Source organism: Thioalkalivibrio sp. AKL8 (assembly GCF_000380525.1).
GTDB classification, from domain to species: domain Bacteria; phylum Pseudomonadota; class Gammaproteobacteria; order Ectothiorhodospirales; family Ectothiorhodospiraceae; genus Thioalkalivibrio; species Thioalkalivibrio versutus.
Genome location: NZ_AQYF01000007.1, coordinates 224,433 through 328,285, shown reverse-complemented (window position 1 = coordinate 328,285; position 103,853 = coordinate 224,433). Strand labels below are relative to the sequence as shown.

At 67.4% G+C, this 103,853-nt stretch carries 92 protein-coding genes and 2 pseudogenes (1 of these 94 only partly in view); 41 read left to right on the top strand and 53 right to left on the bottom strand.

Going from position 1 to position 103,853, the window contains the following annotated elements:
* Nucleotides 1-355 precede the first annotated feature (355 nt).
* Entirely contained in the window at nt 356-1,588 is a 1,233-nt protein-coding gene (locus G335_RS0107260; protein WP_018176327.1) for a multifunctional CCA addition/repair protein, read from the bottom strand.
* A 24-nt stretch (nt 1,589-1,612) separates the two neighbouring features.
* A complete protein-coding gene (locus G335_RS0107255) occupies nt 1,613-2,584 on the bottom strand; it encodes a complex I NDUFA9 subunit family protein (protein WP_018169242.1) in 972 nt (323 codons plus the stop codon).
* Between the two features lie 129 nt (nt 2,585-2,713).
* Between G335_RS0107255 and G335_RS0107250 the strand changes: the two genes are divergently transcribed.
* Nucleotides 2,714-4,081 (top strand): NAD-dependent succinate-semialdehyde dehydrogenase, encoded by a 1,368-nt coding sequence (locus tag G335_RS0107250; RefSeq protein WP_018176326.1) that lies wholly within the window; start codon nt 2,714-2,716, stop codon nt 4,079-4,081.
* A 46-nt stretch (nt 4,082-4,127) separates the two neighbouring features.
* Here G335_RS0107250 and G335_RS0107245 read toward each other — a convergent pair whose 3' ends face one another.
* The 3 genes from G335_RS0107245 to G335_RS0107235 form a co-directional block, all read right to left on the bottom strand.
* Nucleotides 4,128-4,538 (bottom strand): HIRAN domain-containing protein, encoded by a 411-nt coding sequence (locus G335_RS0107245; protein WP_018176325.1) that lies wholly within the window; start codon nt 4,536-4,538, stop codon nt 4,128-4,130.
* 96 nt (nt 4,539-4,634) lie between these two features.
* A complete protein-coding gene (locus tag G335_RS0107240) occupies nt 4,635-5,594 on the bottom strand; it encodes a YafY family protein (RefSeq protein WP_018176324.1) in 960 nt (319 codons plus the stop codon).
* Between the two features lie 127 nt (nt 5,595-5,721).
* On the bottom strand, nt 5,722-8,403 hold the full coding sequence (locus G335_RS0107235) for a bifunctional acetate--CoA ligase family protein/GNAT family N-acetyltransferase (protein ID WP_018176323.1): 2,682 nt from the start codon (nt 8,401-8,403) through the stop codon (nt 5,722-5,724).
* A gap of 39 nt (nt 8,404-8,442) precedes the next feature.
* Between G335_RS0107235 and G335_RS0107230 the strand changes: the two genes are divergently transcribed.
* Entirely contained in the window at nt 8,443-9,366 is a 924-nt protein-coding gene (locus G335_RS0107230) for a histone deacetylase family protein (RefSeq protein ID WP_018176322.1), read from the top strand.
* A 73-nt stretch (nt 9,367-9,439) separates the two neighbouring features.
* Here G335_RS0107230 and G335_RS0107225 read toward each other — a convergent pair whose 3' ends face one another.
* From G335_RS0107225 to G335_RS0107185, 9 genes are all read right to left on the bottom strand, one after another.
* A complete protein-coding gene (locus G335_RS0107225) occupies nt 9,440-10,225 on the bottom strand; it encodes a metal ABC transporter permease (RefSeq protein ID WP_018176321.1) in 786 nt (261 codons plus the stop codon).
* Nucleotides 10,215-10,823, bottom strand: a complete 609-nt coding sequence (locus G335_RS0107220) for an ATP-binding cassette domain-containing protein (protein ID WP_018176320.1) — start codon at nt 10,821-10,823, stop codon at nt 10,215-10,217. The genes G335_RS0107225 and G335_RS0107220 overlap by 11 nt, the downstream gene beginning before the upstream one ends.
* A gap of 98 nt (nt 10,824-10,921) precedes the next feature.
* Nucleotides 10,922-11,848, bottom strand: a complete 927-nt coding sequence (locus tag G335_RS0107215) for a metal ABC transporter substrate-binding protein (protein ID WP_018176319.1) — start codon at nt 11,846-11,848, stop codon at nt 10,922-10,924.
* An 85-nt stretch (nt 11,849-11,933) separates the two neighbouring features.
* On the bottom strand, nt 11,934-13,229 hold the full coding sequence (locus tag G335_RS0107210) for a hypothetical protein (protein ID WP_018176318.1): 1,296 nt from the start codon (nt 13,227-13,229) through the stop codon (nt 11,934-11,936).
* 151 nt (nt 13,230-13,380) lie between these two features.
* Entirely contained in the window at nt 13,381-13,893 is a 513-nt protein-coding gene (locus tag G335_RS0107205) for a DNA-deoxyinosine glycosylase (RefSeq protein ID WP_018176317.1), read from the bottom strand.
* Between the two features lie 41 nt (nt 13,894-13,934).
* A complete protein-coding gene (locus G335_RS0107200) occupies nt 13,935-14,417 on the bottom strand; it encodes a transcriptional repressor (RefSeq protein WP_018144752.1) in 483 nt (160 codons plus the stop codon).
* 49 nt (nt 14,418-14,466) lie between these two features.
* On the bottom strand, nt 14,467-15,495 hold the full coding sequence (locus tag G335_RS0107195; protein ID WP_018176316.1) for an alpha-L-glutamate ligase-like protein: 1,029 nt from the start codon (nt 15,493-15,495) through the stop codon (nt 14,467-14,469).
* The gene (locus tag G335_RS0107190; protein ID WP_018176315.1) at nt 15,495-17,030 is read right to left on the bottom strand and encodes an inactive transglutaminase family protein; all 1,536 of its coding nucleotides are present in this window, start codon (nt 17,028-17,030) and stop codon (nt 15,495-15,497) included. The genes G335_RS0107195 and G335_RS0107190 overlap by 1 nt, the downstream gene beginning before the upstream one ends.
* Nucleotides 17,027-17,521: an ATP-dependent zinc protease gene (locus G335_RS0107185; protein ID WP_026313101.1), complete on the bottom strand. Its 495-nt coding sequence runs from the start codon at nt 17,519-17,521 to the stop codon at nt 17,027-17,029. Before G335_RS0107185 ends, G335_RS0107190 begins: the two co-directional genes overlap by 4 nt.
* A gap of 178 nt (nt 17,522-17,699) precedes the next feature.
* Here G335_RS0107185 and ppsA point away from each other — a divergent pair, with 178 nt between their 5' ends.
* The 4 genes from ppsA (at nt 17,700) to G335_RS0107165 (ending at nt 22,127) form a co-directional block, all read left to right on the top strand.
* Nucleotides 17,700-20,072 (top strand): phosphoenolpyruvate synthase, encoded by a 2,373-nt coding sequence (gene ppsA, locus G335_RS0107180; RefSeq protein WP_018176314.1) that lies wholly within the window; start codon nt 17,700-17,702, stop codon nt 20,070-20,072.
* Nucleotides 20,065-20,895: a pyruvate, water dikinase regulatory protein gene (locus G335_RS0107175; RefSeq protein ID WP_018176313.1), complete on the top strand. Its 831-nt coding sequence runs from the start codon at nt 20,065-20,067 to the stop codon at nt 20,893-20,895. The genes ppsA and G335_RS0107175 overlap by 8 nt, the downstream gene beginning before the upstream one ends.
* An 81-nt stretch (nt 20,896-20,976) precedes the next feature.
* Nucleotides 20,977-21,537, top strand: coding sequence for a YggT family protein (locus tag G335_RS0107170; RefSeq protein ID WP_018176312.1), 561 nt, complete (start codon nt 20,977-20,979; stop codon nt 21,535-21,537).
* A gap of 137 nt (nt 21,538-21,674) precedes the next feature.
* Nucleotides 21,675-22,127, top strand: coding sequence for a DUF4426 domain-containing protein (locus G335_RS0107165; protein WP_018144745.1), 453 nt, complete (start codon nt 21,675-21,677; stop codon nt 22,125-22,127).
* 49 nt (nt 22,128-22,176) lie between these two features.
* On the opposite strand, the gene G335_RS0107160 is transcribed toward G335_RS0107165, so the two are convergent.
* Together G335_RS0107160 and G335_RS0107155 are read right to left on the bottom strand one after the other, a co-directional pair.
* Nucleotides 22,177-22,839: a sulfite exporter TauE/SafE family protein gene (locus tag G335_RS0107160; RefSeq protein ID WP_018176311.1), complete on the bottom strand. Its 663-nt coding sequence runs from the start codon at nt 22,837-22,839 to the stop codon at nt 22,177-22,179.
* A 15-nt stretch (nt 22,840-22,854) separates the two neighbouring features.
* Complete coding sequence (locus G335_RS0107155; RefSeq protein ID WP_018169225.1) at nt 22,855-23,328, bottom strand: TerB family tellurite resistance protein; 474 nt, start codon at nt 23,326-23,328, stop codon at nt 22,855-22,857.
* Between the two features lie 43 nt (nt 23,329-23,371).
* On the opposite strand from G335_RS0107155, the gene G335_RS0107150 reads away from it, so the two are divergent.
* Nucleotides 23,372-24,013, top strand: coding sequence for a 7-cyano-7-deazaguanine synthase (locus G335_RS0107150; protein WP_018176310.1), 642 nt, complete (start codon nt 23,372-23,374; stop codon nt 24,011-24,013).
* A complete protein-coding gene (locus G335_RS0107145) occupies nt 24,010-24,249 on the top strand; it encodes a hypothetical protein (RefSeq protein WP_018144741.1) in 240 nt (79 codons plus the stop codon). Before G335_RS0107150 ends, G335_RS0107145 begins: the two co-directional genes overlap by 4 nt.
* On the opposite strand, the gene G335_RS0107140 is transcribed toward G335_RS0107145, so the two are convergent.
* Nucleotides 24,242-24,976 carry an HAD family hydrolase gene (locus G335_RS0107140; protein ID WP_018176309.1) on the bottom strand — a complete coding sequence of 245 codons (735 nt, stop codon included), beginning with the start codon at nt 24,974-24,976 and terminating at the stop codon, nt 24,242-24,244. The two genes, G335_RS0107145 and G335_RS0107140, sit on opposite strands and share 8 nt — an antisense overlap.
* Before the next feature lie 41 nt (nt 24,977-25,017).
* On the opposite strand from G335_RS0107140, the gene G335_RS0107135 reads away from it, so the two are divergent.
* The 3 genes from G335_RS0107135 to cysQ all read left to right on the top strand — a co-directional run bounded on the left by G335_RS0107135 (nt 25,018) and on the right by cysQ (nt 27,343).
* Nucleotides 25,018-25,722: a hypothetical protein gene (locus G335_RS0107135; protein ID WP_019572082.1), complete on the top strand. Its 705-nt coding sequence runs from the start codon at nt 25,018-25,020 to the stop codon at nt 25,720-25,722.
* Nucleotides 25,723-25,912: 190 nt separating this feature from the next.
* Entirely contained in the window at nt 25,913-26,458 is a 546-nt protein-coding gene (gene nudE / locus G335_RS0107130; protein WP_018144738.1) for an ADP compounds hydrolase NudE, read from the top strand.
* A 51-nt stretch (nt 26,459-26,509) separates the two neighbouring features.
* A complete protein-coding gene (gene cysQ / locus G335_RS0107125; protein WP_019572081.1) occupies nt 26,510-27,343 on the top strand; it encodes a 3'(2'),5'-bisphosphate nucleotidase CysQ in 834 nt (277 codons plus the stop codon).
* A 15-nt stretch (nt 27,344-27,358) separates the two neighbouring features.
* Here the strand turns inward: cysQ and G335_RS0107120 are convergent, their stop codons facing one another.
* From G335_RS0107120 to purH, 3 genes are read right to left on the bottom strand one after another with little or no spacing between them, the layout of a single operon-like run.
* Entirely contained in the window at nt 27,359-29,845 is a 2,487-nt protein-coding gene (locus tag G335_RS0107120) for a glycogen/starch/alpha-glucan phosphorylase (protein WP_018176307.1), read from the bottom strand.
* A 43-nt stretch (nt 29,846-29,888) separates the two neighbouring features.
* Nucleotides 29,889-31,178: a phosphoribosylamine--glycine ligase gene (gene purD / locus G335_RS0107115; RefSeq protein WP_018176306.1), complete on the bottom strand. Its 1,290-nt coding sequence runs from the start codon at nt 31,176-31,178 to the stop codon at nt 29,889-29,891.
* Between the two features lie 13 nt (nt 31,179-31,191).
* A complete protein-coding gene (gene purH, locus G335_RS0107110; protein ID WP_018176305.1) occupies nt 31,192-32,757 on the bottom strand; it encodes a bifunctional phosphoribosylaminoimidazolecarboxamide formyltransferase/IMP cyclohydrolase in 1,566 nt (521 codons plus the stop codon).
* A gap of 492 nt (nt 32,758-33,249) precedes the next feature.
* On the opposite strand from purH, the gene G335_RS0107105 reads away from it, so the two are divergent.
* Together G335_RS0107105 and G335_RS0107100 are read left to right on the top strand one after the other, a co-directional pair.
* The gene (locus G335_RS0107105) at nt 33,250-34,068 is read left to right on the top strand and encodes a class I SAM-dependent methyltransferase (protein WP_018169217.1); all 819 of its coding nucleotides are present in this window, start codon (nt 33,250-33,252) and stop codon (nt 34,066-34,068) included.
* Entirely contained in the window at nt 34,065-34,913 is an 849-nt protein-coding gene (locus G335_RS0107100) for a methyltransferase domain-containing protein (RefSeq protein WP_018176304.1), read from the top strand. The genes G335_RS0107105 and G335_RS0107100 overlap by 4 nt, the downstream gene beginning before the upstream one ends.
* A 29-nt stretch (nt 34,914-34,942) precedes the next feature.
* Here G335_RS0107100 and G335_RS0107095 read toward each other — a convergent pair whose 3' ends face one another.
* Nucleotides 34,943-35,677, bottom strand: coding sequence for an arginyltransferase (locus tag G335_RS0107095; RefSeq protein WP_018176303.1), 735 nt, complete (start codon nt 35,675-35,677; stop codon nt 34,943-34,945).
* Between the two features lie 155 nt (nt 35,678-35,832).
* Between G335_RS0107095 and metH the strand changes: the two genes are divergently transcribed.
* From metH to G335_RS0107070, 5 genes are all read left to right on the top strand, one after another.
* Nucleotides 35,833-39,624 carry a methionine synthase gene (gene metH, locus G335_RS0107090; RefSeq protein WP_018176302.1) on the top strand — a complete coding sequence of 1,264 codons (3,792 nt, stop codon included), beginning with the start codon at nt 35,833-35,835 and terminating at the stop codon, nt 39,622-39,624.
* A 155-nt stretch (nt 39,625-39,779) separates the two neighbouring features.
* Nucleotides 39,780-40,172: a PH domain-containing protein gene (locus G335_RS0107085; protein ID WP_018176301.1), complete on the top strand. Its 393-nt coding sequence runs from the start codon at nt 39,780-39,782 to the stop codon at nt 40,170-40,172.
* Nucleotides 40,169-40,492, top strand: a complete 324-nt coding sequence (locus G335_RS0107080; protein ID WP_018176300.1) for a hypothetical protein — start codon at nt 40,169-40,171, stop codon at nt 40,490-40,492. The genes G335_RS0107085 and G335_RS0107080 overlap by 4 nt, the downstream gene beginning before the upstream one ends.
* Nucleotides 40,493-40,549: 57 nt before the next feature.
* Nucleotides 40,550-42,103, top strand: a complete 1,554-nt coding sequence (locus tag G335_RS0107075; protein ID WP_018176299.1) for a bifunctional GNAT family N-acetyltransferase/carbon-nitrogen hydrolase family protein — start codon at nt 40,550-40,552, stop codon at nt 42,101-42,103.
* Nucleotides 42,104-42,316: 213 nt separating this feature from the next.
* Nucleotides 42,317-43,690, top strand: a complete 1,374-nt coding sequence (locus G335_RS0107070) for a response regulator (protein ID WP_018176298.1) — start codon at nt 42,317-42,319, stop codon at nt 43,688-43,690.
* 51 nt (nt 43,691-43,741) lie between these two features.
* On the opposite strand, the gene G335_RS0107065 is transcribed toward G335_RS0107070, so the two are convergent.
* Nucleotides 43,742-44,536 carry a dienelactone hydrolase family protein gene (locus G335_RS0107065; RefSeq protein ID WP_018176297.1) on the bottom strand — a complete coding sequence of 265 codons (795 nt, stop codon included), beginning with the start codon at nt 44,534-44,536 and terminating at the stop codon, nt 43,742-43,744.
* Between the two features lie 194 nt (nt 44,537-44,730).
* On the opposite strand from G335_RS0107065, the gene G335_RS0107060 reads away from it, so the two are divergent.
* Genes G335_RS0107060 through G335_RS0107045 form a run of 4 tightly spaced genes read left to right on the top strand, consistent with a single transcriptional unit; the run spans nt 44,731 to nt 47,808 of the window.
* On the top strand, nt 44,731-45,627 hold the full coding sequence (locus tag G335_RS0107060) for an HDOD domain-containing protein (RefSeq protein WP_018176296.1): 897 nt from the start codon (nt 44,731-44,733) through the stop codon (nt 45,625-45,627).
* Nucleotides 45,628-45,671: 44 nt separating this feature from the next.
* A complete protein-coding gene (locus G335_RS0107055) occupies nt 45,672-46,256 on the top strand; it encodes a Slp family lipoprotein (protein WP_051080058.1) in 585 nt (194 codons plus the stop codon).
* Nucleotides 46,257-46,258: 2 nt separating this feature from the next.
* The gene (locus G335_RS0107050; RefSeq protein WP_018144722.1) at nt 46,259-46,750 is read left to right on the top strand and encodes a Slp family lipoprotein; all 492 of its coding nucleotides are present in this window, start codon (nt 46,259-46,261) and stop codon (nt 46,748-46,750) included.
* Nucleotides 46,751-46,809: 59 nt separating this feature from the next.
* Complete coding sequence (locus G335_RS0107045; protein ID WP_018176293.1) at nt 46,810-47,808, top strand: zinc-binding dehydrogenase; 999 nt, start codon at nt 46,810-46,812, stop codon at nt 47,806-47,808.
* Nucleotides 47,809-47,845: 37 nt separating this feature from the next.
* Here G335_RS0107045 and G335_RS0107040 read toward each other — a convergent pair whose 3' ends face one another.
* The 4 genes from G335_RS0107040 to G335_RS0107025 form a co-directional block, all read right to left on the bottom strand.
* Nucleotides 47,846-49,060 carry a TraB/GumN family protein gene (locus G335_RS0107040; RefSeq protein WP_018176292.1) on the bottom strand — a complete coding sequence of 405 codons (1,215 nt, stop codon included), beginning with the start codon at nt 49,058-49,060 and terminating at the stop codon, nt 47,846-47,848.
* 84 nt (nt 49,061-49,144) lie between these two features.
* Nucleotides 49,145-50,266 carry a tetratricopeptide repeat protein gene (locus G335_RS0107035; RefSeq protein ID WP_018176291.1) on the bottom strand — a complete coding sequence of 374 codons (1,122 nt, stop codon included), beginning with the start codon at nt 50,264-50,266 and terminating at the stop codon, nt 49,145-49,147.
* Nucleotides 50,263-51,666 carry an adenylate/guanylate cyclase domain-containing protein gene (locus G335_RS0107030; protein WP_018176290.1) on the bottom strand — a complete coding sequence of 468 codons (1,404 nt, stop codon included), beginning with the start codon at nt 51,664-51,666 and terminating at the stop codon, nt 50,263-50,265. The genes G335_RS0107035 and G335_RS0107030 overlap by 4 nt, the downstream gene beginning before the upstream one ends.
* Nucleotides 51,663-52,493: an inositol monophosphatase family protein gene (locus tag G335_RS0107025; RefSeq protein WP_018176289.1), complete on the bottom strand. Its 831-nt coding sequence runs from the start codon at nt 52,491-52,493 to the stop codon at nt 51,663-51,665. The genes G335_RS0107030 and G335_RS0107025 overlap by 4 nt, the downstream gene beginning before the upstream one ends.
* 96 nt (nt 52,494-52,589) lie before the next feature.
* Here G335_RS0107025 and G335_RS0107020 point away from each other — a divergent pair, with 96 nt between their 5' ends.
* Nucleotides 52,590-52,946 carry a DUF3301 domain-containing protein gene (locus G335_RS0107020; RefSeq protein WP_026304780.1) on the top strand — a complete coding sequence of 119 codons (357 nt, stop codon included), beginning with the start codon at nt 52,590-52,592 and terminating at the stop codon, nt 52,944-52,946.
* Nucleotides 52,943-53,881, top strand: coding sequence for a hydrogen peroxide-inducible genes activator (locus G335_RS0107015; RefSeq protein WP_018169200.1), 939 nt, complete (start codon nt 52,943-52,945; stop codon nt 53,879-53,881). The genes G335_RS0107020 and G335_RS0107015 overlap by 4 nt, the downstream gene beginning before the upstream one ends.
* Nucleotides 53,882-53,955: 74 nt before the next feature.
* On the opposite strand, the gene G335_RS0107010 is transcribed toward G335_RS0107015, so the two are convergent.
* Nucleotides 53,956-54,879, bottom strand: a complete 924-nt coding sequence (locus G335_RS0107010) for a GGDEF domain-containing protein (protein ID WP_018176287.1) — start codon at nt 54,877-54,879, stop codon at nt 53,956-53,958.
* 265 nt (nt 54,880-55,144) lie between these two features.
* Here G335_RS0107010 and G335_RS0107005 point away from each other — a divergent pair, with 265 nt between their 5' ends.
* Together G335_RS0107005 and G335_RS0107000 are read left to right on the top strand one after the other, a co-directional pair.
* Nucleotides 55,145-57,058 carry an ABC-F family ATP-binding cassette domain-containing protein gene (locus G335_RS0107005; RefSeq protein ID WP_018176286.1) on the top strand — a complete coding sequence of 638 codons (1,914 nt, stop codon included), beginning with the start codon at nt 55,145-55,147 and terminating at the stop codon, nt 57,056-57,058.
* Nucleotides 57,059-57,144: 86 nt separating this feature from the next.
* On the top strand, nt 57,145-57,441 hold the full coding sequence (locus G335_RS0107000; protein ID WP_018144712.1) for a hypothetical protein: 297 nt from the start codon (nt 57,145-57,147) through the stop codon (nt 57,439-57,441).
* Nucleotides 57,442-57,574: 133 nt separating this feature from the next.
* Here the strand turns inward: G335_RS0107000 and fliL are convergent, their stop codons facing one another.
* Together fliL and G335_RS0106990 are read right to left on the bottom strand one after the other, a co-directional pair.
* Nucleotides 57,575-57,982, bottom strand: coding sequence for a flagellar basal body-associated protein FliL (gene fliL / locus G335_RS0106995; protein WP_018176285.1), 408 nt, complete (start codon nt 57,980-57,982; stop codon nt 57,575-57,577).
* Nucleotides 57,979-58,815: a zinc-dependent peptidase gene (locus G335_RS0106990; protein WP_018176284.1), complete on the bottom strand. Its 837-nt coding sequence runs from the start codon at nt 58,813-58,815 to the stop codon at nt 57,979-57,981. The genes fliL and G335_RS0106990 overlap by 4 nt, the downstream gene beginning before the upstream one ends.
* Nucleotides 58,816-59,012: 197 nt before the next feature.
* On the opposite strand from G335_RS0106990, the gene G335_RS0106985 reads away from it, so the two are divergent.
* Both G335_RS0106985 and G335_RS0106980 read left to right on the top strand, forming a co-directional pair.
* Entirely contained in the window at nt 59,013-60,110 is a 1,098-nt protein-coding gene (locus G335_RS0106985) for an efflux RND transporter periplasmic adaptor subunit (RefSeq protein WP_369773005.1), read from the top strand.
* A gap of 3 nt (nt 60,111-60,113) precedes the next feature.
* Nucleotides 60,114-63,299: an efflux RND transporter permease subunit gene (locus tag G335_RS0106980; protein ID WP_018176282.1), complete on the top strand. Its 3,186-nt coding sequence runs from the start codon at nt 60,114-60,116 to the stop codon at nt 63,297-63,299.
* A gap of 41 nt (nt 63,300-63,340) precedes the next feature.
* On the opposite strand, the gene G335_RS0106975 is transcribed toward G335_RS0106980, so the two are convergent.
* A complete protein-coding gene (locus G335_RS0106975) occupies nt 63,341-63,985 on the bottom strand; it encodes an outer membrane protein (RefSeq protein WP_018169193.1) in 645 nt (214 codons plus the stop codon).
* Between the two features lie 250 nt (nt 63,986-64,235).
* Between G335_RS0106975 and G335_RS0106970 the strand changes: the two genes are divergently transcribed.
* Both G335_RS0106970 and G335_RS0106965 read left to right on the top strand, forming a co-directional pair.
* Nucleotides 64,236-64,598, top strand: coding sequence for a hypothetical protein (locus G335_RS0106970; protein ID WP_018169192.1), 363 nt, complete (start codon nt 64,236-64,238; stop codon nt 64,596-64,598).
* Nucleotides 64,599-64,692: 94 nt separating this feature from the next.
* Complete coding sequence (locus G335_RS0106965) at nt 64,693-65,109, top strand: ABZJ_00895 family protein (RefSeq protein WP_018176281.1); 417 nt, start codon at nt 64,693-64,695, stop codon at nt 65,107-65,109.
* A 12-nt stretch (nt 65,110-65,121) separates the two neighbouring features.
* Here G335_RS0106965 and G335_RS0106960 read toward each other — a convergent pair whose 3' ends face one another.
* The 9 genes and pseudogenes from G335_RS0106960 to G335_RS0106920 all read right to left on the bottom strand — a co-directional run bounded on the left by G335_RS0106960 (nt 65,122) and on the right by G335_RS0106920 (nt 72,333).
* Nucleotides 65,122-66,807 carry an alpha/beta-hydrolase family protein gene (locus tag G335_RS0106960; protein ID WP_018176280.1) on the bottom strand — a complete coding sequence of 562 codons (1,686 nt, stop codon included), beginning with the start codon at nt 66,805-66,807 and terminating at the stop codon, nt 65,122-65,124.
* Between the two features lie 251 nt (nt 66,808-67,058).
* Nucleotides 67,059-67,460, bottom strand: a complete 402-nt coding sequence (locus G335_RS0106955) for a hypothetical protein (protein WP_018176279.1) — start codon at nt 67,458-67,460, stop codon at nt 67,059-67,061.
* A 269-nt stretch (nt 67,461-67,729) separates the two neighbouring features.
* The gene (locus G335_RS0106950; protein ID WP_018176278.1) at nt 67,730-68,128 is read right to left on the bottom strand and encodes a hypothetical protein; all 399 of its coding nucleotides are present in this window, start codon (nt 68,126-68,128) and stop codon (nt 67,730-67,732) included.
* Between the two features lie 126 nt (nt 68,129-68,254).
* Complete coding sequence (locus G335_RS0106945; RefSeq protein WP_018650587.1) at nt 68,255-68,776, bottom strand: TlpA disulfide reductase family protein; 522 nt, start codon at nt 68,774-68,776, stop codon at nt 68,255-68,257.
* Complete coding sequence (locus G335_RS0106940; protein WP_026304779.1) at nt 68,776-69,390, bottom strand: hypothetical protein; 615 nt, start codon at nt 69,388-69,390, stop codon at nt 68,776-68,778. Before G335_RS0106940 ends, G335_RS0106945 begins: the two co-directional genes overlap by 1 nt.
* Before the next feature lie 45 nt (nt 69,391-69,435).
* A complete protein-coding gene (locus G335_RS0106935; protein WP_018144698.1) occupies nt 69,436-69,888 on the bottom strand; it encodes a DUF302 domain-containing protein in 453 nt (150 codons plus the stop codon).
* A 34-nt stretch (nt 69,889-69,922) separates the two neighbouring features.
* A pseudogene (locus tag G335_RS0106930) lies at nt 69,923-70,222 on the bottom strand (hypothetical protein).
* Between the two features lie 24 nt (nt 70,223-70,246).
* Nucleotides 70,247-71,335, bottom strand: a complete 1,089-nt coding sequence (locus G335_RS0106925; protein WP_018169184.1) for a class I SAM-dependent methyltransferase — start codon at nt 71,333-71,335, stop codon at nt 70,247-70,249.
* A 140-nt stretch (nt 71,336-71,475) separates the two neighbouring features.
* On the bottom strand, nt 71,476-72,333 hold the full coding sequence (locus G335_RS0106920) for a helix-turn-helix domain-containing protein (protein ID WP_018169183.1): 858 nt from the start codon (nt 72,331-72,333) through the stop codon (nt 71,476-71,478).
* 176 nt (nt 72,334-72,509) lie between these two features.
* Here G335_RS0106920 and gshA point away from each other — a divergent pair, with 176 nt between their 5' ends.
* The 4 genes from gshA (at nt 72,510) to G335_RS0106900 (ending at nt 79,588) form a co-directional block, all read left to right on the top strand.
* Nucleotides 72,510-74,096 carry a glutamate--cysteine ligase gene (gshA, locus tag G335_RS0106915; protein WP_018176275.1) on the top strand — a complete coding sequence of 529 codons (1,587 nt, stop codon included), beginning with the start codon at nt 72,510-72,512 and terminating at the stop codon, nt 74,094-74,096.
* Between the two features lie 149 nt (nt 74,097-74,245).
* The gene (locus G335_RS0106910) at nt 74,246-75,262 is read left to right on the top strand and encodes a glutathione S-transferase family protein (protein WP_018176274.1); all 1,017 of its coding nucleotides are present in this window, start codon (nt 74,246-74,248) and stop codon (nt 75,260-75,262) included.
* A 76-nt stretch (nt 75,263-75,338) separates the two neighbouring features.
* The gene (locus G335_RS0106905) at nt 75,339-76,451 is read left to right on the top strand and encodes an efflux RND transporter periplasmic adaptor subunit (protein ID WP_018176273.1); all 1,113 of its coding nucleotides are present in this window, start codon (nt 75,339-75,341) and stop codon (nt 76,449-76,451) included.
* The gene (locus G335_RS0106900; protein ID WP_018176272.1) at nt 76,448-79,588 is read left to right on the top strand and encodes an efflux RND transporter permease subunit; all 3,141 of its coding nucleotides are present in this window, start codon (nt 76,448-76,450) and stop codon (nt 79,586-79,588) included. The genes G335_RS0106905 and G335_RS0106900 overlap by 4 nt, the downstream gene beginning before the upstream one ends.
* A gap of 238 nt (nt 79,589-79,826) precedes the next feature.
* Here G335_RS0106900 and G335_RS14485 read toward each other — a convergent pair.
* The 3 genes and pseudogenes from G335_RS14485 to msrB all read right to left on the bottom strand — a co-directional run bounded on the left by G335_RS14485 (nt 79,827) and on the right by msrB (nt 82,216).
* Nucleotides 79,827-80,100: pseudogene (locus G335_RS14485) on the bottom strand (hypothetical protein).
* Nucleotides 80,101-80,563: 463 nt separating this feature from the next.
* A complete protein-coding gene (locus G335_RS0106895) occupies nt 80,564-81,763 on the bottom strand; it encodes an MFS transporter (RefSeq protein WP_018176271.1) in 1,200 nt (399 codons plus the stop codon).
* A gap of 54 nt (nt 81,764-81,817) precedes the next feature.
* On the bottom strand, nt 81,818-82,216 hold the full coding sequence (msrB, locus tag G335_RS0106890; RefSeq protein WP_018176270.1) for a peptide-methionine (R)-S-oxide reductase MsrB: 399 nt from the start codon (nt 82,214-82,216) through the stop codon (nt 81,818-81,820).
* A gap of 116 nt (nt 82,217-82,332) precedes the next feature.
* Between msrB and G335_RS0106885 the strand changes: the two genes are divergently transcribed.
* A complete protein-coding gene (locus G335_RS0106885; RefSeq protein WP_018168400.1) occupies nt 82,333-83,412 on the top strand; it encodes an EAL domain-containing protein in 1,080 nt (359 codons plus the stop codon).
* A 13-nt stretch (nt 83,413-83,425) separates the two neighbouring features.
* Here G335_RS0106885 and G335_RS0106880 read toward each other — a convergent pair whose 3' ends face one another.
* Genes G335_RS0106880 through G335_RS0106865 form a run of 4 tightly spaced genes read right to left on the bottom strand, consistent with a single transcriptional unit; the run spans nt 83,426 to nt 88,751 of the window.
* Complete coding sequence (locus G335_RS0106880) at nt 83,426-86,515, bottom strand: efflux RND transporter permease subunit (protein WP_018176269.1); 3,090 nt, start codon at nt 86,513-86,515, stop codon at nt 83,426-83,428.
* Nucleotides 86,512-87,651, bottom strand: a complete 1,140-nt coding sequence (locus G335_RS0106875) for an efflux RND transporter periplasmic adaptor subunit (protein ID WP_019572052.1) — start codon at nt 87,649-87,651, stop codon at nt 86,512-86,514. Before G335_RS0106875 ends, G335_RS0106880 begins: the two co-directional genes overlap by 4 nt.
* Nucleotides 87,652-87,658: 7 nt before the next feature.
* Nucleotides 87,659-88,093 (bottom strand): cytochrome c, encoded by a 435-nt coding sequence (locus G335_RS0106870; protein WP_018168397.1) that lies wholly within the window; start codon nt 88,091-88,093, stop codon nt 87,659-87,661.
* A gap of 16 nt (nt 88,094-88,109) precedes the next feature.
* Nucleotides 88,110-88,751, bottom strand: a complete 642-nt coding sequence (locus G335_RS0106865) for a TetR/AcrR family transcriptional regulator (protein WP_018176267.1) — start codon at nt 88,749-88,751, stop codon at nt 88,110-88,112.
* 116 nt (nt 88,752-88,867) lie between these two features.
* On the opposite strand from G335_RS0106865, the gene G335_RS0106860 reads away from it, so the two are divergent.
* Nucleotides 88,868-90,265, top strand: coding sequence for a glycoside hydrolase 100 family protein (locus G335_RS0106860; RefSeq protein ID WP_018168395.1), 1,398 nt, complete (start codon nt 88,868-88,870; stop codon nt 90,263-90,265).
* Complete coding sequence (locus G335_RS0106855) at nt 90,262-92,439, top strand: HAD-IIB family hydrolase (RefSeq protein ID WP_018176266.1); 2,178 nt, start codon at nt 90,262-90,264, stop codon at nt 92,437-92,439. The genes G335_RS0106860 and G335_RS0106855 overlap by 4 nt, the downstream gene beginning before the upstream one ends.
* 233 nt (nt 92,440-92,672) lie before the next feature.
* On the opposite strand, the gene G335_RS0106850 is transcribed toward G335_RS0106855, so the two are convergent.
* Nucleotides 92,673-93,434, bottom strand: a complete 762-nt coding sequence (locus G335_RS0106850; protein WP_018168393.1) for a sulfite exporter TauE/SafE family protein — start codon at nt 93,432-93,434, stop codon at nt 92,673-92,675.
* On the opposite strand from G335_RS0106850, the gene G335_RS0106845 reads away from it, so the two are divergent.
* On the top strand, nt 93,427-94,095 hold the full coding sequence (locus G335_RS0106845; protein ID WP_018176265.1) for a DUF4124 domain-containing protein: 669 nt from the start codon (nt 93,427-93,429) through the stop codon (nt 94,093-94,095). The two genes, G335_RS0106850 and G335_RS0106845, sit on opposite strands and share 8 nt — an antisense overlap.
* On the opposite strand, the gene argB is transcribed toward G335_RS0106845, so the two are convergent.
* The gene (gene argB, locus G335_RS0106840) at nt 94,085-94,963 is read right to left on the bottom strand and encodes an acetylglutamate kinase (RefSeq protein WP_018168391.1); all 879 of its coding nucleotides are present in this window, start codon (nt 94,961-94,963) and stop codon (nt 94,085-94,087) included. The genes G335_RS0106845 and argB overlap by 11 nt on opposite strands.
* A 175-nt stretch (nt 94,964-95,138) precedes the next feature.
* Between argB and hmpA the strand changes: the two genes are divergently transcribed.
* A complete protein-coding gene (hmpA, locus tag G335_RS0106835; RefSeq protein ID WP_018176264.1) occupies nt 95,139-96,320 on the top strand; it encodes an NO-inducible flavohemoprotein in 1,182 nt (393 codons plus the stop codon).
* A gap of 24 nt (nt 96,321-96,344) precedes the next feature.
* On the opposite strand, the gene dut is transcribed toward hmpA, so the two are convergent.
* From dut to G335_RS0106820, 3 genes are all read right to left on the bottom strand, one after another.
* Entirely contained in the window at nt 96,345-96,806 is a 462-nt protein-coding gene (dut, locus tag G335_RS0106830) for a dUTP diphosphatase (RefSeq protein ID WP_018176263.1), read from the bottom strand.
* Nucleotides 96,807-96,826: 20 nt separating this feature from the next.
* Nucleotides 96,827-98,044, bottom strand: a complete 1,218-nt coding sequence (gene coaBC / locus G335_RS0106825; protein ID WP_018176262.1) for a bifunctional phosphopantothenoylcysteine decarboxylase/phosphopantothenate--cysteine ligase CoaBC — start codon at nt 98,042-98,044, stop codon at nt 96,827-96,829.
* A gap of 179 nt (nt 98,045-98,223) precedes the next feature.
* The gene (locus G335_RS0106820) at nt 98,224-98,820 is read right to left on the bottom strand and encodes a DUF502 domain-containing protein (protein ID WP_018176261.1); all 597 of its coding nucleotides are present in this window, start codon (nt 98,818-98,820) and stop codon (nt 98,224-98,226) included.
* Between the two features lie 173 nt (nt 98,821-98,993).
* Between G335_RS0106820 and G335_RS0106815 the strand changes: the two genes are divergently transcribed.
* Nucleotides 98,994-99,968, top strand: a complete 975-nt coding sequence (locus G335_RS0106815; RefSeq protein ID WP_018176260.1) for an MBL fold metallo-hydrolase — start codon at nt 98,994-98,996, stop codon at nt 99,966-99,968.
* A 10-nt stretch (nt 99,969-99,978) separates the two neighbouring features.
* Here the strand turns inward: G335_RS0106815 and G335_RS0106810 are convergent, their stop codons facing one another.
* Entirely contained in the window at nt 99,979-100,938 is a 960-nt protein-coding gene (locus G335_RS0106810) for a lipid A deacylase LpxR family protein (RefSeq protein ID WP_018168382.1), read from the bottom strand.
* An 88-nt stretch (nt 100,939-101,026) separates the two neighbouring features.
* On the opposite strand from G335_RS0106810, the gene G335_RS0106805 reads away from it, so the two are divergent.
* On the top strand, nt 101,027-102,754 hold the full coding sequence (locus G335_RS0106805; RefSeq protein ID WP_018144672.1) for a potassium/proton antiporter: 1,728 nt from the start codon (nt 101,027-101,029) through the stop codon (nt 102,752-102,754).
* Between the two features lie 41 nt (nt 102,755-102,795).
* On the opposite strand, the gene G335_RS0106800 is transcribed toward G335_RS0106805, so the two are convergent.
* A protein-coding gene (locus G335_RS0106800; RefSeq protein WP_018176258.1) for a UvrD-helicase domain-containing protein crosses the window boundary here: on the bottom strand, nt 102,796-103,853 show its 3' portion. It continues 994 nt past the right edge of the window; the window shows 1,058 of its 2,052 coding nt (coding positions 995-2,052); its start codon lies beyond the right edge, outside the window — the gene reads right to left on this strand; the stop codon is at nt 102,796-102,798.

Genomic DNA, 103,853 nt, shown 5'->3' with positions numbered 1-103,853 from the left:
GAACACCTTCGGCTTCACCTTGCCCGCTGCCAGGTCCCGGACCCACATGCAGTCGAGCTTGTTCTTGCTAACATCAATGCCAATATGAGCCATCTCGTCCTCTCGCCTTGTCCGTACAGCCTCACCCGTCCATCACGGAGGGGGGTCTTGGATACCGTTCAAACTTCGAGATGAGAAAGGACTCGGGGGCCAATCTACAGAACAGGTTCGTGACCTCAGGAGCCTGACGGGTTACCCCGAGCCCAATGCGGTTCATGGTAGCGATCCGTGAACCGCAAGACACAAGGAGCCTGCTCGCAGGCGAATGCCCTGCCCGCGTCCGGCAATGGCAGGGCATTCGCCTGCGAGCAGGCTCCTATGCGTCGGGGTGTTCGTCGAGGGCGGCGGCAATGGCGCGAACGCGCCCGCGCTGCAGGGCCTCGCCCAGTGCCTTGCCCTTGTGTCCCTCGGCCATCAGGGCCGCCGGCTGCACGCCTTGCGCGGCCGCCACTGCGCGGCGCACCGCGTCGGCCTGTGGATAGGGCTTGTCTTCCCAGCCGGTGCGGCCGCGGAAGTCCGCCTCCACCGCCAGCAGGAAGGGCTCCACGTTCTCCGGGCGGCGCAGGACGTCCAGGCCGTCGACCAGCTTCATCACGGTCTTCGGGCGCAGCTCGAATACGCGATGCACCAGCCCGTGGTAGCGCGCCACGCGCACCGCCAGGTCGCGGTAGCGGTTGGGTATGCGCAGGCGTTCGGTCAGGGCGCGGATCAGGTCCACCCCGCGTTCCTCGTGCCCGTGATGGCTGGGCAGGATCTCCGGGGCAGTGGTGCCCTTGCCGAGGTCGTGCACCAGCGCGGCGAAACGGACCTCCGGTGCATCGGAAAGCCGGGTCGCCTGGTCCAGCACCATCAGGGTATGCACGCCGGTGTCGATCTCCGGGTGGTAGCGCTCCGGCTGCGGCACGCCGAACAGCCGCTCGATTTCTGGGAACAGGACGGCGAGTGCCCCGGCCTCGCGCAGCACCTCCAGAAAACGCCGTGGGGCCGGACTCTTCAGGGCCTTCTCGCATTCCGCCCAGACGCGTTCGGGGACCAGGGCGTCGACCTCGCCGGAGGTGACGAGCTCGCGCATCAGCGTCAGCGTGTCGGGCGCGACCTCGAAGCCCCATGGCGCGAGCTGGGCGGCAAACCGCGCCACGCGCAGCAGGCGCACCGGGTCCTCGGCGAAGGCGGGGGAGACATGCCGCAGTCGGCGCGCCTCCAGGTCGGCCTGGCCATTGTAGGGGTCGATCAAGCGGCCGTCGGCATCCTCGGCCATCGCGTTGATGGTGAGATCGCGGCGTTCGAGGTCGTCCTCCAGCGTGACCTCGGGCGAGGCGTTGAACTGGAAGCCGTGATAGCCGCGTGAGGTCTTGCGCTCGGTGCGCGCCAGCGCGTATTCCTCGTGGGTTTCGGGATGCAGGAAGACCGGGAAGTCGCGCCCGACCGGCCGAAAGCCATTGGACTCCATCGCCTCCGGCGAGCTGCCGACGACGACGTAGTCGCGCTCGGTGAACGGGCGCCCTAGCAGGCGGTCGCGAACCGCACCGCCGACGAGGTAGGTCTGCATGGCGGTTACCGGTTCACCCTTCGATCAGCCGCGGCTGGCCCCGCGATTGAGCGTGCGCAGGTGCTGCATGCGGGCCTCGCGCCCGGCGCCCCCACCGCCCAGATAGCTGGGGGCAATGGATTCCAGGCGGGTCGGGCAGGGCAGCTGCTGTTCGCCGTCGCAGACCGAGTCGATGGTCAGCGAGGCGAAGTTGTCGCGCGACAACGGCTTGCCGGGCACGAACTCGAGCACGCTGGCCTGCAGCTTGCCGGCCCAGTCGGGCAGGCCGATTACCGGGCGCCGGTGGCCGGAGACCCGGCCCACATACCGCACCAGGTCGCCCAGGGTGTAGGTCTTCGGGCCGCACAGCTCGAAGCCCTGGCCGAAGGTATCCTGGTCTTCCAGGGCCTCGACGAAGTGCTCGGCCACATCGCCCACGAACACCGGGGCGAAGCGCGCCCGGGCACGCGCCAGCGGCATCACGGGCGAGAATTTCAGCAGCGTCACGAAGCGGTTCAGGAAGGAGTCTTCCGGCCCGAAGATGACGGAGGGACGGAAGACGGTGACCGCCAGGGATTCGCTGGCGAACACGGCCTGCTCGGCCGCACCCTTGCTGCGCAGGTAGTGGCTGGGGGCGTCGTCCATGTCCGCCTTCAGCGCGCTCATCTGCAGGAAGCGGCGCACGCCCTGCGACTCGGCGGCGGCCAGGGCCTTCTCGGTCAGCTCGGTGTGGGCGGCGTGGAAGCCGGCGCCACTGTGGCCACGTTCGTTGAGGATGCCGACCAGGTTGATCACCGCGTCCTGGCCCGCGAACAGGCGTTCCAGGGTGGCGGGATCATGGGCGCTGCCCTCGACCAGGTCGACCTCGGGGTTGACCAGGAGGTCGCGATGGCGGTGCGGGCGGCGCGACAGCACGCGGACCTTCAGGCCGCGGTCAATCAGTCGGCGGATGATGTGGTGGCCGACAAAGCCCGTGCCGCCGAGCAGGCAGACATTGCGAATCGAATCGATCGACATGGGGCAAGGTCCTTCCGAAAGCGAATGCGGATCGTCTTATACTCGGGTGACCCGCATTGTTCAAACTAGCAAATAGTTGACCTGTGTTTCCCATGGCCTGTTTCCGGGTCACCAATCCGAGGCGCCGACATGACCGAACTGACCGCGATCAACCCTGCGACCGGCGAGATGCTCGCGCGTTATCCCCGCATGGATCGGGACGGGCTGGAGGCCGCCCTGGCACGCGCGGCCAGCGCCGCACCGGACTGGGCGGCACGCCCGGTGGCGGAGCGCGCCGCCCGCCTGCACGACCTGGCCGGGGTACTGCGCGACGCGCGCGAGACCCTGGCGACCACCGCCACCCGCGAGATGGGCAAGCGGCTGGTCGAGGCGCGCGCCGAGGTCGACAAGTGTGCCAACGCCTGCGAGTACTACGCCGAGCACGGCCCGGACTTGCTGCAGGACACGATGATCGCCTCGGATGCGAGCCGTTCCTTCATCGCCTGGCAGCCACTGGGGACCGTGTTGCTGGTGATGCCCTGGAACTTTCCTTACTGGCAGGCCTTTCGCCAGGCGATCCCGGCCACGCTGGCCGGCAACACCGTGCTGCTGAAGCACGCGTCCAATGTCCCCGGATGTGCCGAACATCTGGAACGGGTGTTTACGGCGGCCGGTTTTCCCGAGGGGGTGTTCCGCAACCTGCCGGTTGGCTCCGATGCGGTGGAGGGCATCATCTCTGACCGTCGCGTGCAGGGCGTCAGCCTGACCGGCTCCGAAGGCGCCGGCCGCGCGGTCGGGGCTGCGGCCGGCAAGGCCCTGAAGTCCTCGGTGCTGGAACTGGGCGGCTCGGATGCCTTCGTCGTGCTGGCGGATGCCGATCTCGACCACACCGTGGAGCAGGCGGTACGCGGGCGCTTCCAGAACAACGGCGAGACCTGCATCGCCGCCAAGCGCTTCATCGTCGAGGAGGCCATCGCGGATGCCTTCGTCGAACGCTTCCAGGCGGCCATCAACGCCCTGGTCATCGGGGATCCGATGGCCGAGGGAACGAACATCGGGCCGCTGGCGCGCGATGACCTGCGTAGCGAGTTGCACGACCAGGTGACCCGCAGCGTGGCGGCCGGCGCCCGCCTGGTGGCGGGTGGCGAGCCCCGCGACGGGGCGGGGTACTTCTACCCGCCCACACTGCTGGATGCCGTGGAACCCGGCATGGCGGCCTTCGACGAGGAGACCTTCGGCCCGGTCGCGGCGGTCACCCGGGCGCGCGACGCGGATCATGCCATCGAGCTCGCCAACCGCTCGCGCTTCGGCCTGGGCGGCAGCGTCTGGACCGGCGATCCGGTGCGCGGCGAGGCCCTGGCCCGGCGCCTGGAATGCGGTTGCGCCTTCGTCAACGGCATCGTCAAGAGCGACCCGCGCCTGCCCTTCGGCGGCGTGAAGGACTCCGGCTACGGCCGCGAACTCTCCGAGCTCGGCATCCACGAATTCGTCAACGCCAAGACCATCTGGGTCGGTTGATCGGTGCCGGTCGAAGGTTGATCCGCGTCGCCTTGAGTGCGTGGGTCTAGTGGGCCGGGGTGGGCCTCGACTTCGCGCGGTAGAGGCCGAGCTCGAGACGGTGGTGGCGGTCGGCGTGATCGCGCTTCTCGAGGATGCGGGCGATCAGGGGCTGGTCCTGGTCCAGTAGCTGGGCGGCCAGGCCGTTGCGGTCGCGAGGCAGATAGCCCAGGTGGTGGTCCATCCAGCGCACGGCGACGGCCTGGCCGTCGTGGGTGTTGGTGCGCTCGCGTTCCACGGTCAGGGCCTGGCCGCGCTTGAGGATCTCCCACAGCCGGGGCGCCTCGTGGTGGCGGAAACCGGCCAGGGGGATGCGGTCCAGCAGTTCCTCGGTGGTGGCGGTGCGGTTGTAGGTGCCGCGCTCGGCGTAGTAGCCGGCGAGCGGCGGGACGGGGCGTGCCTGGCGGTTGTGCGACATGTTCGGACTCCTCGGTGTGGCCTGGGTGTCCGTTGTAGCACCGGGGGTGGCTCACAGGATGAGCCACCCCCGAAATCGGTTCTTATCCGTGTTTCCCTAGGTGTACTGGTGAGCGGCGCGCGCGAGGTCGCTGGCCACGCGCTGGCGCAGGTCGACGGGCGCCAGCACCTCGACGCCCGGGCCGTGGCGCAGGATCTCCTGGACCAGCTCGGTCGGGTCGGCGTAGGGAATACGGAGGCGATACGCGTCGCCCTCGTATTCGCCGATCTGCTCCGGGTGCCAGATCTCGTCGGCGACCCAGCGGGCATGTTCCGGGGTGAAGCGCAGCACGGCCCATTCCTGTGCGGGACCGGTGAAGATGCCAAAGGCGTCCCCCGTATGAGCATCCAGGGTCGCCTCGTCGATGGAGCGGTAGGCAGACTCCACCGGCTGCACCGAGCGGATGCGCTCCAGGGCGAAGGTGCGCAGGTCCCGGGCCTGCTCGCACCAGGCGATCAGGTACCAGTTGTCGCGGTAGTAGAGAAGGCGCTGCGGGTGCACGACGCGACAACTCGCGGCGTCCCGGGCACGGCCGTGATACTCGATCTCGACGGGGTGCTCGTCCAGGGTCGCAGTGGCCACGGCCTGAAAGCTTTCGCCGCGGCTGCCGCGCTGGGCCAGCGGCTGGATGTGGATGCGGCGGCGCACGGTGTCCGGCTGGTGCCCGCCGCTGGCGAGCAGCTCGCGGATGCGGCCCTTCAGCGGCCCCAGCGTGGGCGCTAGCAACCCGGGCTGCACGTCCTCCAGGAGTTGTTCCATGGTCAGCAGCGCCAGCAGCTCGGATTCGTTGAACCACAGCCCCGGCAGCTCGAACGCCGGGGCATCCTGCGCGTAGCGGTAGCCATTGGCCTGGGCATCGTATTCGATGGGCGCCTGCATGAAGTCGCGCATGTATTCGAGGTCGCGCTTGACGGTCGCGCGCGAGACCTCGAGACGCTCCATCAGGTCCGCCAGCGAGGGCGGCCGCCGCCCCTGCAACAATCGGTGCAGGTGAAAGATACGCTCGGCGCGGTTCACGGGCGGGCCAGGGGTCGATGCATGCCCGGGGACGCTACCCATTCGCCCGGGCACCCGCAAGCTACGCGCCGGGGCGCCGGATGCCCGCCGGGTCGCTTGCGGCGGCTGCGGGCGACCGTCCCGGTGTTCAGTGGAGGCGCCGGCTGACGCGGATGATCTCCTCGTCGGAGGCGAGGATCTCGCGCTGGAAGCCGTGGCGTTGGGCGAGCGCGAGCATGCCGCCGTTGTGGCGCAGCACCTCGCCAAACAGTTCGCGCAGGCCGGCGTTGCGGGCCGAGTCGATGACGGCCTCCATCAGGAGGCTGCCCACGCCGCGGCCCTGCCAGGCGTCACTGATGACCACGGCGAACTCCGCGCTCTCGCCGTCGGGTTCCGTGGTGTAGCGGGCGACGCCGACTTGCACCTCCCGGCCCGTGTGGTGGTCGACCGCGATGAAGGCCATCTCGCGGTCGTAGTCGATCTGGGTGAAGCGTACGAGCATCTCGGGCGTGAGTTCGTCCATCGAGCGCATGAACCGGAGATAGCGGGACTTCTCCGACAGACTGCGCACGAATTCCTGCTCGATGGCAGCGTCCTCGGGCCGGATCGGCCGGAGCTCGAGTTCATGGCCGTCGCGGGTGGTGACCTTCCGGGCCATGTGGCCGGGATAGGGGTGGATGGCCATATGCGCGTAGTCACGGCCGTCGTGCGCGGAATCGGCCAGTTCGATGCGGGCGTCCACGGCCATCACGCCGTTCTCGCCGGCCTGCAGGGGGTTGATATCCAGCGCGGCGAGTTCAGGCAGCTCGCAGGCCATCTCCGAGACCCGGAGCAGGACCTGTTCCACCGCGCCCTCGCGCACCGGGGGCGCGCCGCGAAAGGTGCCAAGGGTGCGCGCCGCGCGAGTCTGCGCCATCAGGCGCCGGGCCAGCGAGGGGTTCAGCGGCGGCAGGGCGACGGCCTGGTCGCCGATGACCTCCACCGCGGTCCCGCCCAGGCCGAAGGCGATGACCGGGCCGAACACCGGGTCGCGCGAGATTCCCACCAGCAGTTCGCGAACATGCCCGACCTCGGCCATGCGTTCCACGCTCACGCCTTCAACCTCGACCTCCGGGAATTGCTCGTGGATCTGGTCGAGCATCTCCTGGGCCTGCTGGCGCACGGCCTGCACGCTGCGCAGGTTGAGTCGTACACCGCCAAAGTCGCTCTTGTGGGTGAGGTCGGGCGCACTGATCTTGAGCGCGACCGGGAAGCCCAGGGTCTCGGCGGCCAGCATCGCGTCGGCCGGGTCGCGGGCGAGGATGCTGGGACTGCAGGGGATGTGGAAGGCGGCCAGCACGGCCCGGGACTCGCGCATGCTCAGGACCCTGCGTCCCTGGCTGCGTGCGTGTTGCAGGATCAGGCGCGCGCCCTCGATATCCGCGGGCTGGTCATCGCTGCGGGGGCCGGGGACCTGCAGCAGCATGCGCTGGTTGCGTCGGTGTTCGATCAGCCAGGCGAAGGTCTCGACCGCGCCTTCGGGCGTGCGGAACTGGGGGATCCCTTCCGCGTCGAAGCGATTTCGTGCGCGGGCCACCAGCGGGTCGCCCATCCAGCAGGCCAGCACCGGCTTGTGGCTTTTGTGGGCCTGTTCGATCACGGCCTCGGCACAGGCGTCGGGGTCGGTCATGGCCTGGGGGGTGAGCAGGACGCTCGCCATGTGAACCCCGGGGTCCGCGAGCACGATGCGCAGGGCTTCGCCATAGCGTTCGGGGGTAGCGTCGCCGAGGATGTCCACCGGGTTGCCATGCGACCAGTGGGCGGGCAGCAGGGCGTTGAGTGCCTCCAGCGTGCCGTCGGCCAGCGTGGCCAGGTTCAGGCCGAGGTCGGCGGCCCGGTCCACGGCCATCACGCCGGGTCCGCCGCCGTTGGTGAGGATGGCGAGATCCTCGCCGCGCAGGCGCACGCCGCTGGCCAGTGTCTGGGCTGCGGAAAACCACTGCGACACGCGCTCCACCCGGACCACGCCGGCGCGCTGCAGGGCCGCGTCGAACACCGCATCCGAGCCCATCATCGCCCCGGTATGGGTGGCGGCCGCCTGGGCGGTGGCCGCATGGCGAGCGGACTTGAGGACTACCACGGGCTTCATGCGCGCGGCGGCGCGCAAGCCCGACAGAAAGCGCCGCGTGTGGCGGATGCCCTCGACGTACAGCAGGATGCCCTGGGTCTCGGGGTCCACCGCGAGGTAGTCCAGCAGCTCGCCGAAGTCGACGTCTGCGGCGTCGCCGGTCGAGGCCACGCTGGAAAACCCGATGCCGGTGGGCTCCGCCCAGTCCAGGACGGCGGTGATCAGCGCCCCGGAGCTGGAGATCAGCCCGAGCTTGCCGGGCAGCGCCTGGTTGTGGCTGAAGGTCGCGTTGAGCCCGATGCCCGGGCGCATGATGCCCAGGCAGTTGGGGCCGATCAGGCGCATGCGGTAACGCTGCGCGATCTCGACGCATTCTTGTTGCAGGCGTTCGCCCTCTCGGCCGGCTTCGGCGAAGCCGGCCGAGAGGATGACGGCGCCGCGCAGGCCCGCCTCGCCACAGTTGCGCAGGATGCCGGGGACGGCCCGAGCCGGGGTGGCGATCAGCGCCAGGTCCACCATGTGCTCGCCGGGTTTCAGCTCGGGCACGCAGCGCAGGCCCTGTACCTCGGCGTATTTGGGATTTACGGGGAGCAGGGTGCGCTTGAAGCCGGCCGCGAGGAGGTTGGCCAGCACCGTGCGGCCGACGCTGCCCTCGCGTTCGGATGCGCCGAACACGGCGACACCGCGCGGATTGAACAGCTTGTCCAGGATATGGGTTCCCATGCATGCTCTCGGTTATGACGTGCCCAGTGTCTTCATAGCATGAATCTAGCGTTCTTCTCGCCGGACGCCGGCCTTGAGCACGACAATGGTCCCGGCCACCCGGAATGTCCGGAGCGGCTGAGCGCAATCCGTGACCAGCTGGTGGCCAGCGGGCTGGATCCGTGGGTCCTGCATCGCGAGGCGTTCCCGGCGACGCGGGCGGACCTGCGCCGGGTTCACACATGCGACTTTATCGACACCATCCAGCAGCACGTCCCGGAAGGGGGGCGGGTGATGCTGGATGGCGACACGGCCCTGTCGCCGGGGACTCGCGAGGCCGCGTTGCTGGCGGCCGGCGCGGGCATTGGCGCGGTGGACTGGGTGATGGGGGCGGCGAACCGGCGGGCCTTCTGCGCGGTGCGGCCGCCGGGGCACCACGCCCGTGCCGACCGGGCGGCCGGGTTCTGCCTGTTCAACAACGTGGTGATTGCCGCCCGCCATGCACAGGAGCGCCATGGTGTGGGGCGCATCGCCATCGTCGACTTCGACGTGCACCATGGCGACGGCACCGAGTCCCTGGTGGCGGGTGATGACGCCATCCTGTTCGCTTCCGCCTTCGAGCATCCGGCTTATCCCGGGTCGGGCATCCCGCCGCTGGCCGACAACTGCCTGAATGTCCCGGTACCCGGCGGATCGTCGGGGGAGCAGTGGCGCGACGCGGTGGCTGGGGCCTGGTTCGATGCGCTGGACGCCTTTGCCCCGGAACTTGTGCTGATCTCCGCCGGATTCGATGCCCATCGCGAGGACGAACTCTCGCGCCTGTTGCTGGCCGAGGATGACTACGCCTGGATCACCCGTGAGCTGGTGGCCCTGGCCGAGCGTCACGCCGATGGGCGCGTGGTCTCGATGCTGGAGGGTGGCTACGCCCTGAGTGCCCTGGGGCGCAGTGTGGTGGCGCATATGCGTGCCCTGGCCGCCCTCTGACCTGCCCCGCCTGCGGCGCAGCTGCAGCGTATTGGTGGCGCCGCGTTCATGGTTGAGCGGGGGGGCGCCTTGTTCAGCGGTTGCGTTCGCCATATACCGACGCGGCGAGGCGGGCGCCGCTGGCGAGCGCTACGTTCACCAGTACCAATACGGGGGCAAAGGGCTGATTCAGAGGCAGACTGAGGCTCCAGGCGATCAGGAAACCCGCCAGGGCGATGGCCTGGGTCCACAGGAACAGCCCGCGCAGATTGCGCGCGAGATAGGCCGCACCCCAGGCGGGCAGCAGCAGGGTCGCGAGGGCGGCGGGCAGGCCCAGGACCATGCTGCCCAGCACGACCGCGGCGACCAGCCAGCCGATCTCGGTGAGTCGTTGCCACGTCGGCGGGAGGCGTGTGGCGGGGACATCGGGAGCGAGCTGCGCATGTCGCCATACGCGGTACAGTCCGGGCGCGAGCAGGATGCTGGCGACCGCCAGCACTGCCACCGCCCACAATTCGTTCGGCCCGGCAAAGTACAGCTGGCCTTCGGCCCAGGCGGCCGCCGCCAGGCTGGCCTGGGAGAAGTTGGCGGCCAGCAGGGTCACGGCCGCGAGACCGGCCAGAAAGACCCCCAGCGGCAGGCGCTCGCGGTCCGTGCTGCGCTGTAGCAGGGCCATCATCCCGGTACCCAGGACGAGGGCCACGAGCAGGACCGGCCAGTGCAGCACCGAGGCCAGGACCCCGCCGACGGCGGCCCATTGGCCCAGCGCGAGTGCCTGCCAGACCGAGCCGCGCAGGAACAATCCGGCGCCGGCGAGACCCAGCACGCCGGTGATCATCAGGCCTGCCACGAAGGGTATGAGTAGCAGGTCACCCAGCATGGATGTATTCCGTCAGTGGGTGGCGTTCGACCCCGGCGGCCTCCAGGAAATCGTCGTCATGGCTGGTCATCAGCAGTGTGGTGCCGCCTGGCAGGCTGATGATCAGCTCGATCGCATCGTGGCGCACCTCGGCATCCAGATGATTGGCGGGCTCGTCCAGTAGCACCAGACGCTGCGCCGGCGGGCGAGCGGCGTGGCTGGCCAGGGCGGCGGCCAGGCGCAGCAGTTGCCATTGCCCTCCGCTTAGGCGGTCGAGCCGCCGGTCCATCAGGGCGCGCACGCGTGCCTGTTCGGGGGGGGGCGCCCCCATTGCCCGGAACCAGTCGTGTCCGGACAGCGGCCACGGCTGGCGGCGTGGGTGGTCCTGCGCGAGCAGGCTGATCCGGGCTTGGGGGGCAAGTTCCAGGTGACCGTGATGCACCCGCGCCTGTCCCGTCAGGGCCTTCAGCAGAAGCGATTTGCCAATGCCGTTGGGCCCGGTCAGGGCCCAGCGCGAGCCGATCGGTACGTCCAGGGTCAGCGGGCCCAGCACCGGCCGGTCAAACCCAAGATACGCGGCGCGGGTGTGCAGGATCGGAGACGAGCTTTCAGTCGGCATGTGAGTGTCGGGCATTCGGGCCATCGCAAATGATAACGGACCCGAAACGTTGCGTTCCGGGTCCGTCGCGGCTGGTCAATTTCTGGAAAGGGACTCGATTACTGGCGCGGCAGCGTCTCGGCCCAGGTGGTCATCAACTCCAGGTAGCCGTCCAGCGAGGAATCCGCGGGCGGATCCAGCGGCACCGCGTGACTGGTCCACCCGAGGTTGCGTTCCAGGAACTCCGCGCCACGCGCTGGCTGGAAGGCCGCGTAGAGGACGGTGCCTTCGGTGCCTTCCAGGTCGCTCACCAGGCTGCGCAGGTGGCGCGCGGTGGGCGGGATGCCCGGGGCCGGTTCCAGATAGCCCACGATCTCGACCGGGAGCCACTCCTCGAGGTAGTCGAGGTCCTCGTGGTAGACCACGATGCGCTGGTCCGGCGCGACCTTTTCGGCCAGGGCCTCGGCGTGGTCGCGCAGGCGCTCGGCGGTGCGCTCGGCGCGTTCCGTGAAGGTGGCGGCATGATCCGGGCGCAGGTCGCCCATGCGCTCGGCCAGCGCCAGGGCGATGTCTGCCATGCGCAGCGGGTCGGCGTTGAAGTGCGGGTTGCCCTCTTCGTGGACGTGGCCCATGTTCGGACCATCCATGGTGATCGAGCGGCGCAACTCAACCATGTCCGCGGCACGGAAGTGACCCGGCTGGCCGGAGTTGATGGCGCGGTTGCGGGCGCCGCGCTGGGCGGCCGGCAGCCAGCCTTCCTCGAGCCCTGCGCCGATCTCGAGCAGCATGTCGGCTCGGCGCAGGGCTGCCATGAAACTGGGGCGAGCATCGAGATAGTGCGCGTCACGGTCCGGTGGCGCGAGCACGCGGACCTCGGCCTCGTCGCCGCCAATCTCGCGGGCCAGGGCGCCCAGGGTAGAGGTGGTGGCAACGATGTTCAGTCCGGCGGCGGCCTGCGACGGCAGCAGGAGCAGGCCCAGGAGTACCAACGAGGCGAGGGCGGCGAGCGCGCGGGGCATGCGGACGCGAGTCTTGCGATAGGACATGCGGGACTCCTTTCAGATCGGGGTATGGGCGGAGGCTGGCAGGGACGGGAACAGTCCACGCCGGCCTCGCGAGGTCGAGCGATGCTTAGAAGCGGTGGGCGCCGTGGGCGCCGAGGGCCACGTTCAGCTGCAGCAGGAACTCCAGGCCGCGATCGCGATCGCCGTGGTCATCGACAAAGTCGTTCTGGGACAGCTGGGCGCGCAGGAATACGGGCTCCACCGGGCGGAAGGTCACCTGGGCGGTGTGGCGATAGGAGGTGCCGAAGGACTCGCCGTCGCCGCGGCCGACGTCGTTGCTCAGGCCCAGGGCCTCGGCGCGCAGGCCGGCCTCCCAGCGCGGGGCAAAGCCGTAGACGCCCTGGACGTAGATGCCGTCCTGCTGGTTCTTGAACGACTGTTCGTTGCGTACGAAGCCCACCGGCCCGTTGCCGTCGGCTTCGAAGTTCACGTCACGGCGGTCGACATCGATCTCGCGGTAGAAGTACTCGCCCTGCAGGCGCCAGTCGCCATGGCCGTAGGCGCGGCCGGCACTGTATTTGTAGACGGCATCCAGGCCGGCGAACCAGGCACTGCCGTCCCAGTCCTCGAAGCGAGTGGAGTGCTCGTCGGTGACCTGGTAGCTGCGGGCGTAGCCGCCGGAGACACCGAATTGTGCGGCGTGGTCCGGCCCGAGATCCGGCCCGATCTTGGCAAAGGCGGTGACCAGGCGTGGACCGGAGCGGTCGCGCAGGATGCGGTCCTGATCGTTCAGCGACGACTGGCTGCCTTCGTAGTTGGCGATCCCGCTGGTCTCGCCCTGCAGCAGCTCCACACCCAGCTGGGTGTAGGTCGCGGTGGGGGCGAGCCAGGTCGCCTGTACGCCCTTTTCCAGCAGGCCGTGGTCGCCGAACAGGTACTCGTTGACCAGCGGGCGGTTCACGAAGTCCCACTCGTGCGGGTGGCGGTTGTTGATGTAGCCGATGTCAGACAGGAACTTGCCCGCCTTGAGCTGGAGGCCGCCGGGCAGGGCGCGGGTGGTCAGGTAGGCCTCGTCGACCTCGATGTCCTGGTCGTCGAATTCGATGATCACGGTGGCGTCCAGGAGGTCGCCGAGACGGGCCTGGAAGCCCAGCTCCGAATGGCCCAGATTGAAGCCGTCGTCGAGGCCGTGGTCGTCGCCATTACCATGGCCGTGATCGTGGCCGTCGTCGAAGCCGGCGGGCGAATCATTACCGTGCGAGAGCTCGTTGTAGTAGATGCCCTCGAGGATCAGGGAGACGTCCATGCCCCAGGCGGACTCGTCGTCACTGGTGGTCCATTGCGCCGCGGCGGCTCCGGGGGCGGCGAGGGTCAGGCTGGCCAGCGCGGCGAGGACGGAGCGTGAGAACGGGGTGAGGGGCATGTCGGGCTCCTGGTTGCGCGGCAGTCTGCCGGTCCGGGCAGTGCCGATCAACGAAATTGGACTGTTATAGCGTAACGGATAACAAAGCGAACGTTATACAATAACAAGCGAGGTATCAACCCCCCGATCGGGCGCTCCGGTGTGCTGCCGGTCAGTCGCGTGGAAGGCCGGCGCGGGCGAAGGCGTTGCGCCAGGGTTCCAGCTTCTCGGTCAGGCTGAGGCGGGCGTTGGCCGGGCTGGTGGAGGGCAGGCGCAGGGCCTCGAGGCCCAGGGCGCGGGTCTCGCGGATGCGCCGCGCGCTTTCGGCGCCGTTGTGGATGATCACGCGCAGGTCCGGGGCCTCGCGGGTCAGCCGGGCGAGATCGTTGGGGACCGGGGCGCGGATGGCGCTGTCCAGGCTCCCCTCGCGCGAGCAGGCGCCGTACACGTCCCAGAGGCCCACGCCGTGGTCGAGCAGGCGCTCGATGCGCTCGGGGTAATCCATTTCCGGGAAGGGCTCGCCCAGGATCTGTCCGACAATCGGCCAGAACTGGTTGCGCGGGTGGGCGTAGTAGGCCTGGGCCTCCAGCGAGGCGACGCCGGGAAAGCTGCCCAGCACGATCAGGCGGGTGTCCGCACGCAGGATGGGCGGGAACGCCTCGAGGGTCGGTGCGGCGGCGGTCATTGGAGGGCGGGGTTCAGGGTGGGCTGTGCAGACGCGCGGCGTCAGGCGCGGTCCTGCTGCCCCCGGCGGCAGTCCCCGCACTGGCCATGCAGCTCCACCATGCGCGAGTCGATGGCGAAGTCCTGGGCCTCGGCCTCGTGCTCCAGCGCCTGGCTGGCCGGCTCCGGGGTGTGGAACTCGGTGATCTGGCCGCAGCCGTCGCAGATCATCAGGGCCGACTCGTGGCGCTCGCCGGGGTGCGAGCAGGCGACGAAGCCGTTGAGGCTCTCGATACGGTGGATCAGGCCCTGCTCGAGCAGAAAGGCCAGGGTGCGGTACACGGTTGGCGGCTTGATGCTGTGATCATCGGAGGACAGCGCGTGGATCAGGTCGTACGCCTTGATGACGCCCTCGGTGCGCAGGATCTGCTCCAGGATGCGCCGGCGCTGCTCGGTCAGGCGAGCACCACGGGTGGCGCAGACGCGTTCGGCGTCGGCCAGGGCCTGTTCGATGTCCGGCGTCTTGGTCTCGGCGGCGGCAGTCATGCGCCTAGGATAGCCCAAACGATCACGGTGCCCGTAACCGCCTCGGTGATCAGGCGGGTTCGGCGGCGCGGGAGGTTTCGGTGTCGGGCTCGGTTGGATGGGTCGCCTCGGGGCGCGCGAAGACCTCGGCGGACCACCGGGCGCGTTCGGCGGCCGGCTCGATGTCGCGGGCCACCATGTGTGCATCCACCGCGAGGATGCGGTGGTCCAGGCCTTCGCCGTTGGCGATCTGGATGGCGAGCCCGGGCCGGGCGTTGAGTTCCAGGATCAGCGGCCCGCGGTCGGCATCGATCACCACGTCCACCCCCAGGTAGCCGAGCTCGCTCAGCTCAAAGCAGCCGGCGGCCAGTTCCATCAGCTGATCCCAACCGGGGATTTGCAGACCGACAATGCTCTTTTCGCTGTCGGGGTGCTCGCGGCAGGGCCGGTTGTAGCGCACTCCGCCGATGGTGCGGCCGGAGCCGAGGTCAATGCCGGTTCCCACGGCACCCTGGTGCAGATTGGCCTTGCCGTCGGAGTCCTGGGTTGGCAGGCGCATCATCGCCATTACTGGGTAGCCGCGATAGACCACGGTGCGGATATCCGGCACGCCCTGGTGCGAGACCTCATCGAAGATCGAGGAGAAGCGCACCCGCTGCTCGATCATGGCGGCATCCGGTCGGCCACCCAGGCTGTACATGCCCGAGAGGACGTTGGCGATGTGATCGTCCAGTTCGCTCAGCTCCATGGCGCGACCACCGGCCCGACGAGGCCGATCGCCGCGCCAGCCGTCGATCACCAGAATGCCGTCGCCGGCCGCGCCGTGGGCCGGCTTGATGACGAAGCCGTCTTCATAGTTCCGCAGCTGCTTCCGCACGTCGCGAATCTGGCGCAGGGTGCGTACGACGCCGTACAGATCCGGCACCGAGAGCCCGGCATCCAGGGCGAGTTGTTTGGTCTGCAGCTTGTCGTCCACCCGTGGGTAGAATCGCCGTGCGTTCCAGGCGGCGATATAGCGGGCATTGCGGGCGTTCATGCCGACGATGCCCTGCTCCTTCAGCAGTTTCGGGCGCACGAAGCGCGGCAGCCAGGCCGGCATTAGTCGGTCCTCCGCATCGCATCCTGGATGCGTCCGAAGCGGAACAGTTCGGTCAGGCGGTAGCCGGTGTAGCGTCCCAGCAACAGGGTCACGGCCAGCAGGACCAGCAGCAATTCCGGGAACACGAACAACAGGTGTTCCAGCTGGCGGTTGGCCATCAGCCCGTAGGCCGCGGCCGCGACGGCCAGGCTGCCAATCCCCTGGGTGATGGCATCGGCGGGGCCGTGTTCTTCCCAGACCACTGACATGCGCTCGATGGTCATGGCGAGGATGACCATCGGGAACAGTGACAGCGCCAGGGCGCGCTCGAAGCCGAGCTGGTGCGACAAGATGCTGATGCCGAGCATGAGCATGATGACCACGCTGACCACTGCCGCCAGACGCGGGACCAGTAGCAGTCTGAGGTGCTCGAGGTAGAAGCGCACCACGAGACCCAGCGACACGATCAGCGTGAACAGGATGATCCCGGCCAGCAGCTGGGTCTCGCGGAAGGACAGTGCGATCAGCACTGGCATGAAGGTGCCGAAGGTCTGCACGCCGATCACGTTGCGCAGGAACACGATGATCATCGCGCCCAGCGGCACCATCAGCAGCACCCGGTAGGTGTTCTGTGTGCCCAGCGGCAGGTTCAGGGTGGAGAAGTCGAGGAAGCGACTGTCCAGGGTGTCGCCGAAGCGCTGGATGGTCGCCAGGGCATCCTGCACCCCGCGGGCCACCGCAAAGCGCACCTCCGCGTTCTCGCCGTTGGATATCTCCAGGAGCGGGGCGTCGCCATGCGACCAAACGACCACGTCGGCGGGGTACTCGATTTCGCCGCTCTCCGGGTCGATGGGCACCCAGCGCCGCGTGTTGTGAACCTCGAGCCAGGTCTGCGGCTCGATGTCGCGGCGCCCGTCGACCAGGCGCAGGGCGGTCACCTGCCGGGCCGGGATGCGCGCGGTGGCCAGCAGCTCGATCAGGGTCTCGGCCCGGCGGGCGCGATTGTCGTCGCTCTCGATAAACACGGCCGCATTGGAAGCCGGTGCCGCGTTGGCGAGGTCATTGACCAGTACCGAGGCAAAACTCCGGATGTCCGAGGAGCGCCCGCGGACGTCATCGATCAGCGCCTCGGCGGCCGAACGGAAGGGTTCGCTCCAGTCGGGCACGGCCACTGGCCCCGGGTAGTCGGATTCCGAGCGGTCGTCTCCGTCACGGTAGAGCGTGGCGCGGTAGTACAGCACCTGTTCGCCGCGCGGCTGACGGGTCGTCCACTGGGCCAGGCGATCCTCCGCCTGGAGGACGGTGTTCAGGCCGTAGCCGCGGGATACGAAGCCTTCGTCCAGGATGGAGAAATTCGGCAGGCGGTGTGGGATTCGAAGCTGCACCGTGGTGGCCTCGCCGGTGGCCTGGAAGCGCACGCGGGCCTCCACCTGCCAGGTCTCGGCGGTGGCGTCCGGCTGCAGGGGCATCCCCAGCGCGCTGACCTTGTAGGCGAAGACCCCGAGTCCGATCGTACTCAGCAGCACGATCAGGATCGGCAGGTGGAAACGCTTCACTGGTCATCCGTCGCGCAGTCGGGCGCGCGCAGGTGCTCCGCGCCGGAGTCCACCAGGATGTGCCCGGCCATGTGGCTGCGCCCGATCAGGGCTTGGTATTTCAGAGCCGTGCGGTCGATCAGGCTGGTGTCGGCGGTCAGGAGCTGGTCGCCGATACAGAACTCCATGCGCACCACCGGGCGTTCCTGCGAGTCTCCGCTGTGCCTGCGAATGCGCACGATGCGCTCGATCGGTCGCTCCAGGGTGATGCGCGCGTCCTCGTCGTCCGGGTCGATGATCTCGAAGCGGATCCAGTCTTCACCGTCCCTCTCGAAGCGCTCCTTGTTTAGCGCGTTCAGCGAGGAGGAGGTGGCACCAGTATCCATGCGCGCCTTTAGCACGATGTCTTCCTCGGCGATGCGAACGTTCTCCACAGCACCCAGGATGGCCATGGAACCCCCTGACTCCTGGGCCCCTGCGGATTGCGTCAGGAAGGCCAGGACGAGCAGCATGGTCGGCAGGATGGATTGGGTTAAGCTGGAACGACGGGCGGCTGGAGCAGTCACGCAGTCTCCTGAAGGTTACAAAACGCTGAAGTGTAGCTGATCACGTTTGTTACCCCGTGTTAAGGGGTTCACAAAGCCTAGGGAAGCATTAGATCAGTGTGGCCCTAGGAGTTCAGGAGTTGCCATGAGCTGGGTAGTCGATCTCGCCGATCTGACCATGAACGATGTCGCCCGGGTGGGTGGCAAGAATGCCTCGCTGGGCGAGCTTCTGGGGCAGCTCGGTGCCGCCGGGGTGCGCGTGCCGGGTGGATTTGCCACGACCGCGGATGCCTATCGCGCCTTGCTGGCGAAGGACGGGCTGGACGCGCAGATCAAGGCGCGCCTGGCGGATCTCGATATCGACGACATCGAGGCCCTGCGCGCGGCCGGGCGCGAGGTGCGCGGCTGGGTCGAGCAGGCCGAACTGCCGGGCGAGCTGGAGGAGGCGGTGCGCGAGCACTACGCGCAACTGGGCGATAACGTGCCGGTGGCGGTGCGTTCCTCGGCCACAGCCGAGGACCTGCCCGAGGCCTCGTTCGCCGGGCAGCAGGAGACCTTCCTCAACGTGCGCGGCATTGATGCCCTGTTGCAGCGGCTGCGCGAGTGCTTCGCCAGTCTCTACAACGACCGCGCCATCGCCTACCGCGTGCACAACGGCTTTGCCCATGACGAGGTCGCGCTGTCGGCCGGCATCCAGCGCATGGTGCGTTCCGACGTCGGCGCCAGTGGCGTGATCTTTACCCTGGATACCGAGAGTGGCTTCCGCGATGCGGTGTTCATCACCGGGGCCTGGGGCTTGGGTGAGACGGTCGTGCAGGGCGCCGTGAACCCCGACGAGTATCAGGTCTACAAGCCGGCGCTGGCGGCCGGAAAACGCGCCATCATTGGCCGTGCCCTGGGTACCAAGGCGGTGCGCATGGTGCTCACGGAGGACGGTACCCGCACCGAGGACACCCCGACGGACCTGCGCCACCGCTTTTGCCTCTCCGATGCCGATGCCGAGCAGCTGGGGCGCTATGCGGTTGCCATCGAGCAGCACTACGAACGGCCGATGGACATCGAGTGGGCGCAGGATGGCGAGACCGGCGAGCTGTTCATCGTGCAGGCGCGTCCGGAGACGGTGGAAAGCCGCGTCGAGCTGGGTGCGGGCGAGCGCTACGAGCTGGCACCGCACGACGCCGAGCCGCTGGTGACCGGCCGCGCGATCGGTTCGAAGGTGGGGGCCGGTATCGTGCGCGTGCTGGATTCGCCGGATGCGATGCACACGATGGAAGAGGGCGACATTCTGGTCGCGGACATGACCGACCCCGACTGGGAGCCGGTGATGAAGCGCTCCGCTGCGATCGTGACCAACCGCGGCGGACGTACCTGCCACGCGGCGATCATCGCCCGCGAGATGGGCATCCCGGCGGTGGTCGGTTGCGGTAACGCAACCGAGGTGCTCTCCGACGGCATGGAGGCGACGGTATCCTGCGCGGAGGGCGACGACGGGCACGTGTACCCCGGCAGGCTCGACTACGCGGTCAAGAAGACCGAGATCGGCGAACTGCCGGAGTTGCCGGTCAAGCTGATGCTGAATGTGGCCAACCCCGGGCGGGCCTATGCCTTCTCGCAGCTGCCACACGCGGGGATCGGTCTGGCGCGGCTGGAATTCATCATCAACGGCACCATCGGCGTGCACCCGCTGGCGCTGCTGGACTATGCCGAGGACCCGAACCGCCTCGAGCCCGAGGTGCAGGAGCAGATTGCCGAACGCCTGCGTGGCTTTGACGACGGCCCACGCGAGTTCTTCGTGCGCAAGCTGTCCGAGGGCATCGCGACGCTGGCAGCGGCCTTCGCGCCGGAACCGGTGATCGTGCGCCTGTCCGACTTCAAGTCCAACGAGTACGCCCATCTGATCGGTGGTGCTGGCTACGAGCCGCACGAAGAGAACCCCATGCTCGGCTTTCGCGGGGCCTCACGCTACCGCTCGGAGGTCTTTCGTCCGGCGTTCGCCATGGAGTGCGAGGCGTTGCGCCGGGTCCGCGACGAGATGGGCCTGGACAATGTTCAGGTTATGGTCCCGTTCGTGCGTACGCTTACCGAGGCCGAGGACGTGATCCGGGTGCTGGGCGAGGAGGGCCTGCGCCGCGGCGAGCAGGGCCTGAAGATCGTGATGATGTGCGAGATCCCGTCGAATGCCCTGCTGGCGGCGCGCTTCCTCGAGCATTTCGACGGCTTCTCCATCGGCTCCAACGATCTGACCCAGCTGACCCTGGGGGTCGACCGCGACTCCGGACTGGTGGCGGATTCCTTCGACGAACGCAACGATGCGGTGAAGGCGCTCTTGAGCATGGCGATCCGCGCCGCCCGCCGCGCCGACAAGTACATTGGAATCTGCGGCCAGGCCCCGTCCGACTATCCGGATCTGGCGGTCTGGCTGATGAGCGAGGGTATCGATTCGCTGTCGCTGAATCCCGATTCGCTGCTCTCCACCTGGGAGCAACTGGCGAAGGTCGGGGGGGCGACAGATGACTGAGTCCGTCGCCCAATGCCCGCAGGTCTATCTGGTCTCGGACGGCACCGGGATCACCGCAGAGGCCCTGGCGCGCTCGCTGTTCACCCAGTTCCCGGATGTCGACCCGGCTTGGCACCGGCTGCCCTTTGTGCAGACGCCCGGGCGTCTGGCCGCCGTGTTCGCCCGGGTCGAGGCTGGGCCGCAGCCCGCACTGGTGGTGGCCACCCTGGCCAATGCTGACTTGCGGGCTGATCTGCACCAGAGCTCGGTGCCGGTGATTGACGTCTTCGGGGAGCACGTCGAGCGGCTGGAGGGGCTGCTGGGGGTGGCCTCGCAATCGGCTTCCGGGCGTGCCCACGGCATGGGCGATGTCAGCCGCTATGACCGGCGCATCGAGGCCCTGAACTACACCCTCGCCCATGATGACGGTTTGGCCGTGCAGGACCTGTCGGTCGCCGATGTCGTGCTGCTGGGTGCCTCGCGTTCCGGCAAGACGCCGACCAGCCTCTATCTGGCCATGAACTACGGGCTGTTCGCGGCGAATTACCCGCTGGTCCCGGAGGACCTGCGCCAGGGCGACATCCCGCACATGCCGGAAGGGCTGCGAGGCCTGGGTAGGCGCCTGGTGGGGCTGACGATCACCCCGCAGCGGCTCGCGCAGATCCGCGAGGGCCGACGGCCCGACAGCCGTTATGCCAGTCTGGCCCAGTGCCGGGCCGAGTGTGCGGCGATCCAGGAGTTCTTCGACAGCTGGCAGATCCCGCATCTGGACGTGACCGAGCTGTCGATCGAGGAAATCGCGACCCGGGTACGCGACTGCATGGATACCCGCCGCGGCGTTTGATCCGCGCCTCCCTGGCTTGGCATCCTGCCGGGCTTGCCGGAGAATGGGCGCGGTTCACTCGCTGCATCGCAAGGAGTCTGCATGCCCGCCACCGGAACCGGACAAGAGATCGCCATCTTCCTCGTTGGCGTTGTCTTCGGGATTTATATCATCCTGTTGATTTTGAGGACGATCTTCGGCCTGGTGCGGGCCGATTACTACAACCCGATCTCGCAGACCATCGTGATGCTGACCGACCCGCCGTTGCGGGTGTTGCGGCCCGTGATCCCCTCGGTCGGGCGGGTCGATCTGGCCGCGATCGTGCTGATGATCGTGCTCAAGTTCATCGAAATCTGGTTGCGCGTGCTGATTGTGGGTGTGGATGCCGGGGTCGGGATTATCCTTGCCGTGGCAATCCGGGAATTGCTGACCACGGTGATCTGGGTCTTCATCATCGCGCTCATTGCCGAGGTGGTGATGAGCTGGCTTCAGGCGGGGGGCGGTTCCACCAACAATCCCATCATGCGGCTGGCGGGGGCGGTGACCCGCCCCATCCTCGGCCCTCTGCGCCGGGCCCTGCCGAATACCGGCGCGATCGATTTTTCGCCAATGATCGCCCTGGTTGGGCTTTATATCTTGCTGATTATCGTGCGCTCTTTTTGAGGTGGATTGCCGTCCGGGCGAAATGCACGGGGCGGCCTTGCCTGTTCGGGTGCAAAACGGGCTAGACTCGGGACGAGGGGCCCCTGCGGCAATGCCGCCGCCAGGTCCTCGTTTCTCAAACGGAACAGGAGTCAGTCATGGCAAGAGTGCATCGGGTCATCACCGGCTTTCTCGTCGCATTGGCGGCGGTTGCTCTCGGAAGCTCGATCGCATCCGCCAACGAGGCGGAATTCGACAATTACGTCGTCTACTACAACGTGATCAACACCACCTTCCTGTCCCCGGAGGTCGCGCGGGCCTATGACGTGCGGCGCAGTTCCAACCGGGCCATGGTCAACATCAGCGTGATGGAGCGGGGCGACAACGGCTTGCAGGCGGTCTCCGCGGAAGTCAGTGGCTCGGCCACCAACATGAACGACCAGATGCGCAGCCTGCGCTTCCGCGAGATTCAGGACGGTGATGCCATCTATCACCTTTCCGAGGTGACGGTGCGGGGCGGGGAAACACTCGAGTTCCAGATCGACATTACCCCGGCGGACAGCGATCGCACGCTGCCGATCCGTTTCACCCGCGACTTTTACGCCGACTGAGCCCCGCCCCGGCGCTCGCGAACGATGCCCCGCTCGTCCGGGCGGGGCATCACAGCACCAGGCCTAGCAGCATCCATGCGCCGTACAGTGCGACCCCGCCGCCGGCGATCCGGCGGACCCAGGGGCGGCGCACGAAGGCCGCCAGGCGCGCGGCGAATACCCCCATCAGCAGCAGATTCGGCAGCGTCCCCAGGGCGAAGGCCCCCATCAGGGCGGCCCCTTCCAGCGCGCCGCCGGCACTGAGCGACCAGGCCAGCACGCTGTACACCAGGCCGCAGGGCAGCCAGCCCCACAGCCCGCCGACCATCAGCGCCTGACCGGCATGGCGCACTGGCAGGAAACGCCGGCCCAGCGGCTCGATGCGGCGCCACAGCACGCCACCGGCCTGTTCCAGGCGGGCCAGGACCGGCCACCAGCCCCCGAGATAGAGCCCGAGCAGGATCAGGAAGGCGGCGGCGATGCCCTGGAGGATCGCCTGCCCGGCGGGCAGGCCGCCGAGCAGGCTGGCCCCCAGCCATCCCGCCAGCGCGCCGGCGACCACGTAACTTGCCATGCGCCCGAGATTATAGGCCAGCAGGAGGTCGAGCCCGGGTCCGCGGCGGCCGTGGCCCATGGAGATCGCGCCGACGATGCCGCCGCACATCCCCAGGCAGTGCACGCCACCGAGGATGCCCACGGCCAGGGCCGCCAGCAGGGTGCCCGGATCACTCATCAGAAAGCGCCTCGGTCAGCGAGGGTCGGCCGCATCGCCGAGCACCTCGTGCTTGGTGCGGATGAAGGTCGCGTGCGGGATGTAGAGCAGGTCTGCCAGGTGCCGGATTACCGCTTCCTGGCGCTTGTTGAGGTCGCGGTTGGCCCAGGCGGCACGCCACAGGGCGCGCATGATGTCGGTCTTCTGCCCGGCATCAAAGGACGCGTTCACTTCGCGCACCATGGGGTGGATGGAGATCAGTTCGTCGCTATCCTCCTGGGCGATCTCCAGCATCGCATCGGCGGTATCGCGATCCAGCCGGAACAGTTCGATCAGGCTGGCGCGCACGGACTCCAGTTCCTCGGCGTGCAGATCAAAGTCGGCCCGGCAGACCTCCATGATCAGCGCCGCCGCGGCGCGTTGCAGGCGCTCCTCGGGGGCGCCCTCGGCGCGGTCGCTGCGTTCGGCGCCCAGCAGGCGCTGCCAGTGGCTGCGTAGTTGTTCGATCAAGTCAGGGTCTCCGTGGTCTTGCGCTGTGCGGTATGGTGCCCGAATGGAATCCGCCCGGCCCGAATCCCCCGATCTTCTCCTGCTCTCCGGCGGCATCGAGAGCAGCGCCTTGTTGGCGCAGGAGCATGCCGCCGGCCGCTTGTTGCGTGCCGTGTGGGTCGACTACGGCCAGCGCAATGCCGCGCGCGAATGGACCGCGGTGGAGCATCTGTCGGCGGTCTACGGTTGTGCCCCCATCGCGCTGGATCTCCAGTCCCTGCGCACGGCCTTCACCCGCCGCAACGACTGGGTCGGGCACGTGCCGCTGCCCCAGCGCAATCTGCTGGTGCTGGCCCTGGCGGTCAACTTGGCCGAGCACCACGGCGCGGCACGCATCCTGCTGGCGCTGAACCGCGAGGATCAGGGGCATGGTCCGGGTTCGCAACCGGGGTTTGTGCAGCAGGTCTCGGAGCTGGCCGCAGGTCTGGTGCCCGGCCTGCAGGTCGAGGCCCCGCTGATCGACCGGAGCAAAGCCGAGATCATTGCCGCCACCGACCCGCTGGGGATCGATTGGCGTCACACCTGGAGCTGCCTTCTGGCACAATCGCGCCAGTGCGGGCGTTGCCCGCAGTGTCAGGCCCGGCGTGCCGCGTTCGCCGCGGCCGGCATCCCCGACCCGACCGACTACCGCGAAGCCCCCCGATGACCGATCCCGCCATTCCCCGTCATGTCTCCGAGCGTCTGGAGATCGCCATCCTTACCGGTGAGACCCTGCAGCTGAACTGGGTCGAGCCCAATTCCAGCCAGGCCTGGTGGGGCAAGGTGACCCCGCGCGAGGTGCGCGAGGCGGACGGGTGCCATTGGCTCGACGGGGAATGCGAGGGCCGTACGGTGCAGATCCGACTGGACTTGATCCGCAACCTGCCGACACCGGTCAAGTAGCCGCCACGCCTCCCGGGTCGCTCAGGCCGGGCAACAGGTCCGCGAGCGATTCCAGCAGTTCGAAGTCCTCCGAGTGCATGGGCTCGCCGCGCTCGTCCGGGTAGCGCATCCCCCGCAGTTCGGCGATCCCTGCTCCGGCGGCGCTGGCCAGCGCCAGCAGGTTGTCGTCCACCAGCAGCGTCCGTTCCGGAGCGTACGGTGCGACCCGCTGCAGGCGTTCCCAGAAGCTGCCGTCTTCCTTGGCGCAATCGAGGTCGTGGGCGGAGACAATGGTATCCAGGCGGTCGCCAATGCGGGTGAGCCGGTGCTTGAAGGCGTAGACCTGCGGGTGGGCGTTGGTGACCAGCACCCGCCGCCGCCCGGCCCTTTGCAGGGCACCCAGGACTTGATCGGCATGCGGTTTCAGGGCGATGTGGTGGGCCAGTTCGCGTTTCAGGCCGAGGATGTCGAGACCGGTAAAGCGGGTCCAGTGATCCACGCAGTACCACTCCAGCTTGCCGCGCACCCGCTGCATCTCGTCCTCCAGGCGGCGGCGCGCGCATTCCGGGTCATCCGGTTGGCAGCGGATGTATTCCTGCGGGATCAGTTCACGCCAGAAGCGATTGTCGAAGTGCAGATCCAGTAGCGTCCCGTCCATGTCGAACAGCACAGTGTCGATGCGATCCCAGGCGATCGCCGCGCGGGCCGCGGGCGGGCGCGGATTTTTTTCGGGGTTTTGCAGGTCCACAGCTAACGGCTACACGAAAGAGGGTGACGACGATGGCCCCCATGGTACCCCAATCGCGGTTCCTTCCCGCGCCCCTGCTTCTTGCGCTGATGGCGCTGCCGTTGGCGGTGCAGGGGATGGACCCCGGCGACCCGGACTACGACCCGCTGGAGGACGACAGCCTGTGGGGCGAGACGGTCTCCCCGGACCAGACCCAGACCACCAGTCCGGAGCTGACCTTCCTGCTGGAGGAGCCGGACCGGACTCCGCATCACCACCAGAACCAGATCCGCATCACGCAGTCCTCGCTGGAGGACGGCTGGGCCGATCTGCGCCAGTGTCACAATGATGTGGCGGCCATTCGGCGCATGGTCATTGTGTACAATGAAGCCAGAATCGACGAGCTCCAGGTCGAGTCCACCCGCAATATCGAATCCGCGCGTGCCGAGGGCGATCGCGTGGACCTGCGCGGGGTGCAGCGGGACGCCGAGGTCTGCGTGACCGCGCGCATGAAGATCGTCGAGGACGAGGGGGACGGCGTCTATCGCCTGGAGAACGGCCCGTTCGTGCGCCGCTTCCTGGATGGCTACTTCCCGATGCGCGTCACCATGGCCGTGAGCTGGGGCGATCTTGACCTGCGTCTGGCGGAGACCGATCCGGCCGACCAGGACGGGTTCGAGGTGGTCACCTCCGATCACGGCTTCATGTTCGACACCTTGTTCGAGGGCGAACTGCGTACCCTGGTGCGGCTACGCAACAGCCATTAGGGAAACGCTGACGCATTTACCGCTCGCGCTTGACGTGTTTGCGTGCGAACAAGGTGCGGCGCTGCCGTGCAGTCCCTGTGCGGCAGGTGAGCCGCAGCGCCGTGCGCGCGAAAAGGCGGCGGAGCCCGTAGGGTGCCAACGCGAGCGTGTACATTAAGCAGCGTTTTCCTACATGTATCCCGGAGGGCGCATGAGCCGAGACAAGCCGGATGTCCAGGGGCGGCGTACGGTCGCCAGCAGCCGCCTGTTCGAGGTGGAGGAGCTGGATCTCGAATTCAGCAATGGCGCGCGCACCTGTTTCGAGCGTCTGGTCAGTCGCGGCCACGGGGCGGTGATCATCGCCCCGGTGCAGACCGACCGGACCGTCCTGTTGATCCGCGAGTACGCCGCCGGCACCCACCGCTACGAGCTGGGTCTGCCCAAGGGGCGGATGGAGGCGGGCGAGGACATCCTGACTGCCGCCAACCGCGAGATCATGGAGGAGGTCGGCCACGCCGGGCATCGCCTGACCCACCTGGGCGCGCTGACCGTGGCACCCGGCTACATGGCCCACCAGACCCATCTGGTGCTGGCCGAGGACCTGTACCCGCAGGCCGCGGAAGGCGACGAGCCGGAGGCGCTCGAGGTAGTCCCCTGGTCGCTGGACCGGCTGACCGAGCTGGTCGCCCGGGAAGACCTGACCGAGGCGCGCTCCATCGCCGCGCTGTACATGGTGCGCGATTACCTCGACGCCTGAGCGCAACCCTGCCAAGCTAGGCGGAACGTTTCGGGAAAACGGGAGTTCCCCATGCATGCTCCGCCGAAGGATTCGGCTCTTACTGCCCTGATGCACGAGGTGGCTGCGCTGGCCGACCAGGCCGGCCACGCGATCCTCGAACTCTACGAGACGCGCTTTGCGGTCACCGAAAAGGCCGATCATTCGCCGCTCACCGAGGCCGATCTGGCTGCCCACCGGATCCTTGCCCATGGGCTGGCCGACATCGACCCCGACTGGCCCGTGTTGTCGGAGGAGGGGCAGGACGTGCCTTTCGAGCGCCGTCGCCAGTGGCAGACCTACTGGTTGATCGATCCCCTCGACGGCACCCGCGAGTTCGTCAAGCGCAGCGGCGAATTTACCGTGAACGTGGCCCTGATCCACGACCACGAGCCGGTGCTGGGCGTCGTCTGGTGCCCGGTGCTCAAGCGCCTGTACGCCGGTCATCGCGATGGCGTGGCCATTCGCCGTGACGAGGATCAGCCCCCGCGGGAAATCGCAGTGGCGCGCGACCGTATTGGCACCGATCACCCATTGGTGGCGGGCAGCCGTTCGCACGGGGCGGAGCGACTCAAGGTCGCCCTCGACCGTCTGGGTCCCCACGACCTGGTCAGCATGGGCAGCTCGATGAAGCTGTGCCTGGTGGCCGAGGGAGCCGCCGACATCTATCCGCGTCTGGGGCCCACCAGCGAGTGGGATACCGGCGCGGCGCACGCCGTGGTCCGGGCCGCAGGCGGACGGGTGACGGATCTCCACGGGCAGGAGCTGCGTTACAACATGCGCGAAAGCCTGCTGAACCCCGAATTCCTGGTGTGCGCGGGCAACCCCGACGGCTGGTTGCGCCGCCTGGGGCTTCCCGACGCCTGAGTCCCCCGCTCCGTGTCAGGCGGCGCCGTTGGTCCGCGACGGGGCCACCGGCTCCGGCGTGATATCCCAGATCTGGTCGGCGTAGTCGCGCACCGTGCGGTCGATGGAGAAGTACCCCATGCGCGCGACATTCAGGATGGCTGCCTCGGCCCATGCGGTACGGTCGGCGTACAGGGCATCCGCCCGGTCGCAGGCCGCGGCGTAGGCCGGATAGTCGGCGATCACGAAGAACGGGTCCTCGTGGCGCAGGTAGCGCCCAAGGTCGCCATGGGTCCCCGGGTCGTCGCAGGTAAAGAACCCCGATTCGATCATCTCCACCGCGGCGGCCAGGTTGGGCTGCTGCGCCAGGATGGCCTCGGGGCTCGGGCCGTTGCGGCGATGCTCGACCACCTCGTCGGCAGTCATGCCGAAGATGAAGATGGACTCCTCGCCCACCGCGTCGCGGATCTCGATGTTGGCGCCGTCCAGCGTGCCGATGGTCAGGGCCCCATTCAGCGCCAGCTTCATGTTGCCGGTGCCGGAGGCCTCGAAACCGGCGGTGGAAATCTGCTCGGAGACATCGGCCGCCGGGATGATGATGCTGGCGGAACTGACCTCGTAGTTGGGGAAGAACACGCACTTCAGGCGGTCGCCCACGACCGGATCGCGGTTCACGATGTCGGCCACCTCGTTGATCACCTGGATGATGCCCTTGGCGCGGGCATAGCCGGGTGCTGCCTTGCCGCCGAACAGGACCACGCGCGGCGGGACGTCCTCGCCGGCGCGAATGCGCTGGTAGAGATCCACCACGTGCAGGAGTTTCAGCAGCTGGCGCTTGTATTCGTGGATGCGCTTGATCTGCACGTCGAACATCACGTCCGGGTTCAACTCCACGCCGGTGCGCTCGCGGACCAGGTCGGTCAGGCGCTGCTTGTTGGCGCGCTTCACGTCCATGAACGCCTTTTGCAGGTCGGGATCCTGGGCGTAGGGCTCCAGCGCGCGCAGACGGTCAAGGTTGTACTGCCAGTCGTTGCCGATGCGCTGGCCCAGCAGTTCGGTGAGCGCGGGGTTGGACTGGATCATCCACAGGCGCGGGGTCACGCCGTTGGTGACATTGACGAAGCGCTCCGGCCACAGGGCGTAGAAGTCCTCGAAGAGGGTCTCCTGCAACAGCTGGGTATGCAGCGCGGCCACGCCGTTGACGTGGTGCGAGCCGACCACGGCCAGGTGGGCCATGCGCACGCGGCGGCCATGGTCCTCGTCGATGATGGACAGCCGGGTCAGTCGGTCGTTGTCCCCGGGATAGCGGTGACGGACCTCTTCCAGGAAATCCTGGTTGATACGGTAGATGATCCCCATATGGCGTGGCAGAACGCGCTCCATCAACTCCACCTGCCAGGTCTCCAGGGCCTCGGGCATCAGGGTGTGGTTGGTGTAGGCGAAGGTGCGCCGGCTCAGGTCCCAGGCGTGGTCCCAGGGCTGTTCATGGTGGTCCACCAGCAGGCGCATCAGTTCCGCCACGGCGATCGCCGGGTGGGTATCGTTGAGCTGGATCGCAATCTTGTCGGGCACTTCATCGAGGCTGTAGCCGAGCGCCAGATGGCGCTCCAGGATGTCCTGCAGCGAAGCGGAGACGAAGAAATACTCCTGTTTCAGCCGCAGTTCCTTGCCGATCGCGGTGGCATCGTTCGGGTACAGGACCATCGAGATGGTCTCCGACTCGGCCTTGTCCGAGACGGCGCGGATGTAATCGCCCTCGTTGAAGTAGCGCAGGTCGAAGTCGCGGGTGGCCTTGGCCGCCCACAGCCGCAGATTGTTCACGTTGCGCCGGCCGTAGCCCGCCGTCGGGTAGTCGTAGGCCATGGCCAGGACTTCCTCGCCGTCCTCCCAGGTGTAACGGGTGGAGCCGTCGGGGTCATGATGCTCGACCACGTAGCCGTAGAAGTGGATCGGGAATTTGCGATCCGAGCGCGGGAATTCCCAGGGGTTGCCGTAGCGCAGCCAGTTGTCCGGGTGCTCGACCTGTTGGTAGGGCTCGAACTCCTGCCGGAACATTCCGAATTCATAGCGGATGCCGTAGCCGTAGCCGGGGTAGCCCTGGGTCGCCAGCGACTCGAGGATGCAGGCGGCCAGGCGCCCGAGGCCGCCATTGCCGAGGGCGGCGTCGTCTTCCAGGTCGAGGATGGTATCCAGGTTCACGCCGAGGTCCGCCATCGCCTGGCGTGCCGGCTCGAGGATGCCCATGTTGCGCAGGTTGGCCTCGAGCATGCGCCCGATCAGGTATTCCAGCGACAGGTAGTAGACGCGCTTGACGTCCTCGTCGGCGAATTGCCGGCGGGTCAGCAGGCGCCGCTCCACCATGCGTTCACGGATGGCGAAGGTGAGTGCTTCCATCCAGTCGCGTTCGGTGGCTTCGCGCGGGTCTTCCCCCACCACGCGGACCACGGCATCGCGGATCGATTGCCGCAGGCCCTCCGCGTCGTTGGGGAGGTTGGGCAGGTGCGTGACTTCGGGGGCGGCCATCGGGTGGTTCTCCAGGAGGGGGTAGACGCGCTGTTGCCCGGGGTTATCCCTCCCGGGCGACGGCGCGATAGCCGATATCTGTTCGGCAGTATATATCGTCGAAATGAATCTGTTGTACGGCCGCGTAGGCCTTTTTCTGCGCGGCCTTCACGTCCTCGCCGAGGCCGACCACGCACAGCACGCGGCCCCCGGCGGTGACGATCGTTCCGTCTTCGCCCTGTGCGGTCCCGGCGTGGAACACGTGGGCATCGGGATCGCGTTCCACGGCCTCCAGGCCGGTGATGGCATCGCCCTTGCGGTAGGTTCCGGGGTAGCCGCCGGCGGCGAGGACCACGCCCAGTGCCACGCGCGTATCCCATTCGGCCCGGACTTGGTCCAGGCGGCCTTCCAGCGCGGCCTCGACCAGTTCGCCGAGGTCGGAGTCCAGGCGGCTCAGGATCGGCTGGGTCTCGGGGTCGCCGAAGCGGCAGTTGAACTCCAGCACCTTCGGGTTGCCCGCGGCGTCGACCATCACGCCGGCATAGAGAAAGCCGGTGTAGCGTTCGCCATCGGCGGCCATGCCCTGCACGGTCGGCTCGATAACCTCGCGCAGGATGCGCGCGTGCAGGGCATTTGTCACCACCGGGGCGGGCGAGTAGGCCCCCATCCCGCCGGTGTTCGGGCCCCGGTCGCCGTTGTCGCGCGCCTTGTGGTCCTGCGAGGAGGCCAGCGGCAAGACATGCTCGCCATCCACCATGCAGATAAAGCTGGCCTCCTCGCCGCGCAGGAATTCCTCGATGACCACCCGGTTCCCGGCCTCGCCAAAGGCATTGCCGGCCAGCATGTCGTGAACCGCGGCGCGCGCCTCGTCTTCGGTCTGCGCCAGGATGACGCCCTTGCCGGCGGCCAGGCCGTCGGCCTTGACCACGATGGGTGCGCCGTGGGTAGCGATGAACTCAAGCGCTGCGGTCTCGTCCTCGAAGCTGCCGTAGGCGGCGGTCGGGATGCCGTGGCGTTGCATGAAGTCCTTGGCGAAGCTCTTCGAGCCCTCTAGCTGCGCCGCCTTCGCGGTGGGGCCGAAGCAGCGTCGTCCGGCGGCGCGGAACGCATCCACTACACCGGCGACCAGCGGGGCCTCCGGGCCGACGACCGTAAAGGCCACTGCCTCGCGCTCGGCCAGGGCCAGCAGCGCGTCGATGTCGGTGACGCCGATGTCGACGTTCTCGCACTTCGCTTCGCGCGCGGTCCCGGCGTTGCCGGGGGCCACCAGGACGCGTTCGATTCGCGGGGACTGCGCCAATTTCCACGCCAGGGCGTGTTCGCGGCCGCCGTTGCCGATTACCAGTACGTTCATGGGAGGCCCCGGATCAGTGACGGAAGTGGCGCATGCCGGTGAACAGCATGGCGATGTCGTGCTCGTTGGCGGCGTCGATCACCTCCTGGTCGCGCATCGAACCGCCGGGCTGGATCACCGCGGTGATGCCGGCCTCGGCGGCGGCGTCGATGCCGTCGCGGAACGGGAAGAAGGCGTCCGAAGCCATCACCGAGCCGGCCACCTGCAGGCCCTCGTCGGCGGCCTTGATGCCGGCGATGCGCGCGGAATACACCCGGCTCATCTGCCCGGCACCGACCCCGATGGTCTGTTCGTCGCGGGCGTAGACGATCGCGTTGGACTTTACGTACTTGCCCACCTGCCAGGCGAAGCAGAGGTCCTTCATTTCCTGTTCCGAGGGCGCGCGCGCGGTCACGGTCTTCAGCTCCACATCGGCCAGGCTGCCGCGATCGGCATCCTGTACCAGCAGCCCGCCGCCGATGCGCTTGTAGTCGAGGCCGGGACCGACACCCGCCGGCGGGATCTCCAGCACGCGAACATTCTTTTTGGTGGCCAGGGCGCGCAGTGCGCCCGGGGTGATCTCGGGGGCGATGACCACCTCGACGAACTGGCGGCTGACGATCGCGTGGGCGGTGTCGCCGTCCAGCGGCCGGTTGAAGGCGATGATGCCGCCGAAGGCCGAGGTCGGGTCGGTCTGGAAGGCGCGTTCGTAGCCCATCAGCTGGGTCGGGGCGACGGCCACGCCGCAGGGGTTGGCGTGCTTGACGATCACGCAGGCCCCGGCCTCGAACTGGCGCACGCATTCCCAGGCGGCATCGGCGTCGGCGAGGTTGTTGTAAGACAGTGCCTTGCCCTGGTGCTGGCGGTAGCTGGCCAGGGTGCCGGGTGCAGGCTGTGGATCACGATAGAACGCGGCGCGCTGGTGCGGATTTTCGCCATAGCGCAGGGTCTCGACGCGTTCGAAGGTGGCGTTCAGCTGTCCTGGGAAGGGGGCCATCTCCCCATCCTCGTCGAGGGCCGAGAGGTAGTTGCTGATTGCGGCATCGTAGCGCGCTACGTGATCGAAGGCCGCGACCGCCAGGCGGAAGCGCAGCGACTGCGGCACCTCGCCATGGTCGCCGATGGCCGCGGCGATCTCGCTGTACTGGTCGGGGCTGGTGGCCACGGCCACGTCGCGGTAGTTCTTGGCCGCGGCGCGCAGCATCGCCGGGCCGCCGATGTCGATGTTCTCGATGGCGTCTTCCAAGCTGCAGCCGGGGCGGGCCACGGTCGCCTCGAAGGGATAGAGGTTCACCACCAGCAGGTCGATCGGCGGGATGTCCTGCTCGGCCATCACCGCGGAGTCGATGTCGCGCCGGCCGAGCAGTCCGCCGTGGATGCGCGGGTGCAGGGTCTTGACTCGGCCATCCATGATCTCGGGGAAGCCCGTGTGCGCGGAAACCTCGATTACCGGAAGGTTGTTTTCGGCCAGCAGGCGGGCGGTCCCGCCGGTGGACAGAAGCGCCACGCCGCGTTCATGCAGGGCGCGGGCGAGCTCCACGACGCCGGTCTTCTCGGAGACCGACAAAAGGGCGCGCTGGATAGGGCGGCTGGGGGTCATGCGGGGCCTCGGGATCGCTGCAAAACGACCATTATATCGAACGCGCGGCCCGGATGGATCGGCATTCGGCGTCGCGAAGCCAGGGTCGCCAGACGGGCCCTCAGCTTGTAATTTTTGCGCAAAACCTTCAGGGTATAAAAACGATTTCGGACACAACGCCCGCGTTCAGACGCATCGCGCGGCGCCGTAAACGATCCCCGAGCCAGGCGGGATGGGCCCGCCAGACCACGGCTCGGCATCCGGGTACCGATTGCCCTCCGGATGTGCAGGAAGAACCGGCCAGGCCGGTGTCGGGTGCTGCGAACAACGCACCTGGCGCATTGATACCCGAACACCGGGCGGCACCCGCCTGGCTCGATCGGGCTGCTGGCGAGACCGCCGTGTGATGCGGAGGTCGCGGTTTACTGCGTTTGCGGGGTGTTGTGCCGACGGATCGGCCCAGAGGCCGGTCCAGTCACGCTTACAACAGCAGCAAAGCCAAGAGGAACCAGCATGGCAGCGAATATCAAGAATGATCAGGACTTCGGCGAGAAGCCGACCGAACGTCGCGATACCGAGAACTATCTCAACGAGTACACCACCGGCTTCGTCGACAAGTGGGATGACCTGATCGACTGGGACAACCGCGCCAAGAGCGAAGGCACCTTCTTCATCGAAGAACTGAAGAAGCGCGGCGCCAAGCGCGTGCTCGACGTCGCCGCCGGCACCGGCTTCCATTCCGTGCAGTTGCGCGAAGCGGGCTTTGACGTGGTGACCGCCGACGGCGCCCCCGAGATGCTCGTCAAGGCCTTCGAGAATGGTCGCAAGCGGGGTCACATCCTGCGCACCGTGCAGGCCGACTGGCGCATGCTGAATCGCGATATCTACGGCCGCTACGACGCCGTCGTCTGCCTGGGCAACTCGTTTACCCACCTGTTCAATGAACACGACCGCCGCAAGGCCCTGGCCGAGTTCTACTCCGCCCTGAACCACGATGGCGTGCTGATCCTCGACCAGCGCAACTACGACACCATCATGGACCATGGTTACTCGTCCAAGCACACCTACTACTACTGCGGCGACAACGTCCAGGTGCAGCCGGCCCACGTTGACGAAGGCCTGGCGCGCTTCCAGTACAAGTTCCCGGATGGTTCCGAGTACTTCCTGAACATGTTCCCGCTGCGCAAGGCCTATGTCCGCCGCCTGATGCGCGAGGTCGGGTTCCAGAAGATCGAGACCTACGGGGACTTCCAGGAGACCTATCGCGAGAGTGATCCGGACTTCTTCATCCACGTGGCCGACAAGCGTTATATCGAGGGCGAGGAACGATGAGCGAGAACTACTCCGACGCAGTCGAAACCGCTCGCGACTACTACAACAGCGAGGACGCCGACACCTTCTACAAGATGGTGTGGGGCGGTGAAGACCTCCATATCGGGCTGTACGAGTACAAGGACGAGCCGATCGGCGACGCCAGCCGTCGCACGGTCGCGCACATGTCCGACCTCCTGGGCGAGCCGCAGCCGGAATGGCGCGTGCTCGACATGGGCGCCGGCTACGGCGGTGTCGCCCGCTACCTGGTGGAAAACTACGGTTGCGACGTCACCGCGCTGAACCTGTCCGAGAAGGAAAACGAGCGCGATCGCGAGATCAACAAGGCGCGCCACCTCGACGACAAGATCACCGTGGTCGATGGCTCCTTCGAGAAGGTCGACGAGCCGGACGAGTCCTATGATGTCGTGTGGTCCGAGGACTCCTTCCTGCACAGCCAGAACGAGGCAAAGAAAAAGGTGATCCAGGAGGCCGCGCGCGTCCTGAAGCCGGGTGGCTGGCTGATCTTCACCGATCCGATGCAGACCGACGATTGCCCGGATGGCGTGCTGGACCCGATTCTGGCCCGTATCCACCTGGATTCGCTGGCGAGCCCGGCGCTGTACCGCGAGGCGGCCAAGGCGGCCGGCCTGGAAGAGGTCAGCTTCGAGGAGCACTCCGGTCAGATCTCGACCCATTACGGTCGCGTGAAGCAGGAGCTCGAGTCCCGCGAGGACGAGTTGAAGAACTACATCTCGCAGGACTACATCGACCGCATGAAGCAGGGCCTGCAGCACTGGGTCGATGGCGGCAACTCGGGCTACCTGACCTGGGGCATCTTCCGCTTCCGCAAGCCGGCCCGCTAGGCCGCGCGCGAGGAGGCTGCTGGCCGCCGTCAGGCGGGCAGCAGCCTCCAGACCCCGTCCACGCGGCCTTCGAGCGGCTGGAACCGGGTCTTGTATTCCATCTTCGGCGCCTGGTCGATCCAGTAGCCGAGGTAAACATGGGGCAGACCCAGGCGGTGCGCATGCGCCACCTGGGTCAGGATTGCGAGGGTGCCCAGGCCGCGGCGCGGCTGATCCGGATCGAAGAAGCTGTACATCGCCGACAACCCCTGTGGGGTGCGATCGGTGACGGCCACCGCGACCAGCGTGTCGGCCTGGCGGAATTCGATCAGATCCACTGGGCCGTTGCGGTGGGCGAGCATTCCCGCGTATTCCTCGCGTCCCATCTGTTCCATGCCACCGCCCGTGTGACGGGCGGTCTGGTAGCGCGAGAACAGCGGCATGTGCTCGTCGAGATCGGCGGCGGGCGATGTTCCGGGCTGTTCCGGCGGCCGGCGGATCGTCACCGCGAGATCGCGATTGCGATCCAGGCAGCGGCGCTGGCTCCGGTTCGGGCGGAAGGCCGCAACCGGGATGCGTACGGGCACGCAGGCCGCGCACTCGGGGCAGTGATGCCGATAGACAAACTGACCGCTGCGGCGAAAGCCCTCGGCCAGTAGCTGGCCGAAGCGCGCGCCGCCCAGGCTGACCGCGGGGTCGACCAGCAAACTCTGCATCTCGCGGTCGTCCAGATAGGGGCAGGCCTGCGGGGCAGTAATGAACCAGCGGATCGGATGTTCCTGCATGGCGCTATCGTGACAGCTCTGCTCACGGGCGCAACCAGGCCGCATCCGGGGCTGCGACGCAATTTGAAAGAGCCTGCCACCAGGGTGGGCTCCACGCACGGGATGGAACCCCGGCGTGTACACTTATCCCATTCGAAACCAATGGTGTACGGCACATGACGGCAACACGAAACGATATCGAGAAAGCGCTGAAAGAGCGCATCCTGATCCTGGACGGCGGTATGGGTACCACCATCCAGCTGTACAAGCTGGAGGAGGCCGACTACCGCGGCGAGCGCTTCAAGGACTGGGAGTCCGACCTGAAGGGCAACAACGACCTGCTGTCGCTGACCCGCCCGGATATCATCGAGCAGATCCACAACGACTATCTCGAGGCCGGTGCCGACATCATCGAGGCCAACACCTTCAACGGTACCCGCATCGCGATGGCGGACTACCACATGGAGGACCTGGTCCCCGAGCTGAACCGCGAATCGGCGAAGCTCGCGCGCAAGGCGGCTGACGCCTGGACCGAGAAGACCCCGGACAAGCCGCGCTACGTCGCCGGCATCCTCGGCCCGACCAACCGCACCGCGTCGATCTCCCCGGATGTGAATGACCCGGGTGCGCGTAACGTGGACTTCGACACCCTGGTCGCGTCCTACAAGGAGGCCGCCGAGGCCCTGGTCGAGGGGGGCGTCGATCTGCTGCTGATCGAGACGGTGTTCGACACCCTGAACGCCAAGGCCGCGATCTTCGCGGTGAAGACGCTGGAAGACGAGCTCGGGAAGGACCTCCCGATCATGATCTCCGGCACGATCACTGACGCCTCCGGCCGTACCCTGTCCGGCCAGACCACCGAGGCCTTCTGGAACTCCGTGCGTCACGCCAATCCGGTCTCGATCGGCCTGAACTGCGCGCTGGGTGCCAAGGAAATGCGCCAGTACGTGGAAGAGCTTTCGCGCATCGCCGATACCTTTGTCTCCGCGCACCCGAACGCCGGCCTGCCGAACGAGTTCGGCGACTATGACGAGAGCCCGGAGCAGATGGCCGCGGATGTCGGCCCGTGGGCCGAACAGGGCCTGCTGAACATCATCGGCGGCTGCTGTGGCACGCTGCCGGAGCACATTCGCGCCATGCGCGAGGCGGTCGAGAAGCACGCGCCGCGCAAGCTGCCGGAGATCGCCCCGGCCTGCCGCCTGTCGGGTCTCGAGCCGTGCAACATCACCGACGACTCGCTGTTCGTGAACGTCGGCGAGCGCACCAACGTGACCGGGTCGCGCAAGTTCCTGCGCCTGATCCAGAACGAGGAATTCGACGTCGCGCTGGAAGTCGCGCTGAACCAGGTCGAGGGCGGCGCCCAGATCATCGACATCAACATGGACGAGGGCATGCTGGAGTCGCAGGAGGCAATGGTCCGCTTCCTGAATCTGCTGGCCGGCGAGCCCGATATCGCCCGCGTCCCGGTGATGATCGACTCCTCCAAGTTCGAGATCATCGAGGCCGGTCTGAAGTGCGTGCAGGGCAAGCCGGTGGTCAACTCGATCTCCATGAAGGAGGGCGAGGAAAACTTCATCAAGCAGGCCCAGCTGTGCCGCCGCTATGGCGCCGCGATCGTGGTCATGGCCTTCGACGAGGACGGCCAGGCGGATAACGAGCAGCGTCGCGTCGAGATCTGCACCCGGGCCTACAAGCTGCTGACCGAGAAGGTTGGCTTCCCGGCCGAGGACATTATCTTCGACCCGAACATCTTCGCGGTCGCGACCGGCATCGAAGAGCACAACAACTACGGCGTGGACTTCATCGAGGCCACTCGCCGTATCAAGAACGACCTGCCGCACGCGCTGATCTCCGGTGGCGTGTCCAACGTATCGTTCTCCTTCCGCGGCAACGAGCCGGTGCGCGAGGCGATCCACGCCGTCTTCCTGTATCACGCCATCAAGGCGGGCATGGACATGGGTATCGTCAACGCCGGCCAGCTGGCGGTCTACGACGATATCGACGCGAAGCTGAAGGAAGCGGTCGAGGACGTGGTCCTGAACCGCCGCGACGACGCCACTGACCGTTTGCTCGAACTGTCCGAGGAGTACAAGGGCCAGGGCGGCGGCAAGAAGGAAGAGAACCTCGAGTGGCGCGAATGGGAAGTCTCCAAGCGTCTCGAGCACTCCCTGGTCAAGGGTATCGACACCTACGTGGTCGACGACACCGAAGAGGCACGCCAGGCGTATGACCGCCCGATCCAGGTGATCGAAGGCCCCCTGATGGACGGCATGAACGTGGTCGGCGACCTGTTCGGCGAGGGCAAGATGTTCCTGCCGCAGGTGGTCAAGTCCGCCCGCGTGATGAAGAAGGCCGTGGCCCACCTGATCCCGTACATCGAGGCCGAGAAGACCGGCACCGAGAACAACGGCCGGATCCTGATGGCCACGGTGAAGGGCGACGTCCACGACATCGGCAAGAACATCGTGGGCGTGGTGCTGCAGTGCAACAACTTCGAGGTCATCGACATTGGCGTGATGCAGCCGGGGGCCTCGATCCTGAAGGCCGCCAAGGAACACAACGTCGACGTCATCGGCCTGTCCGGCCTGATTACCCCCTCGCTGGAGGAGATGGCCAACTTCGCCGCCGACCTCGAGCGTGAAGGCATGAAGACCCCGCTGATGATCGGCGGCGCGACGACCTCGCGCGCCCACACCGCGGTGAAGATCGAGCCGAACTATTCCGGTCCGGTGGTCTGGGTGAAGGACGCCTCGCGTGCCGTGGGCGTGGCCCAGAGCCTGATCAGCCCCGAGCTGCGCGAGAAATACGCCGCGGACATCCGCGAGGAGTACGAGAAGCTGCGCGTGCAGAACGCCGGGCGCAAGAAGAAGGTCCAGTGGGTCACGCTCGACAAGGCGCGCGCCAACAAGCCGAAGATCGACTGGTCCGACTACACGCCGCCGAAGCCGAACGCGCTGGAGACCGACAACCTCCCGGGGCAGCCGAAGGTGTTGCACCCGCATGGCGATGGCTCCGTGCTCCTGCGCTTCGACGACTACGATCTGAACGAGGTCGCCAAGTTCATCGACTGGACGCCGTTCTTCCACTCCTGGCAGCTGCATGCCGCCTACCCGCGCATCCTGGACGACGAGAAGGTCGGCGAAGAGGCGCGCAAGCTGTTCAAGGATGGCAAGGACATGCTGAAGCGGATGATCGACGAGAAGTGGGTCACCCTGCGCGGCGTGGTCGGCTTCTTCCCGGCGAACACCGTTGATGACGACGACATCGAGGTGTACACCGACGACAGCCGCTCCAAGGTGCTGAAGAAGCTGCACCATCTGCGCCAGCAGACCGAGAAGCGTCGCGGCCAGCCGAGCCACTCCCTGGCGGATTTCGTGATGCCCAAGGAAGCGGGTGGTCCGGACTACATCGGCGCCTTCGCGGTCAGCGCCGGCGGTGATGTCGACGCCAAGGCCAAGGAATACGAAAAGGCCAACGACGATTATCACGCCATCCTCGTGAAGAGCCTGGCGGACCGTCTGGCCGAGGCCTTTGCCGAGTGCATGCACTACCATGTGCGTCGCGAATACTGGGGCTATGTCCCCGACGAGTCGCTGGAGAACGAGGACCTGATCGAGGAGAAGTACCAGGGTATTCGCCCGGCGCCCGGCTACCCGGCCTGCCCGGAGCACACCGAGAAGGGGGCCCTGTGGGAGCTGCTGCAGCCGGAAGAGCACGCCGACATGACTCTCACCGAGAGCTTCGCCATGCTGCCGGTCTCGGCCGTCTCCGGCTGGTACTTCGCCCATCCGGAGTCGCGCTACTTCGGGCTCGGCAAGGTCAACCGCGACCAGGTCGAGGACTACGCCAAGCGCAAGGGCATGTCGTTCGAGGAGGCCGAGCGTTGGCTCGCGCCAAACCTCGGCTACGACGACAGCGACGAGGCCAAGGCGGAAGCCAAGGCCGAGCGCGACGCCCGGACCGCGTAACTTCGCGATCCTGCCCCGGGCGGGCCGGCTGACCGGCCCTTACCCGGCAAACTGCGAGCCCCGCCCCGTGCGGGGCTCGCTTTGTTTGGGACGGCGCGCCAAACTGGATGGGTCCGTGCTGTGCGGACGCGTCCGTCCCCAACCGGAGTCTGCGCATGTCTGCCCGTGAACCTGCGATCGACGCCCGACCGGCGATGTTCCGCAATCACCCGGTCGGTTTCATACTCAGCCTGGTGCTGATCCCGGCCTTCGGCCTCGGCTTGCTGATCCTGTTGTGGTGGTACTTCCAGACGCGCTCGGTACGGTTGCGCATCGATGCCGATCAGGTGCATCTGGAGCGGGGTCTGTTGTCGAAGTCGCATGTGGACCTCGATATCGGCCAGATCCGCACGGTGAAGGTGGACCAGAGTTTCTTCGACCGCATCTTCCGTGTCGGCCAGATCGCGGTGTACACCACCGGGGACAACCCGGAATTCCGGGTTAGCGGCATCCCGGACCCCAACCGGGTGCGCGAGTACGTTCGGGAGCGCCGCGAGGCCGTGGCATGAGCCGCTCGGACCGCCGCGACAGCCGCCTGGCGCTGCGTATTCTGCTCGGTACCTCGACGCTCGTGGCCCTGCTCGTCGCCCTGCTGGTGCTGGCGGCAGCGGTGTCCCTGCCGGGGCTGTCGGACTGGGTCGCGCTCACCTTCGATGATGGTATGGGCCTGCAGAACGCGGCCCTGGTCGCGGCCATCGTCTCGGTGCTGGTGTCGATCGTGTTCGCCCTGGCCGCCGGCGAGGGTCTGATCGGGGAATTGCAGTTCATGATCCCCGGTTTCTTCCTGTTCTTTGTGTTCTTCTGGTTGATGCTGGCCTGGATCTTTTGATCCACGCCCATTCCCCGTGCATCCTGCCCCTCTGTCTCAATCCCGGAGCCCCCAAGCGTGACCACTGACGCGGACAACGAGTCGAACCCCCAGCACCACCTGACCCTGCGTCCGACGCGGGTCGAGGACTACGAGGACATCCGCGAGATCATGGAGCGGGTCTATCACGACCTCGACGGTGCCTGGAGCGAGGCGCAGTTCCGGTCCCAGGTGATGCGCTTCCCCGAGGGCCAGATCTGCATCGAGGACAACGGCAAGGTGGTCGCCGCGGCCATCAGCCTGATCGTCGAATACAAGCGCTTCGGTGATCAGCACAATTACTGGCAGATCACCGGGAATGGCTTCCTGACCACCCACGACCCGGACGGCGACACGCTGTACGGCGTGGACATCTTCGTGCATCCGGACTATCGCGGGCTGCGCCTGGGCCGGCGCCTGTACGACGCGCGCAAGGAGCTGTGCGAGAAGCTGAACCTGCGGGCCATCGTCGCCGGTGGGCGCATCCCCGGCTACGAGCCGTACCGCGACGAGCTGACGCCGCAGCAGTACGTACGCAAGGTCAAGAACCACGAGATCATCGACCCGATCCTGACATTCCAGCTGGCGAACGACTTCCACGTCCGCAAGATCATCACCAACTACCTGCCGGACGACGAGAAGTCCGGGGCCTACGCGACCCTGATCGAGTGGCTGAACATCTACTACGAGGAGAAGGAAAAGCTGATCGGCGGCAGCCGCTCGGACGTGCGCATCGGCGTCGTCCAGTGGCAGATGCGCCCGACGGTGGACCTGGACTCCCTGTTCCAGCAGGTGGAGTATTTCGTCGATGCGGTTTCCGGCTATCGCTCGGACTGCGTGCTGTTCCCGGAATTCTTCAACGGCCCGTTGATGGGGGCCTTCAACCAGGACTACCCGGCCGAGGCCGTGCGCCGGCTGGCCGAGTACACCGAGGCGGTCCGCGAGGAGATGGTGCGCCTGGCGCTGGCCTACAATATCAACATCGTGGCCGGCTCGATGCCCGAGTACACGGACGATGTCCTGCGCAATGTCTCCTATCTGTGTCGTCGCGATGGCACCTGGGACCGCCAGTACAAGATCCACGTGACCCCGGACGAGGTCTCCTACTGGGGCCTGCAGGGCGGCGACGAGGTGCATGTCTTCGACACCGACTTCGGCAAGATCGGGATCCTGATCTGCTACGACGTGGAGTTCCCCGAACTGCCGCGAGTGATGGCGGACCACGGTCTGCAGATCCTGTTTGTGCCCTACTGGACCGACACCAAGAATGCCTATCTCCGGGTACGGCGTTGCGCCCAGGCCCGCGCGATCGAGAACGAGTGCTACGTGGTGATGTCCGGCTCGGTGGGCAACCTGCCCAAGGTCGAGAACATGGACATGCAATACTCCCAGGCGGCTGTGTTCACCCCGTCCGACTTTGCCTTCCCGCACGACGCGGTGGCCGCGGAGGCCACCCCGAACACCGAGATGACCCTGATCGTGGATCTCGACCTCGACAACCTGAAGGAGCTGCGCAATCACGGTTCGGTGCGCAACCTGCGTGATCGTCGGCGCGACCTCTATTCGGTCAAGTGGAAGTCGAAGCCCGTGTAGCAAACACGGAGCGGTGGTCGCGCATGACGCTCCGCGGGCCGATCGCCCGGAGCGAGAAAGTGTGAACCGGTTCCGGTTGCCCCGGCGACCCCACTGGCATCCAGACGCGGGGGCCCGTAGTCTTGCGGCTCTAGGGATGCTCGGCCACTGGGAATCCAGCGTGGTCGACGGCCGCGCCGCTTTCAGGCGGGCGGATGTCAGTCAGGGGGAAGCATGAGCGATCAGATACCGGACCCGAAACGCGCCGCGATCCTCGTGGTGGATGACTCCAAGGTCATCCGGGTTGCGTTGCAACGTATTCTGCAGGGTCAGAACACCGTCTACGAGGCGGCCGACGGCGAACAGGCCCTGGAGCTGCTGCAGCAGTATCCCGATATCGGGCTGGTGCTGACCGATCTCTCGATGCCGGGCATCGACGGCCAGGATCTCCTGCTGCGTATTCGTGATGGCGTCGATGACATCCCCACGGACCTCCCGGTGGTGATCGTGACCGGTCAGGAGAGCGACGAAGCGGCCAGCGACGAATGGCGTTCACTGGGGGCCAATGCCGTCCTGATGAAGCCGTTTGTTCCCACCCGCGTGCGCGAGGTCGTGGCCGAACTCCTGCCACCGCCGCCGGTCCCCGAGCCGCCCCCCTCCGGAGCGGCCCCCGACTCCGCCGAGAACCAGGCGCTGCGCGACGAGGTCGAGCGCCTGCGCCGCGAGTTGATGCTGCGACAGCAATCCTCCAATGAGCGCGAGGCGCAGAAAGAGCTGGAGCGTCTGCGCAACGCCCTGGGCGAGGCCCGCGACGAGTCCACGGCGGCATTCCAGCGCGCGGAAGAGCGGGATCGCGAGATCGAGACTCTGCAGGGTCGTCTGGAGGAGGCCGAGACGGCGCTGGCCGAGGCGCGGGCGCGGGACGACGAGGTCGCGGCAGCAGCCGAACAGGCCGCGGCCCGCGAGGAGGAGCTTGCGGCCTTGCGTGTGCGTGTGGAAGAACTCGAGGCTGAGGGCGCCCCGGAGTCGACCGAGCCCGACCGCGAGACCGAACAACTGCGTAGCCGGGTGCGCGAGCTCGAGAGCGAGAATGTCCGTCTGGACCACGAGCTCGTCGACCTGGAGCGCCAGCGCGAGGAGGAGCAGACGGAGCTGAAGGTGGCGCGGGGCGAGGCCGAACGCCTGCGCCGCGAGCGCAACCAGCAGTGCGAGCGCGCCGCGGCGGCCGAGAAGGCCCAGGCCGAGGCCGAGCAGCGCTGTACGGATAGCCAGGATTCGGCTTCGGATCTGGGTGACCGCCTGGTGGCCCGCGAGCAGGAGCTGGCGGAGGCCCAGCAGCGCAACCAGGACCTGCGTGGCCGCATCCGTGATCTGGAACATGCCCTGACCGGCCACAGCACCACCGCTGCGGCGGAGCCGGCGAGCGAGCCGAGTCGGGGCGAACCGGTCAAGGCGGAGCCGGAGGACAGCCTGCGAGCGTCCCTGTTCGATGCGCAACACGCGCGACCCGCGCGCCTGGGGCGTCGCCGCTGGTTCCGGCTGGCGTTTGTCGGGGTGCTGGCGGTGATCGTGGTCCTGGGGGTGGCGATCTACCTGCGCGGGATCTGAGGCGCCGCGTGAAAGGGGCGGGCACCTGGCAGTGCCCGCCGTTCACCGGGTTTAGTGCCGATCGCGGAGGACACCCAGCAGGTGGTTCCAGGAGTCGTGGTCGGCGCGGGCGTCATAGCCGACCGGCATGCCGAACTCCTCGGCAATGGCATCGGCCCCCGGATTGGTGAAGCTGTGCTTCACGCCGGAGAATTCCACCACGGTGTAGCGTACTTCGGCCTCCTGCATCTCCTTCTGGAAACCGGCGACCTGCTCCGGCGGGATCATCGGGTCTGCGGTACCGGTGAAGGACAGCAGTTCGGCCGACACCTTGCCGACCTCGGCCGGGTGCTCGGTTGCCAGGCCGCCGTGGAAGCTCGCCGCCACGTTCAGGTCCATCCCTGCGCGCGCGGCCTCGAGGGCCACGGTGCCGCCGAAGCAGTAGCCGACTGCGGAGGGCGCCGCATCCGCGCTGGCATCATGCGCGCGCAGCCAGTCGTAGGCGGCCTGGAAGCGGCCCAGCATCAGGTCGCGATTCTCGCGGATTTCTCCGGCGAACTCGCCGGCGGTAGACGGGTGATCGGCCAGCTTGCCGCTGCCGTACATATCCAGGGCGAAGGCGGTGTAGCCCTCGCGGGCCAGCTGCTCGGCACGGTCGCGGGCGTAGTCGTTGTGGCCCCACCATTCGTGAATGACCAGGACCGCCGGGTGTGGCCCGTCGCCTTCGGGATGGGCCAGATAGCCGGTCATCTCGTCGCCGTCATGGTCGTAGGCGATCTCTTCGGTCTGGATACCGGCCAGGGCCATGCCGGGGAGCAGGCCGGCGAGCAAAATGGCCAGCGGCGCAAATGCGGACTTGCTAAACATATGGGCACCTCCTTGGTGGTCGAAGCGTCGTGTTTTCGACCCGGGCCTCCGAGTATGGTTCGGGCCCGGCCGGGTTACAACGAAGGGGACAGCGGCTACAGTAGAGAGGTCGGGGCCACGTGCGCGAGGTGGCCTCGAAACAGGACGAGTGAGGCGCAGCGATCCCCGTTCCGCCTCGGCAAGAGGATCCACCCATGTCCGACCGATCCGCCAACGATTCCCTTGAGGCCCGCGTCCAGTCGGCTGACAAGCTTCTGGCCATGCCACAGGTGGTGTTCGAGGTTGCGCGCCTGCTGGAGGACGACGACGCCACGGCTGCCAGGATCGCCAGCAGCCTGGGACGCGATCCCGGCCTGGTGGCCCTGGTCCTGCGCATCGCCAACAGCCCTGCCTATGCCCCGGCGCGTCCGGTTGACTCGGTAGACCGCGCGATTGCCATGCTGGGTCGCGATGCCCTGCAGCGTCTGGTGGTGGCGAGCGCGATCACCCGCGCCACGGCCAGCATCCCCGATCAGGAACGCCTGCCGCTGGAGGTGTTCTGGCGCCATTCGGCCTACTGTGCGGTGATCGCGCGGCAACTGGCGATGCGCGTGTCGCCGCGCCAGGCCAGCGGGATCTTCCTGGCTGGCCTGCTGCATGATCTTGGCAAGCTGTTGTTGTTCTCGCAGTCGCCGGAATCGGCCCACCGGGCCTTCCTCTCCAGTCTGGATGTTGGCGACGGCCTGAGCCCGCAGGGCGCGGAGCGCGCGCAACTGGGCTTCGATCATGCGGAACTGGGTGGGGCCCTGGCCGCGCACTGGGGTCTGCCGGAACTCCTGGTCGACTGCCTCGCCGGTCACCATCAGCCGCTGCAGGCGCCGGAGCGCAATCGTACCTCCGTGATGCTGGTGCACCTGGCCAACACCGGTGCCCATCTCGCCGAGATCGATTCGCGCGACTGGGCGGATGCACCCCCGGTAGACCCGGCGGTGTGGGACGCCCTGCACCTGGCCCCCGAGGTCTTGCTCTCCGCAGTGGAGGAGGCCCAGCACGAGGTGCTGGCGGTGCAGGACCTTTGCGATCCGGCGCACGAGGGGGAGCCGCGGCCATGAGGGCGCGCCGTGAACTTGAGGGTGGCGCTCGAATCTCATCGACTATGCAGAGTCGAGCATTACCGCTTGTACGATTGCGCTCGCTGGTCCTGACGGGGCTGCTGCTCCTGGTGACGGGTTGTGCCGGGGTTCCGGCGGCCCTTTCCCCGTTGCCTGCTGCCGCCCCCGATCGCGATCAGGTGCTGGCGGATCCCGAGGCCGTGAAGGGTGAGACCGTGGTCTGGGGCGGAGTGATTGCGGACATCGAGAACACCTCGGGCGGTACCCGGCTGGAGGTGGTGGCCCGCGAACTTGATCGCCAGGGGCGACCACAGGAGGCGGATCGCTCACCCGGGCGCTTCCGCGTGGTCAGCAGCGGTTTCCTCGACCCGCAGATTTACAAGGAAGGCCGCGAGGTGACCGTGCGGGGTGTCATCCACGGGATCGAGGAGGGCCGCATCGGTGACTACGCCTATACCTTCGTTACGCTGCAGGCGGATGCGGTCTACCTGTGGTCGCGGCGCCCGCCACCGACGGAGCGCGGCTATCGCGATCCGTTCTACGACCCGTTTTATGACCCGTTCTATAGCCCCTGGGGCCCGCGTTACGGCCTCTATGGGCGCTATCACCCGCATCCCTGGTACTGGTGAGCATGACCCGATTCCTGCGTCCTTTTCTGGCATTGCTGCTGCCCGTGTTCCTGGCCGCCTGCGCGTCCGGCCCGCTGGAGGCCCCGGATGACCCGGCCGTGCAGGTCGAGCCGCGTGCAGTCACCGCCGATAGCCTGCCGCCCGACGAGCAGGTATGGGGCGGGGTCATCGCGCGCGTGGACAATCGCGCCGAGGCGACCTTCATCGAGGTGGTCGGGTACCCGCTCAGTCGTCAGGAGCCACAGACGCGGCAGTCCACCACCGGGCGTTTCCGCCTGCGTGTGGAGGGCTTCGCCGACCCGGTGGACTATCGTGCCGGGCGCCGGGTTACCGGTGTCGGCACGGTGACCGGGGTCGAGGACGGCCGGATCGGCGAGCTGGACTACGTCTTCCCGGTGCTGGAGGCCCACTCGGTGCACCTGTGGCCGGAGCCCGAGCCGGCACGATCTTCCGGTGGTGTGCGCTTTGGCATAGGCATCGGGATCGGCCTGTAGGCCGCACTCGGGGCGGCCGGCGCGCGTTTCCACGAATCCCCATGCAACGAGGAGTAGTCATGCGAGCAGTCGTGTTCGACCAACCCGGAGCCGCCGAGGCCCTGCGTCTGGACGAAATGGCGGAGCCGGCGCTCACGGCCCCCGATCAGGTCCGCATCCGGATGCTGGCGGCCGGTGTCAATCCGGTGGATACCAAGGTGCGCGCCGGGGGCATGATCGTCCCCGGTGCGCCGCGCAACACGCCGGGCTGCGATGGGGTAGGCATCATCGAGGAATGTGGCAGCGCCGTGCATCACGCGCGGCCGGGGCAGCGGGTTGCCTTCTGTTTTGGTGGGGTCGGGGCCGATCCGGGGACCTACGCCGAACAGGTCGTGGTGCCCGAGGCCGCGGTGGTCCCGGTGCCGGCGGCGGTATCCGATGCCCAGGCCGCCGCCCTGCCGCTTACCTGGCTGACCGCCTGGGAGGCCCTGTTCGAGCGGGCCGACCTGCAGCGCGGCCAGAGCGTGCTGGTCCACGCGGCGGCCGGCGGGGTCGGGCAGATGGCCGTACAGATCGCACGCGCCGCCGGCGGCCGGGTACTGGGGTTGGTGCGGCGCGACGAGGCGGGCACGATTGTCACCGCACTTGGGGGCGATGTCGTCGACCTGCGCAAGCCGGATGCCGCGGACGCGATCATGCAGTACACCGATGGGCGTGGCTTCGACATCGTGCTGGACACCGTTGGTGGCGAGGTCTTCCGCGAGGGACTGACGCAGGTGGCCTATGGCGGGGATCTGGTGACCCTTCTGGCCCCCCCGGAGGATACCGACTGGAACCCGGCGCGGCTGCGCAACCCGAGCATCAGCCTGGAGCTGATGCTGACCCCGATGCTGGAGAATGATCGCCGCCGTCTGAAGCACCAGGCCACCCTGGTGGCCGAGGGTCTGGCCCGGCTGGCCAGCGGTCGCTTGCAGGTCAACGTCGAGGATACCCTCCCGCTGGCCGAGGCCGCCGAGGCCCACCGGCGCATCGAAGCCGGCGGCCGCCGCGGCAAGCTCGTGCTGCGCATCCCCGAATAAGCGGGTCTTGCAACCACGAAGCGCGTGGGGGAGGAGATTAGCTGCCGAAGAGGTGGCTGAAGATGCGGGCGCCGCCGATGTAGGTGCCGGCGGCCGAGCCCAGGGTGGTCAGCAGGAACACGAGCAGTACCCGCGAGACGCGGTTGCGCCACCAGCCGCGCGGCGTGGTGGTGTCCTGACGCAGACTGGCGAAGTCGGAGACCCGCGGTTTGCGCAGGAACAGCTCGGCCGCGGCCGCCACAAAGCCGACCCCGATGGTGGGGTTCAGCGAGGTCAGCGGGGCTGCCAGGGCCGCGGTGAGTACGGTTAGCGGATGGGCCATGGCGATGATCGCGCCGAGGGCCGCCAGGCCGCCATTGATCAGCACCCAGTCGGTCACCATCTGCAGGCCGATATCCGGGTTGCGCGAGAAGCCGATGGCAAAGCCGGCAAGGATCACGCTGATCACCACCCACGGGACGACCTTGGGCCAGCGCGCCTTGGGCGGGGCCTGGTCCAGGGCGTCGAGGATCGCGTCCGGCGGGGTCAGGTGATCCTCGGCCTGTTCGGCAATCCCCGGCAGGTGCCCGGCCCCCACCACCGCGAGGATGCAGCGGGTCTCCGGGCTCGCCGCGAGGCGGCGCAGGTGGGCGGCCATGTAGTGGTCGCGTTCTTCGATCAGGGTGCGGTAGAGGTCCTCGGACTGCTCGGCGAACTCGCTGAAGGTGGACTCCAGCATGTCGCCTTCCTTCAGGCGCTCGATCTCGGATTCGTCGATCTTCTCGCGCGAGAGTACGGAGCTGAACAGTCCGCCGATCAGCCCCATGCGTTCCCACCAGCGCACTGCGCGGTAGGTGCGGCGCAGGGTCAGGCCGATATCCCGGTCGATCAGGGCCAGGGGGAGGCCATTGTCCAGGGCGCCGTCCATGGCCGCGCGCATCTCGGCGCCAGGTTCGATGCCGTACTGGTCGGCCAGGCGTTGCTGGTAGGCCCCGAGCGCCAGACTGGCGGCGATCATCGGGGCCTGGCCCTTGCGCATCACGCTGAACAGATCCATGCGCCCGACTGCGTCGGGGTCCAGCATCGCGCGCTGACGGCTTTCGCACAGCTCGACCGCCACGCTGTCAAAGGCCCCCGTGTCGATCAGGGCACGGACCTTGTCGGCGCTGGCGCGCGACACGTGCGCGGTGCCCAGCACCACGACTTCAGTGTCGCCCAGTTGCAGGACGCGGTGGGGTTCGTCGGCGATCAGTTCCTGGACGGCGGGATTCATGCGTGGCGGGCTCTTGCTCCGGTGGGCGGGCCGTATTCTACGGCGAATACGCGCGGCCCGCAGCGCCGGCCGCCGGATCGCGCGCTACGGGGCATCGGGCTCGGCCTGTGGGACGTCGTCGGGCGGGCTGTCTGCCTCCGCTTCGGGGAGCGGTTCCGGCACGCGAAGGCTCTCCAGGCGTTCGACCACGCGCAGCGCACGCTCGTGGGCCGAGAGGAGTCCGGCATGGTCGGGCGCCAGTTCGAGCCCCTCTTTCCAGTGTCTCAGGGCCTCTTCGATGTCACCGGCGGAGTAATGGCTGCGGCCCTCCTCCAGCAGCGTCTCGGCGCGCGCGTCTCGGCGCTCGCGCCATTCCTCGCACAGCGCGCGATGGGCTCGCTGGGCGGCCTGGTCCGGGCCGGAGGCGTCGGTGTCGGGGGTGATCTCGTTGCGACACCAGCGCGCCGCCGTGGCCAATTCGCCGGCCTCCAGGGCCTGACGCAGGCGTGCATTGATGGTGGAACGCGGGACCTCTTCCTCGATCTCGGGGGTTTCGGCCTGGCGCAGTTCCCGCTCCAGGCGCGCGATGCGTTCTGCGCGTTCGGAGTCGGAGGCCAGGCCCTGGGCCAGGTGCAGTAGCTCCAGGCGTTCCTCGCCATCGGTGTCGGCGGCGTAGCCATCCAGCGCCCGCGCCAGGGGCTCGCGACGATTGGCAAGGCGGTCGGGATCGTCCGGCAGTCGTTCGCTGTGGCGCACCAACGGACGCATCACCTCGAGCAGGCGCAGCCGCTGGACCAGGGCGCGCGCCTCGAGGATGTCGTGGCGTTGCTGCAGGGTCTGCAATCCAACCTGTCGCTGGCGCTCCAGTTGGCTGATGAATTCCCGACGTTCGTTGTCCGGCGGCAGTTGTGCCTCGGCCGTCTCGAGGATCTCCAGGGCCTGAGCGACCGCGCCTTCGGCCGAGGCGGCGCGCGCCTCGTGCATCGCCTCGGCCGCGGCGGTCGCGGCCTCGTCCTCGATGGCTGCCCGGCGCTCGGCCCATCGGGCTCGCGGTTCCGGGTCGTGCTCGTCGATCAGCTCGAGGGCATGCTGGTAGTTACCCGTCTCCAGTGCGCGTTCGATGCGCTGCTCGGGCGGGGCGAAGGGGTCCAGAGCGGCGCAGCCCTGGACCAGCAGAAGGGCCAGCAGGATACTCGCGAGCGGGAACAGGCCGCGGGCTGCAGTCATGTGCGATCCGTAGCGTTCAGTACCCGGGTGGTGGGCACGGCTTCGCTGACCCCGTGCAGCTCGTGGGTGCCCCAGTCTTCGGTGCGGAACTGTCCCTTCACCTGCTCGTGCTCCATGAATGCGGCAGTCGTGACCAGCCCGCCGGCGGGCGCGACCGTGACCAGGCGGGCCGCGAGGTTGACGGTGTCGCCGACTACGGTGAACTGCATGCGGTCTTCGGCCCCCATGTTGCCGGCCAGCATCTCGCCGGCATTCAGGCCGATACGGAACTCCACCCGGGTATCGCCGCGGCGTTCACGCTCGGCGTTGATCGAGGCGACGGTGTCCAGCAGGGCCAGGCCGGTCTGCACAGCGGTCAGGCGATGGTTTCCGGCATCCGCCGCGAGGCCGAAGACCGCCATGGTACAGTCGCCCATGTACTTGTCCACCGTGCCGCCGTGACGGGCAATGCATTCCGACATCGGCCCGAAGAATTCGTTGAGCATGCGGCCCAGGGCCTCCGGGCTGCAGCGCTCCGAAAGCGCGGTGTAGCCCTGGATGTCGGCAAACAGTACCGATCCCTCCAGCGCGCGACCGCCCAGCTCCACCCGGTCCAGATTCTCCAGGATGTCCTGGGCGATGGCGTCCGACACATAGCGGCGCAGGGCGGCCTCGACCTGGTCCTTGCGCAGCAGGTCGCGCGCCATATCGTTGAAGGCGTCGGTCAGCTGGGCGATCTCGTCCTGGCGCACCATCGGCAGCGTGTTGCCCTGGTCATCCATGGGGCGGGCGCGCGAACGCATGCTCTCGGCCAGGCGTTCCAGTGGGCGCACCAGGCGCTTGCTGATGTCGATTGCCAGGATCAGGCTCAGCAGAAACACCCCGACGGCCGTGGCGATCCCGGCGTTCAGGGTGTTGCGTATTAGCTCCTGCATTGGCGAGGTGTCGATGTAGGCCTCGATGTAGCCCACCTGTACGTCCTGAAAGCGCACGTTGCGTCGGTAGGGTTCCATCGTCGGTGCCAGCGGCCACACCCCGTCGGTGAGGGATTGCTCCGGGGGGGTCCCGGCGCGGGCAACCTGACCGCGGTCGATCGCGTAGGCGGCGATGGACTCGACGCGCCCCTCCTCCACCAGTGAGTTCAGCAGGGTTTCCAGGGTCAGGTAGTCCTCGGCCAGCATCAGTTCCGCCGAGGTCCGCGCGACCGGCGCCACGGTGCTCTCGGCCTGGGCGCGAATCTGGTTGTCCAGCACGTTGCTGACCTGGTTCAGGACCACAGCCGACAGGGTCACGATCCCGGCCAGTGTCAGCCCGGCGATCGCCGCGACGATCTTCCATGCGATCGGCAGGTAGCGTGGGGTGAAGTCGGCGCTGCCGACGCCCAGGCGTGCGCCACCGCCGGACTTGCGGCGGCGGATCACGAGGGGGTCTCCGGGGCGGCAAGCCAAGGGGCCAGCCACGCCCGCCAGTCGGCGAGCAGGGTGTCGGAGCGCGCCGCCACCGCGGAGCGCTTGGTCAGCGATCGTCCGAATACGGGCTCGCCCGCGAGGTTGCACATGGCACCGCCGGCGCGGGCGAGCATCAGCCCACCGGCCGCGCTGTCCCATGGGGCCTGGCCACCGTGCAGGTACAGATCGGCGCGGCCGGCGGCCAGCCAGGCCCACTCCAGGGCGCAGGCGCCGAGGTTGCGTTGCGAGCGAAACGGCGCGTTGCAGGCCAGTTCACCCGCCAGGGGGGCATCCAGGCGCTTGTAGTCCACCAGGGCGATGGCGCGGCCCAGCTCCGTGACGGGAGGGCGAGTGGTCGCCGGCGGGGTGACCCCGTTGAGCTCCAGCGCGCTGTCTTCGGTGGCAGTAAAGAGTTCTTCGCGTACCGGATCGTAGGTCGCGCCATGGGTGACCCGGTCACCCTCGATGCGGGCGATGGAGATGGCGAAGAAGGGCATGCCACCGGCGAAATTGGAGGTGCCGTCCAGCGGGTCCACCAGCCAGAAGGCGGGGGCGGTCTCCAGTACGCGTGCCTGTTCGCCGCGTGCCTGTTCCTCGCTCAGTACCGGCGTGTCCTGTCCGTATGCGCCCAGCAGGGTGCGTACACGCGCATCCACCGCGTGGTCGGCCTCGGTGATCACGCTGCCGTCCGCCTTGTAATCAACGGCGATATCGGCCTCGAAGCGGGGCAGCAGTTCTTGCTGCCCGATCTCGCGCAGGCCCTGCGCGAGATCGGAGAAGGGGATGGCAGTGGTAGTCATGCAGACCCGGAAACGCTGGTGGCAAGGTAAACGAACCGGAGACGGCCGGGCATGCCCGGAAAAACTCGGGTTCGTTTGCGCTTATCATACCGGTCCATGACAGGCTTGATCATAATCATCTCCATTGCCTTGATAGGGTTTTACGTTAATGACACCTGGCGTGCCAACGAACGTGCCCGTCGGGTGGGGCGGCAGGCCTGCGAGCGGGCAGGGGTGCAGTTGCTCGATGCCACCGTCGTGCGCACCGGTCAGCGGCTGGTCTGGGGCGACCGTGGCCTGGCCCTGCAACGCCGCTACCGCTTCGAGTTTTCCGCCGATGGGGCGGGGCGACATCCCGGCGAGATCTCGCTGGAAGGCCGACAGTTGAAGCGCGTGACCCTGGACTGGCCGGACGGCGGCCGCGAGTTTCAGGGGCTGGACAGCGATGACAACAGCGGAGGGACGCCCCGGTGACCCTGAGCGAGCTGCGGTATGTGGTAGCCGTCGCCGATGCCCGCCACTTTGGACGGGCGGCCGCGGCCAGCCATGTCAGTCAGCCATCGCTGTCGGTGGCGGTGCGCAAGTTCGAGGAAGAACTGGGCGTGACCCTGTTCGAGCGCGGCCGCGGCGAGGTCAACGTGACGCCGGCAGGTGAGCAGATTATCGCGCAGGCGCGGCGCGTGCTGGCCGAGGTCGAACAGCTGCGCTCGGTTGCCGTACAGAGTCAGGATCAACTCTCCGGCCCGCTGCGCCTGGGTGCGATCTACACCATCGGTCCGTACCTGCTGCCGGAGCTGATCCCCGCGCTGCACGAGCGCGCGCCGAACATGCCGCTGGTGATCGATGAGAACTACACCGGGCGGTTGCGCGAGCGGCTCAAGCAGGGTGAGCTCGACGCGATCCTCATTTCGTTGCCGTTCGAGGAGCCGGGCGTGGTCACGCTTCCCTTGTACGACGAACCGTTCATGGCCGTGCTGCCGGCGGCGCACCCGCTGAAGGACAAGGAACCCCTGCGCCTGGAAGACATGGCCGATGCGACCCTGCTGATGCTGGGCGCCGGACACTGTTTTCGCGACCAGGTGCTGGAGCGCTGCCCGGACTGTCAGCGTACGGTGACTGCGGATGGCAGTACGCCGCGCAATCTGGAGGGGTCGTCGCTGGAGACAATCCGCCACATGGTGGCCTCGGGGATGGGGGTAACGATCCTCCCGTGCACGGCGGTGGGGGCGGATCGTTATGCCCAGCGACTGCTGGCCGTGCGGCGGTTTCAGGATCCGGCGCCCAGCCGCCGTGTGGCCCTGGCATGGCGCACCAGCTTCCCGCGTCCGGAGGCCATCGAGGCGCTGCGGCGCGCGGTGCTCTCGACCCCGCTGACCTGCGTCGATTTTATCCAGCCCGGCGCGGGGTAGGCGGCTTCAAGGCAATGGCGCGGGGTAGGCGGCTTCAAGGCAATGCGGATTCGCGCGGGATGGGCTGCCGCGGCTCAGTTGCCGGCAAGGACGCGGTTGCGCCCGGCCTGCTTGGCCGCATACAGGGCCTCGTCCGCCGCCTGGTAGGCGGACTGCAGGGTGGCGCCGCGCCCGACGCCGGCCACACCAACGCTCGCGGTCACCTTGACCGCGCCGGCGCTCTCCAGCGCGGACTGGTCGGTGGCGGTGGCGCAGGCGCGCAGGGCGGCAATAGCCAGGCGGATGCGCTCGCCGCATTCCATGGCACGGCTGAGATCCGCGCCGGGCAGCACCGCCAGGAACTCCTCGCCGCCCATGCGCACACACAGGTCGGACTCGCGGGTGGTGCTGCGCAGGGTCTTCGCCACCAGGCGCAGGATGTCGTCGCCCACGCTGTGGCCGTATTCATCGTTGATCTGCTTGAAGTGATCGAGATCGATGGCCAGCACCGACATCGGGCGATCCTGGCGGCGGCAGTCGGCCAGCCACTGGGCGCCCTGTTTCTCGAAGGCGCGGCGGTTGCCGAGACCGGTCAGTTCATCGGTCTCCAGGCTTTCGTTCAGGCGCTGGAACCGCAGGGCGTTGGCCAGTGCCGGGGCGGCCAGCCCCAGCAAAGCCTCGATCAACTGCTGTTCGTCGTCGCTGAAGCGGCGTCCGCGCATCAGGATCAGCGAACCCATGGTCTCGTTGTTGAAGCTCATGCCGTACTCGATGCGATGGCGATCCTCGTCGCCGCCGGACCAGGTCTCGTCACTCTCCTGCAGGATGAAGAACCAGCCGCTGTGGTGGACCTGGGCGTGCAGGTGTTCCTGCAGGCGGGCGAGGACGGTCCCGAGCTCGAGACTGGAGGACAGGGCCTGCACGAAGGCAAGGGCATCAAAGGGCGTCCCGGCATCGCCAGTCGTCTTGCCCTTGGCGGATACCAGTCGCAGGTTGTGGGCGTTCCCGTCGCGGTTCATGGCCGTCTCGCTCGCATCGATCGTTGGGTCGAGAGTAAAGCCAGATCCATGCCACTTATCGTATATTTAGTTAAAACAGTGACTTGCATCACGGATAACGGAGGTCTTGACGGAAATTCGGCGATTTTTCGCCGCCCCCGGCAGGTCCTCACCGCCGCAGGCGGCAAGGTGCGGCAGGATTCTGACACCCTGCACCGGGGCGGCGTTTCCCGAGGATCGGCCGGCCTACATGAGCCGGGCGCGCGCTTGCCCTACACTGCGCCGCATGATTCGAATACAAGATATCGAGCTGCGTCGCGGCCGCCAGATCCTGCTGCAGCACGCCAGCCTCACCGTGCATGCGGGCTGGCGCGTCGGCCTGACCGGCGCCAACGGGTCCGGCAAGTCCAGCCTGCTGGCGGCGTTGCAGGGCGAATTGAGCCTGGATGCCGGCGAGATCGACCAGCCCGCGGAATGGGTGGTGGCGCACCTTCCGCAGGAGGTCCCGGGGAGCGAGCGCTCGGCCGTGGACTACGTGCTGGATGGGGATACCGAACTGCGCGACCTGCAGCAGCGCCTGGAGCAGGTGTCCGATGGCGCCGAGCAGGCCCGCCTGTTCGGCGCGCTGGAGGCGATTGACGGCTGGACGGCCGATGCCCGTGCGCGCCGACTGCTGGCAGGCCTCGGATTCGCTGCGGCGGATGCGGATCGGCCAATGAGCGATTTCTCCGGCGGCTGGCGCATGCGCCTGGGCCTGGCGCGCACGCTGATGACGCGCTCGGATCTCTTGTTGCTGGACGAGCCCACCAACCACCTGGATGTCGAGACCATCCTGTGGCTGGAGGACTGGCTGGCGCGTTATCCGGGGACGGTGATCGTGATTGCGCATGACCGGCGGTTTCTTGATTCGGTCTGCACCCATATCGCGCACATCGAGCGCGGTGGTATCGCGTTGTACGCCGGCAGCTACACCCACGCCGAGGCCAAGCGCGCCGAGGCCATGGCCCAGAGCGAGGCGTCGGCCGCAAAGGTGGCGGCCGAGCGCGCCCACCTGGAGGACTTTGTGCGCCGCTTCCGTGCCAAGGCGAGCAAGGCACGCCAGGCCCAGAGCCGACTGAAGCGTCTGGAGAAGCTCGACGAGGTTGCGGTGATCCGCGCGGCCCGGGCGATTCACCTGGAGATCCCGACCCCGGAGCGCCTGCCCGACCCCCTGCTGGCGCTGGATCATGCCGAGGTCCGATCCGGGGACCGCGTCCGCCTGCATCCGACGACTTTACGTCTGCGCCCCGAGGACCGGATCGGCGTGCTGGGCCCGAACGGTGCCGGGAAATCGACACTCTTGACGCTGCTGGCCGGCGAGCTGGCCCCGACCGCGGGCGAGCGCCGCGTGGAGCCCAACCTGAAGGTCGGCTATTTTGCCCAGCACCAGAGCGAGCAGCTGGACCTGAAGGCCTCGCCCCTGGTGCACCTGCAACGTCAGGACCCGCGCGCCGAGGAGCAGCGCCTGCGCAACTTTCTCGGTGGCATGGGTTTTCCCGGCGAGAAAGCGGACGCTCCGGTGGGTCAGTGTTCCGGCGGGGAGCGGGTGCGCCTGGTACTGGCGCTGCTGATCTGGCAGGCGCCCTCGTTACTGTTGCTGGATGAACCCACCAACCACCTGGATCTGGACATGCGCGAGGCGCTGGCCGAGGCGCTGGAGAACTATGCCGGTGGCCTGGTGGTGGTGGCGCATGACCGTGAACTGCTGGCTCGCGTCTGCGACCGTTTCTGGAAGGTGGAAGGCGGCCACCTGAGCGACTTTGACGGGGACCTGGATGACTACGCCCGCGAGCTGAAGGCCCGCGAGCGGGAAAGTGTCGCCGCGAAAGCCCCCGGAACGCCCGCCACGACGTCCCCGAGTGGTCCGGCACTGTCACAGAAGGAACGGCGGCAGCAGGCGGCGCAGGCGCGTGCCGCACTCAAGCCACTGAAAAAGAGTGCGGACCGAGCCGAGCAGGAATGTGTCCGTGTTCAGGAACGACTGGATGCGCTGGAGACCGAGCTGGCCGATCCGGCGCTGTACGCCGATGAGGCGGCGGATCGTCTGGCCCAATTGACCCGCGAACAGGGCGATTTGCGCAGTCGGCTGGAGACGGCGGAGGCCGAGTGGATGGAGGCGCTGGAGGCGCTGGAATCCGCCCAGGGTGAGACTGCGGAGTGAGGCCCTCTTCAAAGACCAACCCTTGAACTCGGGTATTGCGGGGTCTATACATAAGGGTGAATGCATTGGAGCGAGGAGTGATCCCCATGAATGCACAGGAACTGAATCGTCGCTGTGTCGAGCTCTTTCACAACCCGGATGCGAAACTGCATTGCTGGCACCCGCGCATGTTCTGGAAAACCAACATGCTGGAGAACCCGAAGCCGGAAGACCTGCAGGAACCCAAGGTCGACCTGCGCGAGCTGGAGGTCATGCTATCGGAGGCCGCGCACGAGCCTTCGCAGTGCGCCGACGAGCTGGAGCAGGAAGAGCCCGGTCGGGCTGCATTGATCCGGCACATGATGGAGCGTGGCGAGATGCCGCTGCTGCATCGGCCGCACTGATCGTTCCATCAAGGAGCGATGATCGATTATGGAGTGAGCCCCCAGCGGGGCTCGATCCCGTCATGTACTGGCGGGAGCATCGGCCCCCGGTAGCCTGTGCTGCCGGGGGCTTTTCCTTGCCGGCGAGTGAGGATTACTGGCGGATGAAATCCGAGAAGTAGAGGGCTGCGATCCGCGGTGCCCCGGTAATCTCCTCGAGCAACTCGTTCAGCTCCTCCGTGGCCTCGTTGCGCAGGTCCTCGCGCGCGCCACCGCCGGTCAGGCTGTCGGGACTGCGCCCGCCAAGGATGCGGATCAGTCGGTCGCGCACTGCGGGAATGTGCTCGCGGATCGCGCGGGCGTCTTCCAGATCGTTGCCTTCCAGCTGGATGGAGGCCTGCAGGTAGCGCCCGCGGTCGGAGGACGCCATGTTCACCACCACCGGCTCCAGGGTCACGTAATGGCTGTCCAGGTCGTCTACGGCGAGTGCGAGGGGCGCGGCCAGCATCAGGACAACCCCCAGAAGAGCAAGGTGCAGGGAACGAAAGGGGCTGCAGATCATGGTGTGTGCTCCGGGGCGGGTTGCGTGCTGGAGGCGATCAGGTCGCCGCGTCGATGGGGCTCCTGATCAAAGTATGCCACCAGATGCTCATAGATTTCGGGCATGGCCTCGCGCAGGCGCGCCGGCTCGAAGAAAAAGGACTCTGTCGCGACGGCCAGGAACTCCTCCGGGGCGGTGGCCGCATAGGGGTCCAGCGGCAGCTCCGCTTCGTCGATCTCGCCGGACTCCACGGCCTCCACGAATGCCTCGAAGGCCCGCGAGAAATCCTCCGTCCAGGCACCGGCCGACTGTCCGCGGCGTAGTGGCGGAAACCCGTTCACCTCGCCGTTGCCGGCGTCCAGTACGTGGGTCATCTCGTGCACGACCACAGCGCCGTCGCGCTCGACATCGTTCCACGACAGGATGACCGGGCCGCGTTCCCAGGCCTCGCCGGACTGGGGTATCGCCCCCTGGTGGACGATGCCAGCCTCGTCCACCCACTCGTGTTCGGGCACGAAGGTGTCGGGATACAGGATCAGCGTGCGCCAGTCGCGGTAAGGCTCGAGGCCCAGTTCCAGCACCGGCAGCGCGGCGTAGGCGGCGATCACCTGGCACTGCCAGGGTTCCGGTTCCGCGGCGATGCCGATGAATTCCTTTTGCGCCAGGATCTGGCCGACCAGTTCGCGCAGCCGGGAGCGCTCTTCCGGTGTGAGGCGGGCGACGAACGGGACCCGCCGGCGCAGGGTCTCCCACTCGTCGTTGTCCAGCTGCACGGCCTCGGGCTCCAGGCCGGAAAACGGCCCCAGCAGGCGGCGGAACAGGCCACGCAGCGGAAAATGCGGTGTCGAGTGCATCGTCCAATCGTCGCATGTTTGCCCGCCGGGCGCCGTGCAGGACCGGAAAGCAGGGGGCACCCGCGCGAACCCCGAGCGCCTCCCTGGCCTGCGGGGCGTGGGCAGGAACCGCTACCATGGGGATCAATCCCAACGGTCGGTCGCCCGCGGGAGCACGATGGCACCGCGCGCCCCCCTCGCCAAACAGGTCGCTGCACATGCCGAACATCCAGGATGGTTTATTCGCGCGGTCCGCGCGCGCGACCCGCAGGGCTGGAGTCGCGCTCGCCTTTGCACTGGTGCTCTCGCTGACTGCCTGCGGGAATGGCAACGATGCCGGGGCCAATGATGAAGGCGGCGAGGCGGCCACCCCGGTCGCGGCGGTGGAGCTCCAGCCGCGGGATCTGTCGCGCGAGCTGATGGTGTCCGCGCGGGTCGAGCCGCGGGCGTGGGTGCGCCTGGCGGCGCGCACCGATGGTGTGGTCGAGGCGGTGCATGTCGAGGAAGGCGATCGCGTGGAGCAGGGCGAGACCCTGGTCGAGCTGGACGTGGCCGAGGAGCGCGCGGAGCTGGCGCGGGCCGAGGCGCATGTCGAGGAGGCCCGGCTGGAATACGCGCGCAGTGCCGAGTTGCGTGACGAGGGGATTGCCAGCCGAGCCAGCTACGAACGGGCACGTGCCGCGTTGCGCTCGGCCGAGAGCGAACAGGCGTTGTGGCAGGCACGGGTAGACTACGGCGCGCTCGCCGCCAGCCGTGACGGCGTGATCACCGAGCGCATGGTCGAGCCCGGCGAGGCGGTCGCCGCGCGCGATACGCTTCTGGAACTGGTCGATACCACTACGTTGGTCCTGCGCCCCGGGGTGTCCGAGCTGGACGTGCGCGATCTGGTGGTGGGCCAGGATGTACCCATTCGGCTGGATGCGTTTCCGGATGCCGATTATGTCGCGAAGATCCGGCGCATCTTTCCGGCGGCCTCGCCGGACTCGCAGCAGGTGACGGTGGAGATTGCCCTGCCGGCCGGGGCGGCCGACAACGGCGTGCGTCCCGGCAATCTCGGGCGCATCCGCATGACGGTCGACGAACGCCCGGATGTGCTGGCGGTTCCGGCCGCCGCCATCGGCGAGGACGGCGACCAACGCTATGTCTACGTGGTGGTGGACGAGCAGCTGGAGCGCCGCACGGTCGAGACCGGCGTGACCCGCGGCCCATGGACCGAGATCACGGACGGCCTGGAGGAAGGCGACATCGTGCTGGCCACCAACCCGATCGACATGCGCGAGGGCCAGCGCGTGCGCATCGTTGGCTGGCGGGGCTAAAAGATGGCGGCCGAACCGGAGGACCGTCCGCGCGGGCGGGTGACCAGCTTCTCCATCCGCCGACCGGTGGCGATCATGGCGCTGGCCTCGGTGGTGATCGTGCTCGGCATGTTCTTTGTTGATCGCCTGCCGGTGGACCTGCTGCCGCACGTCGAGTATCCGCATATCCGCGTGACCGTGAACCATCCCGGCACCTCGCCGGAGGTGATGGAGGAACAGGTGACCCGCGTGCTGGAACGCAACCTCGCGGCCACCGAGAACCTGACCCGCATCTACAGCCGTGCCTCCGAGGGACGTACCAACGTCAATCTGCTATTCGAGTACGGGACCAACCTGGACCTGGCGTTGCAGGACGCAGCGCGCCACCTGGAGCTCGCGCGCACCCAGCTGCCGGACGATTTCGACTCCCTGCGCCTGTACAAGTACGACCCCTCGCAGGACCCGATCTGGGAGGCGGGGTTTTCCTCCACCGTGCGCACCGAGACCGCGGTGCGCGACTGGGTGGAACACCAGCTGGCGCCGCAGCTGATCGCGATCCACGGCATCTCCTCGGTGGAGGCCTCCGGCGGGCAGGAACGCGAGCTGGAGGTGATCCTCGACCAGGAGCGGGTGCGCGGCTATGGCCTTTCGCTGGCGGCGATCAGCGTGACGCTGGAGGACGAGAACCGCGAGGTGGCCGGGGGCTGGGTGACCTCCGATACCTTTGACGTGATGGCCAAGACCGAGGGGTTGTTTACCTCCGCGGCGGACGTGCGCAATGTGCTGATCCCGTTGCCGGGGCCGCAGTCCGCGCATGTGCGCCTCGGCGAGCTGGCCGAGGTGCGCGATGGCCACCGCGAGCAGCGCCTGTTCATCCGCCTGGACGGCACGCCGGCCGCGCGCGTGTCCGTGTTCAAGCTGCCGGACGCCAATACCGTTGAATCGGTGGACTCGGTACGCGCCACGCTCGAACGACTCGAGCGCTCGGGCTTCATCCCCGAGGACATCCAGTGGGAGGTCGTCAGCGACTCCGCCCCGTTCATCCGTGGCGCGGTCAGTTCGGTGGGTACCGCCGCGATCCTGGGCGGCGTGCTGGCGATGCTGGCGGTGTTCCTGTTTCTCGGCAGTCTGCGCAAGAGCTTCATTATCGGGTTGTCGATCCCGATCGCGTTGATGGCGACCTTCGCCATGATGGGCCTGGGCGGGCTCACCCTGAACATCATCAGCCTCGGCGGGCTCGCGCTGGGGGTGGGGCTGTTGCTCGACAACGCCATCGTGATGCTGGAGAACATCGTCCGCCATCGCGACAAGCTCGGAAAGTCGCCGGAGCAGGCGGCCCATGACGGGGCCGGCGAGGTGGTCTCGGCGGTCATCGCGGGCACTCTCACCAATCTGGCCGCGGTGCTCCCGTTCCTGCTGATTACCGGGATCGGGGCACTGATCTTCCGCGAGCTGATCCTGACGCTTTCGTTTGCGATCATCGCGACCCTGGCCGCGGCCATCACCCTGGTGCCGATGCTCGCGGCCCTGCTGACACGCATCCGCTGGGAGAGCGGACTGGACCAGACCTGGCTGCTGCGCGGCTTCGATCGCGGGGTGCAGGGACTACGCCGACGTTACCGGCGCCTGTTGCCGAAGGTGCTGCGCCTGCGCTGGGCGGTGCTGGCGGCGGCCGTCGTTTTGCTGATCGGCGCGGTGCAGGTGGGCGGTGAGCTGGGCACCGAGTTCCTGCCGCAGGTCGACGATGGCCAGGTCAGCGTGCGCATGGTCCTGCCGCCGGGCACGCCCCTGCACGAGACGGATGCGGCCGCACGCGATATCGAGGCCGCGCTGGAGGCGTTGCCGCATGTGGAGAGCGTGTTCGCGATGGTCGGCGGGCATCTCGGTGGCGGCGTGGTCAACGAGCGCCCCGGCACCTCCAATATCACCGTCCAGCTGACCCCGGCCGGACAGCGCGAGATGAGCGCGGGACAATGGGTGGCCGAGGCGCAGGAGGCAATGGATGCGCTGGAACTCCCCGGGGCACGGATTACCGTGCGACCGCCAAGCATCCAGGGGCTGCAGTTCAGTATCACCGGGGATGACCTCTCGATTGCGGTGGTCGGGGCGGATCTGACCGAGATGCGCCGCATTGCCCGCGAGATCGCCGGGCGCCTCGAAGGCATCCGGGGCCTGGAGGGCGTCGAGGTCGGGCGCGAGGACCAGAGCCCGATTTTGCGCGTCCATGTGGATCGCGAGCGGGCAGCTGCGCTGGGCCTGCAGGTGGGCCCGGTGGGACAGGCGATCCGCGACGCGGTGGAGGGATCAGTGCCGACGCAGTACGTCCGTGACGATCGCGAGTACGACCTGCGCGTGCGCCTGCCGCGCGAGGATGTGCAGGATACGGCCACCCTGGGGCGGATGATCCTGTTCCGCGACAACGGGGATCCCGTGCGCCTGGCGGACGTGGCCGAGTTCGAGACCGGCGAGGGGCCCGCGCATATCGAGCGCGAGAACCAGAGCCGGGTGGTGCGGGTGAACGGCGACATCAATACCGAGGTGAACGATGTCGGCTCGGTGATGACCGCGGTCGAGCAGCGCCTGGCCGAGGTGGATGTGCCCGAGCACTACAGTCTGCTGATCGGTGGCGAGTGGGAGACCATCCAGGAGACCCAGCGCGAGATGGCCACGGTGGTGGCGCTCGCGATCTTCCTGGTGCTGGTGGTGCTGGCGGTGCTGGCGGTGCAGTACGAGCGCCTGGCGAATCCGCTGGTGATCGTGGCGGCCGCGCCGTTGTCGCTGACCGGGGTAGTCGCGATCCTGTGGGCGACCGGCACACCGGTCTCCGCCCCGGTGATGATTGGCGCCATCCTGCTGATCGGGGTGGTGGTGAACAACGCAATCCTGCTGGTGGAGTACATCGAGCAGGGGCGTCGACTCCGTGGCCTGAGCCCGGCGCGGGCGGTCGTGGAGGCCGGGGCATTGCGCCTGCGCCCGATCCTGATGACCACGCTGACGACGGTGCTGGGCATGTTGCCGCTGGCGATCGGCCTCGGCGAAGGGGCGGAGATCATGCGCCCTCTGGCGCTGACCGTGGTCGGCGGCCTGATCGCGGGGATGATCCTGACGCTGCTGGTGGTGCCCTGCCTGTACCTGGTGGTGAACCGCGCTGCGGAGGGACTGAAGCGGCGCCTGACCGGAGGCATGCGGGACGCTGCCCGCGCAGCCTGAAAAGGCCCGCTGCCGAATGGCGGACGGGCCGTGAAGGAATGCTAGAAGCGGTAGCCGAGACCGACCATGAAGCGCGAGGCATCGGGATCGAAGTGCAGGGTTTCGCCCTCGATGCGATAGCGCTCGCTTTCGAAGAGCGTGTACGAGTACTCGGCACGCATGAAAAGGCGGTTGTCCATCTGGTATTCGACGCCTACACCGAGCCGGGCACCGTTGATACTGTCCTTGAAGCGAATGGATATGTCCTCTTCTGTATCGGTAAGGCGGTAGTCCAGGCGCGAGCGCTGGTAGCCGGCCAGGCCGTAGAACAGGACGTTGTCGTTTACCGTGGTGCCGAGCCGGCCGGTGATGCCGTAGCTGTACTTGCTATCCACCCCCAGTTCGCTCTCATCAAGGGTGACCGTCAGGTCGGCGTCCTCGTTCTGCGCATTCAGTTCCAAGCCCAGGTACAGGCCGTTGTCCAGGACGGTACCCCAGCCCGTCATGACACCCCCGGTGAAGCCGGAGGCGCTAAGCCCGGAGATGCCGCCGTCACTGTCTTCGCGGTAGTCGATGTCATAACCGACCCAGCCGAGTTGGCCGCCGACGTAGGAACCGTGGAACGGGCTTGCCTGAACTGCTCCGGCCGAGCCCAGGAGGATGCAGGCGCCGGCCACGGCGGTGGCGAGGCGATAAGGGCTGGACATGGTGGTTTCCTTTGCGGTGTGGTTGCGGCAGTGAACGGGTGCCCCGTCCGGGCGCATAGTGGCACAGGCGGTCAGACAGGGCGCCGGTCCTTGTGTGCCAGAATGGGACCGACCGGGCTTCCGGGCGCACGGCGACCCCTGCATCAATCGATGGCATGGGTTTGTGCGACCGCGGGATGATTCGCCCAGGGAGATGTTGTTCAGCGTTTCCCCAACGCCAACAAGCAAACAAGAGAACAGGAGTCGAGCAATGCGCGGACAAGCGGGAATTCTGGCGGGACTATTGGTGGGGTTGCTCGGGTGGGGCGTGGCGAGCGCCGAACCGATGCATACGGTGGAGGAGCTGAATCAGGCCCCGGCCGAGCTGGATGGGGAAGAGGTCCGGCTCGAAGGCATTGTGGGCCGGGTGAACGAGGACATCATGGGGCGCAATTTCATCCACTTCGTCGACGGTACCGGCAGCGAGGGTGACTACATCACCGTCACCTCCACCGAGTTGCCCGAGGTGGGCGACCGCGTCTCGGTGACCGGAACGCTGATCCTGGATCGCGACTTCGGGGCGGGTTACAGCTATCCGGTGATCCTCGAAGGTGCCAAGTTCACCGAGCAGTAGCCGCATGTCATGATCGTGCATGTCGGGGTACTCCGACATGCATCCAGGTCGCACAGGGTGGTGCGGCTTTCAGATATCCCAGGGAGGGGAGACGATGTCCATCAAGGGTCTGCTGTTTCGGTTTGTACTGCTTTATTTCTCGCTGTTGATCGCTGCCATGGTAGCGGGCGCCTATGTCGATCTGGATCAAGCCGGTACGGCGATCGGGATGGGCATTCTGGCGCTGGCGGTGGTGTGGCCCTGCGAGTCCTTCGGGCGCAGGAACGGGCGCTATCTGTCGCGCGCCGAGAAGTGGCGCGTGATCGCCGCCATGATCGCGGTGCTCCTCGGTACACAGATTCCGCTCACCCTGCTGGTGATGTGGGCCGAGGGGATTGCACTGGACGCCGTGATGCTCGGGATCGTGGGGGGCGTCGCGTTGTTGTATGCCGGGACCGTGGTGGCAATGGTGAACTTCACGGGCCGCAACCTGCGCAAGCGAGGCCTGGTCGCCGGGGAAAGCGCGGGGTAGGCACCCTGTCGGTCAGTCGGCCAGGTGGCGTTTGAGCCACTCGATCTCGTCCGCGGACCGGTCTGCGTTGGTCACTGCCTGCCAGGCATCGATGTAGTGCTCGGTGGCGTAGACGTGGCCGTAGCCGCGCGGGGCGGCATCGCCGATCGCTACGTCCACCGCCAGTTGCAGCATGGTGATGACCGGGTACCAGGTCAGGTCCGGAGAGACGTCCGGGCCGCGCGGTGCCTGCATCCATTCTGGCTGGCGGTACAGCGCCTGGGGCTCGAAGAAGGTGACCGGGTCGCTCGCGTACTGCAGGTAGACGATGCGCATCGGGCCCCATTCGGCGCCGGGGATGTCCAGGTGGTTTCCCTGGTTCGTGAAGCGCACCACCGAACTGTCGCGAAAGCGCGGCAGCCAGGCGGGCGAGTCGGGTTGGCGCTGGCGTTTGATGTCGCGCCAGGTCTCGCTACGAAATGGCGGGCCCGCCCACAGCGCGCCGGAGAACGGGTCGCCGATCACGTCGTACAGGTCCGCGGCCCGCTCGGAGTTGAGCGCGCCCAGGCTGAGGCCGTAGAGGTACAGGTCCGGGCGGGCGTCCGGTGGTAGCTGTTTCCAGTAGCCGTAGATCTCCGCGAACACCGCCTGGGCGGTCTCATGGCCGTACTGCGATTCCGCCATGAGCGACAGCCAGCTCGGCAGGTAGGAGTACTGCACGGCCACCGTGGCCACATCGCCACCGTGCAGGTACTCGACCGGCTGGATTGCGCGATTGTCCACCCAGCCGCGTCCGGTGGGCGTGGCCAGCACCAGCACCGAGCGGTCGAAGGCATTGACCCGCAGCATCTCCTGCAGGGCCAGCCGGGCGCGTTCCGCGATGGTCTCGGCGGCGTTCAGCCCCACGTAGACCCGGATGGGATCCAGTGCGGTCTCGCCGGAGAAGTCGCTAATGGCGGCGGCGTCCGGGGCCTGGTGGATGAAGCGCTGGCCCTGGCGGCCCAGGCCCTCGTCCCAGCTGATCAGCGAGGCGGGGCTGCCGGTGCGGAAGGTCGCGCTCGGCTGCTGCGCCCCGGGGTGTTCGCGCACGTCGAACTGCTGGAAGCTGCGATCGGCGGCGCGCAGGCTGTATTCCAGGATCACCCCGTCGATCACCGCCCAGAATACCCCGGCCGCCACCAGTACGCCGATTACGTTGGACAGCCGCCGCGGGATAAAGCGGCGCAGATGCCGCGCGAGGAAGCGCACCAGCAACTGGAACAGCCGCGCCACGGCCAGCGTGGCGACGAACACCGCCGCCGCGATCAGCCCCAGGCGGATGGGGAAGCCGCCATCCACCGGCTCCTGCTCCATCAGCGCGCGGATGCTGTTCTGCCACTCGGTGGCCTGCCACAGGAAGATCAGCACGATCAGCATGGCCCCGCCGCCGGCGATCACGACCAGGGTGTTGTGGGTGCGCTCGCCGAGCTCCGGCAGTTCCAGGTATGACCACAGCCAGTGGAAGAACACGCCCAGGCCGTAGCCGGCCGCCAGCGATACCCCGGACAGGATGCCCTGGACGTCGTCGGTGCGCGGGATCAGGCTGGGGGTCAGCGAGGCGGCAAAGAACAGCGTGGCCAGGATCAGCCCCGGGATCGACAGCGTCCCGAGGATGCGGGTGGCCCAGGCCGGCCAGATGAAGGCTCGCAGGCGGGTTTGCAGGCGGCCGACGACGGACATCGCGTTCGCGCTTCCTTGGCGGGGTATGGAGGCGCTCATCCTGTCCGCCCCGCCGGCTGGGTTCAAGTTTCCGCGCCCGCGGGCGGCCTGCCTAGCCGTCCCTGGGGGGTGCGTTCTGCTACTGGCGCGTCATTGCGTGGAGCGCGGCGACGAAGCGGTCGCTGTCCGGAGCCACCCGCGCTGGTTGGATCGTCTCAGCGCTTATTTGACGCGTCTCGTGCTTCGCTGCGGTGTCTCGCTGGCAGCACGGGCTACTCGGCGGTGACGGGGCGGCGGAAGCGGAAGGTGCCCTCGACCATGCGCAGGGCCACGCCGAATAGTGCGACTTGCAGCAGGAGTCCACCGGTTGCCGCGCCCACCGCGAGGCCGGTGGCGAGCCCCAGTGCCATCAGCAGCATCAGCAGTGTGGCGGCGACCCGGCTGCGCAGCCAGCCGCCCACCAGTGCCAGCAGGGCGACCAGCGTGCCCTCGAGCATGGTGGGCGTGTGCTGCACCAGGACGCCCAGCATCACCACCACGACCCCGGCGAACACCAGCACCCAGCCGGCCACGCGCGCCAGGCGCTGGGCCTGTTCGTGATTAGTGATGGATTGCAGCAGCAGGAGCAGGTCGGCGCCGGCTCCCGCCCAGTGACGCGATCGCGATTCGTTCATTGTGTCCACGGTACTCCAGGGCCATGACAGCCCGGTGACAGGCGCCCACCTATCGTTTGGCGAGGAGCGAATCAAGATCGAGTGTATTGACTGCGGGGGTGCCCGTCTGCGCGTGTTGCACAGTGCCATGATCGGGCCAGTGCAGCAGGCGGAGGTTGCCGGCGCGGTCCTCCACCAATGCGGTGCAGTGCTCGACCCAGTCTTTAGCATTCGCCGATGTCGCCCCGGTGCTGGCCGGCACCTGAACACCTGGCCGGGGTGGTGTGTCCTTAGCGGTAGACCCGGACTTCCTGTTCCCAGCCTTCCACGCCGCGGTTGGCGCAGAACTCCTGTACCTGCCCGTCGGCGTAGCGGATTTCCATGTTGAAGCCGGCTGCGGGGACATGGTTCAGCGCCACCCGCCGGTGTTCCCCGGGCCGGAGCTGGCCCTCGCGGATGCTCGATTCCGACAGGTCGTGGCCGAAGTCGAAGTGGATCGCCTGGATCAGCACGTCGCTGTCATTGTGCACCGTGACCATCAACGCCCCCTCGGCCGGTGGGCGCTCGACGCCCCAGTGCACGGCGGCGGCACCGAGCACGAGCCCCAGCACGAACAGCCAGCTCGCGGGCGCGCGTAGCGCATCCACGATCCGGTCCTCCCAGCTACGGTGTTCTCCGGATGACTCCACGTCTCATCCCTTGATTATTAGGGATTGCTAATCTACAAGATCGGCCGGCATCGGGATACCGGGCGGCCGCGATATCCGGGAAGGCCGCCGCCCCGCAGAAAGCGCCATGGGCGCTGCAGCGGGCTGTCAGTCGAGCCCGAGCGCGCGCAGGCGCTCGAGGAGGCGCGGATGATCGAAGTCGCGGGCGCCGATGGCGCGGTAGGCGATGCGGCCCTCGGGATCGATGATGAACGTGGTGGGGATGCCGCGAACCGGCCAGCGGTCGATGGTGGCGGAATCCTGGTCCAGCAGCAGAGGGAAATCGACCGGGTAGTCGGCGGTAAAGAAGAAGATGCGATCGGCGTCTTCGCCCACGTTCACGCCCAGCACCGCCAGGCCCGCATCGCGCAACTGCTCCCAGAGCCGTTGCAACGACGGCAGCTCGTCGCGACAGGGTGGGCACCAGGTGGCCCAGAAGTTCACCACCACCACACGTCCGCGATAGTCCTCCAGTCGATGGTGCTGCCCATCGATGTCCTCCAGTGCCAGGGGCGGGCCCTTGGGGCGTGGCTCCAGCGCGGTCAGGTGCGTGGCTTCCGCCCACACGGGCCGCAGCGAAAGGCCGAGCAGGCCACCGGGGATTGCAGTCAGGAAGCGGCGCCGGTTCATCATGGTTCGGCCTCGTCCCGTTCCGGTTCCCCGGCGCAGCGTAGATCGGGCAGGGTGGACTGCCGCAGGGTCGTCTGCTGCCGCCAGTGCACGGTCAGATCAAATGTCGTGCTGGGCGGGTGCTTGAAGACGATCATGCCCATCAGCCAGTCGCCGGGCTGGAACCGGTGTTCGCCAGGGAACAAGGCCCAGCGAAAGGCGATACGGGCTACTTCCGGAACCTCCCGGCTCGTCCACTCGTCCTGCCAGTCGCGGTTGGGGAGCGGTCGCGCGGCCCCGTTTGGCGTTTGGCTGCGCCATTGGCGCAGGTCCACGGTGGCCGATGCGCTGCGGTCGGTATTGCGCAGGACGCCCTGAAACACGCAGTGGCCGGCGATGAACGTCGCATCCTCGGTGTCGAACCCGCGGCCCAGGAAGAACGCGCGGGTCTGGTCCGGGAGCCGCTGTGCGAGTTCCAGCGAAAGCCCCTCGCCCTGCCAGTGCCAAGTGATCAGCCCACTGTCGGGGTCGGTATGCACCTGCATCTCCTCCGCCGTCCCGGCGCCGCCCGGAAGGGCCGGCCCCGCCAGAGCCAGAAGCGTCCATGCGACGACCGTCAACCTTGGGCCGGGCATTGGGCGCCTCGTGGCAAACCGGCGGGGTGGCTTGGCGCGGCGTCCCTACGACCCACCAAGGACATGATCCAGCAGCGCCTCGAAGGCGGGCTCGGCGTTTTCCACGGCACGTTCAAGGCTCGGGTGCGGCTGCAGCGTCGTCATGAACTTCGGGTGCAGCATGGACAGTTTCGTGCCCCCGTCCTCCTCGTACAGGCCGATGTGGCCGCAGGGCATCATCGCCCCGACATGCAGCCCGGCATCCAGGATGTCCGGTCCCAGCGGCAGGTAGCAGACCTTGAGCGCGGTGATGTCACCGCCCGCCAGGTCGAACTCGGCCAGAAAGATCCAGTCCTCCTCGTTTTCGGCGTATTCGCGAATCGCCCCCGCCAGGTCCGCGCGCGACTGTTCGCAGTCGCGGATGATGAAGTGGTCGTCTGGCTCGGTGGCTGCCAGCGGGGCGGACAGCGCCAGTGCAGTGGCCAGCGTGAAGGCGGCGATGGGTGTGAGTGTTTTCATGATCGTGTCCTCCAGGTGGGTGGGTGAAGGCGCGTCAGACGCGAACGATCTCCGGTTTCAGAGACCCGGAGATCATCGGCAGCGCTTCCTTTTCGCGCTGCCCAATTCAGAGTTCTTCCAGGGTCTCGGCGAGGTCGTCGACCACGGCGACGAATGCCTCCTCGCGGATGTTCATGCCGCGATGGATGGTCAGCCTGTCGCGGTCCCTGCAGGCCTGCGGGCCGCCGGTGCCGTTGCAGATGCATCCGTGTTCCCCTCGTCGAAGATGCTGCCTGGCGAGCCCGCGGATCCGTGCCTTGCTGCCCAGGCGTTGGTAGAGATTGGCTTCGGTCATGGATGAGTCCTCCTCGCGCCGTCGTTAACGGGTGGCCACGTACCAGTTGTTCTGAGGGTCGTGGACCAGCTGGTGGACCCGGATGTCGTGAAAGCCGGCGCGCTCCAGGTAGTCACGTGCCATGGGCTCGCCCCACATCGCGCCCAGGCCGGGTCCGCCCCGGGCGAGCGATACCGGCATGCAGTGCATGCAGGAGATGGTGTAGAGAAAGGGTCCGAGCGGATGCTCGAGATCGCCATGAATCTGTCCGGAGCCGCGGATGTCCTGCATCAGGTAGATGCCTTCGGACTTGAGCGCGCGGTGAATGCCCGTCAGTACGCCCAGCGGGTCGGCCTGGTCGTGGATGGCATCGAAGGTGGTGATCAGCGCGAACTGTTGCGCGGCGACATGCCGATCCAGTTCGGCCGCGTCGGCCTGGATGAATTCGACGTTCCCCAGCCCGGTGGCGTGTGTCTCGGCGCGGGCGCGCTCGATAGCCTCTGTGGACAGGTCCAGGCCGGTGAACCGGCTGTGCGGGTACAGCGCGGCCAACTGGTTGAGGATACGCCCGCTGCCGCAGCCGATATCCAGGACCTGAATGCCGCGCTCGAGGTGGTCGGTCAGGCCCGGAACCAATGGCAGGATGTCGCTTTCCAGTGACGACAGTACGGACTGGCCGCTGTCCTCGGCCATCACCTCGTGGAAGCGCGTGTAGTGCTCGTACCCCACGCCACCGCCGGTTCGGAATTCCGCAACGATCGTGTCCTCCACCCCACCCAGCAGGCCGATGTACTGCGCAAACACGGCCAGGTTGTCGGCGGCTGCCGCGCGCGTCAGGCAGGCGGCGTGTTCCGCGGGCAGAGCAAATCGTGGGCCATCCGCATCCACCGTGACGATGCCGCTGGTCGCCATGACCCCGAGCCATTCCCGTACGTAGCGCTCGTTCAGGCCCACGGCGGCGGCGATCTCGCCGGAGGTGGCAGGCGGCCGGTCGCGCATGTGGTCGAACAGCCCGGTGCGGTGCCCGATCGACAGGGTCAGGCACAGCGCGCCGTGGTTGAGCACGCTGACCAGATGCTCGCCGAAGTCCTCGGCGGCAGATGGGGGTGACAGGCATTCCGGGGCTGACGACATGCAGTGGACCTCCGCCAGGACAAACCGGGCCGGGTGTCGGCGTTACTTCGAGCCTAGGCCGGGAAGCCCTTGCGGGCGGTCACGATCTTGCGGGGGTGGGGCGAATCTTGCGGTGATTTCCAGGGGCGCATGGATCCGTTTTAATGCTGGCGCCGGTATGCCGCGGGGGCCACACCCAGGGCCTGGCGGAAATGGCGGACCAGCTGTTGCGGGGAGTACCCGGTCGCGGCAGCGATCTCGGTGATGCTCAGTGATGTTCGGGTCAGCAGGTCGCGGGCGTGCTCCACGCGCAGGCGGGTGAGATAGCGATGCGGTGGCAGGCCGTGCGTATCGCGAAAGGCGCGCGCGAAGTGCCAGGGCGAGAGTCCGGTCAGGGCCGCCAGATCGCGCAGGGTGATGCGCTGATCCAGATGGCATTGCATGTAGTCAATCACCCGTGCCGACTGGTGCGGTGCCAGGCCGCCCCGGCGCCTGTCCAGGTCCCGGTCGTGTTCGGCCATGCGGGCCAGGCGCACAACCAGAACGGCGAGCATGCTCTCGACGAACAGTTGCGCGGCCGGGTCGTCACGGTCCATCTCCTGCCACAGGGCATCCAGGGCCTGGGTGATCAGGGGGTCCCGGTGGTGTCGGGTATGCAGGTGGCCAAAGTCCAGCGGATCGCCGGGGTCGCGCTCCAGGCAGTCCCGGGCCAGCTCGGGCGGGATGCCGAAAAACCGCATGCGTGCCGGGTCCCGCATATGGCAGCGTCCCGCGACCTGCGGGGCGATCACCACGAATTCGCGCGGGCCGGCGCAACCGGAGAACGGACCGGCCCCGATGTCACAGTGGTAGCGAAAGGGGGCGCCCACGGACTGGCTCAGCATCAGTTCGCGGACTGGCGGGGTGCTCAGGTGGCCGGCCGGGTGCGCGTTCTCGATCATCGGCACCGGGAGATCGGGGCGCGCACGGGCCTCCTCCAGGAACGGCGCGTCACGTCCCCGGGCGAAGAAGTCGAGCATGCTGGATGAACGTTGCAGCATTCCGTGTACCCCGCAACTTTAGTTATAGGCCATTTGGGAACCGCTTGCGGTGCAGGCGTCGCACGAACCTCGCGGACCGCGTCGGGTCGTATGTGACCGTGGCGCTGCATTCGGGTATGTTCGCCGGGTTTCGATGACCGCAGGGTTACCATCACGTGAGTACGGACGAGCGCAAGCTGCAGGATCTGACGCACCAGCTGGCCGAGGCGCTGGCGGGTGTCGGGTTGCACGGGCAGATCGGGCTGGAAAAGGAGACCCTGAGGGTCGGGCCGGAAGGCTCGCCGGCGCTTACGCCGCACCCGGCCGCGCTGGGATCCGCGCTGACGCATCCATACATCACCACGGATTACTCCGAGGCGCTGCTGGAACTGGTGACGCCGCCGTTCGAGGATGTACGCGAGACCCTCGGCTTCCTGCACGACCTGCAGGCCTTCGCCGCCGCCAACGTCGGCGACGAGACCCTGTGGTCGACCTCCATGCCCTGTGTGACGGCTGATGACAATGCGATTCCGGTCGCGCAGTACGGTGCCTCCAACGCCGGGCGCATGAAGACCGTCTACCGCATCGGTCTCGGGCATCGCTACGGACGCAAGATGCAGGTGATCGCCGGGGTCCACTTCAATTACTCCCCGCGCCCGGAATTCTGGCCGGCGCTGGCGGAGGTGCTCGGTGCGCCCGACGGCCGCGCCTTCCGCGACGAGCGCATGATGGGGATGATCCGCAACCTGCTGCGCTTTGGCTGGCTGGTGCCCTATCTGTTCGGGGCGTCGCCGGCCGTCTGCAACTCCTTTCTCGAAGGCCACGGCGCGGTGCTGGAGGACTTCGACGACGACACCTCCTATCTGCCGCATGCCACCAGCCTGCGCATGGGCGATATCGGCTATACCAACCGCAAGGAGGCGGACACCGGCATCAAGGCGGACTACAACTCGCTGGCCGGCTATGTCGACTCCCTGCGCTGTGCGATCAATACCCCCAGCCCCGAGTGGGAGAACATCGGGGTGAAGGTTGATGGCGAGTATCGCCAGCTGAATGCCAACATCCTGCAGATCGAGAACGAGTACTACTCCACCGTGCGGCCCAAGCAGCCGCTGGAGCGTTTCGAGAAGCCGACCGACGCCCTGGAGGCGCGTGGCATCGAATACGTCGAACTGCGCTCGGTGGACATCAACGCCCAGCACCCGCTGGGGGTGGACGAGACCCAGCTGCGTTTTCTCGAGGTGTTCGCACTGGCCTGTCTGCTGCAGCCGAGCCCGCTGCTGGCCGACGGCGAGCTGGACGCGATCGACCGCAACCTGCTGGACGTCGCGCATTACGGGCGTCGCCCGGGCCTCGAGCTGCGCCGGGGGGGCGAGAGCGTTGCGCTCCAGGCCTGGGCGCGCGAGCTGCTGGCGCTGATGCGACCGGTGGCGGCCGTTCTGGATCAGGAATTGCCGGGTGACCCCTACCGCCGGGCGCTCAGTGAGCAGTGGGGCAAGGTCGAGCAGGCGGATCTGACCCCGTCCGCGCGCATGCTGGAAGACATGATGGCGCGCGAGGAGGGGTTCTACTCCTACGCGCGCCGCCTGTCGGCCCAGCACCGCGAGGCCTTTCGCTTCAACGGGCCGTTGCCGCGCGCCGAGACGCTGGAGGCCCTGGCCCGCGAGAGCCTGGCCGATCAGGCGGCCATCGAGCAGGCGGACGAGCTGGACTTCGATACCTTCCTGACGCGCTATTTCGACGGCACCCTGCGGGCCTCCTGAACCGGATTCGTTCGATTTTGTAGAACGGTCGACCGCATTTAACGCGATTTATCTTCGATAAAATCGATGGGATGATCGGGCTATCACATACATTCAGCCATTGAGGCGTGCGCGCATTCGGTGCCGGGCACAGACGGCAGGAGCATGGCATGAGTCTTTTGATCAACGGTGAATTGCGCGAGGGCTGGCTGGAAGAAGAGTCGGACGAGAGCGGCGAGTTCGTGCGCCAGGACCAGCAGTACCGTAACTACGTCACCAGGGATGGTTCGCCGGGCCCGATGGGTGACGGCGGCTATCCGGCCGAGTCAGGGCGCTATCACCTGTATGTCTCCTACGCCTGCCCCTGGGCACACCGCACGCTGATCCTGCGCAAACTGAAGGGTCTGGAGCCGCATATCGGGGTTTCGGTGGTGCACCACTACATGGGTGACGCCGGCTGGTCGTTTGATGACTGCGACGGTTGCACCGGGGACCGGGTGCACGGCTCGCGCTACATGCACGAGCTCTACACCCGTACCGATCCGAATTACACCGGCATCATCACCGTGCCGGCGCTGTTCGACACCCAGGCCGACCGCATCGTGAACAACGAGTCGCTGGACATGGTGCGCATGTTCAACAGCGCGTTCGACGGCATTACCGGCAACACCCTGGATTTCTATCCGGAAGATCTGCGCGAGGAGATCCATGCGGTCAACGAGCGGGTCTACGAGAACGTGAACAACGGGGTGTATCGCAGCGGCTTCGCGACCAGCCAGAAGGCCTACGAGGCGGCCTTCGACCGTCTGTTCGAGACCCTGGACTGGCTGGAGGAGCGCCTGGCACGCCAGCCGTTCCTGGTCGGCGAGCGACTGACCGAGGCCGACTGGCGGCTGTTCACCACGCTGCTGCGCTTCGATCCGGTGTACTACAGCCATTTCAAGTGCAATCGCCAGCGGCTGCTGGACTTCCCGAACCTCTCCGCCTATCTGCGCATGCTGTACCAGCGCCCGGGGGTGGCCGAGACGGTGCGCATGGATCACATCAAGGCGCATTACTACGGTAGTCACCCGATGCTGAATCCCAGCGGCATCGTGCCGAAGGGTCCAATGATTGACTACACCCGGCCGCATGGCCGACCCCTGGGCGACCTGCCGGCCGCGTTGCGGAACGTCGACGAAACGTGACGGTCGTTACACTGTTGGGACGTTCAACCGTGGCCCGGCTAGATGCCGGGCCGCATTCGTGTCGGGGGAAAGGCAAGTGAAGGCGATAGGCGGGTTCCTGGGGCTGGTCCTGGTTGTGGCGATCGTGGCCGCGGCCTGGTTTGCGTTCGGCCCCGAGGATGGCGCCCGTGACGAGGGAGGCGATGCCCCCGCCGCGTCCCAACGCGACGAGCGCACGCCGGTGCGGGTCAGCGAGGTGGCTCCGCGCACCTTCGAGACCATGGTCGAATCCCTGGGCACGGTGGAGGCCAACGAGTCGGTCGTGGTGACCGCGAGCGTGACCGAGCGTGTGGTCGAAATCCTGTTCGATGATGGCGATGCGGTCGAGGCCGGAGACGTGCTGGTGCGCCTGGACGCCGACGAAGAACGCGCCGCCCTGCGCGAGATCCGCGTGCAGGTGGACGAGGCCCGGCGCGAACTGGACCGCGTGCGCGACCGGGTGGCCGACGGCGTGGTCACGCAGCAGCAGGTGGATCAGCAGCGATCGCGGCTGAACGAGGCCGAGGCCCGTCTGGCCGCCGCGGAGGCGCGGGTTGCGAACCGGGTGATCCGGGCCCCGTTCAGCGGCCGTTTGGGCTTGCGCCAGGTCAGCCCCGGCTCCCTGGTGAGTCCGGGTACCGCGATCGTGGAGCTGGATGATGTATCGGTGGTGAAAGTCGATTTCGCCGTGCCCGAGCGCCATGCCGCCGCCATCGGTCTGGGTATGGAAGTAGTGGGCCGCAGCGCGAGCGGAGAGTTCGCGGGGCAGGTGGCGGCGGTCAGCAATCGTCTGGACGTGGCTACCCGGACCTTGACCGTGCGCGCCCTGGTCGAGAATCCCGATCTATTGCTGCGCCCCGGGATGCTGGTGAACATCCGTCTTCCGCTGGACCCGGTCGAACGCCCGGGGGTGCCGGAGGGTGCCATCCAGCAGGTCGCCGATCAGCACTTCGTGTTCCGGCTGCGCGACGACGGCACGGTGGAGCGCGTGCGCATCCGTATTGGCCGCCGCGACCCGGGCTACGCCGAGGTGCTGGATGGCCTGGAGCCGGGGGATACCGTGGTCTCCGAAGGGGTCTCGCGGGTCCGTGACGGGCGGGAAGTGCGTGTGCTCCCGCCGCGCGTACCGGATTCCGATAACGGCAACGGCGAGGCCGGGGCCGACACATGATCATTTCGGACGTCGCCAATCGCCGGCCGGTGCTGGCGATTGTCTTCAACCTGCTGCTGATCACCTTTGGCCTGATCGCCTACGACAGCCTGCCGCTGCGCGAGTATCCGGATGTCGATCCGCCGGTGGTGACGGTGGACACCATCTATCCGGGCGCTAGTGGCGAGATCATCGAGCGCGAGGTGACCCAGCGGATCGAGGACCGCATCGCGGGGATCGAGGGGATCCGTTTCATGCAGTCCTCCAGCGAGGACGGGCGCTCGCGCATCACCATCGAGTTCAATCTGAGTCGCGACATCGACGCCGCCGCGAATGACGTGCGCGAGGCGGTCAGCCGGGTACTGGGCGATCTGCCCGACGAAGTCGACCCGCCCGAAGTGACCAAGGCGGATGCCGATTCCAACCCGATCCTGTGGCTGAACCTTGCCAGCACCACGATGGATGCGCTGGAGCTTGCGGACTACGCCGAGCGCAACCTGATCGACCGCCTCTCGGTAGTGGATGGCGTGGGGCTGGTGCGCCGGGGCGGCGCCCGCAGTTACGCGATGCGCATCTGGGTCGACCGCGAGGCCCTCGCCGCGCGCGAGCTGACCGTGACCGACATCGCTGACGCCTTGCAGCAGGAAAACGTGGAACTGCCCGCCGGGCGCCTGGATTCGCTGGAGCGCGAGTTCACCGTACGCGTGGAACGCCAGTACCGCACGCCCGAGGATTTCTCCGGTCTGGTGCTGAAGCGAGGCGAGGGCGGACAACTGGTGCGCCTGGGCGATGTCGCCGAGGTGAACGTGGGCGCGGATACCGAGCGCAGCGAGTTCCGCGGCAATGGCGAGGACATGATCGGGCTGGGGATCATCCGCCAGTCCAACGCCAACGTGCTGGAGGTGGCCAATGGGGTGAAGGCCATGGCGGCCAGCCTGCAGGGCTCCCTGCCGGAGGGCACCTCGCTGGTGACCACCTACGACGAATCGGTATTCATCGAGGGCGCGATCCGCGAGGTCTACATCACCCTGGCGGTGGCGACCGCCGCCGTGGTGTTCGTGATTTACCTGTTCCTGGGCAGCTGGCGCGCGACCCTGATCCCGGCGGTGACCGTCCCGGTGGCGATCACCGCGGCCTTCATTGGCATCAGCCTGTTCGGATTCTCGGTCAACCTGCTCACCCTGCTGGCGTTGGTGCTGGCGGTCGGCCTGGTCGTGGATGACGCGATTGTGATGCTGGAGAACATCCACCGGCGTATCGAGCGCGGCGAGCCGGGACTGTTGGCGGCCTATCGCGGCGCCGGGCAGGTGGGCTTCGCGATCGTCGCGACGACCTCCGTGTTGATCGCGGTATTCGTGCCGCTGGCCTTCCTCGACGGCACGGTGGGCCAGCTGTTCACCGAGTTCGCCATCGCCATGGCCATTGCCGTGTTCTTCTCCAGCATCGTGGCACTGACCCTGGCCCCCGTGCTGGCCGGGCGCCTCATGCACAAGGGCGACGACGAGACCGGCGTGGCGCGTTATATCGGCCGCGGCTTTGCCGCGCTGGAGGCCGGCTATGGTCGGATACTGGCGAAGGGGCTCAAGGGCTCCTGGCTGGTCTTGCCGCTCCTCGCCGCCGTGTTGGCGGGCGGCTGGTACCTGTTCGCGGAACTGCCCGAAGAATTTGCCCCGCAGGAGGACCGCGGATCTTTCTTCGTGCTGGTGGATGGCCCCGAGGGTGCCAACTTCGAGTATATGAGCCGGCAGATGGCCGAGGTCGAGGCACGCATCCAGCCGTTGATCGAGGATGGCCCGATTCGCCGTGCACTGGTGCGCACGCCGCGCGGTTTTGGTGGTTCGGAGCTGATGAACAACGGCTTCGTGATCGCGATCCTGGAGCACTGGGATGACCGTGATGTCTCGGGTCAGGAGGTCATCAACCAGATCCGCGGCATCATCGACGAGATGCCGGGAGTCGAGGCGCGGGTGATCATGCGTCAGGGGCTCTCGAGTGGCCGTATCGGCCCGCCGGTGCAGTTTGTCATCTCCGGGCCGGACTACGATCAGCTCGAGGAATGGGGCGAGATCATGCGCGAGGCCGCCGAGGGCATCGACGGCCTGACCCGTGTGGACCTGGACTACGAACCCACCCAGCCGCAGCTCAACGTGCGTCTGGACCGCGACCGTGCGGGGGATCTGGGCGTGTCCATGCGCGATGTTGGGCGCACGCTGGATATCGTGCTGGGCGGCCGCGACGTGACCACCTTTGTCGACCGTGGCGAGGAATACGACGTCATCATCGAGGGTCTGGCCGACCAGCGCCGCACGCCCGGGGATATCGACAACCTCTACGTGCGCTCCAGCTCTGGCTCGATGGTGCCGTTGTCCAGCCTGGTGACCTACGAGGAGCAGGCCGGCCCATCGTCGCTGGAGCGCTACAACCGTTCGCGCGCGGTGACCCTGACCGCCGGGCTGCGTGACGGCATGACCCTGGGCGAGGCCCTGGACGCCCTGGACGCGAAGGCGGCCGAGCTGCTGCCGGCCGAGGCGGGGATCGACTACAAGGGCGAGTCGCTCGATTTGCGCAGTGGCTCCGAGGCCATCCTGTTCGTGTTCGCGCTGGCCCTGCTGGTGGTGTTCCTGGTCCTGGCGGCGCAGTTCGAGAGCTTCGTGCACCCGTTGGTGATTATGCTGACGGTGCCGCTGGCGGTGGTCGGGGCGCTGATCGGGCTGACGGTCACCGGTCAGACACTGAACATCTACAGCCAGATCGGCATGGTCATGCTGATCGGGCTGGCAGCGAAGAACGGCATCCTGATCGTGGAGTTTGCTAACCAGCTGCGCGATCGTGGGCGCGATTTCGATACCGCGATCCTCGAGGCCTCGCGCATGCGTCTGCGGCCGGTCCTGATGACCGCGCTGACCACTGTGGCCGGTTCGATCCCGCTGATCCTGGCTTCCGGTCCGGGCGAGGAGACGCGCTTCGTGATCGGGGTAGCGGTGTTCTCCGGCGTGCTGTTCGCCACGCTGTTCACGCTGTTCGTGATCCCGGCGGCCTATCGCCTGGTCGCCCGCGGAACGACCTCGCCGCTGGCGACCACCCGCCGCCTGCACGACCTCGACGCCGAGGTCGAGGACGTCGATGGCGAGCGTAGGGGCGTCCGCGCCTCGCCCTGATCGCTCAGGATTTCGGTAGGCGGCTGCGGACTGCTGCCGTCGAGGATTGTGGCTAGGCCTGGTTCGTCATCTGGTGTTTACGGTGGTTTCGTCTGGCCGCCTGCCAGGCGCTCTCTCGCGAGCGCACCGCGAGGTACTTTCTTGCTTGCCCAAGAAAGTACCCAAAGAAGGGCACCCGGATTTCGCCCGGGAACCTCGCTCCGGACGCGCTGGGCCGGCGGCGCTGAACTCGCTTCGCTCAGACATCCAGCGCCCCATGTCTATTGTTAACTGGCCGGCCCATCACGCCCTCCGCGAGGGGCTCCATACGGGAGGAGAAGGTCAAAACAGGCGGTATCCCGTAGGGTGCGGTTGAGCGCAGCTAAACGCACCGTTCCCCACGCCGTGCGAAACTCGGATTCGATTCGCTACGCTTATCGGCATCCTACGCCCCCCGGCGCCCGCTTCGCGGGCGCGGCACGCAACGGCCAAAGGCCGAGCGTGCCGAAGATGTCCGAAGACCTAGCCATCATCCACTGGCAACAACGTCGGGAAAGCTGTTGTTTTGACCTACCTCCCCGTTGTCGTCGCGCCGAGTGGAGAGGCTTTTCGCGGGACGATTCTAAATAGACACGGGGCGCTGGATCTCTGAGCGGAGCCGAAGGCGTAGCGAGTTCAGCGCCGCCCGCGAAAAGCCTCGGAGCGAGGGAAACCCCGGCCCGCGCAGCGGGCCGGGGTCGCGGCAGTCGGGCGTGTTTCTTGGGTACTTCTTTGCACGAGCAAAGAAGCCAGTTTTTGATCAACAACGGGCGCGGTGCGCTCGCGAGAGAGCGCGTGGCAGGCGGCCCGACGAAGCCACCGCAAACACCGAACGCTGAACCATCCCCAGCCACAACATGGCAGGTGGTAGACCGAAGCCACGGTAAACACCCGATGATGCACCATGATCGCGGACCGCACGGCGGGAGGCCGAGCGTGGCCGGCGGGAATGGGGCGTCAGGCGCGTGGTGGGGCGCGGGCGTCGTCGCGCCAGAGCCAGAGGATGGCGACGGTCAGTACCGCGATCACTGGCAGCATCGCCAGGTTCAGGCCATCCCAGCCCAGCGGTCGCAGTAGCGCACCGGCCAGCAACGAACCGGCGGCGACCAGGGTGAACACCGTCAGGTCGTTCACGCCCTGGACCTTGCCCTTTTCGCCGGCCGTATGGGTCGTGGTGAGCAGGGTGCTGCCGCCGATGAACAGAAAGTTCCAGCCGACCCCCAGCAGGAACAACGCCAGCCAGAAGTGCGCCAGCGTCTCGCCATGCGCGGCGATGGCGACACTGAAAAGCACCAGCGCGTTGCCCAGCGCCAGCACGCGCGTAAGCCCGAATCGCGTGATCAGATGGCCGGTGACGAAGGATGGGGCGAACATCCCGAGCACGTGCCACTGCATCACCAGGGCGACCTGGCCCATGTCGAAGCCGGCCTGGCGCATGGCCAGCGGGGTTGCGGTCATCAGCAGGATCATCACCGCGTAGCCCAGGGCGGCCGTTGTCAGCGCAACGACGAACCGGCCCCGGGGCATGATCTCGCGCAGGGGACGGGATATGGCACGTTCTGCTGCCGGCGGTGTTGGTACGCGTAGCCAGGCCAGCAGCAGCATGGCCAGCAGGGCGAGTGCCCCGAGCAGAAGGTAGGGACCGGCTTCCGGCGTCTGTGGCAGCAGGGCCTGGGCATGGTGGGCGTTCCACGGGCCGAGGAAGGCTGCGGCCACGCCCCCGGCCATGACCAGGGAGATGGCGCGCGGGCGGAAGGCGTCGCTGGCGACATCCGCCGCGGCGAAACGGTAGTACATCGCGAAGGCCTGGTAGGCGCCCAGCAGGAGATTGCCGAGCACGAAAATCCAGAAGGCCTCGGCGAATACCCCGACCGCGGCGATTGCCGCCCCGCCGAAGCCGCCGACGCCCGCCCCCAGCAGGAAGCCTGTGCGCCGCCCGAAGCGTTTCATGAACAGGGATGCCGGCAGGGTGATGACCAGGGTCCCGATCATCATGGCGGCGACCGGCAGGGTGGCCAGCGACGGGTCGCTGGCCAGGCGCTCGCCGACCACGCCGCTCAGGGTCATCACGGTCACCGCGGCGATCAGGAACAGGGCCTGGCCGAGGGCAAGGATCAGGACATTCGCGCGCTCGCGCGGGGTGGTCTGGCCGGACATGAGATTCCTTTCGGCATTGGGCCCGGGCCTCATGGCCCGGTTCGGGTAACTGGGTCAGCGGCGCGGATGGAACTCGAGCACCGCCGAGTTGATGCAGTAGCGCAATCCGGTGGGCGCCGGGCCATCGGGGAAGACGTGGCCCAGGTGGGAGTCGCAGGCGGCACAGCGGACCTCGGTGCGCTCCATGCCCAGCGCGCGGTCGCGGTGTTCGTCGACGGCGGCAGCGGACACGGGGGCGGTGTAGCTGGGCCAGCCGCTGCCGGAGTCGAACTTGGCTGCGGAGTCGAACAGCGGCGCGCCGCAGGCGGCGCAGTGATAGAGGCCGTCCGCCTTATGGTCGTTGTAGGCGCCGGTGAATGGCCGCTCGGTCCCGCCCTCGAGGGCGATGTGATACTGCTCCGGTGTCAGGCGGTCGCGCAGTTCGGCGTCGGTCGGGCGTTGGGATGAGCTCATGCAATCTCCGGGTTGATGCTATTGTTTGCGAATCGAGAATGGGTCTTCCGGTGGACCGGGAAAATTATCCCCGGTTCTCGGCCGGGTGGCCAAAGACTGGACCGCTGGAGGTGGTCGTGGGTTGTCCCGATTGCGAACGTATCGATCTGCTGCCGGCGGCCTCCGGCACTCTTTACCTGGCACCGGTGCTGGCGCACACCCGCGCGGCCCTGCGCCAACGCATGGTGGACGAGCAATTGCCCTGCGCAGAGCCGAGCTCGGGCATCCTGGCCCTGCCGGTCAAGGGTGCCGGCGGGCTGGGCGAGATGCTGGTGCGGCTGGAGCAGGCCCTGAGCAGCTCCGAGCAGGCCGGTTGCCGCGCGACCTTCGTGCCGGAAGGCGAGGACTTCGGGCTGGCGCATCTGCAGGACACCCACCTGCTGTCCACGCTGATTGCGCGGCACAACGCGCGCGATCTCTCCGCGATCCTGGCCAACGACACCCTGGACTTCCACTTCCAGCCGATTGTGCATGCCGCGAACCCCACCGAGGTCTTTGCCTACGAGGCCCTGGTGCGCGCCTCCACGCCGGGCGGTGACATCATCCCGCCGCTGGACCTGTTCAAGACGGCGCGCAATGCCGAGCTCCTGTTCCATCTGGATCGTTCCGCCCGGATCAATGCCATCCGTCGCGCCAGTGAGCGCGGGGTCCGTAGCCATCTGTTCATCAACTTCAACCCGACCGCGATTTATGACCCGGCCTTCTGCCTGGAAACGACCGTGCGCGAGATCATGTCACGCGTGCCAGGCCAGCCGGGGCCCGCCGGCTTCGTTTTCGAGGTGATCGAGAGCGACCAGGTCAACGACATGGAGCACCTGTCGCGGATCGTCGAGCGCTATCGCCGCGCCGGGTTCCAGGTCGCCCTGGACGACCTGGGGGCGGGGTACGCATCGCTCAACATGCTGTCGCAACTGCGCCCGGATTTCGTGAAGATCGACCGCGAACTGGTCAGCGGGATCGACCAGGACATCTACCAGCAGAAGATCCTCGAAAAGATCATCGAGCTGGCGCGGGATCTCGATATCCGGGTCGTGGCCGAGGGCGTCGAGACCGTGGAGGAATGGCGCTGGCTGAAGGAGCGCGTGGATCTCTGTCAGGGCTACCTGTTCGCGCGCCCGGCCGCGGAGCCGCCGCTGCCGAACCACCCGGAGTCCTGACTACCCATCCGTTCTACCCCCGGGCGTTGGCGGTCATGGGTCCGAATCGCTGCAGAAGCACAAACAGGGCCGGAATCACCACCAGCGTCAGAACGGTCGCAGCCAGGATGCCGCCGATGATCACCGTGGCAATCGGCGAGAAACGTTCGGCCCCGACGGCCATCTCCAGGGCCAGCGGCAGCATCCCGGCGATGGTGGACAGGGCGGTCATCATGATCGGACGCATGCGGGTTTCCACCGCCTCGGTGACGGCGGCGTAAATGTCCCGGCCCTCGGCCAGTCGGCGCCGGGCCAGGTCGAGCAGGATGATGCTGTTGTTCACGACGATGCCGATCAGCAGGACGATCCCGAGCAGCGCCGGCATGGATACGTACTTTCCGGCGATCAGCAGTGCAGCGACTACGCCGATGAACTGCAACGGAATGGCGGCCATGATGATGACGGGGTGGGCGAAGCTGCGGAACTGCACGACCAGCAGCAGGTAGACGGCCAGGGCGGCCAGCAGCAGCGCCCGCATCATGTGGCCACGCGCCTCGTCGAAGTCTGCCTGCTCGCCGGCCAGCGTCGCCGGGTAGCCATCCGGGGCGGCGAAGGTGTCCAGGCGCTGCTGGACGTCGGCCACCACCTCGGACAGTGGACGCCCCAGATGGAAGCCGAGGATGTCCAGGGTCCGCTGTCCGTTTTCCCGCGTGACGATGCGCGGACCCAGGGTGTGTTCAAGGCTTGCGACCTCGCTCAGGGCGATCGGGCCCTCGCGGGTGGGCAGCAGGATGCCCTCCAGGTCTTCCGGATAGCGGCGGTCCGATACCTGGTAGCGCACGACCACGTCCAGATCCCGCTTCGGCGGCTGGCGGAAGCGTGTGGCCACGGCGCCGTCCATGGCCTGGTGCACCGCGCGGGCGATCGCGGTGCCGGTGAGGCCGAGCTCGGCCGCGCGGTCATGGTCGACCCGGATCCGCACCTCGGGGGTGTCGAGGGCCCAGTCCTTGTACAGGTCGGTAATGCCGGGGATGCCGGCAAGATGGTCCAGCAGCTCGCTCGCCGTGCGGTCCAGGGTTTGCGCCTGCTCGCCACTGATCCGGGCGATGATCGGGGCGGCGGTTGACGAGCGCGCGGTGCCGCCGAGTTCCCGGGGCACGGCGAAGGTCACGCCCGGGGTGGCCTCCAGGCGCTGGCGCACGTCGTCCATGATCTCCCACTGTGTGAGGGAACGTTGCGTCCGCGGCACCAGCGTCACCGTGATCTCGGCCTGGTTGACGCCCATGGCGCCGCGGTCGCCCATCGAGCGGGCGCCGGCTTCGTGGCCGAACTGGCTGCTGACATCCACGACGTATTCATGTTCGGCCAGATACCGCTCGACGGGTTCCAGGGTTGTCAGAGTGGTGTCGAGCCGGGTTCCCGGCGCCATGTCGACCAGAACCTGGAAGCTGCCCGAGTCGAAACGCGGCAGCATCTCGCTTCCGGTCATGCGGAGCATGCCCAGGCTGAGTGCCAGGAGTACGACCGCCACCACCAGCGTCGCCAGCGGACGATGCAGTGCCAGGGCAAGGACGTCCAGATAGAGGTTGCGGACCCCTCGCGCCGGCGCCTCCAGGGTCTCCCTCCAGCGCGGGGTGGTGGTCGACGTTGCAGGGCGCAGCCAGTAGGTGGCCAGCAGCGGGATCAGGGTGACGGCCATCACGAACGACGCGCCGAGGGCGAACGCCAGGGTCAGCGCCAGCGGACGGAACAGCTCGCCGACAAAGCCGCCCATGAACGTGAGAGGCAGCAGTACGCCGAGGGTGGTCAGTGTCCCGCCCAGCTTGGCGCCGAAGACCTCGCCGACCCCCTCGATGGCCGCCTGGCGCGGGGGCTGGCCCTCTTCGTCCAGGTGGCGGTGGATGTTCTCGAGGATCACGATGCCGTCGTCGACCAGCAGGCCGATGGCCAGGATCAGCGCCGACATGGTGACCATGTTCAGATCCAGGCCGGCCAGTTGCATCAGGCCGAAGGTCGCCAGGAACGCCGCCGGAATCGAGAGGGCGATGATCCCGGCCTGACGGAGGTCGGCGAGAAACAGCAGGACGATCACCATCGTCAGGGCGATGGCGATCATCACGGTCTGTGTCATGTCGGCGATGACCTTCTCGGTGAACACCGAATCATCGTCGGCGACGACGATGTCCAGCTCGGGCGTGACGTCGCGCAGGGGTCCCAGCGCCTCGCGGACCCGCGCGGCCACCTCCACCGTGTTGGCATCGTCCCGGCGCAGCACCTGCACGGCAATGGCCGCCCGGCCGTCATGACGGTAGGCCGAGCGCGGCTCACCGGGCTCCAGACGGATACGGGCGATATCACCCAGGCGCACCCGGGAATCGCCGTCCGCCTCCAGGATGAGCCCGCGCGCATCGGCCTCGCTTCGCAATGGCGCATCGAACCGCACGACGCTCTCGAGTTCACCGATGCGGACGCGTCCGCCCGGCGCCATGAGATTCCAGTCGTCGAGGGCCTCCAGTACCCGGGACATGTCGATCCCCAGGGCCTCGGCGCGCTCGGGGTCGAGGGCAACATGCAACTCGCTCTTGTGCCCCCCGACCACGTCGATCGCGGCGACACCGGGGATCCACTCCAGGGTTTCGCGGACGGCGTTATCGGCCTGTTCGCGGATCGCGTGGAGCGGCAATGTGTCGCTGGTCAGGGCGATGGTGATGATCGGCTTGTCGGCGGTGGAGAACTCCAGGATCTGCGGTTCTTCGATGGTGGCGGGCAGGTCGGGACGCAACCGTCCGACGGCGTTCTGGACGTCCACTGCAGCCAGGGCGCTGGTGATGCCGTAGTCGAATTCCACGCGCGCCACGGACAGCCCGGTCTGGCTGGAGGAGCTGATCCGGGTGACGCCGTCGAGGCTGGCAAACTCCTCCTCCAGCAGGCGTGTGAGTTCGCGGTCGACGTCCAGGGCCGCCATGCCGGGGTATGCAGTGATGACCGTGACAGTCGGCGGATCGGTGTCGGGAAAGAGCTGGACGGGCAAATCGAAGCGCGCCTGCAGGCCCAGGATCAAGGCGGCCGCCAGAAGGGCCAGCACCGTGTGCCGGTACCGCAGGAGGCCTTCGACCCAGGTCATCGGTCGCTGTCGTCCACGGCCTGCACGGGCCCCCCGTCGCGGACCCGCCGATCCGGGGTCACGATAATGCGGTCACCCGGGTTGATGCCCTCGAGAATCGCCTGTTCTCCATTCGGCAACGACCGTGTCACCACCTCCGTGCGGTATGCGTGTCCGTCTTCCAGCCGATAGACCCATTGGTGATCGGCGTCGCTCCGGACCGCATGTGCCGGTACCCGGATGACCGGGTCCAGATGGTCCAGGACGACCCGGGCCTGTACGGCCATGCCGGGGCGCAACGCCTCCGGCGGGTCGGGCAGGCGTGTCTCGAAGCTCCCGCTGCGCCGGCCGGCATCCAGTGTGGGGTGGACCCGGTCCAGCCGGGTCGTCACGGTGTGTTCCAGGGCGGGGATGGTCAGCTCCACGGCCAGACCGGGTTGGAGCAGCAGGCTGTCGCGCTCCGGCACGCGCAGGACCGCATGCAGGCCCTCGAGGCCGACCAGCTCGATCAGGGGCTGCCCCGAAACCGCCAGGTCGCCGGGGCGGACATGGGTGCGCCGCACCTGAGCGGCGAAAGGGGCCCGTTCCGTCGTGTATTCCAGGCGTTTGCGGGTCAGTTCCAGCGCCGACCGATTTTCGCGGAGCTGGGCCTCCAGTGTGGCGACGCGCTGGCGAGCGTCGTCGAGTTCGCTTTCCGGAATCAGACCCCGGGAAAAGAGGTCCTGCTGGCGATCGAGGTTGCGCCGGGCGGTTGCACGTTCTCCGTCCAGGCGCTGATCGGCGGCCTCTCGCTGCCGGACCTCCAGGCGGGTCTCGTCGGTATCCATACGCACCAGGACGCCATCCGCCTCGACCCGGTCCCCGGCATTCAGGGGGCTTTCCAGTACCTGGGCCGTGACCCGGGCCGAAATGGTGGTCTCGTCATGGGTCTCGATGCTGCCTCGGTACGCAGGGCTATAGAGTGTGACTCCGGTAGGTTCCGCGGCGATCGTGGTGACGGCCGGCGGTGGCACGGTGCGTGCGGCCTCGGGCGAAAACCGCTCCGACAGCCGGTCCGCAGCGCTCCAGACCGTCACCAGCACCACCCCGCCCAGCGCGAGGAGGCCCAGGGTCCGCCGAAGACCGCGACGACCGGATGGAGTCCGGGGTGCGTTCATGTTGTGCTCAGCGTTTTGGGGCGTCTTCCGGCGACAGGGCGCTGACCACCTCGTCCCGGAATGCGCTGTGGCAGGCGATGCAGGCATTTACGAGCCTGCCGTGGTAGCGGATGGACTTGTCCAGATCCTGGTCACGCGCCGCGTCGGCAAGCCCTTCGGCGGCACCGTGCACTCGTTGATCCAGCGCACGGAACTCGCTGACCCGGGACCCTACTGCCGACAGGACACGGCGACGTTCGCCGAGCGAGGGCTTCGGATGATCTGCGATCGCCTCGGCTGCCTCGGTGATGGCAGTGAAGTCCTCGACGAACAACGCGGACTGGACCCGGTTCATGTCGTCCGTGAGCCCCTGCATCACGGACTGGAAGGTATCGGCCGACGCAGTGCTAGCCAGGGGCATGGCGAGAACGGCGACGACCAGGGTGGCACGGGTGAAGGACATATCCAGTCTCCTCGGGTTAGTCGAATGTGTTCGGGTGCGGGCCGGGTGCCTGAGTCGGTTGGTCCTGCGGTGCTCGCAATGCAGGCTCCAGCAGTCGCCACAGCACGTCGCCCTGCTGGTCGAGCGGAAACTCGAAATCGGAGAGTGACCAGCGCATGACCAGCCCCTGGATCATCGCCACGATCAGGCGGGCGGTTTCGGCGGTTTCCATGTCCTGGCGAAAGCATCCCTGGGTGACGCCTTCCCGGAGCAGTTCCTCCAGCCGGGAGGTGTAACGGTCGATGATGTCGCGGACCACGGCCTTCAACTCGGGGTCTTCCAGGTGCAGGCGTTCGGAGAAGATCAGGCGCGGCAGCCCCTTGCGCCGACTGATGAATCGCAATTGTCGGGTCAGGAGGTTGCGCAGGCGGACGTCTGCCGAGCCGCGTCCGGACAGCATCGGTGTGAGTACGTCCAGGAGCCTGCGGCCGATGGACTCCAGCGCCGCGCGGAAGATCGCGTCGCGGGTTGGGAAATGCCGGAAGATCGTGGGCTGGGCGATGCCCACCCGATCGGCAATGGCCTGGGTGGAGACGTCCCGTGCCCCGCGTTCGGCTGTCAGGTCGAGTAGGGCCTGAACGATCTCTTCGCGCCGTTCGTCGCCGGATTTTCGTTGCATGCAAGTAAGTAATCGCTTTCGCTCTTTATGATGCAGATCGTATGAAGTTTATGGGGGGGGTGGCAAGTGGCTGGGGTGCGTGCACAAACGCACGGGTTTCCATAGACTCGGTGTTTATGAATCAGCTCCCGCCCGACGCCCGCAATCCGACGCTCGAATCCGCCTACCAGCTGCTGCACGATGCCGAGGTGCGCTATCGCGGGCGCACGGTGGGCACGGTGGCCAGCCTGGACGAGCGGGCGCCTGCGGAAAACTATGCCGACTGCTTCATCCGCGACTTCGTGCCCTCGGGGCTGGTCTATCTGCTGAACGACGAGCCCGAGGTGGTGCGCGACTTCCTCGCGCTGATCCTGCAGATCCGCGATACCCAGGAAGAGATCGAGGGCCATCGCCGCCTGCCGCGGGTGATGCCGGCGAGCTTCCGCGTGTTCACCGACGAGAACGGGCGCGAGTCCCTGGCGGCGGACTTCGGCGATCGCGCGATCGGGCGTGTGGCGCCGGTCGACTCGATGATGTGGTGGGTGCTGCTGCTGCGGGCCTACCAGAACCGCACCGGCGATACCGATTTCATCAAGAGTGCCGATGTGCAGCGCGGCATCCGCTTGATCCTGAGCATCTGCCTGCAGGACCGTTTCGAGGTCTTCCCGACCCTGCTGGTGCCGGACGGCAGCTTCATGATCGATCGGCGCATGGGGGTGTTCGGCCACCCGCTGGAGATCCAGGCCCTGTTCTACGGGATGCTGAAGGCCTCGCTGGCGATGCTCGAACCCTGCGACAAGGACTCGGAGCTCTTGTGCGAGCAGTCCGCGATTCGTACGCGGCAGCTGTCCGATTACATTCGCAATTACTACTGGCTGGATCTCGAGCGGCTGAACGATATCCATCGCTATCGCACCGAGCACTTCGGCCACGAGTCCGAGAACTCGCTGAACATCTATCCCGAGAGCATCCCCGACTGGCTGGTGGACTGGATCCCTTCGGAGAGCGGGTACCTGGTCGGCAACCTCGGCCCCGGACGCATGGACTTTCGCTTCTTCAGTTTCGGCAACCTGCTGGCGGTCCTGTTCGGGCTGGCCGACGAGCACCAGTCGCGTTCGATCATGCAGACCTTCGAGCAGCGCTTCGAGGACCTGATCGGGACCATGCCGGTCAAGATCTGCTATCCGGCGATGGTGGGCGAGGAGTGGCGCCTGTTGACCGGGTCCGATCCCAAGAATACCCCGTGGTCCTACCACAACGGCGGCAACTGGCCGGCACTGTTGTGGGCGTTCACCGGCGCGGCCCTGCGCGTCGGGCGGCCGGATCTCGCGCGTAGCGTGCATGCGGTCGCGGCCGAGCGCCTGTATCGCGATAACTGGCCGGAGTACTACGACGGGCGCCATGGTCGTCTGGTCGGCCGGCGCGCCAACTATCGCCAGACCTGGTCGGCGACCGCGGTGCTTGTTTCGCAGGGCCTGATCGACAACCCCGAGACCCTCAGCCTGTTCGACAGCCCGGAACCCGAGGTGCCATGAAAAAGACCCAGAGCAAGTCACGCGACGGTGAAGGCCTTTATCTCGTCCTGATCAGTGTCCACGGCCTGATCCGCGGACGGGAGCTGGAGCTGGGTCGCGACGCCGACACCGGCGGGCAGACGCTCTACGTGGTCGAGCTCGCGCGCGCGCTGGCCCGCCACCCGCAGGTCGGCCGGGTTGACCTGCTGACCCGGCGGGTGGTCGACAGCAAGGTATCCGCCGACTACGCCGAACCGGAAGAAGACCTGGGCGACGGGGCCCATATCGTGCGTCTGGACTGCGGCCCGCGGCGCTACCTGCGCAAGGAGAAGCTCTGGCCCTATCTGGACTGCTTCGCCGACAACGCCCTGGGGCATATCCGGCGGGTGGGGCTGCGGCCGGACGTGATCCACGGGCATTACGCCGATGCCGGGCATGTCGCGGTGCAGCTGTCGAACCTGCTGGGCGCACCGATGCTGCAGACCGGCCACTCGCTAGGGCGGGTCAAGCGCGAACGCCTGCGCGAGAGCGGGATGTCGGACGCCGACATCGAGGCGCGCTACAACATCTCCACCCGCATTCATGCGGAGGAGGAGGCGCTGGCTCATGCCCACCGCGTGATTGCCAGTACCCGCCAGGAGATTGGCGAACAGTACGCGACCTACGACAACTATCAGCCGGAGCGCATGGAGGTGATTCCGCCGGGCACCGACCTGACGCGCTTCCATCCGCCGAAGCGGGGTCAGCGCAAGCCGCCGATCTGGGCCGCGGTCCGGCGCTTCCTGGAAACCCCTGACCGCCCGCTGATCATGGCCCTGTCGCGCGCCGACGAGCGCAAGAACATCCGCGGCCTGTTGGAGGCCTACGCCGGGAATGACTGGCTGCGCGAGAACGCGAACCTGCTGATCGTTGCCGGTAACCGTGACGACATCGCCGACCTCGACAAGGGCGCGCGCGACGTCATGACCGATCTGCTCCTGCGGATCGATCGCCACGACCTGCATGGCCTGGTGGCCTACCCGAAGCACCACGACTCCGACGACGTGCCGGATCTCTACCGCCTGGTGGCCTCCAGCAAGGGCGTATTCGTGAACCCGGCGCTGACCGAGCCCTTCGGCCTGACCCTGATCGAGGCCGCGGCCAGCGGCGCCCCCATCGTGGCCACCAACGACGGCGGACCGGAGGAGATCATCTCGCGCTGCCACAACGGACAGTTGATCGATCCGCTGGATCCGGAGGGCATCGCCGACGCGATCCAGGCCATCCTCGCGGATCGTCCGCGCTGGCAGCGTTACTCGCGCGCCGGGCTCAAGGGCGTGCGCCAGCACTATTCCTGGGACGGCCACGCCGAGAAATACGTCAAGCTGGTGAAGTCGCTGACCCGCGAGGTGCGCCAGGAGCGCCACCACGAGCGCCGGGTCTCCGGTCATCTGGCGCAGATGGATCGCGCCGTGATCACCGACATCGACAACACCCTGCTGGGCGATGACAAGGCCACTCGTGCCTTCGTCGCCTGGCTCAAGCGCAATCGCAAGCGTGTCGCCTTCGGCGTGGCCACGGGACGGCGCATCGATTCGGCCGCGGCGATCCTCGAGGAGCATGGCGTGCCCACCCCGGACGTCTGGATCACCTCGGTGGGCAGCGAGATTCATTACGGCACCAAGCAGACCGAGGATCGTGGCTGGGCGCGCCATATCAGTCATCGCTGGGAGCCGGACCGGCTGCGCGAATGTCTGCAGCAGGAGAAAAATCTGGTCCTTCAGCCGGATGTGGACCAGCGCGCATTCAAGGTCAGCTTTTTCGTCGAGCCGCCCGGCAGTCTGGATGCGAAGGCGGTGGAGACCCGGCTGTACCGCGAGGACCTGCACGCCCGGGTGATCTACTCGCACGACCGTTTCCTCGACCTGCTGCCGGTGCGCGCCTCCAAGGGCCTGGCGGTGCGCTATCTCTCCGACAAGTGGGGCATCCCGCTGGAGCACGTGCTGGTCGCCGGCGATTCTGGCAACGACGAGGACATGCTGCGCGGGCGCCTGCTGGGGACGGTGGTGGGCAACCACCAGCCAGAGCTGGAGAGCCTGCGCGGCTTCCAGCGCATCTTCTTCGCCGGGGCCACGCACGCGCGGGGCCTCCTCGAAGGGATCGAGCATTTCGACCTCCTCAACCGCTGCGAAAGCCCGGGCGACGCCGAAGAATAGCCCGCGTTTGCTAGCGCCGAGCGCGTGAAGGCCCGAAGAAGGGCCAAGGCCGTTGCGCCACGGAGGGATCGAAGATCGCGGAGTGAGTGGATGTTGCCGCCAAACCCATTTCGCTCTGCGGATTTGCGGGGACGGCCAATCACTTCCAGGCCATGCCCTTCCTGCACGAAGGGCATGTTCCCCTTTCGTGCCTTCGTGTGCTTCATGGTGGATTGCCCTGGTGAGGCAGGGCGTCAGGGCACGGGCAGCAGCAGGGCGATCCCGGTGAGGACGGTGACGACCTCGAAGGCGCGTTTGACCAGGCGGTTGCCGTAGTGCTGGGCCGCCCAGGCGCCCAGATATCCGCCAACAAAACTGCCCACCAGCAGTGCCGGCAGCCAGTCCCACTGCACCGTCCCGAGCGTCCCGAGCATCAGGGCGCCCGCCCCGTTCCAGACCAGGCCGACCAGGACCATGGTGTAGGCGACCGCCTGGGTATAGTTCATGCCGTACCAGCGCACCAGCCACAGGGTGACCATCAGCCCCGTGCCCGAGGCCAGCGAGCCGTTCAGGATGCCGATCAGGAACAGACCGGCCGCGCCGATCAGGGCGTGGCTCCAGGAAAAGCCGATCTCGCGCACCACCTGCCCGAGCTGCGGGCGGCGCCAGGAGTACCAGCCGAGGCCGATGGTCAGCAGGCCCAGGGCGATTTCGCCGGCCCGCGGCGGGATCCCCAACACCAGCCAGGCACCGATTAACACCCCAGGCAGACCGGCCAGCAGGATAATGGCTAGGCGCCTGGGCGCGAATGTGCTTTTCTTGACGTGGCGCAGGCCGGCACCGGCACCCAGAGCCACGGATGCGATTTTATGGGTGGCCAGTGCCACGGGGTAGGGAAGGCCCAGAAAAATCAGGGCGGGCAATTGCAAAAGGCCCGCCCCGCCACCGGCCAACGCGGAGAACCCGTTGGCCACGATGGCGATGAAGACGAGTCCGAGGTGTTCGAAAATGGTCATTTGGGGTGTGTGGAACGGGCAGCGGTCAGGGGTTTTTCGCCCGGCGCTGGCCGGTGCGTTGTTGCTGGGGCTCGCGGTCCCGGTCCAGGCGGATATCTACCGCTGGGTGGATGATAACGGGACCGTACACTATTCCAGCACCCCGCAGCCCGAGACCAGCCAGCGCGAACGCCGCATCTACGACTCCGAGGGGCGCATGCGCGAGATCCTGCCGGCCCCGATGAGCGCCGAGGAGCGGGCGCAGGCCGCGGCCGAGCGCGAGCAGGCGGAACGCAACCTGGAGGCGACGCAGCGCGCGCGACAGGATCGAGTTGCGCGCGAGCACCAGTTGCGCCGGGCTTACACCTCGCTGGAGGAGATCGAGGAGCTGCGCGAGCGCCGCGAGCGTTCGATTGGTGGCAACGTCCTGCGCAGCGAGGCCCAGGAAAGGACCCTGCTGCGTGAACGCGAGCGCATCCGCCGGCAGCTGGACGGCGCCAATGAAAACTCCCCGCTGGCGGATCGTTACCGGGCGGAGCTGGACGAGCTGGACGCGCGCATTGCTCGCGAGCGCCAGTACCGTCGGGGGCAGCGTGAGCGCCTGTCCGCGATCCACGAGCGCCTGGATCTGGACCGCCGCGACTTTCAGCAACTGGTGCTGAATGGCCGCGTTAACGACTGATCAACGTCCCCACACCCTGGTCGGTCAGTAGCTCCAGCAGTACCGCGTGTTCCACTCGGCCGTCCACGATGTGGGTGGCGTTCACGCCACTGCGCACGGCATCCAGGGCGCAGCGGATCTTCGGGATCATGCCGCCGTGGATGGTGCCGTCGCGGATCATGGCATCCACCTCCGGCGCGGCCAGGCGCGGTAGCAGCGCCCCGCTGCCGTCGAGCACACCCGGGGTGTTGGTCAGCAGGAACAGCTTCTCCGCATCCAGCACCACGGCGAGCTTCTCGGCCGCGGTGTCGGCATTGATGTTGTAGGCCTTGCCGTCGCGGTCGAAGCCGATCGGGGCGATGACCGGGATGAAGTCGCTCTGATCCAGGGTGTGGACAATGCTCGGGTCCACGCCTTCCACCTGGCCGACATGGCCCAGGTCGACGCTGGGTTCGCCCTCGGCCGCGCCGTAGTCGCGCAACGGGGTCGCGCGGATCATCTGCCCGTCCTTGCCGGTCAGGCCGACGGCCCGGCCGCCGAAGCGGTTGATCAGCGACACGATCTCCTGGTTCACCAGCCCGCCGAGCACCATCTGCACCACGTCCATGGTCTCGCGGTCGGTCACGCGCAGGCCGTTGACGAATTCCGTCTCCTTGCCCAGGCGTTTCAGCAGTTCGCCGATCTGCGGTCCGCCGCCATGCACGACCACTGGATTCACGCCGACCTGCTTGAGCAGAACGATGTCACGCGCGAACGAGGCCTTCAGGTGGTCCTCGGTCATGGCGTTGCCGCCGTACTTGATCACGATGGTCTTGCCTGCGAAGCGCTGGATATAGGGCAGCGCTTCAATCAGTACGTGGGCAACGGAATGGGCCGTCTGGGTATCCATGGCGGGTCCGGTTGTCGGGTTTCGCAGCCGCGCAGTTTAGCACCCCGCCTTGCGGGTGCGTCGGGGCGGTCATGGTCAGCGTCTCCTTGAAGGTCGATTCGATATGCATGGTTTGACCGGTGACGCCGTGGCGGGTATAAAGCTGCGCACCACATACAACAAATGAAGGTGTCCCATGCTCTCGACCGAACAGAAGGCGATCATCCAGCAAACCGTGCCGCTGCTGGAATCCGGCGGCGAAGCCCTCACCCGTCACTTCTACGAGATCATGCTGCGCGACTACCCGGAGGTGCAGCCGCTGTTCAACCAGGCGCATCAGGCCAGTGGCGAGCAGGCACGGGCCCTTGCCAATGCGGTCCTGAACTATGCACGGCACATCGACCGACTGGAGGCCCTGGGCCCGCTGGTGGGCCAGATCGTCAACAAGCACGTGTCGTTGCAGGTGCAGCCCGAGCATTACCCGATTGTCGGCACCTGCTTGTTGCAGGCCATGCGCGAGGTGCTGGGCGAGGAGGTCGCGACCGATGCGGTGCTGGAGGCCTGGGGCGCGGCCTATCAGCAACTGGCCGACATCCTGATCGAGGCCGAAGAGGGCGTGTACACCGCGCACGAACAGCAACCCGGCGGCTGGCGTGGTGCCCGCGCCTTTCGTGTGGAGCGCAAGTTCCCCGAGAGCGAGGAGATCACCTCGTTCTATCTGCAGCCGGTGGACGGTCAGCCCGTTCCGCCGCACCAGCCAGGGCAATACCTCGGGCTGCGCCTGCTGATCGACGGCAAGGAGGTACGGCGGAACTATTCCCTGTCGGCGGCGGCGAACGGCAAGACCCTGCGCATCAGCGTCAAGCGCGAGCCGGGCGGTGTCGCCTCGACGTTCCTGCATGACCGGGTTCAGGAGGGCGACGTGCTGGATGTCTTCCCGCCGGCCGGCGATTTCGTGCTGCGGGCGTCGGATCGCCCCGTGGCCTTCGTGACCGCGGGAGTCGGGATTACGCCGGCGGTGGCGATGACCGAGGCGGCGCTGGCCGACGGTCGCGAGGTGCACTTTCTCCACTGTGCGCGACACGGTGGCGTGCACGCGTTCCACGACTGGGTGGAACGTCAGGCAGAACAGGTGTCCGGTCTGACGCGTCGTTATTGCTACAGCGAACCGCGTGCCGGCGACCAGCCGCACGCGGAAGGCTTCCTGACCCGGGAGCAGCTCGCCGAGTGGCTGCCCGACAGCCGCGAGGTGGATGTCTATTTCCTGGGACCGAAGCCCTTCATGCAGCAGGTGCGCGCCCACCTGCGCGGGCTGGGTATCCCGGACGACCGGGTGAACTACGAGTTCTTCGGGCCCGCCTCCGCGCTGGAGACCTGATGCGGTTGGGGTGCCGGGCCGGGGTCAGCCCCGGCCCGAAGACCCGAAGCCGCCCGCGCCGCGGGTGGTCTCTTCGAAGTCCTCGACCACGCGGAATTTCGGCTGGATGACCGGGACGATGACGAGCTGCGCCAGGCGCTCGCCGATCTCGAGTGTGTAGGCGCTCGCGCCCCGGTTCCAGCAGGAGACCATCAGCGGGCCCTGGTAGTCGGCGTCGATCAGGCCCACGAGATTCCCCAGCACCAGGCCGTGCTTGTGCCCGAGCCCGGAGCGCGGAAGGATCATCCCGGCATAGCCCGGATCCTCGATGTGGATCGACAGCCCGGTGGGGATCAGCTCGGCCGTGCCCGGCTCCAGCGTCAGCGGGGCCTCGATCATTGCCCGCAGGTCCACGCCGGCAGAGCCGTCGGTGGCCGGGGCGGGCAGCGGGAAGTCCGCGCCCATGCGTGGGTCGAGGATCTTCAGGTCAATCTCGGGGACGGGCATTCGGGGTTCCTTGGCAATGACTAATCTGTTTCGCGTGGGTTCAGGCGCTCGATGACCAGGTCGATCAGCGCGCGCGCCAGTTGGGCCTTGGGCTGGTTCGGCAGCGTGCGCTCGCCGCCCTCCCACAGGCACAGCAGCTCGTTGTCGGCGGTGCCGAAGGCGAGGCCTTCGCCGACGCGATTGGCCGCGATCAGGTCGAGCCCCTTGTTTCGGCGCTTGGTCTCGGCGTGCTCGCGCAGGTCCTCGGTCTCGGCCGCGAAGCCCACCAGGAACGGGCGCCGGGGGAGCGTGGCCGCCTGGCGCGCGGCGTCGGCGAGGATGTCCTGGGTGCGTTCCAGGGCCAGATGCATCGTGGGGTCGGATTTCTTGATCTTCTGGGCCTGTGGTTTGGCCGGGCGGTAGTCGGCCACGGCCGCCGCCGCGATCAGGATGTCGGTCGCGGGCAGGCGTTCCATCACCGCGGCGTGCATGGTGGCGGCGGTTTCGGTGGCAACGCCCTCGACGCCGGCGGGCACGGCCTGTGCGGTGGGGCCATGCACCAGGGTCACGCGTGCCCCGGCATCACGCGCGGCCGCGGCCAGGGCGAAGCCCATGCGCCCGGAGCTGCGGTTGCCGATGAAGCGCACGGGGTCGATGGGTTCGAAGGTGGGGCCGGCGGTGATCAGCACCTGGCGACCGGCTAGCGGGGCGTCTGCTGGCTGCAGCAGTTCGCGCGCGATCGCGGCCGGCTCGCGCAGGCGGCCTTCGCCCTGCTCGCCGCAGGCCTGGTCGCCGCTGTCGGGTCCGATCAGGGTCACGCCGCGTTCGACCAGGGTCGCAATGTTGGCCTGCGTGGCCGGGTGTGCCCACATGCGGTGGTTCATCGCCGGCGCCAGGGTGACCGGCGCGGTGGTGGCCAGCAGCAGGGTACTCAGCAGGTCGTCCGCCAGGCCCTGGGCGTAGCGGGCGATCAGGTTGGCGCTCGCGGGGGCGACCACGATGCGATCGGCCCAGCGCGCTAGGGCGATATGGTCCATGCCGGATTCGGCCTCGGCATCCAGCAGTTCGGTGCGCACCGGCGCGCCGGACAGGGCCTGGAAGGTCAGCGGGGTCACGAAGGCGCGGGCACCCGCGGTCATCACCACGCGCACCGCGCAGCCGGCGCGCTTGAGCTCGCGCACCAGCTCGCAGGCCTTGTAGGCGGCGATGCCGCCGCTGACGCCGACCAGTATCCGGGGCTGGGTGTCGTGTTCCGTCATGCGCCGGATTCTACCCCTTAAGGAGACGCTGATTAATTCGCACGTTCGCGTTGGTGCCCCATTTTCCCCGATTCTGCGTTGCGCCGCTTGACCGTAGAGTGACTACGGCACTGCGCACCGCGCCTTGTCTCGGAAAAAATGGGGCACCAACGCGGACGTGCGAATTGATCAGCGTCTCCTTAGCCTTTGTCCTGGCGCGCGGAGACGCCGGCGGTCAGGGCGTAGCGCATCGCATCCTCCAGCGGCAGGTCCAGCGGCTCGACCCGCTCGCGCGGCAGCATCAGGGTGTAGCCGCCGATCTGGTAGCTCATGGGCATGTAGACCGCGAGCGTCTCCGGCCCCCCCAGGTTGTCCGGCAGGCCCTCGAAGTCCTCGCGGGTGACAAAGCCGACCAGTTTGAAGTCGGTGCCGGGGAACGTGACGAGCACGGCCTTCCCGAAGCGCTGATGGATGTCGCCGGAGAGCAGGTTGGTGACGTCGCGCACGGTGCCGTGGATCGTCTTGATCACGGGGATGCGCTGCATCAGGCCCTCCAGCCAGTCGAACAGCCAGCGCACGACATAGGCCTGCAGCAACACCCCGAGGCCGAAGATCAGGCCGATGCCGGCCAGGATCCCCATGCCCGGGAAGTAGAGCAGATCCGGCAGGACGGCCTGCAGCAGGCCCCCGAGGACATCCTCGGCGGTGCTGCCCAGCCACCACAGCAGGGCCAGCGTGATCGCGGCCGGGAGGATCGCGGCCAGGCCGGTCAGGAAGGTGCGGGAGATTCGGCGCACAGCAGGCTCCGTGCAGGGGGGATCTCCGGAATGCTAACGCATTCGTGTCCGCAGCACGGTCGGCTGCCGGTCACGACTGCTCGGGGCGGCACTTCCGTGATCGGGTGCAGTCTATGAAATGGGTTTGAGCGGCATTTTTGCCGATACATTTTTGCCGATAGAAGGAGCGGACGATGAGCGGATGGACCGGGTTGGGTGTGCTGGCGCTGGTAGTCTCGGCGGTTGCCCTACCGCAGGCCTCCATCGCGGGGGAGTCGGACGCGGCCGCGCCCGAGGACTACGCGATGACGCCCGAGGCGGTGGCGCCGGGCGTCTATGCGGTGATGACGCCGGCGCGGGATCTCCCCAGTCGCGAGAACCTCGGCTGGAACGCGAACATGGCGTTCGTGGTGGCCGACGACGGCGTGCTGGTATTCGACACGGGCTCCTCCGAGACCATGGGTGTGGCGCTGCGCGAGGCGATTGCCGAGGTCACGGGTCAGCCGGTGCGCTGGATCGTGAACAGCCACAGCCACGGGGATCACTGGCTGGGCAACCACGCCTTCGCCGATTCCGACCCGGAGATCATGGCCGGTTCCGCCGCGACCGCGCGTATGGAGACGGAGGCCGAAGGCTGGGTCGAGAATTTCCGCGAGATGACCGAGGGCGCGACCGGTGACACCACGCCGCTGTTGCCGAATGTTGCGGTGGACGAGCGTATCACCCGTGACCTTGGCGGCACCGAGGTGGTGATTCTTCCCTCCGGGGGTGCCCATTCGCCGGGCGATCTGAGCATCTGGCTGCCGCAGACGCGGGTCCTGCTGGCCGGGGACGTGGTCTACAGCGATCGTGCGCCGTCGGTCTGGGATGGCGATGTCGCGCAATGGATCGACCTGCTGGACGAGCTGATCGCGCTGGAGCCGGCGGTGGTCGTACCCGGCCACGGTCGGCTGGAGGATGCGCAGACGCTGGCCCGGCTGCAGCGTTATCTGGTCACGCTTTGGGAGGGGATCGAGGAAGGTGTGGAACAGGGGCTGGCCGCTTTCGAGACCGTGCCGCTGGTGCGCGAGCGCATGGGTGACCTGATCGATCACTACCCCGGCTTCGACGACAAGATCGACCGGTCGGTGGCTACCACGTACCCGGATGTCGAGGCCGCGGTGTTCTGAATCCCTGTGTTCAGAACTGCCAGGTGGCGTGCAGCGAGCCGAACTCGGCCGCGCCCTTGGCCTGCCCGCTGAACTCGCGCGAGCGCCAGACATGGGTGTAGCCCAGGCGCACCCCGCCTACATGAAACACGACCCCGGCGGTGAGTTCGCCCACCACGGGGTGTTTGTCCACCGAGGGCCCGTCACGAAAGACTGGGCCGTCCAGGAACAGGTCGTAGAGCATCAGCCGCGTGTCGATACCGGCAAACGCATAGCCGCCGACGCGCGCGGTGGTCTCGAAGGTGTGGGTGCCGGACAGGGCCGGGCGGATCCGGGGCGGGCCGTAATCGCCCGGCAGGTTGCGCCCCGCGCGCACGATGGCACCGGCATTCGCGAAGGTGAAGGGGGTTCCGGCAGCCGCGCCCCAGTGCGGGGTCAGGTCGGCGCCCCAGCCGTTTGGCGTGCGGTGTGACCGGCCGCGCAGCTGGCGTTCGTAGGCCAGCATCAGCGTCGGTTCATTGCCGATCTGGTGATCCCATCCTTTTGGCTCCGGTGCGCTGGACCAGCTGTGGACCTCCCTCTGGGTGCGTTCGGCCAGGGAGGCCGGGCCGACCGTGCCCAGCGTGACCTGCAGGCGGTCCAGGCGGTTGTCGTGTTCCGCGGCCATGCTGAAATTCAGGTACAGCCAGCCGGCGTAGGGGCGATCATCCGGGTCCGGCGTCGTGCGCTCGATATCCTCCGGGGTGTACATGTTCTGACCCAGGTGGATCGCCGCCTTCAGGCGTTCGGGCTCCTCGCGACGGATGAAGAACGGCAGGCTGTCCGCCACAGTCCGCAGCCACGGTGGCACGCGTTCCTCGCTGCGCGTCCAGCCGATGCGAACCCCGTTGGTGTAGTAGCGATCCTCGCCCCCGAACAGGTCGTTCTCGAATTCGAAGTGCAAGGCATCGACGCCGCTCCCGGCCAGGCTGGTTGGGCTGGCGACCGCCACGCACAGGAGTGCCGTGGCCAGCAGGCCAGCCTCTCTCCAGCGGGTGGAGCGCCGTCGGGATGCGGGGGTGTTCCGGTATGATTGGCGCATGGACCTCTCCAACCAGATCATCTTCCTGGCCGCGATCGTGCTGCTGGGGAGCATCCTTTCGAGCGTGATCACCTCGCGGCTGGGTGTGCCCCTGTTGCTGGTGTTCCTGGTCATCGGGATGCTGCTGGGCCCGGAAGGCCCGGGCGGTCTGGTGTTCGAGAATATCACCGTTGCCTATCTGATCGGCTCGGCGGCGCTGGCGATCATCCTGTTCGACGGCGGGATGCGCACACCGGCGCGCAATTTCCGCATCGGGCTGAAGCCGGCGCTGGGGCTGGCCACACTCGGGGTCATCGTCACCTCGGGGCTGACCGGGGCGTTCGCCGTGTGGTGGCTGGGACTGTCCTGGCTGGAGGGGCTGCTGCTCGGGGCGATTGTCGGGTCCACCGATGCGGCGGCGGTGTTCTCCCTGCTGCGCTCGCGTGGGCTGGAGCTGAAGAGCCGGGTCGGCGCCACGCTCGAAATCGAGTCCGGCTCCAACGACCCGATGGCGATCTTCCTCACCATTGTGCTGATCGAACTGCTGCTGATGCCGGAACAGCAGTTCGGTCTGGTGGTGCTGGTGGAGTTCGTCCAGCAGATGGGCCTGGGCGCGTTGCTCGGGGTGGGTGGCGGCTTTGCCCTGCTCGCGCTGATCAACCGGGTGCCGATGGCGGCCGGGCTTTATCCGCTGTTTGCCATGGCCGGGGCACTGGCCATCTTCGGGCTCACCGGGCTGGTCGGCGGTTCCGGGTTCCTCGCCGTGTACCTGGCGGGGCTGCTGCTCGGCAACCGACCGCTGGAGGCCTCGCAGAACATCAAGCGCTTCCACGACGGCATCGCCTCGCTGGCGCAGATCGGCATGTTCCTGATGCTGGGCATGATCGTCGCCCCGTCCGAGCTCCCGCCGGTGGCGCTGGACGCCGGCCTGGTCGCCGCCGTGCTGATCCTGATCGCGCGGCCGCTGGCGGTGTGGATTTGCCTCTACCCATTCCGCTTTCCCTGGCGCGAGCAGGTGTTCATCTCCTGGGTTGGTCTGCGCGGGGCGGTGCCGATTATCCTCGCGCTGTTCCCCTTGCTGGCCGGGCTGGAACTGGCTGGCTACTTCTTCCACGTGGTGTTCTTCGTCGTGCTGATCTCGCTGCTGGTGCAGGGCTGGACCGTCGCGACCTCGGCGCGCTGGCTGGGGCTGGAGTTGCCCCCCACCACCGCGCGGGTGCAGCGCACCGAGCTCGACATCCCGGGGCAGCAGGAGATGGAGCTGGTCGGCTACCGTCTGGCGGAGACCACCCCGGTGGTGCGCGAGGCCTGGTCGAACTTCCGCTTGCCGGGCAGCGCACGGGTGGTGGCGCATCTGCGCAAGGGCAAATTGCTCGAGACCCTGGAGCTGCTGGATCTGCACGCCGGCGACCATCTCTACATCATGGTCACGCCCGCGGATCTGCATGACCTCGACCGCCTGTTCGTGCCCAAGGACGAGGTGCCGGAACGCCTCACCGAGCGCAGCGTGTTCGGCGAATTCGCGCTCAACGGCGACGCCCAGTTGGGCGCAGTCGGCATGGCCTATGGCGCCCCGGTCCCGCCCGAACGCCAGGGTGAAACCCTGGAGGTCTATCTGCGTCGCGAGCTCCAGGCCGAACCGGTCGTCGGCGATGCCGTCGATCTCGGCCCGATGCGCCTGGTCATCCGCGAGATGGACGGCGCCCGCATCACCCGCGTCGGCCTGAAGCTGCTGAAGCCTTCTTGAGTGTAAGTCCGGCGGTGCGAGGCCTGAATCTCTAAGGGGCCCTATTTTTCCAGCATGGCCTTCAGGCCGGCGAGGTGGGCGCGGGCGGTGAGCTGCTGGGTCTCGGGGTCCGGCGGCTTGGCGTCGGGCCAGTCGAGATGCTCCCCGGGGAGTTCGTCGAGAAAGCGCGAGGGCTCGCAATCGATGCTTTCGCCGTAGCGGCTTCGGCTTTGGGCGTAGGTGATCAGGAGGGTTTGCTGGGCGCGGGTCAGGCCGACATAGGCCAGGCGGCGCTCCTCCTCGATGGAGTCGTCTTCGACGCTGACGCGGTGTGGCAGCAATTCCTCCTCGAAGCCGACCAGGCAGACATGCGGAAACTCCAGGCCCTTGGCGGTGTGCAGGGTCAGCAGCTGTACCGACTCGTTGCCGTCCTGGGAATCCCGGTTGCGGTCGAGGATGTCCATCAGGCTGATCCGATTGACGATGTCGGCAAGACCCATGCTGCGGGTGTCCTCGGCCTCGTCATCACCGTATTCGGCCGTGGTGTTCGCTCCGCCCATGCGCCCGACCCAGTCGATGAATTCGCGCACGTTGTCCATGCGCCGGGTCGCTGCGCGCGGGTTGGGGCTGTTCTCCAACAGCCAGGATTCGTAGTCGATGTCTTCGACCAGGGCGCGTAGCAGGACGTCCGGGGACTCTTCCGCGCCGCGGCGCTGGAAGCCGTCAATCCAGTCAGTAAAGCGCTCCAGCCGGGCCTGGGCGCGGGCATCCATGTATTCGGAAAGACCGGCGCCGCGGGCGGCCTGCAACAGGGAGGTGCCGCGCTGGTTGGCGTAGTGGCCGAGCTTTTCCAGGGTGGCTGGCCCGATCTCGCGGCGCGGGACGTTGACCACGCGCAGGAACGCGGTGTTGTCGTCCGGGTTGGCGAGCAGGCGCAGGTAGGCAACCAGGTCCTTGATCTCGGCCTTCTCGAAGAACGACTGGCCGCCGCTCAGGCGGTAGGGGATGCCCTGCTCGCGCAGGAGCTTCTCGAACAGCCTGGACTGGTGGTTGCTGCGGTAGAGGATCGCGAAATCCCCCCAGCCCGCGTTGAGACGGAAACGCCGGCGCATCAGCTCGG

Coding starts and splice junctions, on each gene's coding strand:
- G335_RS0107215 (WP_018176319.1), bottom strand. CDS start 11,848: ATGTCCTATCGCAAGACTCGCGTCCGCATGCCCCGCGCGCTCGCCGCC.
- G335_RS0107120 (WP_018176307.1), bottom strand. CDS start 29,845: ATGGCCGCCCCCGAAGTCACGCACCTGCCCAACCTCCCCAACGACGCG.
- G335_RS0107225 (WP_018176321.1), bottom strand. CDS start 10,225: ATGCTGGGTGACCTGCTACTCATACCCTTCGTGGCAGGCCTGATGATC.
- G335_RS0107065 (WP_018176297.1), bottom strand. CDS start 44,536: ATGTTTAGCAAGTCCGCATTTGCGCCGCTGGCCATTTTGCTCGCCGGC.
- G335_RS0106920 (WP_018169183.1), bottom strand. CDS start 72,333: ATGCTCGACTTCTTCGCCCGGGGACGTGACGCGCCGTTCCTGGAGGAG.
- G335_RS0107195 (WP_018176316.1), bottom strand. CDS start 15,495: ATGCCGGCCTGGCTGCCGCGCTTCGTGCGCCCGAAACTGCTGAAGGAG.
- G335_RS0106805 (WP_018144672.1), top strand. CDS start 101,027: ATGGACCTCTCCAACCAGATCATCTTCCTGGCCGCGATCGTGCTGCTG.
- G335_RS0106865 (WP_018176267.1), bottom strand. CDS start 88,751: ATGCAACGAAAATCCGGCGACGAACGGCGCGAAGAGATCGTTCAGGCC.
- G335_RS0107035 (WP_018176291.1), bottom strand. CDS start 50,266: ATGACTGCAGCCCGCGGCCTGTTCCCGCTCGCGAGTATCCTGCTGGCC.
- G335_RS0107165 (WP_018144745.1), top strand. CDS start 21,675: ATGGCAAGAGTGCATCGGGTCATCACCGGCTTTCTCGTCGCATTGGCG.
- G335_RS0107235 (WP_018176323.1), bottom strand. CDS start 8,403: ATGGGAACCCATATCCTGGACAAGCTGTTCAATCCGCGCGGTGTCGCC.
- G335_RS0107205 (WP_018176317.1), bottom strand. CDS start 13,893: ATGACCGCCGCCGCACCGACCCTCGAGGCGTTCCCGCCCATCCTGCGT.
- G335_RS0107260 (WP_018176327.1), bottom strand. CDS start 1,588: ATGCAGACCTACCTCGTCGGCGGTGCGGTTCGCGACCGCCTGCTAGGG.
- G335_RS0106875 (WP_019572052.1), bottom strand. CDS start 87,651: ATGAACGCACCCCGGACTCCATCCGGTCGTCGCGGTCTTCGGCGGACC.
- G335_RS0107010 (WP_018176287.1), bottom strand. CDS start 54,879: ATGAACCGCGACGGGAACGCCCACAACCTGCGACTGGTATCCGCCAAG.
- purD (WP_018176306.1), bottom strand. CDS start 31,178: ATGAACGTACTGGTAATCGGCAACGGCGGCCGCGAACACGCCCTGGCG.
- G335_RS0106945 (WP_018650587.1), bottom strand. CDS start 68,776: ATGAACCGGCGCCGCTTCCTGACTGCAATCCCCGGTGGCCTGCTCGGC.
- G335_RS0106855 (WP_018176266.1), top strand. CDS start 90,262: ATGAAAAAGACCCAGAGCAAGTCACGCGACGGTGAAGGCCTTTATCTC.
- G335_RS0107170 (WP_018176312.1), top strand. CDS start 20,977: ATGCCCGCCACCGGAACCGGACAAGAGATCGCCATCTTCCTCGTTGGC.
- G335_RS0107230 (WP_018176322.1), top strand. CDS start 8,443: ATGAATCTAGCGTTCTTCTCGCCGGACGCCGGCCTTGAGCACGACAAT.
- G335_RS0107000 (WP_018144712.1), top strand. CDS start 57,145: ATGAATGCACAGGAACTGAATCGTCGCTGTGTCGAGCTCTTTCACAAC.
- metH (WP_018176302.1), top strand. CDS start 35,833: ATGACGGCAACACGAAACGATATCGAGAAAGCGCTGAAAGAGCGCATC.
- G335_RS0107095 (WP_018176303.1), bottom strand. CDS start 35,677: ATGCAGGAACATCCGATCCGCTGGTTCATTACTGCCCCGCAGGCCTGC.
- G335_RS0107005 (WP_018176286.1), top strand. CDS start 55,145: ATGATTCGAATACAAGATATCGAGCTGCGTCGCGGCCGCCAGATCCTG.
- argB (WP_018168391.1), bottom strand. CDS start 94,963: ATGGATACCCAGACGGCCCATTCCGTTGCCCACGTACTGATTGAAGCG.
- G335_RS0107060 (WP_018176296.1), top strand. CDS start 44,731: ATGTCCGACCGATCCGCCAACGATTCCCTTGAGGCCCGCGTCCAGTCG.
- G335_RS0106965 (WP_018176281.1), top strand. CDS start 64,693: ATGTCCATCAAGGGTCTGCTGTTTCGGTTTGTACTGCTTTATTTCTCG.
- G335_RS0106870 (WP_018168397.1), bottom strand. CDS start 88,093: ATGTCCTTCACCCGTGCCACCCTGGTCGTCGCCGTTCTCGCCATGCCC.
- cysQ (WP_019572081.1), top strand. CDS start 26,510: ATGCATGCTCCGCCGAAGGATTCGGCTCTTACTGCCCTGATGCACGAG.
- dut (WP_018176263.1), bottom strand. CDS start 96,806: ATGCCCGTCCCCGAGATTGACCTGAAGATCCTCGACCCACGCATGGGC.
- G335_RS0107135 (WP_019572082.1), top strand. CDS start 25,018: ATGGTACCCCAATCGCGGTTCCTTCCCGCGCCCCTGCTTCTTGCGCTG.
- G335_RS0107020 (WP_026304780.1), top strand. CDS start 52,590: ATGACAGGCTTGATCATAATCATCTCCATTGCCTTGATAGGGTTTTAC.
- G335_RS0107160 (WP_018176311.1), bottom strand. CDS start 22,839: ATGAGTGATCCGGGCACCCTGCTGGCGGCCCTGGCCGTGGGCATCCTC.
- G335_RS0106895 (WP_018176271.1), bottom strand. CDS start 81,763: ATGTCCGGCCAGACCACCCCGCGCGAGCGCGCGAATGTCCTGATCCTT.
- G335_RS0106845 (WP_018176265.1), top strand. CDS start 93,427: ATGGTCATTTGGGGTGTGTGGAACGGGCAGCGGTCAGGGGTTTTTCGC.
- G335_RS0106880 (WP_018176269.1), bottom strand. CDS start 86,515: ATGACCTGGGTCGAAGGCCTCCTGCGGTACCGGCACACGGTGCTGGCC.
- G335_RS0107025 (WP_018176289.1), bottom strand. CDS start 52,493: ATGACTACCACTGCCATCCCCTTCTCCGATCTCGCGCAGGGCCTGCGC.
- G335_RS0107070 (WP_018176298.1), top strand. CDS start 42,317: ATGAGCGATCAGATACCGGACCCGAAACGCGCCGCGATCCTCGTGGTG.
- G335_RS0107185 (WP_026313101.1), bottom strand. CDS start 17,521: ATGCTGCTCGTCCTGGCCTTCCTGACGCAATCCGCAGGGGCCCAGGAG.
- purH (WP_018176305.1), bottom strand. CDS start 32,757: ATGACCCCCAGCCGCCCTATCCAGCGCGCCCTTTTGTCGGTCTCCGAG.
- coaBC (WP_018176262.1), bottom strand. CDS start 98,044: ATGACGGAACACGACACCCAGCCCCGGATACTGGTCGGCGTCAGCGGC.
- G335_RS0106940 (WP_026304779.1), bottom strand. CDS start 69,390: ATGCCCGGCCCAAGGTTGACGGTCGTCGCATGGACGCTTCTGGCTCTG.
- G335_RS0107080 (WP_018176300.1), top strand. CDS start 40,169: ATGAGCCGCTCGGACCGCCGCGACAGCCGCCTGGCGCTGCGTATTCTG.
- G335_RS0106985 (WP_369773005.1), top strand. CDS start 59,013: ATGCCGAACATCCAGGATGGTTTATTCGCGCGGTCCGCGCGCGCGACC.
- G335_RS0107175 (WP_018176313.1), top strand. CDS start 20,065: ATGACTGAGTCCGTCGCCCAATGCCCGCAGGTCTATCTGGTCTCGGAC.
- G335_RS0106925 (WP_018169184.1), bottom strand. CDS start 71,335: ATGTCGTCAGCCCCGGAATGCCTGTCACCCCCATCTGCCGCCGAGGAC.
- nudE (WP_018144738.1), top strand. CDS start 25,913: ATGAGCCGAGACAAGCCGGATGTCCAGGGGCGGCGTACGGTCGCCAGC.
- G335_RS0106935 (WP_018144698.1), bottom strand. CDS start 69,888: ATGAAAACACTCACACCCATCGCCGCCTTCACGCTGGCCACTGCACTG.
- G335_RS0107220 (WP_018176320.1), bottom strand. CDS start 10,823: ATGCCGACTGAAAGCTCGTCTCCGATCCTGCACACCCGCGCCGCGTAT.
- G335_RS0107100 (WP_018176304.1), top strand. CDS start 34,065: ATGAGCGAGAACTACTCCGACGCAGTCGAAACCGCTCGCGACTACTAC.
- G335_RS0106900 (WP_018176272.1), top strand. CDS start 76,448: ATGATCATTTCGGACGTCGCCAATCGCCGGCCGGTGCTGGCGATTGTC.
- G335_RS0107150 (WP_018176310.1), top strand. CDS start 23,372: ATGGAATCCGCCCGGCCCGAATCCCCCGATCTTCTCCTGCTCTCCGGC.
- G335_RS0106815 (WP_018176260.1), top strand. CDS start 98,994: ATGAGCGGATGGACCGGGTTGGGTGTGCTGGCGCTGGTAGTCTCGGCG.
- G335_RS0107105 (WP_018169217.1), top strand. CDS start 33,250: ATGGCAGCGAATATCAAGAATGATCAGGACTTCGGCGAGAAGCCGACC.
- G335_RS0107245 (WP_018176325.1), bottom strand. CDS start 4,538: ATGTCGCACAACCGCCAGGCACGCCCCGTCCCGCCGCTCGCCGGCTAC.
- G335_RS0106960 (WP_018176280.1), bottom strand. CDS start 66,807: ATGTCCGTCGTCGGCCGCCTGCAAACCCGCCTGCGAGCCTTCATCTGG.
- hmpA (WP_018176264.1), top strand. CDS start 95,139: ATGCTCTCGACCGAACAGAAGGCGATCATCCAGCAAACCGTGCCGCTG.
- G335_RS0106980 (WP_018176282.1), top strand. CDS start 60,114: ATGGCGGCCGAACCGGAGGACCGTCCGCGCGGGCGGGTGACCAGCTTC.
- G335_RS0106910 (WP_018176274.1), top strand. CDS start 74,246: ATGAGTCTTTTGATCAACGGTGAATTGCGCGAGGGCTGGCTGGAAGAA.
- G335_RS0107210 (WP_018176318.1), bottom strand. CDS start 13,229: ATGCCCCTCACCCCGTTCTCACGCTCCGTCCTCGCCGCGCTGGCCAGC.
- fliL (WP_018176285.1), bottom strand. CDS start 57,982: ATGATCTGCAGCCCCTTTCGTTCCCTGCACCTTGCTCTTCTGGGGGTT.
- G335_RS0106975 (WP_018169193.1), bottom strand. CDS start 63,985: ATGTCCAGCCCTTATCGCCTCGCCACCGCCGTGGCCGGCGCCTGCATC.
- G335_RS0106860 (WP_018168395.1), top strand. CDS start 88,868: ATGAATCAGCTCCCGCCCGACGCCCGCAATCCGACGCTCGAATCCGCC.
- msrB (WP_018176270.1), bottom strand. CDS start 82,216: ATGAGCTCATCCCAACGCCCGACCGACGCCGAACTGCGCGACCGCCTG.
- G335_RS0107145 (WP_018144741.1), top strand. CDS start 24,010: ATGACCGATCCCGCCATTCCCCGTCATGTCTCCGAGCGTCTGGAGATC.
- G335_RS0107040 (WP_018176292.1), bottom strand. CDS start 49,060: ATGAATCCCGCCGTCCAGGAACTGATCGCCGACGAACCCCACCGCGTC.
- ppsA (WP_018176314.1), top strand. CDS start 17,700: ATGAGCTGGGTAGTCGATCTCGCCGATCTGACCATGAACGATGTCGCC.
- G335_RS0106970 (WP_018169192.1), top strand. CDS start 64,236: ATGCGCGGACAAGCGGGAATTCTGGCGGGACTATTGGTGGGGTTGCTC.
- G335_RS0107200 (WP_018144752.1), bottom strand. CDS start 14,417: ATGACTGCCGCCGCCGAGACCAAGACGCCGGACATCGAACAGGCCCTG.
- G335_RS0107255 (WP_018169242.1), bottom strand. CDS start 2,584: ATGTCGATCGATTCGATTCGCAATGTCTGCCTGCTCGGCGGCACGGGC.
- G335_RS0106850 (WP_018168393.1), bottom strand. CDS start 93,434: ATGACCATTTTCGAACACCTCGGACTCGTCTTCATCGCCATCGTGGCC.
- G335_RS0107250 (WP_018176326.1), top strand. CDS start 2,714: ATGACCGAACTGACCGCGATCAACCCTGCGACCGGCGAGATGCTCGCG.
- G335_RS0107085 (WP_018176301.1), top strand. CDS start 39,780: ATGTCTGCCCGTGAACCTGCGATCGACGCCCGACCGGCGATGTTCCGC.
- G335_RS0107050 (WP_018144722.1), top strand. CDS start 46,259: ATGACCCGATTCCTGCGTCCTTTTCTGGCATTGCTGCTGCCCGTGTTC.
- G335_RS0106990 (WP_018176284.1), bottom strand. CDS start 58,815: ATGCACTCGACACCGCATTTTCCGCTGCGTGGCCTGTTCCGCCGCCTG.
- G335_RS0106955 (WP_018176279.1), bottom strand. CDS start 67,460: ATGAACGAATCGCGATCGCGTCACTGGGCGGGAGCCGGCGCCGACCTG.
- G335_RS0107055 (WP_051080058.1), top strand. CDS start 45,672: ATGCAGAGTCGAGCATTACCGCTTGTACGATTGCGCTCGCTGGTCCTG.
- G335_RS0107045 (WP_018176293.1), top strand. CDS start 46,810: ATGCGAGCAGTCGTGTTCGACCAACCCGGAGCCGCCGAGGCCCTGCGT.